Annotated in this window: 108 protein-coding genes (2 of these 108 running past the window's edge); 53 read left to right on the plus strand and 55 right to left on the minus strand. The window is 64.4% G+C overall.

Annotated elements, in window-relative coordinates:
• From tkt to GGD66_RS35515, 8 genes are all read left to right on the plus strand, one after another.
• Nucleotides 1-773 carry the 3' portion of a transketolase gene (gene tkt, locus GGD66_RS35480; protein ID WP_183261341.1) on the plus strand. It extends 1,213 nt beyond the left edge of the window, so 773 of the gene's 1,986 nt are visible here — the last part of the coding sequence; its start codon lies off the left edge, out of view; the stop codon is at nucleotides 771-773.
• Between the two features lie 148 nt (nucleotides 774-921).
• On the plus strand, nucleotides 922-1,929 hold the full coding sequence (gap, locus tag GGD66_RS35485) for a type I glyceraldehyde-3-phosphate dehydrogenase (RefSeq protein WP_092254501.1): 1,008 nt from the start codon (nucleotides 922-924) through the stop codon (nucleotides 1,927-1,929).
• A 141-nt stretch (nucleotides 1,930-2,070) separates the two neighbouring features.
• Nucleotides 2,071-3,267 (plus strand): phosphoglycerate kinase, encoded by a 1,197-nt coding sequence (locus GGD66_RS35490; protein WP_183261343.1) that lies wholly within the window; start codon nucleotides 2,071-2,073, stop codon nucleotides 3,265-3,267.
• 56 nt (nucleotides 3,268-3,323) lie between these two features.
• Complete coding sequence (fba, locus tag GGD66_RS35495) at nucleotides 3,324-4,391, plus strand: class II fructose-bisphosphate aldolase (RefSeq protein ID WP_018318707.1); 1,068 nt, start codon at nucleotides 3,324-3,326, stop codon at nucleotides 4,389-4,391.
• A 270-nt stretch (nucleotides 4,392-4,661) separates the two neighbouring features.
• On the plus strand, nucleotides 4,662-5,687 hold the full coding sequence (locus GGD66_RS35500) for a class I fructose-bisphosphate aldolase (RefSeq protein WP_183261345.1): 1,026 nt from the start codon (nucleotides 4,662-4,664) through the stop codon (nucleotides 5,685-5,687).
• Nucleotides 5,688-5,690: 3 nt separating this feature from the next.
• Nucleotides 5,691-6,380 carry a thiamine phosphate synthase gene (locus GGD66_RS35505; protein ID WP_183261347.1) on the plus strand — a complete coding sequence of 230 codons (690 nt, stop codon included), beginning with the start codon at nucleotides 5,691-5,693 and terminating at the stop codon, nucleotides 6,378-6,380.
• Between the two features lie 8 nt (nucleotides 6,381-6,388).
• A complete protein-coding gene (locus GGD66_RS35510) occupies nucleotides 6,389-7,465 on the plus strand; it encodes a tetratricopeptide repeat protein (protein WP_183261350.1) in 1,077 nt (358 codons plus the stop codon).
• Nucleotides 7,466-7,562: 97 nt separating this feature from the next.
• Complete coding sequence (locus tag GGD66_RS35515; RefSeq protein ID WP_183261354.1) at nucleotides 7,563-8,354, plus strand: inositol monophosphatase family protein; 792 nt, start codon at nucleotides 7,563-7,565, stop codon at nucleotides 8,352-8,354.
• 140 nt (nucleotides 8,355-8,494) lie between these two features.
• On the opposite strand, the gene GGD66_RS35520 is transcribed toward GGD66_RS35515, so the two are convergent.
• The 3 genes from GGD66_RS35520 to GGD66_RS35530 form a co-directional block, all read right to left on the minus strand.
• Complete coding sequence (locus GGD66_RS35520; RefSeq protein WP_183261356.1) at nucleotides 8,495-11,650, minus strand: multidrug efflux RND transporter permease subunit; 3,156 nt, start codon at nucleotides 11,648-11,650, stop codon at nucleotides 8,495-8,497.
• A 6-nt stretch (nucleotides 11,651-11,656) separates the two neighbouring features.
• The gene (locus tag GGD66_RS35525; RefSeq protein WP_018318713.1) at nucleotides 11,657-12,850 is read right to left on the minus strand and encodes an efflux RND transporter periplasmic adaptor subunit; all 1,194 of its coding nucleotides are present in this window, start codon (nucleotides 12,848-12,850) and stop codon (nucleotides 11,657-11,659) included.
• Between the two features lie 231 nt (nucleotides 12,851-13,081).
• Nucleotides 13,082-14,101 (minus strand): cyclopropane-fatty-acyl-phospholipid synthase family protein, encoded by a 1,020-nt coding sequence (locus GGD66_RS35530; protein ID WP_183261358.1) that lies wholly within the window; start codon nucleotides 14,099-14,101, stop codon nucleotides 13,082-13,084.
• A 168-nt stretch (nucleotides 14,102-14,269) separates the two neighbouring features.
• On the opposite strand from GGD66_RS35530, the gene GGD66_RS35535 reads away from it, so the two are divergent.
• The 4 genes from GGD66_RS35535 (at nucleotide 14,270) to GGD66_RS35550 (ending at nucleotide 17,220) form a co-directional block, all read left to right on the plus strand.
• A complete protein-coding gene (locus GGD66_RS35535) occupies nucleotides 14,270-15,295 on the plus strand; it encodes a flagellar motor protein MotA (protein ID WP_183261360.1) in 1,026 nt (341 codons plus the stop codon).
• Nucleotides 15,296-15,441: 146 nt separating this feature from the next.
• The gene (locus GGD66_RS35540) at nucleotides 15,442-16,470 is read left to right on the plus strand and encodes a peptidoglycan -binding protein (protein WP_026202059.1); all 1,029 of its coding nucleotides are present in this window, start codon (nucleotides 15,442-15,444) and stop codon (nucleotides 16,468-16,470) included.
• Entirely contained in the window at nucleotides 16,470-16,916 is a 447-nt protein-coding gene (locus GGD66_RS35545) for a GNAT family N-acetyltransferase (RefSeq protein ID WP_183261362.1), read from the plus strand. Before GGD66_RS35540 ends, GGD66_RS35545 begins: the two co-directional genes overlap by 1 nt.
• 88 nt (nucleotides 16,917-17,004) lie before the next feature.
• Entirely contained in the window at nucleotides 17,005-17,220 is a 216-nt protein-coding gene (locus tag GGD66_RS35550) for a hypothetical protein (protein ID WP_020508691.1), read from the plus strand.
• Nucleotides 17,221-17,313: 93 nt separating this feature from the next.
• Here the strand turns inward: GGD66_RS35550 and GGD66_RS35555 are convergent, their stop codons facing one another.
• Nucleotides 17,314-19,164 (minus strand): ABC transporter ATP-binding protein/permease, encoded by a 1,851-nt coding sequence (locus tag GGD66_RS35555; protein ID WP_183261364.1) that lies wholly within the window; start codon nucleotides 19,162-19,164, stop codon nucleotides 17,314-17,316.
• 196 nt (nucleotides 19,165-19,360) lie between these two features.
• Here GGD66_RS35555 and rpmE point away from each other — a divergent pair, with 196 nt between their 5' ends.
• Nucleotides 19,361-19,588, plus strand: a complete 228-nt coding sequence (gene rpmE / locus GGD66_RS35560) for a 50S ribosomal protein L31 (RefSeq protein WP_007599895.1) — start codon at nucleotides 19,361-19,363, stop codon at nucleotides 19,586-19,588.
• Nucleotides 19,589-19,796: 208 nt separating this feature from the next.
• Here rpmE and GGD66_RS35565 read toward each other — a convergent pair whose 3' ends face one another.
• Together GGD66_RS35565 and GGD66_RS35570 are read right to left on the minus strand one after the other, a co-directional pair.
• Entirely contained in the window at nucleotides 19,797-20,306 is a 510-nt protein-coding gene (locus tag GGD66_RS35565) for a DUF1465 family protein (RefSeq protein ID WP_183261366.1), read from the minus strand.
• 576 nt (nucleotides 20,307-20,882) lie between these two features.
• Entirely contained in the window at nucleotides 20,883-21,074 is a 192-nt protein-coding gene (locus GGD66_RS35570; protein WP_018318721.1) for a DUF1192 domain-containing protein, read from the minus strand.
• A 109-nt stretch (nucleotides 21,075-21,183) separates the two neighbouring features.
• Between GGD66_RS35570 and GGD66_RS35575 the strand changes: the two genes are divergently transcribed.
• From GGD66_RS35575 to GGD66_RS35585, 3 genes are all read left to right on the plus strand, one after another.
• Entirely contained in the window at nucleotides 21,184-22,182 is a 999-nt protein-coding gene (locus GGD66_RS35575) for an NAD(P)H-quinone oxidoreductase (RefSeq protein ID WP_183261368.1), read from the plus strand.
• Between the two features lie 139 nt (nucleotides 22,183-22,321).
• Nucleotides 22,322-25,198, plus strand: coding sequence for an EAL domain-containing protein (locus GGD66_RS35580; RefSeq protein ID WP_018318723.1), 2,877 nt, complete (start codon nucleotides 22,322-22,324; stop codon nucleotides 25,196-25,198).
• A gap of 196 nt (nucleotides 25,199-25,394) precedes the next feature.
• Complete coding sequence (locus GGD66_RS35585; protein ID WP_183261370.1) at nucleotides 25,395-26,360, plus strand: IS5 family transposase; 966 nt, start codon at nucleotides 25,395-25,397, stop codon at nucleotides 26,358-26,360.
• 307 nt (nucleotides 26,361-26,667) lie between these two features.
• Here the strand turns inward: GGD66_RS35585 and GGD66_RS35590 are convergent, their stop codons facing one another.
• A complete protein-coding gene (locus tag GGD66_RS35590) occupies nucleotides 26,668-26,931 on the minus strand; it encodes a hypothetical protein (RefSeq protein WP_026202061.1) in 264 nt (87 codons plus the stop codon).
• A gap of 156 nt (nucleotides 26,932-27,087) precedes the next feature.
• Here GGD66_RS35590 and GGD66_RS35595 point away from each other — a divergent pair, with 156 nt between their 5' ends.
• The gene (locus GGD66_RS35595) at nucleotides 27,088-28,584 is read left to right on the plus strand and encodes a diguanylate cyclase (protein ID WP_183261372.1); all 1,497 of its coding nucleotides are present in this window, start codon (nucleotides 27,088-27,090) and stop codon (nucleotides 28,582-28,584) included.
• A gap of 194 nt (nucleotides 28,585-28,778) precedes the next feature.
• On the opposite strand, the gene galU is transcribed toward GGD66_RS35595, so the two are convergent.
• The gene (gene galU / locus GGD66_RS35600; protein WP_018318726.1) at nucleotides 28,779-29,654 is read right to left on the minus strand and encodes a UTP--glucose-1-phosphate uridylyltransferase GalU; all 876 of its coding nucleotides are present in this window, start codon (nucleotides 29,652-29,654) and stop codon (nucleotides 28,779-28,781) included.
• A gap of 219 nt (nucleotides 29,655-29,873) precedes the next feature.
• Here galU and GGD66_RS35605 point away from each other — a divergent pair, with 219 nt between their 5' ends.
• Nucleotides 29,874-31,259, plus strand: a complete 1,386-nt coding sequence (locus GGD66_RS35605) for a lytic murein transglycosylase (protein ID WP_183231174.1) — start codon at nucleotides 29,874-29,876, stop codon at nucleotides 31,257-31,259.
• Nucleotides 31,260-31,430: 171 nt separating this feature from the next.
• Nucleotides 31,431-33,146, plus strand: coding sequence for an SGNH family hydrolase (locus GGD66_RS35610; RefSeq protein WP_183231175.1), 1,716 nt, complete (start codon nucleotides 31,431-31,433; stop codon nucleotides 33,144-33,146).
• Nucleotides 33,147-33,335: 189 nt separating this feature from the next.
• Here the strand turns inward: GGD66_RS35610 and GGD66_RS35615 are convergent, their stop codons facing one another.
• Both GGD66_RS35615 and GGD66_RS35620 read right to left on the minus strand, forming a co-directional pair.
• Nucleotides 33,336-33,707: a CsbD family protein gene (locus GGD66_RS35615; RefSeq protein WP_018318729.1), complete on the minus strand. Its 372-nt coding sequence runs from the start codon at nucleotides 33,705-33,707 to the stop codon at nucleotides 33,336-33,338.
• Between the two features lie 131 nt (nucleotides 33,708-33,838).
• Nucleotides 33,839-34,576 (minus strand): SDR family NAD(P)-dependent oxidoreductase, encoded by a 738-nt coding sequence (locus GGD66_RS35620; RefSeq protein WP_183231176.1) that lies wholly within the window; start codon nucleotides 34,574-34,576, stop codon nucleotides 33,839-33,841.
• Between the two features lie 97 nt (nucleotides 34,577-34,673).
• Here GGD66_RS35620 and GGD66_RS35625 point away from each other — a divergent pair, with 97 nt between their 5' ends.
• Both GGD66_RS35625 and GGD66_RS35630 read left to right on the plus strand, forming a co-directional pair.
• Nucleotides 34,674-35,453 carry an SDR family NAD(P)-dependent oxidoreductase gene (locus GGD66_RS35625; protein ID WP_183231177.1) on the plus strand — a complete coding sequence of 260 codons (780 nt, stop codon included), beginning with the start codon at nucleotides 34,674-34,676 and terminating at the stop codon, nucleotides 35,451-35,453.
• Nucleotides 35,454-35,550: 97 nt separating this feature from the next.
• A complete protein-coding gene (locus GGD66_RS35630; RefSeq protein ID WP_183231178.1) occupies nucleotides 35,551-36,438 on the plus strand; it encodes a TauD/TfdA family dioxygenase in 888 nt (295 codons plus the stop codon).
• A gap of 218 nt (nucleotides 36,439-36,656) precedes the next feature.
• Here GGD66_RS35630 and GGD66_RS35635 read toward each other — a convergent pair whose 3' ends face one another.
• Complete coding sequence (locus GGD66_RS35635) at nucleotides 36,657-37,301, minus strand: YqgE/AlgH family protein (protein WP_183261375.1); 645 nt, start codon at nucleotides 37,299-37,301, stop codon at nucleotides 36,657-36,659.
• A 142-nt stretch (nucleotides 37,302-37,443) separates the two neighbouring features.
• Here GGD66_RS35635 and GGD66_RS35640 point away from each other — a divergent pair, with 142 nt between their 5' ends.
• Complete coding sequence (locus GGD66_RS35640) at nucleotides 37,444-38,283, plus strand: protein-disulfide reductase DsbD domain-containing protein (RefSeq protein ID WP_183261377.1); 840 nt, start codon at nucleotides 37,444-37,446, stop codon at nucleotides 38,281-38,283.
• Between the two features lie 112 nt (nucleotides 38,284-38,395).
• On the opposite strand, the gene GGD66_RS35645 is transcribed toward GGD66_RS35640, so the two are convergent.
• Complete coding sequence (locus tag GGD66_RS35645) at nucleotides 38,396-39,766, minus strand: hypothetical protein (RefSeq protein ID WP_183261380.1); 1,371 nt, start codon at nucleotides 39,764-39,766, stop codon at nucleotides 38,396-38,398.
• Nucleotides 39,767-40,056: 290 nt separating this feature from the next.
• Here GGD66_RS35645 and GGD66_RS35650 point away from each other — a divergent pair, with 290 nt between their 5' ends.
• Both GGD66_RS35650 and GGD66_RS35655 read left to right on the plus strand, forming a co-directional pair.
• Nucleotides 40,057-41,424 carry a flippase gene (locus GGD66_RS35650; RefSeq protein WP_409362395.1) on the plus strand — a complete coding sequence of 456 codons (1,368 nt, stop codon included), beginning with the start codon at nucleotides 40,057-40,059 and terminating at the stop codon, nucleotides 41,422-41,424.
• A gap of 199 nt (nucleotides 41,425-41,623) precedes the next feature.
• Nucleotides 41,624-42,448, plus strand: coding sequence for a sulfite exporter TauE/SafE family protein (locus GGD66_RS35655; protein WP_183261382.1), 825 nt, complete (start codon nucleotides 41,624-41,626; stop codon nucleotides 42,446-42,448).
• 138 nt (nucleotides 42,449-42,586) lie between these two features.
• On the opposite strand, the gene GGD66_RS35660 is transcribed toward GGD66_RS35655, so the two are convergent.
• The 12 genes from GGD66_RS35660 to cysG all read right to left on the minus strand — a co-directional run bounded on the left by GGD66_RS35660 (nucleotide 42,587) and on the right by cysG (nucleotide 53,897).
• Nucleotides 42,587-43,375, minus strand: coding sequence for a 3-hydroxybutyrate dehydrogenase (locus GGD66_RS35660; RefSeq protein WP_018318737.1), 789 nt, complete (start codon nucleotides 43,373-43,375; stop codon nucleotides 42,587-42,589).
• A 2-nt stretch (nucleotides 43,376-43,377) separates the two neighbouring features.
• Complete coding sequence (locus GGD66_RS35665; protein ID WP_018318738.1) at nucleotides 43,378-44,553, minus strand: patatin-like phospholipase family protein; 1,176 nt, start codon at nucleotides 44,551-44,553, stop codon at nucleotides 43,378-43,380.
• Between the two features lie 78 nt (nucleotides 44,554-44,631).
• On the minus strand, nucleotides 44,632-45,135 hold the full coding sequence (locus GGD66_RS35670) for a CAP domain-containing protein (protein WP_183261385.1): 504 nt from the start codon (nucleotides 45,133-45,135) through the stop codon (nucleotides 44,632-44,634).
• 172 nt (nucleotides 45,136-45,307) lie between these two features.
• Complete coding sequence (locus tag GGD66_RS35675; protein WP_179738107.1) at nucleotides 45,308-46,342, minus strand: sulfate/molybdate ABC transporter ATP-binding protein; 1,035 nt, start codon at nucleotides 46,340-46,342, stop codon at nucleotides 45,308-45,310.
• Complete coding sequence (gene cysW, locus GGD66_RS35680; RefSeq protein ID WP_018318741.1) at nucleotides 46,332-47,255, minus strand: sulfate ABC transporter permease subunit CysW; 924 nt, start codon at nucleotides 47,253-47,255, stop codon at nucleotides 46,332-46,334. Before cysW ends, GGD66_RS35675 begins: the two co-directional genes overlap by 11 nt.
• Nucleotides 47,256-47,265: 10 nt before the next feature.
• The gene (gene cysT / locus GGD66_RS35685; RefSeq protein WP_038950061.1) at nucleotides 47,266-48,051 is read right to left on the minus strand and encodes a sulfate ABC transporter permease subunit CysT; all 786 of its coding nucleotides are present in this window, start codon (nucleotides 48,049-48,051) and stop codon (nucleotides 47,266-47,268) included.
• 88 nt (nucleotides 48,052-48,139) lie between these two features.
• Nucleotides 48,140-49,141: a sulfate ABC transporter substrate-binding protein gene (locus GGD66_RS35690; RefSeq protein ID WP_183261386.1), complete on the minus strand. Its 1,002-nt coding sequence runs from the start codon at nucleotides 49,139-49,141 to the stop codon at nucleotides 48,140-48,142.
• Between the two features lie 120 nt (nucleotides 49,142-49,261).
• Nucleotides 49,262-49,993 carry a phosphoadenylyl-sulfate reductase gene (locus GGD66_RS35695; protein ID WP_183261389.1) on the minus strand — a complete coding sequence of 244 codons (732 nt, stop codon included), beginning with the start codon at nucleotides 49,991-49,993 and terminating at the stop codon, nucleotides 49,262-49,264.
• Nucleotides 49,990-50,505, minus strand: coding sequence for a DUF934 domain-containing protein (locus GGD66_RS35700; protein ID WP_179738099.1), 516 nt, complete (start codon nucleotides 50,503-50,505; stop codon nucleotides 49,990-49,992). The genes GGD66_RS35695 and GGD66_RS35700 overlap by 4 nt, the downstream gene beginning before the upstream one ends.
• A complete protein-coding gene (locus GGD66_RS35705; protein WP_183261391.1) occupies nucleotides 50,492-52,147 on the minus strand; it encodes a nitrite/sulfite reductase in 1,656 nt (551 codons plus the stop codon). Before GGD66_RS35705 ends, GGD66_RS35700 begins: the two co-directional genes overlap by 14 nt.
• An 11-nt stretch (nucleotides 52,148-52,158) precedes the next feature.
• Nucleotides 52,159-52,476, minus strand: coding sequence for a DUF2849 domain-containing protein (locus GGD66_RS35710; protein WP_018318747.1), 318 nt, complete (start codon nucleotides 52,474-52,476; stop codon nucleotides 52,159-52,161).
• On the minus strand, nucleotides 52,473-53,897 hold the full coding sequence (cysG, locus tag GGD66_RS35715; RefSeq protein ID WP_183261393.1) for a siroheme synthase CysG: 1,425 nt from the start codon (nucleotides 53,895-53,897) through the stop codon (nucleotides 52,473-52,475). The genes GGD66_RS35710 and cysG overlap by 4 nt, the downstream gene beginning before the upstream one ends.
• Nucleotides 53,898-54,142: 245 nt before the next feature.
• On the opposite strand from cysG, the gene cysD reads away from it, so the two are divergent.
• The 4 genes from cysD to GGD66_RS35735 all read left to right on the plus strand — a co-directional run bounded on the left by cysD (nucleotide 54,143) and on the right by GGD66_RS35735 (nucleotide 59,666).
• Entirely contained in the window at nucleotides 54,143-54,937 is a 795-nt protein-coding gene (gene cysD, locus GGD66_RS35720) for a sulfate adenylyltransferase subunit CysD (protein ID WP_026202064.1), read from the plus strand.
• Between the two features lie 20 nt (nucleotides 54,938-54,957).
• Nucleotides 54,958-56,874, plus strand: a complete 1,917-nt coding sequence (gene cysC, locus GGD66_RS35725) for an adenylyl-sulfate kinase (RefSeq protein WP_183231183.1) — start codon at nucleotides 54,958-54,960, stop codon at nucleotides 56,872-56,874.
• Nucleotides 56,875-57,167: 293 nt separating this feature from the next.
• A complete protein-coding gene (locus GGD66_RS35730) occupies nucleotides 57,168-59,333 on the plus strand; it encodes a malate synthase G (protein ID WP_183231184.1) in 2,166 nt (721 codons plus the stop codon).
• Between the two features lie 132 nt (nucleotides 59,334-59,465).
• The gene (locus tag GGD66_RS35735) at nucleotides 59,466-59,666 is read left to right on the plus strand and encodes a CsbD family protein (protein ID WP_008546815.1); all 201 of its coding nucleotides are present in this window, start codon (nucleotides 59,466-59,468) and stop codon (nucleotides 59,664-59,666) included.
• 95 nt (nucleotides 59,667-59,761) lie between these two features.
• Here the strand turns inward: GGD66_RS35735 and GGD66_RS35740 are convergent, their stop codons facing one another.
• The gene (locus tag GGD66_RS35740; protein ID WP_007599832.1) at nucleotides 59,762-59,917 is read right to left on the minus strand and encodes a Thivi_2564 family membrane protein; all 156 of its coding nucleotides are present in this window, start codon (nucleotides 59,915-59,917) and stop codon (nucleotides 59,762-59,764) included.
• Between the two features lie 269 nt (nucleotides 59,918-60,186).
• On the opposite strand from GGD66_RS35740, the gene GGD66_RS35745 reads away from it, so the two are divergent.
• The gene (locus tag GGD66_RS35745) at nucleotides 60,187-62,280 is read left to right on the plus strand and encodes a methyl-accepting chemotaxis protein (protein ID WP_183261395.1); all 2,094 of its coding nucleotides are present in this window, start codon (nucleotides 60,187-60,189) and stop codon (nucleotides 62,278-62,280) included.
• Between the two features lie 167 nt (nucleotides 62,281-62,447).
• Here the strand turns inward: GGD66_RS35745 and GGD66_RS35750 are convergent, their stop codons facing one another.
• Together GGD66_RS35750 and GGD66_RS35755 are read right to left on the minus strand one after the other, a co-directional pair.
• Nucleotides 62,448-63,095: a DUF2865 domain-containing protein gene (locus GGD66_RS35750; protein ID WP_183238230.1), complete on the minus strand. Its 648-nt coding sequence runs from the start codon at nucleotides 63,093-63,095 to the stop codon at nucleotides 62,448-62,450.
• Between the two features lie 17 nt (nucleotides 63,096-63,112).
• Nucleotides 63,113-63,892 (minus strand): L,D-transpeptidase, encoded by a 780-nt coding sequence (locus GGD66_RS35755; protein WP_092254408.1) that lies wholly within the window; start codon nucleotides 63,890-63,892, stop codon nucleotides 63,113-63,115.
• Nucleotides 63,893-64,102: 210 nt separating this feature from the next.
• Here GGD66_RS35755 and GGD66_RS35760 point away from each other — a divergent pair, with 210 nt between their 5' ends.
• The 5 genes from GGD66_RS35760 to GGD66_RS35780 all read left to right on the plus strand — a co-directional run bounded on the left by GGD66_RS35760 (nucleotide 64,103) and on the right by GGD66_RS35780 (nucleotide 68,318).
• On the plus strand, nucleotides 64,103-65,215 hold the full coding sequence (locus GGD66_RS35760) for an AI-2E family transporter (RefSeq protein ID WP_183261397.1): 1,113 nt from the start codon (nucleotides 64,103-64,105) through the stop codon (nucleotides 65,213-65,215).
• Between the two features lie 78 nt (nucleotides 65,216-65,293).
• Nucleotides 65,294-65,665 carry a YqjD family protein gene (locus GGD66_RS35765; RefSeq protein ID WP_026202065.1) on the plus strand — a complete coding sequence of 124 codons (372 nt, stop codon included), beginning with the start codon at nucleotides 65,294-65,296 and terminating at the stop codon, nucleotides 65,663-65,665.
• Nucleotides 65,666-65,759: 94 nt separating this feature from the next.
• Nucleotides 65,760-66,215, plus strand: a complete 456-nt coding sequence (locus GGD66_RS35770) for a hypothetical protein (protein ID WP_092254403.1) — start codon at nucleotides 65,760-65,762, stop codon at nucleotides 66,213-66,215.
• Nucleotides 66,216-66,400: 185 nt separating this feature from the next.
• A complete protein-coding gene (locus tag GGD66_RS35775) occupies nucleotides 66,401-67,543 on the plus strand; it encodes an OpgC domain-containing protein (protein ID WP_183261400.1) in 1,143 nt (380 codons plus the stop codon).
• 166 nt (nucleotides 67,544-67,709) lie between these two features.
• Nucleotides 67,710-68,318 (plus strand): TetR/AcrR family transcriptional regulator, encoded by a 609-nt coding sequence (locus GGD66_RS35780; protein ID WP_179738167.1) that lies wholly within the window; start codon nucleotides 67,710-67,712, stop codon nucleotides 68,316-68,318.
• A 36-nt stretch (nucleotides 68,319-68,354) separates the two neighbouring features.
• Here GGD66_RS35780 and GGD66_RS35785 read toward each other — a convergent pair whose 3' ends face one another.
• From GGD66_RS35785 to urtA, 15 genes are all read right to left on the minus strand, one after another.
• Nucleotides 68,355-70,013: an HWE histidine kinase domain-containing protein gene (locus GGD66_RS35785; protein ID WP_179738084.1), complete on the minus strand. Its 1,659-nt coding sequence runs from the start codon at nucleotides 70,011-70,013 to the stop codon at nucleotides 68,355-68,357.
• Nucleotides 70,014-70,307: 294 nt separating this feature from the next.
• Nucleotides 70,308-70,931, minus strand: a complete 624-nt coding sequence (ureG, locus tag GGD66_RS35790; RefSeq protein WP_018318761.1) for an urease accessory protein UreG — start codon at nucleotides 70,929-70,931, stop codon at nucleotides 70,308-70,310.
• Between the two features lie 39 nt (nucleotides 70,932-70,970).
• Complete coding sequence (locus GGD66_RS35795; protein ID WP_183261457.1) at nucleotides 70,971-71,699, minus strand: urease accessory protein UreF; 729 nt, start codon at nucleotides 71,697-71,699, stop codon at nucleotides 70,971-70,973.
• On the minus strand, nucleotides 71,680-72,330 hold the full coding sequence (locus GGD66_RS35800) for an urease accessory protein UreE (RefSeq protein WP_018318763.1): 651 nt from the start codon (nucleotides 72,328-72,330) through the stop codon (nucleotides 71,680-71,682). Before GGD66_RS35800 ends, GGD66_RS35795 begins: the two co-directional genes overlap by 20 nt.
• 14 nt (nucleotides 72,331-72,344) lie before the next feature.
• On the minus strand, nucleotides 72,345-72,644 hold the full coding sequence (locus tag GGD66_RS35805) for a putative quinol monooxygenase (RefSeq protein ID WP_018318764.1): 300 nt from the start codon (nucleotides 72,642-72,644) through the stop codon (nucleotides 72,345-72,347).
• Between the two features lie 128 nt (nucleotides 72,645-72,772).
• A complete protein-coding gene (ureC, locus tag GGD66_RS35810; RefSeq protein ID WP_183261402.1) occupies nucleotides 72,773-74,488 on the minus strand; it encodes an urease subunit alpha in 1,716 nt (571 codons plus the stop codon).
• A 34-nt stretch (nucleotides 74,489-74,522) separates the two neighbouring features.
• Entirely contained in the window at nucleotides 74,523-75,062 is a 540-nt protein-coding gene (locus GGD66_RS35815) for an HD domain-containing protein (protein WP_183261404.1), read from the minus strand.
• Between the two features lie 57 nt (nucleotides 75,063-75,119).
• Nucleotides 75,120-75,425: an urease subunit beta gene (locus tag GGD66_RS35820; protein WP_026202067.1), complete on the minus strand. Its 306-nt coding sequence runs from the start codon at nucleotides 75,423-75,425 to the stop codon at nucleotides 75,120-75,122.
• A 111-nt stretch (nucleotides 75,426-75,536) separates the two neighbouring features.
• Entirely contained in the window at nucleotides 75,537-75,839 is a 303-nt protein-coding gene (locus GGD66_RS35825) for an urease subunit gamma (protein WP_007605424.1), read from the minus strand.
• Nucleotides 75,840-75,876: 37 nt separating this feature from the next.
• Nucleotides 75,877-76,707: an urease accessory protein UreD gene (locus GGD66_RS35830; protein WP_183231188.1), complete on the minus strand. Its 831-nt coding sequence runs from the start codon at nucleotides 76,705-76,707 to the stop codon at nucleotides 75,877-75,879.
• A gap of 32 nt (nucleotides 76,708-76,739) precedes the next feature.
• Nucleotides 76,740-77,435, minus strand: a complete 696-nt coding sequence (gene urtE / locus GGD66_RS35835) for an urea ABC transporter ATP-binding subunit UrtE (protein ID WP_018318770.1) — start codon at nucleotides 77,433-77,435, stop codon at nucleotides 76,740-76,742.
• 3 nt (nucleotides 77,436-77,438) lie between these two features.
• A complete protein-coding gene (gene urtD / locus GGD66_RS35840) occupies nucleotides 77,439-78,200 on the minus strand; it encodes an urea ABC transporter ATP-binding protein UrtD (protein WP_183261405.1) in 762 nt (253 codons plus the stop codon).
• Nucleotides 78,201-78,206: 6 nt separating this feature from the next.
• Complete coding sequence (gene urtC / locus GGD66_RS35845; RefSeq protein ID WP_018318772.1) at nucleotides 78,207-79,367, minus strand: urea ABC transporter permease subunit UrtC; 1,161 nt, start codon at nucleotides 79,365-79,367, stop codon at nucleotides 78,207-78,209.
• Complete coding sequence (gene urtB, locus GGD66_RS35850; protein ID WP_092254384.1) at nucleotides 79,364-80,971, minus strand: urea ABC transporter permease subunit UrtB; 1,608 nt, start codon at nucleotides 80,969-80,971, stop codon at nucleotides 79,364-79,366. Before urtB ends, urtC begins: the two co-directional genes overlap by 4 nt.
• Nucleotides 80,972-81,055: 84 nt before the next feature.
• Nucleotides 81,056-82,378: an urea ABC transporter substrate-binding protein gene (gene urtA, locus GGD66_RS35855; protein WP_026202068.1), complete on the minus strand. Its 1,323-nt coding sequence runs from the start codon at nucleotides 82,376-82,378 to the stop codon at nucleotides 81,056-81,058.
• Nucleotides 82,379-82,883: 505 nt separating this feature from the next.
• Here urtA and GGD66_RS35860 point away from each other — a divergent pair.
• From GGD66_RS35860 to GGD66_RS35870, 3 genes are all read left to right on the plus strand, one after another.
• Entirely contained in the window at nucleotides 82,884-84,458 is a 1,575-nt protein-coding gene (locus tag GGD66_RS35860) for a DEAD/DEAH box helicase (RefSeq protein ID WP_183261407.1), read from the plus strand.
• Nucleotides 84,459-84,481: 23 nt separating this feature from the next.
• On the plus strand, nucleotides 84,482-84,769 hold the full coding sequence (gene infA, locus GGD66_RS35865) for a translation initiation factor IF-1 (RefSeq protein ID WP_008131890.1): 288 nt from the start codon (nucleotides 84,482-84,484) through the stop codon (nucleotides 84,767-84,769).
• Between the two features lie 258 nt (nucleotides 84,770-85,027).
• Nucleotides 85,028-85,240 carry a cold-shock protein gene (locus tag GGD66_RS35870; RefSeq protein WP_018318776.1) on the plus strand — a complete coding sequence of 71 codons (213 nt, stop codon included), beginning with the start codon at nucleotides 85,028-85,030 and terminating at the stop codon, nucleotides 85,238-85,240.
• 100 nt (nucleotides 85,241-85,340) lie between these two features.
• Here the strand turns inward: GGD66_RS35870 and GGD66_RS35875 are convergent, their stop codons facing one another.
• From GGD66_RS35875 to GGD66_RS35890, 4 genes are all read right to left on the minus strand, one after another.
• Nucleotides 85,341-85,955, minus strand: coding sequence for a TadE/TadG family type IV pilus assembly protein (locus GGD66_RS35875; RefSeq protein ID WP_183261409.1), 615 nt, complete (start codon nucleotides 85,953-85,955; stop codon nucleotides 85,341-85,343).
• A 23-nt stretch (nucleotides 85,956-85,978) separates the two neighbouring features.
• Nucleotides 85,979-86,560 (minus strand): TadE/TadG family type IV pilus assembly protein, encoded by a 582-nt coding sequence (locus GGD66_RS35880; protein ID WP_183261411.1) that lies wholly within the window; start codon nucleotides 86,558-86,560, stop codon nucleotides 85,979-85,981.
• 228 nt (nucleotides 86,561-86,788) lie between these two features.
• Nucleotides 86,789-87,289 (minus strand): pilus assembly protein N-terminal domain-containing protein, encoded by a 501-nt coding sequence (locus tag GGD66_RS35885; protein ID WP_183261414.1) that lies wholly within the window; start codon nucleotides 87,287-87,289, stop codon nucleotides 86,789-86,791.
• Nucleotides 87,290-87,439: 150 nt separating this feature from the next.
• Nucleotides 87,440-88,267 carry a sterol desaturase family protein gene (locus tag GGD66_RS35890; RefSeq protein ID WP_018318780.1) on the minus strand — a complete coding sequence of 276 codons (828 nt, stop codon included), beginning with the start codon at nucleotides 88,265-88,267 and terminating at the stop codon, nucleotides 87,440-87,442.
• Between the two features lie 269 nt (nucleotides 88,268-88,536).
• Here GGD66_RS35890 and GGD66_RS35895 point away from each other — a divergent pair, with 269 nt between their 5' ends.
• From GGD66_RS35895 to GGD66_RS35940, 10 genes are all read left to right on the plus strand, one after another.
• Nucleotides 88,537-88,701: a Flp family type IVb pilin gene (locus tag GGD66_RS35895; protein WP_007599783.1), complete on the plus strand. Its 165-nt coding sequence runs from the start codon at nucleotides 88,537-88,539 to the stop codon at nucleotides 88,699-88,701.
• Nucleotides 88,702-88,777: 76 nt separating this feature from the next.
• Nucleotides 88,778-88,918 carry a hypothetical protein gene (locus GGD66_RS35900; RefSeq protein WP_183261459.1) on the plus strand — a complete coding sequence of 47 codons (141 nt, stop codon included), beginning with the start codon at nucleotides 88,778-88,780 and terminating at the stop codon, nucleotides 88,916-88,918.
• Between the two features lie 122 nt (nucleotides 88,919-89,040).
• Nucleotides 89,041-89,565 (plus strand): prepilin peptidase, encoded by a 525-nt coding sequence (locus GGD66_RS35905; protein ID WP_028142098.1) that lies wholly within the window; start codon nucleotides 89,041-89,043, stop codon nucleotides 89,563-89,565.
• 128 nt (nucleotides 89,566-89,693) lie between these two features.
• Nucleotides 89,694-90,491, plus strand: coding sequence for a Flp pilus assembly protein CpaB (cpaB, locus tag GGD66_RS35910; RefSeq protein ID WP_183261417.1), 798 nt, complete (start codon nucleotides 89,694-89,696; stop codon nucleotides 90,489-90,491).
• Between the two features lie 11 nt (nucleotides 90,492-90,502).
• A complete protein-coding gene (locus tag GGD66_RS35915; RefSeq protein ID WP_179738062.1) occupies nucleotides 90,503-91,978 on the plus strand; it encodes a type II and III secretion system protein family protein in 1,476 nt (491 codons plus the stop codon).
• A gap of 20 nt (nucleotides 91,979-91,998) precedes the next feature.
• Entirely contained in the window at nucleotides 91,999-92,733 is a 735-nt protein-coding gene (locus tag GGD66_RS35920) for a CpaD family pilus assembly protein (RefSeq protein ID WP_183261419.1), read from the plus strand.
• Entirely contained in the window at nucleotides 92,730-93,998 is a 1,269-nt protein-coding gene (locus GGD66_RS35925; RefSeq protein WP_018318787.1) for an AAA family ATPase, read from the plus strand. The genes GGD66_RS35920 and GGD66_RS35925 overlap by 4 nt, the downstream gene beginning before the upstream one ends.
• Nucleotides 93,999-94,019: 21 nt before the next feature.
• Complete coding sequence (locus GGD66_RS35930; RefSeq protein ID WP_183261421.1) at nucleotides 94,020-95,489, plus strand: CpaF family protein; 1,470 nt, start codon at nucleotides 94,020-94,022, stop codon at nucleotides 95,487-95,489.
• A 10-nt stretch (nucleotides 95,490-95,499) separates the two neighbouring features.
• Nucleotides 95,500-96,477, plus strand: a complete 978-nt coding sequence (locus GGD66_RS35935; RefSeq protein WP_018318789.1) for a type II secretion system F family protein — start codon at nucleotides 95,500-95,502, stop codon at nucleotides 96,475-96,477.
• A 9-nt stretch (nucleotides 96,478-96,486) separates the two neighbouring features.
• Nucleotides 96,487-97,461 carry a type II secretion system F family protein gene (locus GGD66_RS35940; protein ID WP_018318790.1) on the plus strand — a complete coding sequence of 325 codons (975 nt, stop codon included), beginning with the start codon at nucleotides 96,487-96,489 and terminating at the stop codon, nucleotides 97,459-97,461.
• A 75-nt stretch (nucleotides 97,462-97,536) separates the two neighbouring features.
• On the opposite strand, the gene GGD66_RS35945 is transcribed toward GGD66_RS35940, so the two are convergent.
• Nucleotides 97,537-98,352 (minus strand): tetratricopeptide repeat protein, encoded by an 816-nt coding sequence (locus GGD66_RS35945; protein WP_092254370.1) that lies wholly within the window; start codon nucleotides 98,350-98,352, stop codon nucleotides 97,537-97,539.
• Between the two features lie 237 nt (nucleotides 98,353-98,589).
• The gene (locus tag GGD66_RS35950; RefSeq protein WP_018318792.1) at nucleotides 98,590-98,793 is read right to left on the minus strand and encodes a hypothetical protein; all 204 of its coding nucleotides are present in this window, start codon (nucleotides 98,791-98,793) and stop codon (nucleotides 98,590-98,592) included.
• A 200-nt stretch (nucleotides 98,794-98,993) separates the two neighbouring features.
• On the opposite strand from GGD66_RS35950, the gene GGD66_RS35955 reads away from it, so the two are divergent.
• From GGD66_RS35955 to GGD66_RS35970, 4 genes are all read left to right on the plus strand, one after another.
• Nucleotides 98,994-100,367 (plus strand): M17 family metallopeptidase, encoded by a 1,374-nt coding sequence (locus tag GGD66_RS35955; RefSeq protein ID WP_092254368.1) that lies wholly within the window; start codon nucleotides 98,994-98,996, stop codon nucleotides 100,365-100,367.
• Nucleotides 100,360-101,202, plus strand: a complete 843-nt coding sequence (locus GGD66_RS35960; protein WP_092254366.1) for a C40 family peptidase — start codon at nucleotides 100,360-100,362, stop codon at nucleotides 101,200-101,202. Before GGD66_RS35955 ends, GGD66_RS35960 begins: the two co-directional genes overlap by 8 nt.
• A 199-nt stretch (nucleotides 101,203-101,401) precedes the next feature.
• Nucleotides 101,402-101,683: a hypothetical protein gene (locus GGD66_RS35965; RefSeq protein WP_092254365.1), complete on the plus strand. Its 282-nt coding sequence runs from the start codon at nucleotides 101,402-101,404 to the stop codon at nucleotides 101,681-101,683.
• A gap of 36 nt (nucleotides 101,684-101,719) precedes the next feature.
• Entirely contained in the window at nucleotides 101,720-101,947 is a 228-nt protein-coding gene (locus GGD66_RS35970; protein ID WP_092254363.1) for a hypothetical protein, read from the plus strand.
• Between the two features lie 67 nt (nucleotides 101,948-102,014).
• Here the strand turns inward: GGD66_RS35970 and GGD66_RS35975 are convergent, their stop codons facing one another.
• The 6 genes from GGD66_RS35975 to GGD66_RS36000 all read right to left on the minus strand — a co-directional run bounded on the left by GGD66_RS35975 (nucleotide 102,015) and on the right by GGD66_RS36000 (nucleotide 110,515).
• On the minus strand, nucleotides 102,015-103,652 hold the full coding sequence (locus GGD66_RS35975) for an ABC transporter ATP-binding protein (protein ID WP_183261423.1): 1,638 nt from the start codon (nucleotides 103,650-103,652) through the stop codon (nucleotides 102,015-102,017).
• Between the two features lie 4 nt (nucleotides 103,653-103,656).
• Nucleotides 103,657-104,835 (minus strand): ABC transporter permease, encoded by a 1,179-nt coding sequence (locus GGD66_RS35980; protein ID WP_183261425.1) that lies wholly within the window; start codon nucleotides 104,833-104,835, stop codon nucleotides 103,657-103,659.
• On the minus strand, nucleotides 104,835-105,944 hold the full coding sequence (locus tag GGD66_RS35985) for a microcin C ABC transporter permease YejB (protein ID WP_092254361.1): 1,110 nt from the start codon (nucleotides 105,942-105,944) through the stop codon (nucleotides 104,835-104,837). The genes GGD66_RS35980 and GGD66_RS35985 overlap by 1 nt, the downstream gene beginning before the upstream one ends.
• A 2-nt stretch (nucleotides 105,945-105,946) precedes the next feature.
• Nucleotides 105,947-107,833, minus strand: a complete 1,887-nt coding sequence (locus GGD66_RS35990) for an extracellular solute-binding protein (protein ID WP_092254359.1) — start codon at nucleotides 107,831-107,833, stop codon at nucleotides 105,947-105,949.
• A 14-nt stretch (nucleotides 107,834-107,847) separates the two neighbouring features.
• Entirely contained in the window at nucleotides 107,848-109,749 is a 1,902-nt protein-coding gene (locus GGD66_RS35995) for an extracellular solute-binding protein (protein WP_092254357.1), read from the minus strand.
• A 211-nt stretch (nucleotides 109,750-109,960) separates the two neighbouring features.
• Complete coding sequence (locus GGD66_RS36000; protein WP_092254355.1) at nucleotides 109,961-110,515, minus strand: cytochrome c family protein; 555 nt, start codon at nucleotides 110,513-110,515, stop codon at nucleotides 109,961-109,963.
• A 233-nt stretch (nucleotides 110,516-110,748) separates the two neighbouring features.
• On the opposite strand from GGD66_RS36000, the gene GGD66_RS36005 reads away from it, so the two are divergent.
• Together GGD66_RS36005 and GGD66_RS36010 are read left to right on the plus strand one after the other, a co-directional pair.
• Nucleotides 110,749-111,489, plus strand: a complete 741-nt coding sequence (locus GGD66_RS36005) for a 3-deoxy-manno-octulosonate cytidylyltransferase (protein ID WP_183261428.1) — start codon at nucleotides 110,749-110,751, stop codon at nucleotides 111,487-111,489.
• A 38-nt stretch (nucleotides 111,490-111,527) separates the two neighbouring features.
• On the plus strand, nucleotides 111,528-112,388 hold the full coding sequence (locus GGD66_RS36010) for a prephenate dehydratase (protein WP_183261430.1): 861 nt from the start codon (nucleotides 111,528-111,530) through the stop codon (nucleotides 112,386-112,388).
• Nucleotides 112,389-112,515: 127 nt separating this feature from the next.
• Here the strand turns inward: GGD66_RS36010 and GGD66_RS36015 are convergent, their stop codons facing one another.
• Nucleotides 112,516-112,736: the 3' end of an LLM class flavin-dependent oxidoreductase gene (locus GGD66_RS36015; RefSeq protein ID WP_183261432.1), read on the minus strand. 799 nt of this gene lie beyond the right edge of the window; only the last 221 of its 1,020 coding nucleotides appear in the window; its start codon lies beyond the right edge, outside the window; its stop codon occupies nucleotides 112,516-112,518.

Here is a 112,736-nt window from a genome sequence, read left to right on the forward strand (position 1 = left end):
ACGGGATTCGCGAGCACGGCATGGCGGCGGCGATGAACGGCATCTTCCTGCATGGCGGCTTCGCGCCGAACGGTGCGACCTTCCTGGTGTTCACCGACTACGCACGTCCTGCAATGCGCCTTGCCGCGCTGATGGGCTCCGGCGTCGTCTATGTGATGACGCACGATTCCATCGGCCTCGGCGAAGACGGCCCGACCCATCAGCCGGTCGAGCATCTCGCCGCGCTTCGCGCCATTCCGAACATGCGTGTGTTCCGCCCGTGCGACGCCATGGAGGTCGCCGAGTGCTGGGAGCTCGCGCTCAATCGCGTGGACGGACCGACAGTGCTGGCGCTGACGCGCCAGAATCTGCCGCAGCTCCGGACCACCGCGCCGAACGACAATCCCTGCGCACAGGGCGCCTATGAGCTGGTCGCCGCTCAGGGCGAAGCCAAGGTGACGCTGTTCGCCTCCGGCTCCGAGGTCGAGATCGCGGTCGCCGCCCAGAAGCAGCTCGCGGAACGCGGTATCGCGTCGCGCGTTGTCTCCGTTCCCTCGCTCGAGCTGTTGTTAGCGCAACCAGAGGCCAAGCGCGCCGCGATCATCGGCAATGCGCCGGTCAAGATTGCGATCGAGGCCGCCGTGCGCTGGGGCTGGGATGCCGTGATCGGCCAGGATGGCGAATTTATCGGCATGCATTCGTTCGGCGAAAGCGGCCCTGCAAAGGAGCTTTACAAGCATTTCGGCATTACCGCCGAGGCTGCAGTTAACGCTGTGCTGAAGCGCGTTAGCTGAGAGTTGAGCTTGCCGCAAAAAAGGACTACCTAGTCTTCCATATGATCAAGCACCGCCCGGCCGAACCGGGCGCCCGCCCCTAAAAAACCCTCGCAGGCGCGCAAAGCGCGTTGTGCGGGATGACAACGGTCATTGAAGGAGACGAAACATGGCAGTCCGCGTTGGAATTAACGGTTTTGGCCGCATCGGCCGCAACATCCTGCGGGCTATCGCCGAGTCCGGCCGCAAGGACATCGAGGTCGTCGGCATCAATGATCTCGGTCCGGTCGAGACCAACGCCCATCTGCTCCGCTTCGACAGCGTCCATGGCCGTTTCCCCGGCACCGTCACCGTCGACGGCGATACGATCAATCTCGGCAGCGGCAAGATCAAGGTGACCGCCGAGCGCGATCCCTCGAAGCTGCCGTGGAAGGATCTCGGCGTCGACATCGCGATGGAATGCACCGGCATCTTCACCTCGAAGGACAAGGCGTCCGCGCATCTGACCGCCGGCGCCAAGCGCGTGCTGGTCTCCGCGCCCGCCGACGGCGCCGACGCCACCATCGTCTACGGCGTCAACCATGAGACGCTGACCAAGGAGCACCTGGTCATCTCCAACGGCTCCTGCACCACCAATTGCCTGGCGCCGGTTGCCAAGGTGCTGAACGATCTCGTCGGCATCGAGACCGGCTTCATGACCACGATCCACGCCTATACCGGCGACCAGCCGACGCTCGATACGATGCATAAGGATCTCTATCGCGGCCGCGCGGCTGCGATGTCGATGATCCCGACCTCGACCGGTGCTGCGAAGGCGATCGGCCTCGTGCTGCCGGAGCTGAAGGGCAAGCTCGACGGCGTCGCGATCCGCGTGCCGACCCCGAACGTCTCGGTCGTCGACCTCAAGATCGTCGCCAAGCGCGCCACCGACGCCAAGGAGATCAACGCGGCGATGAAGCGCGCCAGCGAGCAGCAGCTCAAGGGCATCCTCGGCTACACCAATGCGCCGAACGTCTCGATCGACTTCAACCACGACCCGCATTCCTCGACCTTCCACGAGGACCAGACCAAGGTGCAGAACGGCACGCTGGTGCGCGTGATGTCCTGGTACGACAACGAGTGGGGCTTCTCGAACCGCATGGCCGACACCGCCGCTGCGATCGCGAAGGTGATCTAACTCCGCTCTCGTGTCCCGGACGCGATGCAGCGTGGAACGCTGCTTCGCAGATCCGGGACCCATGTCCCTCCAGCGTAGGTCCCGGTTCTGCAGCGCACCGCTCCGCGGCCAGCGCAGCGCCCGGGACAAGAGAGTGTCCCGATGTCCGCCAAATTCCGTACCCTCGACGACGTCGACGTGAAGGGCAAGCGCGTGCTGCTGCGCGTCGATCTCAACGTGCCCATGGACAATGGCCGCGTCAGCGACACGACCCGGATCGAGCGCGTCGCGCCGACCATCACCGAAATCTCGGACAAGGGCGGCAAGGTCATCCTGCTCGCGCATTTCGGCCGGCCGAAGGGGCGAGACGCCAAGGACTCGCTCAAGCCCGTCGCTGAAGCGCTGTCGAAGGTGGTGAAAAAGCCGGTCGCCTTCGCCGACGACTGCATCGGCGAGCCCGCGGCCAAGGCCGTCGCTGGCCTGAACGACGGCGACATCCTGTGTCTGGAAAATACCCGCTTCCACAAGGAAGAGGAAAAGAACGATCCGGCCTTCGTCGCGGAGCTGGCAAAGCTCGGCGACATCTGGGTCAATGACGCGTTCTCGGCGGCGCACCGCGCCCACGCCACGACCGAAGGCCTCGGCCACAAGCTGCCGGCCTATGCCGGCCGCACCATGCAGGCCGAGCTCGATGCGCTGGAGAAGGCACTGGGCTCGCCGACCAAGCCTGTCATCGCGATCATCGGCGGCGCAAAAGTCTCGACCAAGATCGACCTGCTCGAAAACCTCGTCAGCAAGGTCGATGCGCTCGTGATCGGCGGCGGCATGGCCAACACCTTCCTGCACGCCCAGGGCGTCGCGGTCGGCAAGTCGCTGGCCGAGAAGGATCTTAGCGCCACCGCGCTGCGCATCATGGAGAAGGCGGAAGCGGCCAACTGCGCCATCATCCTCCCCGTCGACGCCACCGTTGCCTATCATTTCGCTGCCAACGCGCCCTCGCACGCCTATGGGCTCGATGCGATCCCGGCCGACGGCATGATCCTCGACGTCGGCCCGCAATCGATCGCCCGCGTCCACGCCGCGATCGACGATGCGGCGACCTTGGTCTGGAACGGACCGCTCGGCGCCTTCGAGATGCAGCCGTTCGATCGCGGCACGGTCGCGGCCGCCAGGCACGCCGCCGAGCGCACCAAGGCCAAGAAGCTGATCTCGATCGCAGGCGGCGGCGACACCGTCGCGGCGCTCAACCAGGCCCATGTGGCCGGTGACTTCACCTATGTCTCGACCGCCGGTGGCGCGTTCCTCGAATGGATGGAAGGCAAGCCCCTGCCCGGCGTCGAGGTTTTGCGCGTCAAGTAAGCCAGATCGGCGAGTAATCAGCGGCCCCGCAAGGCCCCAACGGGAGAAAAAGACAGATGGCTCGGATCACGTTACGTCAATTGCTCGACCACGCGGCGGAGAACGATTACGGCGTACCGGCCTTCAACATCAACAATATGGAGCAGGCGCTGGCGATCATGGACGCGGCCAACCAGGTCGACGCGCCCGTCATCATCCAGGCCTCGCGCGGTGCGCGCTCCTACGCCAACGACGTCATGCTCAAGCACATGATGGACGCGGTGACCGAGATCTATCCGCACATCCCGGTCTGCGTGCATCTCGACCACGGCAACGAGCCGGCGACCTGCATGACCGCGATCCAGGCCGGCTTTACCTCGGTGATGATGGACGGCTCGCTCAAGGCCGACGGCAAGACCCCCGGCGACTGGGGCTACAATGTCGGCGTCACCAAGACCGTGACCGACATGGCCCATCTCGGCGGCATCTCGGTGGAAGGCGAGCTCGGCGTGCTCGGCTCGCTCGAAACCGGCATGGGCGACAAGGAAGACGGCCACGGCGCCGAAGGCAAGCTCAGCCACGACCAGCTCCTGACCAATCCGGACGAGGCCGTGAAGTTCGTCCAGGAGACCAGGGTCGACGCGCTCGCGATCGCGATGGGGACCTCGCACGGCGCCTACAAGTTCACCCGCAAGCCGGACGGCGACATTCTCGCCATGAACGTGATCGAGGAGATCCACCGCAAGCTGCCGAACACGCATCTGGTGATGCACGGCTCCTCCTCGGTGCCGCAGGACCTGCAGGAGATCATCAACGCCAATGGCGGCAAGATGAAGCCGACCTGGGGCGTGCCTGTGTCCGAAATCCAGCGCGGCATCAAGAACGGCGTGCGCAAGATCAACATCGACACCGACAACCGCATGGCCATGACCGGCCAGATCCGGAAAGTGCTCAAGGACAATCCGGAAGAGTTCGATCCGCGCAAATATTTGAAGCCGGCGATGGAGGCGATGACCAAGCTGTGCAAGCAGCGCCTCCAGGAGTTCAACACCGCAGGCCAGGCCTCCAAGATCAAGAAGGTCCTGACCACCGCCGAGATGGCCAAGCGATACGCCAAGGGCGAGCTGGACCCGAAGGTAGCGTAAGGGCCGCAAACGCTCTCTCGTCCCCCTCGCCCCGCTCTTGCGGGGAGAGGGCGGGGTGAGGGGCTGTTTCCGCATAATTGGTGACAAATGGACTCGCGGAGAGTCCCCCTCACCCGCCGCGCTGGTGCGCGTCGGCCTCTCCCCGCCAGCGGGGAGAGGCGAAGAACCCAGCCTCCCCCCTTTACCCTGCGACGAACGTTAACTCGGCAATTGCCCGAGAACGGTCTATTTTCACGGGCAAGGGCAGAATCGTTTTGGGAGGACCCCTCGATGAATCTGACTGAGCTCAACAGGATCGCGACCGCCATGGTCGTATCAGGCAAGGGTATCCTCGCCGCCGACGAATCCTCCGGCACCATCAAGAAGCGCTTTGACGCGATCGACGTGGACTCGACCGAAGACAACCGCCGCGACTATCGCGAGATGCTGTTCCGCTCCAGGGAGGCCATGAGCCAGTATATTTCCGGCGTGATCCTCTATGACGAGACGATCTGGCAGGATGCCAAGGACGGCACGCCGCTGATCAGGCTGATCGAGCAGAGTGGTGCCATTCCCGGCATCAAGGTCGACGAGGGGACGCAAGCCCTGCCGATGTGCCCGGGCGAACTGGTCACCGTCGGGCTCGACAAGCTCGCCGAACGGCTGAAGAAATACTATGAGCGCGGCGCGCGCTTCGCCAAATGGCGCGCTGTGATCGACATTGGCAGCGGCATCCCCTCGATGACCGCGATCAGCGTCAACGCCCATGCACTGGCGCGCTATGCCGCGCTGTGCCAGGCCGCGCAGATCGTGCCGATCGTCGAGCCCGAGGTGCTGATGGACGGCGATCACGACATCGACCGCTGCTATGAGGTGACGACCCGCGTGCTCAACAAGACGTTCCAGGAATTGCGCGTGCAGCGCGTCGCGCTCGAAGGCATGGTGCTGAAACCCAACATGGCAATATCGGGCAAGAAATGCGCAAAGCAGGCTTCCGTCGAGGAGGTCGCCGAGAAGACGATCCGGCTGCTCAGGGCTTGCGTGCCCGCGGCCGTGCCCGGCATCGCCTTCCTCTCCGGCGGCCAGTCCGACGAGGAGGCGACCGCGCATCTCAACGCCATGCACAAGCTCGGCCCGCTGCCCTGGGGCCTGACCTTCTCCTACGGCCGCGCCCTGCAGGCCGCGCCGCAGAAAGCCTGGTCCGGCAAGGCCGAGAACGTCGCGGCCGGCCAAACCGCCTTCAGCCATCGCGCGCGAATGAACGGCCTCGCCTCCAAGGGCGAATGGCAAAGTAGCCTGGAAAAGAAGGCAGCCTAGATCTTGTCGAACAAACCGCCTCCGCCGCGCCCGGCGCCGCGCCTCTATCTCGCGACGCCTGTCGTCGATGATCCCGCTTCGCTTGTGGCCGAGCTGCCGGGCCTGCTGGCCGCCGCCGACGTCGCGGCCGTGCTGCTACGGCTGAAGGAGACGGACCAGCGCACCATGATCTCGCGCATCAAGGCGCTCGCTCCGCCGGTGCAGAAAGCGGGCGCCGCGCTGCTCGTCGAGGGCCATGCCGAGCTGGTCGCGCGCGGCGGCGCCGATGGTGCGCACCTGCCCGGCATCGCCGCGCTGAAAGAGGCACTGCCATCGCTCAAGCCCGATCGCATCGCCGGTGTTGGCGGGCTGACGACGCGGCACCATTCCATGGATGCGGGCGAGATGGGCGCGGATTACGTGCTGTTCGGTGAGCCCGATGCGAAAGGCCAGCGCCCCCAGGCGCAAGCCATCGCGGAGCGGCTGGACTGGTGGGCGGAGCTATTCGAGCCACCCTGCGTCGGCTTTGCCATGTCGCTGCAGGAAGCCCACGATTTCGCTGCCAGCGGCGCCGATTTCGTGCTGGTCGGCGACTTCATCTGGGCCGATCCGCGCGGGCCCAAGGCTGCGCTGATCGAGGTCGATGCTGCGATCAAGAAGGCCCATGCGACGGCGCTTGCGGGCCAAGATCCTGCGAGCCAGGAGCACGGCTAGCGCCCGACATGAAGCTCCCCTGCATCACCTTGCTGGCTACGCTGCTGCTCACAGTGCCCGCGGCCGCGCAGCTCCAGATTACCCCGCCGGCGACAACGCCGAGCGCGGCGCCTGAGAAGCAAAAGTCCAAGCCGCACGCGCTCACCAAGAAGAAAGAGGCCGCGCCGGCGCCCAAGCCTTCCGCCTCACCCAAGCCGTCCCCTTCCCCCAAGCCGGCCGCCACCGTGATCCCGGCGCCGCCGACCGAAAATTCCAACGTCGATCTGGTGTTCGGCGCCTATCAGCGCGGCCAGTACAAGACCGCGTTCGACCTCGCCACCGCCCGCGCGCAAGCCGGCGATCCCAAGGCGATGACAATGCTCGGCGAGCTCTATTCCAATGCCATGGGCATGCGGCGCGACTACGCCAAGGCCGCCGAATGGTACAAGCGCGCGGCCGATGCCGGCGACCGCGAGGCGATGTTCGCGCTCTCCATGCTGCGCATTTCGGGCCGCGGCGGCCCGATCGACAAGAGCGAGGCGGTCAAGCTGATGGCGTCGGCCGCCAAGCTCGGCGAGCCCAGGGCGGCCTATAACCTCGCTCTGCTCTATCTCGACGGCCAGACCCTGCCGCAGGACGTGAAGCGCTCCGCCGAGCTGCTGCGCCAGGCCGCCGATGCAGGCCTGCCCGAGGCGCAATACGCGCTGGCGACCTTCTACAAGGAAGGCACCGGCGTGCCGAAGGACGCGGAACGCTCGGTGCGGCTGCTCCAGGCCGCCTCCCTCGCCGACAATGTCGACGCCGAGGTCGAATATGCCATCGCCATGTTCAACGGCACCGGCACGCCGAAGAACCAGCCGGCTGCCGTCGCCCTGCTCCGCAAGGCCTCTCGCCAGGGCAGCGCGATCGCGCAGAACCGGCTGGCGTGGGTGCTGATCAACGGCGTGGGCACGTCCGTAGACAAGGTCGAGGGCTTCAAATGGCACCTGGTGGCCAAAACCGCCGGCAAGGGCGACCCGGAGCTCGACAAGCAATTATCCGACCTGCCGGCCGAGGACCGGGCCAAGGCGGAGGCCGCCGCCAGAAAATGGCTCGGGACCAAATGACTTGACGCAATGACTTGACCTGAGGGCCCTTGCAGGGCACCCAGTCCCCCAAACAGGCGTGATTTCCCGCCATTTCCCCCGATCAAGACCAGAGCTCATGCTGTATTCCGCCACTATCAACGTCATGGTCAAAGCCGCGCGCCGCGCTGGCCGCAGCCTCAAGCGCGATCTCGGCGAGATCGAGCATCTCCAGGTCTCGCTGAAGGGGCCTGCCAATTTCGTCTCGCTCGCCGACAAGCGCGCCGAGGAGATCCTCTACCAGGACCTCGCCAAGGCGCGGCCCGGCTACGGCTTCATCGGCGAGGAGGGCGGCACGCGCGAGGGCTCCGACAAGAGCCACACCTGGATCGTCGACCCGCTCGACGGCACCACCAACTTCCTGCACGGCATCCCGCAATTCGCGATCTCGATCGGCCTCGTGCGCGAGGGCACGATCATTGCGGGCGTGATCTACAACCCCGCCAATGACGAGCTCTACATCGCCGAGCGCGGCAAGGGCGTCTTCCTCAACGACCAGCGCCTGCGCGTCGCCGGCCGCCGCCAGCTCAACGAATGCGTGGTGGCCTGCGGCCTGCCTCATATCGGCCGCGGCGACCACGAGGAATTCCGCCGCGAGATGACCGCGATCCAGGACCGCGTCGCAGGGCTCCGCCGCTTCGGCGCCGCCTCCCTCGACCTCGCCTTCGTCGCCGCCGGCCGCCTCGACGGCTATTGGGAACGCAATCTGCAATCCTGGGACATCGCCGCCGGCATGCTGATGGTGCGCGAAGCGGGCGGCACGGTGAGTGACATCAACACGCCCGGCGAAGCGCTGGTCACCGGGGACGTGGTGTGCGGGAATGAGTACGTGCACGGGGAATTGGTGAAGATCTTGCGGAAGCCGGCGTAAGACGCATCGTCATTCCGGGACGCGCCTCTTGGCGCGGACCCGGAATCCATTGATCCGCATCAATGGTGGCATGATGGATTCTCAGATGCGCAACTGCGCATCATAGTTCGCGCTTCGCGCCCGGAATGACGACGGTGGCGTTACGTCGACCGCACCGGCGCCGGTGGCCCGTACGCCTCGCCCTCTCTCGCTACCTTCTCCCTGTCCCCTGCCAGCACGCGCTGTACCGAGACGAAGAACACCGGCACCATCAACAGCGCCAGGATCACGACCGCGATCATGCCGCCCATCACGATGCTGCCGAGCGCCTGCTGGCTGGCGCCGCCGGCGCCGTGGGCGATCGCCATCGGCAGCACGCCGCAAATGAAGGCGAGGCCGGTCATCAGGATCGGGCGGAAGCGCAGGCGGCAGGCCTCGATGGTGGCTTCCACCAGCGGCTTGCCTTCTTTCCGCAGATCCTTCGCGAATTCGATGATCAGGATCGCGTCCTTTGCCGCAAGGCCGATGATGGTGATCAGGCCGACGGTGAAATAGACGTCGTTGGGCAGGCCGCGCAGCATGGCCGCGATCACCGCGCCGACGATGCCGAGCGGCACGGTGAGCAGCACCGCGAGCGGAATGGTCCAGCTCTCGTAGAGCGCCGCGAGGCACAGGAACACCACGAACACCGACAGACCGAGCAGGAACGGCGCCTGCGAGCCCGACAGCTTCTCCTGGAGCGACTGCCCGGTCCATTCGTAGCCGAAGCCGCGCGGCAGACGGCCGGCAAGACGCTCCATCTCGGCGATCGCGTCACCCGAGGTGAAGCCGGGCTTGGCCTCGCCGGAGATGCGCACCGCCGGATAATAGTTGAAGCCTGCGATCTGGGTCGGGCCTCGCGCCCATTCCACCGTGGCAAAGGACGAGAACGGCACCAGCTGACCGCGGCTGTTCTTGACGTTGTAGTTGAGGATGTCCTCGGTCCGCATGCGGTCGCGGGCGTCGGCCTGCACCACGACGCGCTGCATGCGGCCGCGGTTCGGGAAGTCGTTGATGTAGTTCGACCCGAGATTGGTCGAAATCGTGTTGTTGATGTCCTCGAAGGTGACGCCGAAGGCACCGGCCTTCTCGCGGTCGATCATGAGATTGACCACCCCGGCCTCGGGCAGGCCTTCGACATAGACCTTCTGAAGCACGGGACTGGCGTTGGCTTCCGCGATCAACTGATCGGCGGCGCGCATCAAGGCCGGATAGCCCTTCTGTCCGCGGTCCTGGAGGCGGAACGAGAAGCCCGACGAGTTGCCGAGATTGTCGATCGGAGGCGGCTGCAGCGCGGAGATTTTGGCGTCGCGGATCGACGCCCCCAGATCGCGGTTGATGTCGTTGACGATCGCCGCGGCCGAATCCTTCGGTCCACGCTCCGACCAGTCCTTCAGCGTGATGAAGGCCTGCGCGGTATTCATGCCCTGGCCGGAGAAGCTGAAGCCGGTGAGGAAGGTGACATCTTTCACGCCCGGCCGTTCAGCGAGATATTTCTCGACCTTCTCGATCACGGCCTCGGTGCGGGGATAAGAAGAATCCGACGGCGTTTGCACGTCGGTGGTGACGAAGCCCTGGTCGTCGATCGGCAGGAAGCCGCCCGGCAGGCTGACGAAGGCCCAGGACAGGCCGACGAGCAGCGCGACATAGACCAGCATCAGGCGGCCGGTCCGCTTCAGCGAGAAGCCGACGGTGCGGGAATAGCCTTCCTTGCCGCCTTCGAGCACGCGGTTGAACCAGCCGAACACGCCCCGCTTCGCATGACCGTGGCCGGCCGCAACCGGCTTGAGCAAGGTCGCGCACAGCGCCGGCGTCAGCGACAGCGCGAGGAATGCGGAGAAGCCGATCGCCGCGACCATGGTGACCGAGAACTGGCGGTAGATGATGCCGACCGATCCCGGGAAGAACGCCATCGGCACGAACACCGCCATCAGCACCAGCGTGATGCCGATGATGGCGCCCGATATCTGCGACATCGCCTTGCGCGTCGCCTCCTTCGGCGGCAGCCCCTCCTCGCTCATGATGCGCTCGACGTTCTCGACCACGACAATGGCGTCGTCGACGAGGATGCCGACCGCGAGCACCATGCCGAACATCGAGAGCATGTTGATGGAATAGCCGGCGAGCAGCAGCGTGGTGCAGGCGCCCAGAAGCGCCACCGGCACAACGATGGTCGGGATGATGGTGTAGCGGATGTTCTGCAGGAACAGGAACATCACCACGAACACCAGCACCACGGCTTCGACCAGCGTCGTCAGCACCTTCTTGATCGAAGCCTCGACCACCGGCGTGATGTTGTAGGGAATCTCGTAAGTGATGTTGGCCGGAAAGAAGCGCGACAGCTCCTTCATCTTCTCTTCGACCGCGCTCGCGGTCGCCAACGCATTGCCGGTCGGCGACATCAACACCGAGAGACCGGCGGTCGGCTTGCCATTCAGGCGCGTGTTGAACTGGTAGCTGAGGCCGCCGACCTCGATGCGCGCAACGTCGCGCAGGCGCACGGTCGAGCCGTCGGCATTGGCGCGCAGGATGATGGCGCCGAATTCATCCGGGGAAGACAGCTGGCCCTTGACCAGCACCAGCGAGGAGGTGCGCTGGCTCGAGGTCGACGGCTCGGCGCCGATGCTGCCCGAGGCAACCTGCGCGTTCTGCGCGGCAATGGCCTTGTTGACGTCGTCGGCGGTGAGCCCATAGCCGACGAGCTTGGCCGGATCGACCCAGACGCGAAGCGAGCGCTCGGTCGAATAGAGCGTGGCGCGGCCGACGCCGGGGATGCGGCGGACTTCACCGAGCACGTTGCGGATCATGAAGTCGCCGAGCCCGACCTCGTCGAGGCTGCCGTCGGTCGAATTCAGCGTGATGATCTGGAGCACCGCGCTCGAGGCTTCCTCGATCAGGATACCCTGCTGAATCACCGCGCGCGGCAGGCGCGCCTCGACCCGCTTGATGCGGTTCTGCACCTCGACCGAGGCCGCGCTGGTATCGGTGCCGGGCACGAAATTGGCGATGATCTCGACCTGGCCGAGCGAGTCGCTGGTCGATTCGAAATTGAGGATGCCGGAGGCGCCGTTGAGCTCCTCCTCGATCAGTCGCGTGACGCTGTTGTAGAGGTTTTCGGGCGAGGCGCCAGGATAGCTGGTCGAGATCGAGATCGAGGGCGGCGCGATGATCGGATATTGCGCGATCGGCAGCAGCGGCACGGCAATTGCGCCGATCAAGCAGATGAACAGCGCGACCACCCAGGCAAAGATTGGCCTGTCGATAAAGAAACTCGCCATGGCGCGTTACCGCGTGAGCTTCAGGGCGTGCCGGTTGTCCGCGGTCGCGTCCGCCTCCGACCAGGATTGCGGCTTGACCTTGTCGCCGGCGGCGAACTTCTGGAAGCCTTCAACCACGACCTTGTCGCCGGCCTTCAGGCCCTCGGTGACAAACCAGATTCCGTCCTGCACCGACCCCGTGCGCACCGGCTGCACCGCGATGTGGTTGTCGTCCTTGACGACAAACACTTCGCTGCCGCCGCCGCCATTGCGCTGGATCGCCTGCTGCGGCACCGCGATCGCGTCGCTATCGAGACCCTGGTCGATGCGGACGCGGACATACATGCCCGGCAGCAGTTCGCGCTTGGGATTGGGGAACTCGCCGCGCAACGTCACCTGCCCGGTGTGGGCGTCGACCTTGGCGTCGGAGAACAGCAGCTTGCCGTCGAGCGAATAAAGCGTGTTGTCGTCGAGCACGAGGCGCACCTTGGCGGCGTCGGACGCGATACGCTCGAGATCGCCGGTTTCGAAGGCGCGGCGGAGCTGGTTGAGCTCGGTCACCGACTGGGTGAAGTCGGCATAGATCGGATCGAGCTGCTGGATGGTGGCGAGATTGGTCTCGTTCTGCACGGCGAGCGCGCCTTCGCTGACGAGGGCCGCACCGACGACGCCGTCGATCGGCGCGCGCACGGTGGCATAATCGAGATTGAGCTTTGCCCGCGCGAGCTCGGCCTTGCGTCCCTCGACCTCGGCGTGGGCCTGACGCTCGGCCGCGATCGCCTTTTCGTTCTCGGCTTCCGGCGCGGCGCGGTCCTTGGTGAGCGCAGCGACGCGGCGTGCCTGCTGGTGCGCCTGCATCGCAGCAGCCTCGGCCTTGGCGAGCGCCGCCTCGTTGGCCAGCACCTCGACCTCGAACGGACGTGGATCGATGCGGTAGAGCGGATCGCCTGCCTTCACCTCGCTGCCCTGGCGGAACAGGCGCTCGACCACGATGCCGGAGACGCGCGGCCGCACGTCCGAGACACGCGTCGGCGCGATGCGTCCCGGCAATTCCCGGACCACTGCGCGCGGCTGCGGCTTAACAATGACGATGCTGACGTCCGGATAGGTGGGCGGGGCGGCAGACACGGCGGAGCTGGATTCGTCGCAAGCACCAAGCAGCGGCGCCAGGGCCGCGAGCAGTATTGCAACGCATGCCGATCGCGCGCGAAGTCCTGACATGAAATGGGGTGCCCCGATATTGTTGAAACTAATCATGCTCGCGCGAGGCCCGTTCTGGGCCCTTTACACGCGGCTGATATCGCCAAAATAGAATGCATCTGCTGCGATGCAACGCATGGCGCGGGCGGCTCATTGTCACACAGCTTACGTAATTGAAATAAGAAGGCTTTTGCCGTGTCACTTGATTGTGAGTCGGGGTTCCACCGGCGCGTGTGCGGCGGAACATCGCAATTACTCGGCGGCCTTCATCCGGTAGTGACTGACCCCCCATTCGGTTCCATCGGCATAGCCGAACAGGCCCGATGTTGCGAGCAAGAACCAGCGCCAGCGCCGCATCCACAGGCAGGTCTGTTCGCCATAGACGTGGCGCAGGGACGCCTCGATCGCATCCCGATGCGTGTCGAAATTGGCGAGCCAGTCATTCGTGGTGCGCTGATAATGCGTGCCGCTCCAGCACCATTCCTTCTCGACCGTGATGATGTCGTGGAATTGCCTGACGAGGTGATGGCTCGGCATCAGCCCGCCGGTGAAGACGTGCTGCGCGATCCAGTCCTCGCGATCGAGCCGGTCGAACAGCTGCGAGCCGGAGCGATGGGTGACGATCTGCATGAAGAAGCGCCCATCCGGCGCGAGCCATGACCGCAGCCGCGACATCAGCTTGCGCCAGTTCATCATCTGCTCGAACATCTCGACCGAGACGATGCGATCGAACTGGCCGTCGGGCGCGAACACGTTCATGTCCGCCGTGACAACCCGCAGGTTCAGCAAGCCGCGCCGCCGCGCCTCCTCCTCGACATGAGCGCGCTGCGCCTGCGAGGTCGACACCGCCGTCACCTTGGCGTGTGGAAACTGCCGTGCCATCCACAGCGACAGCGAGCCCCAGCCGCAGCCGAGCTCGAGGATGGTCTGGCCGTCGGCGAGGCCGGCATGCTCGACCGTCTGGCGCAGCGCCTCCTCCTCCGCCTCCTGCAAGGTGGTCGCATCGGTCTTGTAGAAGCAGCAGGAATATTTGCGGCTGGGGCCGAGCATTTCGGCGAAGAACGCCGCGGGCACCTCCTCACGCCCGGCCTCAGCGTTTTCGGCGATCGGCCGCAGCATCATCCGGCCGGCGAATGCGGCGTCGGCGGCCGCGTCATGCGCGGCGAGGCGGGTTGCGCTGCGGGAGCACAGGCGCTGGATCGCGGCGCGGATCACGACGTCCGGCAGCGGCACGCGTTCGGCAGTCCCGATGATCGCGGAAACGACACTCATGCGCCCCCCGAATGGCGAATCTCTGCAGATAGCTGCTTATCAAAGCCCCGCTTCCGGTCCGGGTTCCCCGAGCTGTCCCCGAAATCGGCGCATCCGGCGCTTTTTTTGGGCCGGCGCTGTGCCATAGTGCGCGCCGCAAGCAAGCTTTTGGAATGGATGATACCGGCCATGCCGTCAGGCGCCTCGCCCCGCTCCACCATGGATATCGAGTACACAAAGCTGTCCTCACCCAGCGTCTTCCTGGTGAGGATGCTGGTCTTCCTGGTGCTGTGCACGCTGGTCAGCGTGGTGCTCTACAAGCAGATCATCCAGGCCTTCTTCGCCAATCCCGGCCTCAATGCCCTGATCGGCGGCGTGCTGTTCATCGGCATCATCCTGGCCTTCCGCCAGGTCATCCGACTCTACCCTGAGGTCTCCTGGGTCAACAATTTCCGCATCGCCGATCCGGGCCTGGCGCCGGCCCGGCACCCGAAACTGCTGGCGCCGATGGCGGCGATCCTCGGCGGCGAGCGCTCCGGGCGAATGTCGATCACCCAGACCACCATGCGGCATTTGCTCGATTCGATCGCGACCCGCCTGGATGAAGCCCGCGACATCTCGCGCTACATGACCGGCCTCCTGGTGTTCCTCGGCCTGCTCGGCACCTTCTGGGGCCTGATCGAGACGGTCGGCTCGGTCGGCAAGGTGATCGACGGGCTCAAGGTCGGCGGCGATTCCGGCGCGCTGTTCGACACGCTGAAGGAGGGCCTCGCAGCCCCGCTGGGCGGCATGGGCATCTCGTTCTCCAGCTCGCTGTTCGGCCTCGCCGGATCGCTGATCCTCGGCTTCCTCGATTTGCAATCGAGCCAGGCGCAGAACCGTTTTTACACCGACCTGGAAGACTGGCTCGCCACCACGGTGCGCGAATATGGCAACGGCGAGGTCGCGGTCGCTTCCGGCGGCGGCGGCGGCGGGGTCGCCAGTGGCGAGCTCCAGGCCGCGGTCGAACGCTTACGCTCCGTGCTCGAGGAAGGCAGCGCCAGCCGCGGCACCACGGCGGCGATGGCGAGCCTTGCCGAAGCCATCCAGGCGCTGGTCTCGCACATGCGCACCGAGCAGCAGATGATCCGCGAATGGGCCGACGGCCAGGGCGAGCAGAACCGCGAGATCCGGCGTCTGCTGGAGCGCATCGCCCGCCAGCCGGAAAAGAGCTGAGACGATCTCGTGCCCCGGACGCGACGCAGCATGAAATGATGCGTCGCTGAGCCGGGGCCCAGCGTCAGGGACAATATGGTCCCGGCTCTGCGAAGCAGCGTTGCACGCTGCATCGCGTCCGGGACACGAAAGTGGAGACGGACAACATGGCTCTAGCGCGCGGCCGCCGCAGCGAAGGCGCCTTCAACTACTGGCCCGGCTTCGTCGACGCGCTGTCGACGCTGGTGCTGTCGATCGTGTTCCTGCTGTCGGTGTTCCTGGTGGTGCAATTCTTCCTGTCGCAGGAGGTCACCGGCAAGGACAAGGCGCTGGAGCTGCTCAACGCCAAGATCGCCCAGCTCAATGAGCTGTTGTCGCTGGAGAAGCTCGGCAAGCTCACGCTCGACGACCAGGTCTCGCAACTGAAGGCCGGTCTCGCCTCGGCCGAGACCGAGCGCGACCGCATCAAGGGCCTCTATGATGGCCTCGCTGCCGCCGGCAGCGACGCGCAAGGCAAGACCTCCGAGCTCGGCAAGGCGCTGGATTCGGAGAAGGCGGTCTCGGCGCGGGCGTTGGCCCAGATCGAGGTGCTGAACCAGCAGATCAGCGCGCTCCGGCGGCAATTGGCGGCGCTGGAAGAGGCGCTCGACGCGAGCGAGAAGCGCGACAAGGAATCGCAGAACCGCATCGCTGATCTCGGGTCCCGCCTCAACGTGGCGCTGGCGCAGCGCGTGCAGGAATTGTCGCGCTACCGCTCGGAATTCTTCGGCCGCCTGCGCGCCATCCTCGGCAACCGGCCCGACATCCGCATCGTCGGCGACCGCTTCGTGTTCCAGTCCGAGGTGTTCTTCGACACTGGCCAGGCGGTGCTTCTGCCCGAGGGCCGCGCCGAGCTCGACACCTTGGCGGCCGCGCTGATCGAGCTCGACAAGAAGATCCCGAGCGACATCCCCTGGGTGCTGCGCGTCGACGGCCACACCGATGTGCGTCCGGTCAACGGTCCGAACTTCAAGTCGAACTGGGATCTGTCCGCGGCACGTTCGATCTCGGTGGTGCAATATCTGGTCTCGCTCGGCGTACCCGCCCAGCGCCTCGTCGCGGCCGGCTTCGGCGAATTCCAGCCGCTCGATCCCGGCAACACGGAAGAGGCCTACAAGCGCAACCGCCGCATCGAGCTGAAGCTGACGGAGCGGTAGTGAGCGCGATCCACCTCCGCCCCTACGCGGCCTCCGACGAAGCCGCCGCGATCGACCTCTGGCATCGCACCTGGCAGCAGGCCTATCCGCAGATCGACTTCGCGGCACGGCTGGAATGGTGGCGCGAGCGCTGGCTGAGGGATCTGGTGCCGAACGCCTCGATCGTGGTCGCGGAAGCGGACGGCGCGCTGACCGGCTTCGTCACCATCGACGGCGACGGCTATCTCGACCAGCTCGTGGTCGACCCTGATCACTGGGGCTCGGACGCCGCCCGGCTGCTGGTCGACGAAGCGAAACGCCTGTCGCCATCAGGCATCACGCTGCTCGTCAACAAGGACAATTCCCGCGCCATCCGCTTCTACGAGCGCAACGGCTTTGCGCATGCCGGCGACGATGTGAACCCGACCTCGGGCCGGCCGGTGCTGAAGATGGCCTGGCGGGCGTAATTCTGGCGGGCGTGAGGCCTGTCACGCAGGGATCCTGCGAGGTCGGTTATTCGTTGTGTCAGCGATGACAAGCGAATGGAGGCGATCGATGCGGCTGCGCGATCTTGCCAAGGGTTCCTCGGTGTTTCTGGGCGTCATCGTCGCCGGATATTTATCGACGACCTATGTCGACCAGCGTTTTGCCGCGCCCAAGGTCTCCGAACGGACAGAGTCGGCCTCAGCCTCGGCCTGCGTCGGGGAGGACGGCAGCTGGAAGAACTGGCAGTGGCCAAACGTGCCTGCGCTGTCGCCGAAGTGCCGGTAAACCCGCCTGCCCAAGACAAAACGTCGAAAACAACCCCATGCACAGTAAACGGCGCAAGCAAAGTCAATAGCTTACGAACCGGCCCTGAGGGCCTCAAGCCCCCTCGAACTGCAACCTCGCCAGCCGCGCATAGAGCCCGTTCGCGGCCACGAGCTCGGCATGCGTGCCCTGCTCGACGATCTTGCCCTGGTCCATCACCAGGATGCGGTCGCAGGACAGCACGGTGGCGAGGCGATGCGCGATCACCAGCGTGGTGCGGTGGCGCATCAGCTCTTCCAGCGCTGTCTGCACCAGCGTTTCGCTTTCGGCATCGAGCGCGGAGGTGGCTTCATCGAGAAGCAGCAGCGGCGCATCGCGCAGGATGGCGCGGGCGATCGCGATGCGCTGGCGCTGGCCGCCGGACAGCGTCACACCGCGCTCGCCGAGCGGGGTGTCGAAACCTTCGGGCAGGCGGCGGATAAATTCGGCGGCATGCGCGAGCTCGGCGGCGCGCTCGACCTCGGCGTCGGTTGCATCGGGCCGGCCGAAGCGGATGTTCTCGCGGGCGCTGGCGGCGAACACGTTCGATTCCTGCGGCACCAGTGCGATGCGCGCGCGGAAATCGCGGGGATCTGCGGACTTGACCGGCACGCCGTCGAGCGAGATCACGCCGCTGCGTGGATCGTAGAAGCGCAGCAACAGGTGAAAGATCGTGCTCTTGCCGGCGCCGGACGGACCGACGATCGCGACCTTCTCGCCGGGGCGCACCGTGAATGACACGGCATCGAGCACATTGACGTCGCGCCGCACCGGATAGGCGAAGCTGACCCGGTCGAAGCCGACTTCGCCGCGTGCCGGCACCGGCAGCGCGCGGGGGGACGCGGGCGCCTTGATGTCGGGCTGCACATGCAGGATCTCGAACAGCCGTTCGGCCGCGCCGGATGCCGCCGAGACCTCGCCCCAGACCTCGCTGAGCTGGCCGAGGCCGGCTGCGGCGAACACCGCATAAAGCACGAACTGACCGAGCCGGCCCGGCGAAATCGCGCCGGTGAGCACGTCATGCGAGCCGATCCAGAGGATCGCGACCACGCTTGCGAACACGATGAAGATGATGATGGCGGTGAGCACGGCGCGCGCCTGGGTCGAGGTGCGCGCGGCCTCATAGGCCTGCTCGACCTCGCCGCCGAAGCGCTTCTCGGCGAATTGCTCGCTGGTGTAAGCCTGCACGGTGCGGATCGCGCCGACCAGCTCGCCCGCATAAGCCGACGCGTCGGCAAGGGTGTCCTGCGCATTGCGCGACAGACGCCGCACCCAGCGCCCGAAGGCGACCAGCGGCAGCACGATCAAGGGAATCGCCAGCAGCACGAAGCCCGACAGCTTCGGACTCGTGATCACCATCATCGCCGCGGCGCCCAGAAACATCATCAAATTGCGCAGCGCGATCGACACTGAGGCGCCGACGGCCGATTTGAGCTGGGTGGTGTCGGCGGTGAGCCGCGAGATCAATTCGCCGCTGCGAGCGGAATCGAAGAAGGCGGGAGACAGCGAGAGCAGATGGGCGAAGACGTCGCGCCTGAGATCGGCGACGATGCGCTCGCCGATCGTCATCACGAGGTAGTAGCGCGCGGCGCTGGCGAGCGCGAGCACGCCGACCACCGCGAGCATCACCGAGAAGTAGCTGTTGATCAGCTCGATGCCCTCAGGCGTCAGGCCGAAATCGATCATCCGGCGCACCGCGACCGGCACCAGCAGCGTGGTCAGCGCCGCGACCGTGAGTGCGACGAAGGCCAGCGCCGCCCGGCCGCGATAGCGGCTGACATAGGGCGCCAGCGCGAGCAGCGGCCGCAGCTTGGCGCGCCCCTTGGCCGGCTCTTCGATCAGCTCGGCCTCGATCGACGGGGTGTCCGCGGCATTCATTCCGGGCCGATCGACATACTGGTCATCAAGCCGTTCCACTGCGCTCATGAGATCCAACCCATTGCATTCGTTTGCTCCCAATAGGCCGGTGCAAGGGTAGTGGCAAATCCGGGAAGTCCCTTAGGGGCAAACCCGGTTCACCGCCCGGAGTGGCTTGTTTTAGCGGGTTTCGTGAGGTATAGAGCCGCCCAAATCCGTCATTCGATAGCCACCCAAGAAGGCGCCGGGGCGCCGAGGAATTGCCATGAAAGCCGAAATTCACCCGAACTATCATACGATTAAGGTCGTGATGACCGATGGAACCGAGTACCTGACCCGCTCGACCTGGGGCAAGGAAGGCGACACGCTGAACCTCGACATCGACCCGAAGTCGCACCCGGCCTGGACCGGCGGCAATGCCCAGCTGATGGATCGCGGCGGCCGCGTCTCGCGCTTCCAGAAGAAGTTTTCGGGCTTTCTCAAAAAGGATTGATCCGGCCCGCAATGGCTGGAGACGAAAAACGCCCCCGGTGAGCCGGGGGCGTTTTTGTTTTAGGAGGGGCCTGACCAAAGCCGAGATTTCGTAGGGTGGGCAAAGCGAAGCGTGCCCACCAAACCCCTGCTGTAGTCCCAAATGAGAGATGGTGGGCACGGCGCTGCGCGCCTTTGCCCACCCTACGGCACCTGTGAACTACAGCACCCTACCGCTCGAACGCCGCCTTCAGCGCGTTGAGGTGCGGCACCAGCGGATTGCCGATCGCGATGTGTTCGGCCGGCGGGGTGTGGATGGTGGTGTCGAGGCGGCGGACGCGGGTCTGCAGGCTCATCGAGCGATGGATCAGGTCCTGGAGCTGCGAGGGCAGCTTCTCGATGGTGTCGGCGGGGCCGGGGTCGGCAGCGCTGAGCTTGACCTTGGTCTTCTCCCGATTGGCCTGGCTCAACGTCATCTCGCCTTCCTTCACCGCGCGGTGCAGCAGCAGCCACGAGGCGAGCTGCATCAGGCGGGTGGTGAGACGCATGCTCTCGGTCGCGTAGGTGAGGCTGACGGCACGGTCGAGCGCCTTGGCCTCGGTGCGGCCGGCGCCGTCGAGATAGGCGGCGGTCTCTTCGACGAGGTCCATGCCCTCGCGGAACAGGACGCCGAACGCCGCAGAATTGGTGAACCGCTCGCTGAGTTGAACGAGAGCGCCGTCGGCCTGCAAACGTTCCATGGTTAACGCCTCTTACGCAACTGTTTGACTGCCCGGCTTTAGCGCCGGCTTATGATGAACAAATCATTGCGCGGGCGGGACGCGGAGTCCAGTGACAAGCACGGTTATGGTTTCCGCGGGTCATTCCTCGGAATGCAACTGGGCGGAGACTCTTGTTTTGACGCGTATTCTTGACGCGAAGCGGTAGCCACGCCGCTCGAGACGCCGTGCGCAAAAAAAGAGCCGCCGGAGACCGGCGGCTTTGAAAGTTGATAACAGGGAGGCGTCAAACAGAGTGGACAGGAGCCACTCGGTGTCCAAACGAGGACAGTTCCAGTCATAAACCCGAAAGCTTAATCGACCGTAAACGAGCGAATTTTTTGAGGGTTCGTTAGCCATGTCGGCCAGTGACCGAGCGGAGGTGGAACAAACTCTGCCCGCCGTTTTGACGTCCTGGGGGTATGGGTTCCGGGCTCGGCGCTGCGCGCCGTCCCGGAATGACGACGCGAAGGTGCGACTGCGCGAGACGTGGGTCCCGGCTCTGCGGAGCGTCACTGCGTGCCGCACCGCGTCCGGGACACGAGAGGCGTGAAAATCCTACGACTTGAAAAAGCTGTTCGCCGCATCGCGTGAGGCGCGCTTCTTCGTAGCGGCTTCTTCCAGCCTTGCGATCTCGGTCTTGAGCAGCGTGACGCGCTCGGTCAGTTCCTCGACCGACAAGAGCGAGAGGTCCTGCCCGATTTCATGGCTGATCTTCTTGCGCGGGCGGTCGTCGTCTTCCGTCGCCATCCTCGTTCCTCCAAAGTTCGCGCACCCAATGCTGAGGCGGTTGCCAGCTTGGATCACGCTGGCTAAGCAAGGGCCTCGTTCATCCCGCACCTTCACCCAAGGACACATCATGGACAAGCTGCCCGCGCAAATGACCGTGGTCGCCATCTCCAAGCCCGGCGGACCCGAAGTGCTGGTGCCGGAACAACGCAGCATTCCGCAGCCCGGTCCCGACGAGATCCTGGTCAAGGTGATGGCCGCCGGCGTCAACCGGCCCGACGTTGCGCAGCGCTCGGGAGCCTATCCGCCGCCGCCCGGCGCCAGCGACCTGCCCGGTCTCGAGATCGCGGGCGAAGTGGTTGCCGTCGGCAGCAATGCCAAGCGGCACAAGATCGGCGACAAGGTGATGTCGCTGGTCGCCGGCGGTGGCTATGCGCAGTACTGCATCGCCCAGGACGCCCAGGCGATGAGCGTGCCGCCGGCGCTGTCCATGAAGGAAGCCGGCTCGCTGCCGGAAACCCTGATGACGGTCTGGCACAACGTGTTCGAGCGCGGTGGCCTGAAGGAAGGCGAGACGCTGCTGATCCATGGCGGCTCCTCCGGCATCGGCACCATGGCGATCCAGCTGGCGAAGGCGTTCGGCGCGAAAGTGTTCGTCACCGTCGGATCACAGGACAAGATCGACGCCTGCCTCAAGTTAGGCGCCGACCGCGCCATCAACTACAAGACCGAGGACTTCGTCGCCGTCGTCAAGGAAGCGACCAACAAGGAAGGTGTCAACCTGATCCTCGACATGGTCGCCGGCGAATATGTCGACCGCAATTATGATGCCGCCGCGGTCGACGGCCGCATCGTGCAGATTGCGACGCTGAATGGCCCGAAGGTCAGCGTCAACATCGCCAAGGTGATGGTCAAGCGCCTTACCCACACCGGCTCGACCCTGCGCCCCCGTAGTAATGCGGACAAGGCGGCGATGGTGGCCGCAATCGAGCAGAAAGTGATGCCACTTTTGCGCGAAGGCCGCGTCAAACCGCTGATGGACAGCACTTTCCCCCTGGAAAAGGCAGCCGATGCGCACCGGCGCATGGAAACGAGCGCACATATTGGCAAAATTGTGTTGGAGGTCTAGGCCAACGGCCCACGGGAGACGCCGGAAACCCTTTGATTTTCCTCGCTTTCGTGGCATCTATCGCGACGCACCGAACCACTTCCGTTCGGTTTGAAATCGTCTTCACTGAAGAGTTTGCGTCGAACGCGGAGAACTGGCCTTGCGTCTGATCAGGTGCCTCGCGCCCATCGCGCTGGGCCTCATGATTCTTGTCGCCGCGTATCCCGCGCGCGCGCTCGACGCCGTCAGCGTCCGCAGTGACGCGCCCGCGATCGACCTCACCGGCGTGCTCGAGCATCAGCGCAGCGATGCGGACCGCATCCAGGTCTCCACCGCGCCCGGCACCGACGGCATCGTCCGCCGCATCGAAGTGCGCGCCCGCGAGGGCGGCCAGAACTGGGTGGTGTTCGCGCTCGCCAACAACACCGACGACCAGCTCGACCGCCTGATCGTCGCGCCGCATTACCGTATCGTTTCCTCGGGGCTCTTGTGGCCCGACCTCGGCCTGTCGCGCATTGCAACCATCACGCCCTCCACCGGCGACCGGCCGGAGCGACAGGAAAGCCCGACCGCCGACGTCTTCCGCGTCACGCTCGACCCCGGCGCCGTCATCACCTTCGTCGCGGAGCTGCGCACCGACAAGCTGCCGCAGCTCTATCTGTGGGAGCCGGAAGCCTACAAGGACAAGGTCAACTCGTTCACGCTGTACCAGGGCATCGTGATCGGCATCTCGGGCCTGCTGGCGCTGGTGCTGACCATTCTGTTCGTGGTGAAGGGCAGCATCATGTTCCCGGCCGCCGCGGCGCTGGCCTGGGCGGTGCTGGTCTATATCGGCGTCGATTTCGGCTTCTGGGGCAAGGTGCTCGACATGTCGAACAACGCCGAGCGCATCTGGCGCGCGGCGGGTGAAGCAATTTTGGCGGCGACGCTGCTGGTGTTCCTGTTCGCCTATCTCAATCTCAGCCGATGGCACGTGCGCTATTCGCACATCACGGTGGGCTGGCTCGCGTTCCTGGGCTCGCTGGTGGCGCTCGCGCTGTTCGACCCAGCGGTGGCCTCCGGCATCGCGCGCATTTCGCTGGTGCTGATCGCCTTCGCGGGCTTCGCGCTGATTGTCTATCTCTCCACCCACGGCTTCGACCGCGCGGTGCTTTTGATCCCGACCTGGTTCCTGCTGGTGGTCTGGGTGGTCGCGGCCGGCATGACGGTCGCGGGTTCCGTGACCAACGACATCGTCGGCCCGGCGCTACTCGGCGGCCTCGTGCTGATCGTGATGCTGATCGGCTTCACGGTGATGCAGCACGCCTTTGCCGGCGGCGGCGCCACCACCGGCGTCGTCTCCGACATCGAGCGGCGCGCCCTGGCGCTGGCCGGCTCCGGCGATCTGATCTGGGACTGGGACGTTTCCGCCGACAAGGTTTTTACGAGCCCCGAGACCGAAGCCCTGCTCGGCCTCAAGCGCGGCACGCTCGAAGGCCCGGCCGCCTCGTGGCTCGAAGTGCTGCATCCGCTCGACCAGGACCGTTTCCGCGCCGCGCTCGACAGCGTGCTCGACCAGCGCCGCGGCCGCCTGGTGCAGGATTTCCGCCTGCGCACCCCCGACGGCCATTTCATGTGGTTCGCGCTGAAGGCGCGCCCGGTGGTCGGCTCGGACGGCGAGGTCTCGCGCGTGGTCGGCACGCTCACCGACGTCACCGAGCTGCGCAACGCCGAGGAACGCCTCCTGCACGATTCCGTGCATGACAACCTCACCGGCCTGCCCAATCGAAAACTGTTCATGGACCGGCTGGGCGCGGTCGCGCATTTTGCCAAGACCATGCCGACGCTGCGCCCGACGCTGATGGTGATCGACCTCGACCGCTTCAAGCAGGTGAACGATTCCGTCGGTATCGCGGTCGGCGATTCCATCCTGTTGACGCTGGCCCGCCGCCTCACCCGCATCCTGAAGCCGCAGGACACGCTGGCCCGCTTGGCCGGCGACCAGTTCGGCCTGATCCTGCTCTCGGAGCAGGACCCCGCCCGCATCACCGCCTTCGCCGAGACCATCCGCAAGACCATCCGCGCGCCGATCGCCTTCAACGACCGCGAGATTTTTCTCACGGCGTCGATCGGTCTCGCGCTTTCTGATCCGCAGGTTCAGCTCACGGACGAGATCATCAAGGACGCCGAGCTTGCGATGTATCACTCCAAGCGCATCGGCGGCGACCGCATCGACGTCTACAAGCCCGCGATGCGCGCGCGGAAGACCGATCGCCTGACGCTTGAGAGCGAGCTGCGCCGCGCCATCGAGCGGCAGGAGCTCACGATCCTGTATCAGCCGATCGTGCGGCTGGAGGATCGTTCGGTCGCCGGCTTCGAAGCGCTGGTGCGCTGGGATCACCCGAAGCTCGGCCGCATGGCGCCCTCGGAATTCATCACCATCGCCGAAGAGACCGGCCTGATCGTCGACCTCGGCATGTTCGTGCTGGACCAGACCGCCAAGCAGCTCTCGATCTGGCAGCGCGCGATGCGCTCGCGCGAGCCGATCTTCGCCTCGGTCAACGTCTCTTCGCGGCAGTTGCTGCGCCACGATCTGATCCACGACATCCGCACCGTGCTGTCGCGCTCCTCGGTGGCGCGCGGCACGCTCAAGCTGGAATTGACGGAATCGCTGGTGATGGAGAATCCGGAGCACGCAGCGCAGATGCTGACGCGGATCCGCGAGCTCGGCACCGGGCTCTCGCTCGACGATTTCGGCACCGGTCATTCGTCACTGGCCTATCTCCAGCGCTTCCCGTTCGACACCATCAAGATCGACCAGTCCTTCGTGCGCACGACCAATCGCGGCACGCGGCCGGTGATCCTGAAGTCGATCATCGCGCTCGCGCACGACCTCGGCATGGACGTTGTGGCCGAAGGCGCCGAGACCGATTCCGACGCGGTCGAGCTCTACCAGATGGGCTGCGAATACGCGCAAGGCTTTGCCTTCGGCGAGCCGATGGACGCGGACGCCGCGATGCGGCTGCTGACCGAAGTGCGGCTCGAAGCGGCGAGCTAGGCTTCTCTTTTCCCTTCTCTCCTTGTGGGAGAAGGTGGCGCGAAGCGCCGGATGAGGGGTCTTTCTCCTCTCGAAACCTTGGAGAGAGACCCCTCACCCAAGCGAGCCTGTGTCTACTGGCGTCGCTGCCCTCTCCCACAAGGGGCCTGTTGCGTAATTCGCCAGTTGTGATTCCCTAGGGCAAAGCCTTGGGGGAATGACGATGGCGGTGAAGCGGACAGGACAGCCGAGCTTTGTGGAAGCGCTGATGCCGAAGGGCGCCGGCGTCAATGCGGCGCTGGATCGGTTGGCTGGCCTGGTCAAGTGGTACCGGTTCGAGAAGCTGATCGGCCATTTGCGGGATGAAGGGAGCCCCGGTCGTCCAGGCTATCCGGTGCTTGTGCTGTTTCGCGCGGTACTGCTGCAGTCGCTCTACGGTCTTTCGGAGCGCGAACTGGAGGAGGCGCTGGGCGACCGGTTGTCATTCAAGCGCTTCGTTGGTTTGAGCCTCGAGGATGCCGCGCCCGATCATACGGTCCTGAACCGCTTCCGGAACCAGCTCGTTGAACAAGGCCTGCTGGAGAAGCTGTTTGGCGAACTGGATCGCCAGCTTGAGAATGCCGGCGTCATCCTCAAGCGCGGCACGATGCTGGATGCAACCCTGATCCAGGCGGTGTCAGCTCCTCCGAGGGAGGATCGTCCCTCAAACGATCCCGACGCCCGCTTCACCAAGCGGCAGGGCAAGAGCGGCTCGACCTTCGGTTACAAGGCCCATGTGGGGGTCAACGAGGGGTCCGGCCTGATCCGCGCGGTGTTGACCACGCCCGCCAACATCAACGACACCACACCAGCCGATGCTTTGATCCGCGGCGACGAAGCCGCGGTGTGGGCCGATGCGGCCTACGACACCCATGCCAGACGAGCCCGGCTGAAGGCGGAAGGCAAAAAGCCCCGCATCGCCCGTCGTCCCAACAGGCATCACCCGGAACTGCCGCCAAGGCTCAAACGCTACAACCGCCTCATCGCGCGCCGGCGAGCCCAGGTCGAGACCACCTTCGCCACTCTCAAACGCCGCATGCGACTGACTTGCATCCGCTACGTTGGTCTGATGAAGGCAAGCGGGCAGGTCCTGCTCGCCTCGATCGCCTTCAACATGAGGCGGTGGGCCACGATCGCCGCCTGAGACGCCCGCCGAGGGCGAACACTACAGACTTGGCCGGCAATTGCCGTAACCACGGCCCTTCTCCTGCTGTCCTCAACCTCAAAAGCCGATAACGCAACAGGCCCACAAGGGGCGAGGGCACATCAATGTGCGTCTCGCTCGTCGCGAATGCGAAGTAAGTGTCGTAGGGTGGGCAAAGACGCACTTGCGCCGTGCCCACCATCCATCCAGCACTGCGACAGAAGTCGTGGGCACGCTTCGCTTTGCCCACCCTACGATACTGTTGGATATGGAGAGACCTTCACCCACCTGACTGGGTGCTCCGCCGCTACCGCCGCCCGTCCTTCTTCATCTTCGTGAACCGCACGCTCTGGCCGTCCGGCATCCGCACCGCCTTGAACCCGGCAGCAAGACAGGCTTCGCGTTGCGGCATCTGGATGTCGGGGCTGCGCAGGCTGTCCCACCATGAGGCACGATTGGCGGCGCGCGGCAGGGCCGCGCCGATGATCTCTTCGATCTGTTCGAAGCTCAGGACGAATTCGGCCTGCTTCTGCCGCAGCAGATAGTCGCGCAACGCGTCGTAGTCGTTCACATCCGTCCTCTTGTCTGAAACCGGGTCTGCTCGCAGGAGATCTGCCCAAAACCGTGAGCGGCGTAAACCGATTCTTAACTCACTACGCCAGCGCTGTTCCACCTTAAACACTACTCAAGATTTCGGGCGCATCCACTAAGGGATCGGGAGCAAACGATGCTGTCTGGATGGCGCGAAGTCATGGCCCGCCGGCCGTGGCGGATTTCGGCGAAGCTGCTGATCATCTCGTCCGTGGTGACGGTGATCGGCTTTTCCGCCATTTGCGTCAACGTCATGCTCGACATGCGCCGGGGCGAGGAGGCGCTCGCCCGCCAGACGCTGGAGAACCTCGCGACCACCATCCAGTCCGACGTCAGCCGCAACGTCGAGATCTACGACCTGTCGCTGAAGGCGGTCGCCAGCAACATGCTGCTGCCCGAGCTCGCGACCGTGTCGACGCCGATCCGTCACCTGATCCTGTTCGATCATGCGACGACGGCGAGGCATTTCGGCGCCATCCAAGTGTTCGACGCCGAGGGCAGGCTGGCCATCGACGCGTCCACCCTCGATCCCCTCCCCGAGAACCGGAGCGAGGAGGAGTATTTCAGGGTTCATCGCGACAATCCCGAGGCCGGGCTCTTCATCAGCCGCCCGATGCTATTCCGCGGCGCCTACGCGATCGTGCTGAGCCGTCGCATCAGCGATACCGATGGCGGGTTCCTCGGCGTCGTCGCCGGCTCGATCCGCTTCAGCTATTTCCACGAATTGTTCGAGCGCCTCAACCTCGATCCCGAAGACACCATCACCGTGCTCAGGCGCGACCGCACCATCATGATGCGTCGGCCGTTCGATCTCGACATCATCGGTACGAACCTGAACGACCGGCGGGCCTGGAAGCCCGACAATCTCCCGATCGGCGCCTCCTATTCGGGAAAGGGCCCGGTCGATCCGACGCCGCGGCTCTATGTCCGCAGCGCCGACAACGGGCCGCTGTTCGTGGTGGCAGGCAAGCCGCTGGCTGCGGTCTTCGCGCTCTGGCAGAAGGAGGCGTATCGCATCGGCGCCGTGGTGCTGGCGCTTGCGCTGTTCGTGCTGGGATCGACGCTGGTGCTCGCGCGCGAGATCGGCCGCCGCGCCGAGGCCGAGCGCAAGCTCGAGGAGATGGCGACGACGGACGCGCTCACCGGCCTGAAGAACCGCCGCAAGTTCGATACCGTCATCGATGTCGAATGGCGGCGCGCGATGCGGCAGAAGGCGCCGGTCGCTCTCTTGATGATCGATGCCGATCACTTCAAGGCCTACAACGACACGTTCGGCCATCAGGCGGGCGACCAGGTGCTGGTCGGCATCGCCATCTGCATTTCCGATTCGGTGAGCCGGGCCGGCGACTGCCCCGCGCGCTATGGCGGCGAGGAATTCGCGGTGCTGCTGCCGAATACTTCAGCCATCGACGCCTTCAAGGTCGCCGAGGCGATCCGCACCAAGGTACAGGGCTGGTCCGACGAGCAGGTGACCTTGACGGTGTCCTGCGGCGTCGCCAGCCTCGTTCCCACCGCCGGGATGGACTGGCCGGTCCTGGTCGCCGCCGCCGACAAGGCGCTGTATGCGGCGAAGGCGGGCGGACGCAATCAGTCGGTGGTTGCGAGCTTGCCGAAGCTGTCGCTGGTGGCGTGAGGGGTTCGCTCGTCGTCATTGCGAGCGAGGCAATCCACCACACCATTGGTGTCGTCCCTGCGAACGCAGGGACCCATAACCACAGGAAGTTGTTTGGCGAAGACTCGTCGTTCGGTACTGCTACCGAACACGACCGATAGATCACGCGGTATGGGTCCCCCCGTTCGCGGGGACGACGGCGGAGCTTGTGGCGACTACTGCCCCAGATACTTCTTCATCTCCGCGATCAGCCCGTCACGCAGCTCCGGGCGCTTCAGGCCGTAGGCGATGTTGGCGCGGAGGAAGCCGGGCTTGGAGCCGCAATCATGGCGCTCGCCCTCGAATTCGACGCCGTAGAATTTCTGCGATTTGGCGAGCCCGATCATGGCGTCGGTGAGCTGGATCTCGCCGCCGGCGCCGCGCTCCTGCGTCTCGAGGATCTTGAAGATCTCAGGTTGCAGGATGTAGCGACCGGTGATCGAGAGATTGGAGGGCGCGGTGCCCTTGGCCGGCTTCTCGACCATGCCGTCGACCTCGAACATCTTGCCGCTGCGCTTGCCGACGCCGCAGATGCCGTATTGATGGGTGAGATGGTCGGGCACCGCCTCGACCGCGACCAAGTTGGATTTCTCGCCGAGCGTGGACGCCGTCTCGATCATCTGCTTGAGGCAACCGGGCGAGTTGAGCACGAGCTCGTCGGGCAGCACGACGGCGAACGGCTCGTTGCCGACGATGTCGCGCGCGCACCAGACCGCGTGACCGAGGCCGAGCGGCGCCTGTTGGCGGGTGAAGCTGACGGCGCCGGCTTCGGGCTGGTTCTGCGCCAAAATCTCCTGCTCGGCCTTCTTGCCGCGCTGGCTGAGCGTCGCGTCGAGCTCGAACATCCGGTCGAAGTGATCCTCGATGACATTCTTGTTGCGGCCGGTGACGAAGATGAAGTGCTCGATGCCGGCCTCCCTCGCCTCGTCATAGACGTACTGGATCAGCGGCTTGTCGACGATGGTCAGCATTTCTTTCGGCATCGCCTTGGTGGCGGGCAGGACACGGGTGCCGAGGCCGGCGACGGGGAATACGGCTTTGCGAATTTTCATGTGATTGTTCGAATACCTGGGGGCACATGGGAACGAGGCTGGGAACGGAGCAATGGCATCTTGCTAGCCTGTTTGCAGCCGCCAACAAAGGCGGATGTGGGGCCTCATCCGCGCAGAGTTAAGAAAAAGGCCGTCACCAAAATTTCACCTTTGTTAAGCTATTGGCAACCGTAACCAGGCCTCCTGATGGCAGATTCTTGGAAGGCCGATGGGTGGGACATGACGCGATTGGTGGCTAGGCAGGCAAGACGGGCGGGATCCGTGACCGGCGCGGCGATGATCGCGGCCGTCCTGCTGCTGCCCGTCAGCGCGCACGCCCAGGCGCAGAACGGCCTGTCCAATCTGTTCGGCGGCATCTTCTCCGGCCCCAATGCTGCGCCCTCGCAAGCCCCGCCGGGACCCGGCGGCGCCTTGCCCTGGAGCGGCGAGGACGGGGCTTCCGGCCATCCGCTGATGACGGCCGCGGCGATCCGCGAGGCCGCCGGCAATTTCAGCAATTGCGTTGCGGCGATGTGGCCCGATGCCGCACGGCGCAACATCACCCAGGAAAACTTCCAGCGCTTCACGGCCGGGCTCTCACCCGATCTGCGCATCATGGACCTGATGGACTCGCAGCCGGAGTTCACAAAATCGATCTGGGACTATCTCGATATCCTGGTGAACGACAACCGCCTCGCCAAGGGCCGCGAGATCCTCGCCAAATACAAGGCGCAGTTCGACGCCACCGAAAAGGCCACTGGCGTCGACCGCTACATCGTCGCCTCGATCTGGGGCATCGAGTCCAATTACTCGACGCAGATGGGCGATCGCAGCGTGCTGCAATCGACCGCGACGCTCGCCTGCATCGGCCGGCGCCAGGCCTATTTCAAGGACGAGTTCCTCTCCGCGCTGGAGATCCTCAACCGCGGCGACCTCAGGCCGGAGCAGATGCGCGGCTCCTGGGCCGGCGCGTTCGGCCCGACCCAGTTCATGCCGACAGCGTTCAAGCGCTTTGCGGTCGATGGCGATGGCGACGGACGGCGCGACGTCGTCGACAATCCGACCGACCTGATTGCATCGACCGCCAACAACCTCAAGAAAGACGGCTGGCAGGCCGGCCAGACCTGGGGCTTTGAGGTCGTGGTGCCCAAGGGCTTCAACTACATGCTGGCCGACCGCGCCAAGGCGATGACGATCGCGCAATGGGAGAAGCTCGGGCTCAAGCGGGCGACGGGCCAGCCGTTCCCGCATCCGGCGGAGAAAGCCTATCTGCTGGCGCCGGCCGGCGCGCAGGGGCCCGGCTTCCTGATGCTGCAGAATTACCGGGTCATCATGAAGTACAACCCGGCCGAGGCCTATGCGCTGGCGATCGGTCATTTCGCCGACCGCCTGCGTGGGGGCCAACCCTTCGTGCAACCCTGGCCGCGGCAGGAACGCGAGCTGTCGCGCACCGAGCGGCTGGAGCTGCAGCAACTGCTGGCCCAGCGCGGCTTCTACAAGGGCACCCCGGACGGCCAGTTCGGCGGCCAGACCCGGGAAGCCCTGCGCAACTTCCAGGCCTCGATCGGAGTGCCCGCGGACGGTTTTGCCTCCTCCGACGCACTGGAACGGCTGCGCGGACGGTAAAATCGCGCCGAAAGTAACCCTGAACTGGGATTTTGGCAGGCAGCCTTGACGCAGGCGGCCGTTCCCCGGTGTATGAGCCCAAGAATCTGCAACGGAATTTGCCCGTTTGGCGCCCGATTCCGTTATTATATTGAGCTACCTCCGATCCCCATTGCGCTGGCCCGAGATCGCATGTCGAAGCCGAAGTCCCTGTTCAAGGCGCTGACCGAGACCGGCCCGTTGATCGCGCTGGGGACGGCGCTTGCGATTCTGGTCTCGGTCGCAGGGCCTGCCTCTGCGCAGTTCTTCAACTTCCCGGGCTTCGGCGGCCCGCCGCAGCGTTCGGCTCCGCCGCCACAACGGGGCGGCGGTGGAGGCGGCGGCTGGTTCGGCGGCGACTTCTTCGCGCCGTTCCAGCAGCAACAGCCGCAGGCGCCGCGCCAGGATTTTTCGCGCGCGCCGGCGCCAGCCAAGCGCGACACCATCCCTGAGAAGAACGTGCTCGTGATCGGCGACGCCATGGCCGACTGGCTCGCCTATGGCCTGGAAGACGCCTACACCGAGCAGCCCGACATGGGCGTGATCCGCAAGCACAAGACCACGTCCGGCCTGATCAAGTACCAGCCGCGCGGCGAGCCCGCGGATTGGACGACTGCTGCAAGGGGCATCCTCGAGACCGAGAAGCCCGACGTGATCGTCGTCATGCTGGGCCTCAACGACCGCAGCGCGATCCGCGAGCCCGTCGCCGACAAGACGGACAAGGCCGCCGCAGACAAGGACAAGAAGAACGACAAGGGCGCGCGCGCCAAACAGCCAGCGAAGCCGGGGGACGCCAAGCCAGGCAATGACACCGCCGCCAAGCCCGACGACAAGCCTGCCGATGCCGATCTGCCGCAGGACGACGCCGACAACGCCGACGCGCCGGCGGCGGCGCCCGAAAAGACGGCCCGCAATCCGAACGGCCTCTACGAATTCCGTGACGACCGCTGGGTCGAGCTCTACGGCAAGAAGATCGAGGAGCTCGCCAGCGTCCTCAAGGCCAAGGGCGTGCCGGTGCTGTGGGTCGGCCTTCCCGCCATCCGCGGGCAGAAGGGCACGGCGGACATGCTGTTCCTGGACTCGCTCTATCGCGAAGGCGCGGCCAAGGCCGGCATTACCTATGTCGACGTCTGGGACGGGTTTGTCGACGAGGCCGGCCGCTTCCTCCAGAAGGGTCCTGACTTCGAAGGCCAGATCCGTCAGCTCCGCAGCTCTGACGGCGTCTTCTTCACAAAGCCCGGCGCGCGCAAGCTCGCGCATTATGTCGAGCGCGAAATCACGCGTCTGCTGGCAGGACGCTCCGGCCCGATCGCGCTGCCGAGCGAGCCGGCGACGCCCGACACCAGCGCCGAGCCCGGCAAGCCCGCACCGCGGCCGCTGGCGGGGCCGATCGTGCCGCTGGTTGCAGCCTCGATCTCGACCGATCAGTTGCTGGGCGGCCCGGGCTCGCGTCCCGCCGCCGTCGATGCGCTGGCTGCGAAGACAATGGTGAAGGGCGAGCCGCTGGCGGCTCCGGCCGGCCGCGCCGACGATTATGCCTGGCCGCGCCGCGAAGTCGGCCGCGAGCAGGCCAAGGGCGATACGCCGATGGCCGCAACGACGCCCGACGGCGGCGTCGCCAATCCCACCGCGCCGGGAGCCGCCGCCGCGATCGCCCCGCCGAAACTTGCACCGAAGAAGCCGCCGGTCCCACCGCAGCAACCGGCACAGGCTACGCCCTCATTCCGCGATTTCTTCGGCTTCGGCTCTCCGCAGCCACCGCCGCCGCGTCAACTGGCGCCGGCGCCCGGGCCGCGCAATCCGAATCCCAATCCCGGGGTCCCGCGTCCGCCGGGTAACGTTGGCCGCTCGGCCGAGATGTTCCGGTAAGGTAAGGTCTCGTGTCCCGGATGCGACGCGGCGCCTCTTGGTGAGGAGGCGCAGAGCCGGGACCCAATTCGTGCGGCATTCACAAAAGATGGGCCCCGGCTTAGCGATGCAGCGTTTCCGGACGATGCTACGCATCGCCTAGGCTGCATCGCGTCCGGGGCACGAGTGATAGGCGTTCGGCGACTAGCCTTAATAGCGCCAGCGCGACGGCGGCGGACGGCGTGCGGGACGCGACATCAGAAGCGCGAGCGCGAAACCGATGCCGCCGGCGACGAGCAGCGCGCCGAGCGGATTGTCCTGCACCTTCTTCGACAATGCTTGCGTACCGTCGCGAAGAGTCTCGCCGCTGTTGTCGTAGGCGTCCTTGGCGTAGTCAGCCGCCGTCTCGCCGGCCTCGCGCACGGCATCCTTGGCCTGGCCGTAGAGATTCTGCACCGTGCCCGCGGCTTCCCGCGCCTTGCCCGACGCCTGCGTCTTCGCATCGCCTGCCATGTCTCCGATCGCGCCTTCCGCGCGTCCGGCATATTCCTTGGCCGATCCAACAATCCGATCCGTGTCCATGATGATCCTCCTCGGTGGTCAGCCGAAGTAACCGATCAGGCGCGGCCCAGTTCCAAGTGTTTGCGAAAGTGTAGCTCCTACGAAAGTGTGTAGCCCGGATCGAGCGCAGCGCAATCCGGGCTACGGGCCAGCTAAAGGATGAGCCCGCCATCGACGACCAGCGTCTGTCCGACGATATAGGACGACAGCGGCGAAGCCAGGAACAGAGCCGCGCCCGCCATGTCGGCCGGCGTGCCCAGCCGCCGCAGCGGAATGCGTGACAATGCACCTTCGAGCCGCTTGGGATTGTCGGTCGTCACCTTGGTCATCTTGGTGTCGACGAGTCCGGGCGCGATGCCGTTGACGCGGATGCCGTCCTCCGCCCAGGCTTCGCCCAGTGTCCGCGTCAATCCGACCGCACCGGTCTTCGAGGCGTTATAGGCGGGATTGCCCATAGTGGAATGATAGGCCGCGGTCGAGGACACCATGATCAGCGACCCCTTCGCATCCCGCAACATGGAATGAAATCGCGTCGCGCAGGCCATCAGGCTCATCAAATTGACCTCGACCACCTTGCGGAAACCGCTCATCTCGAACTCGCCGCGGCGATAGAGCACCGCGCCTTGCGCCAGCACGAGCACGTCGAGCCGATCGAAGGACGGCTTGAACGCTTCGATCGCAGTGGGGTTGCTGACGTCGAGCTGCGCGTAAGACAGGCCCGTGAGATCAGAACCTTCCTCGATCGAATAATCCTTTGGCTGCGCACGCGTGCCGCAGACCGCGACATGCGCGCCCCTCGTGCGAAACGCTTGCGCGATGCCGTTGCCGATACCGCTGGAACCGCCGACCACCAGCACCTGCCTGCCTGAGAAATCGAGCTCGTTCGCCATCGCGGCCTCCCCTTTTGTCTTGCTTGTTTGACCTGTCTGCGGATCGATGCCAGCCTTGTCAATCATAACAAGAACAAGCAGGGCGCGAGGAAACAGCATGTCCGAGTTCAAACGGCTCAGCCGGTCCGTGAAGGGCCTGACCGTTCTCGTCACCGGCGCGGCTAGCGGCATGGGACGCGCCACCGCGCAATTGTTCGCCGCGGAGGGCGCGAACGTTGCCGTCACCGACTATGAGGAGCAAGGCGCGCTCGCCGTCGCGGCGGAGATCGCGGCGAGCGGCGGCTCGGCAAAAGCCTGGAAGCTCGACGTTGCCGATGGCACCGAGATCAGGCGCGTGGTGAATGATGTCGCGGCACATTTCGGCGGGCTCGATATCGTCGTCAACAATGCCGGCATCTCCGTACGCGTCGCGATCGACGACGAGGCCTATGAGGACGCCTGGGCAAAGGGCATCGCCGTGATGCTGACGGCGCATCCGCGCATCATCCGCGCCGCACTGCCTTACCTGCGCAAATCGAAGAGCCCGCGCATCGTCAACATCGCCTCGACCGAGGCGCTCGGCGCCACCGCATTGCACAGCCCCTATTCGGCAGCGAAGGGCGGCGTGGCGAGCCTCACGCGCTCGCTCGCCGTCGAGCTCGGCCGCGAGGGCATCACCGTCAATTGCATCTGCCCGGGTCCGATCCGCACTGGGATCACCGACCGGATCTCGGAGGAGCACAAGACGATCTACGCCAGGCGTCGCACCGCGCTTGGCCGCTACGGCGACCCTGAAGAGGTCGCGCATATGACGCTGAGCCTGTGCCTGCCGGCGGCATCCTTCCTCACCGGCGCGGTGATCCCGGTCGACGGCGGGTTGATGGCACGGAATGCGTGAGAGCCATGCGCGCCGAGCGTTGACAACGGCGAGTGCGGGAGTAGCTTTTTCGCCGACAGAGCGGGACCAACCGCTCGCACATGCGGGAGAAAACGCCATGACGATCGCCATCCGGCAGCTTCAGAAGCACTTTGCCGGCGAGGTTTCCGGCCTCGATTTGCGAAAGCCCCTCACCGAGGTCGAGGCGCGCGAGGTCGAGGCCGCCATGGACAAATACGCCGTGCTGGTTTTCCACGACCAGGACATCACCGACGAGCAGCAGATGGCTTTTGCGCTGAACTTTGGTCAGCGTGAGGATGCGCGTGGCGGCAACATTACCAAGGCCAGCGAACACCGCCTCAACTCGGGCTTGAACGATGTTTCGAATCTCGGCAAGGACGGCAAGCCGCTGCCGAAGGACAGCCGCGCCAATCTGTTCAACCTCGGCAATTGCCTGTGGCACTCCGACAGCTCGTTCCGGCCTATCCCTGCAAAATTCTCGCTGTTGTCGGCGCGCGTGGTGAACCCCAAGGGCGGCAACACCGAATTCGCCGACATGCGCGCCGCCTATGATGCGCTCGACGACGACACCAAGGCGGAGATCGACGATCTCGTCTGCGAGCACTCGCTGATGTATTCGCGGGGATCGCTCGGCTTCACCGAATACACCGAGGATGAGAAGGAGATGTTCAAGCCGGTGCTGCAAAGGCTGGTGCGGACGCATCCCGTGCATCGCCGCAAGTCGCTGTATCTGTCATCCCATGCCGGCAAGATCGTCGGCATGAGCGTGCCGGAGGGACGCCTCCTGCTGCGCGATCTCAACGAGCACGCCACGCAGCCCGAATTCGTCTACGTCCACAAATGGAAGCTGCATGACCTCGTGATGTGGGACAACCGCCAGACCATGCACCGCGTCCGCCGCTACGACCAGTCGCAGCCTCGCGACATGCGCCGCGCGACGGTGGCGGGGACGGAGCCCACGATGCAGCAGCAGGCGGCGGAGTAGCGCGGCAATCTCCGCTGTCGTCCCGGACGAGCGAAGCGAAGATTCGGGACCCAGCCACAAAACGTGGTTTGGCGAAGACTCGGAGTGACCGGCCTGCCTTAAACATCACCCTGGGAGTATGGGTCCCGGATCTACGCGCGCTTGAGGCGCGCTTGTCCGGGACGACAGCGGAGGATGAGGCACCACCGCGGAGTATGTCGCGGTAGCGACTAAAGCACCTACGCGTGTCCCGCTTCGTTCGAGAGCATGCCGGGATCGATGCCGATCTTGCGCAAAGCGCGTCCATATTTGTCGTCGACGTCGTCACCGAAGATCAGATCCGCATCCGCATCGCAATGCAGCCAGCCGTTGCTCTGGATCTCGGTCTCGAGCTGGCCGGGTGCCCAGCCGGCATAGCCGAGCGCGAGAATGGCGTGCTTGGGGCCGGAACCGTTGGCGATCGCGCGCAGGATGTCGACGGTCGCGGTGAGGCAGACGCCGTCGTCGATCCGCAGCGTCGCGTTCTCGATGTAGAAGTCGCTGGAATGCAGCACGAAGCCTCGCCCGGTGTCGACCGGACCGCCGCGCAGCACCTTCATGCTTTCGGCATTCTCGGGCAGCTTGATGTGCTCGCCCTTCTTGATGATGCCGAGTTGCTCCAGGAGCTCGGGGAAGTCGATGCTGCCGGCCGGGTGGTTCACGATGATGCCCATCGCTCCCTCCGCCGAATGGGCGCAGAGATAGATCACCGAGCGTTCGAACCGGGAATCGCCCATCACGGGCATCGCGATCAAGAGCCGGCCGTCGAGATAACCGGCCGAATTAGGGAGCACGGGTCCCGCGCTGCGGGTGCTTTCGCCCGTCCTCTTGCCTGTGGGAGCCATCGGTTAAGCACTCCGGTTTCAATTCCTATCCTGATGTCGGGCCGGGCCGCTGTCAAATCAAGGCTTGCAGAGACGCAATTCCAGTGCATCCATCACAAGCAATTCAATGGTTTGCCTCAGGGCGACCCTGTAAAGACGTGCTATGCTCACAAGAGTTCCCCTGCGTGCGGCGATTGGCGTCGCGGCAACCCTTTTTGCGTCGTCGCTGGCCATCGTAGCCCGTGCCGATGACGCTTCGCCGTGGCAGCGCGACGGACATTCCGCGGTGCGGCTATTGGCGGGATCGCGCAGCGGCGCCGTCCTGCTCGGCGGTATCGCCATCCAGCTCCAGCAGGGGTGGAAGACCTATTGGCGCTCCCCCGGAGATTCCGGCGTCCCGCCGCGGTTCGACTTTTCCAAATCCGACAATGTCGAGGCGGTGACGGTGATGTGGCCTGCGCCGCTGAAATTCGACGACGGCGCCGGCGGCCATTCGATCGGCTATCACAACCAGATCGTGCTCCCCCTGCGCATCGTCGCCAAGGCGGCCGACAAGCCCGTGACCCTGCGCGCAGAGATCAATTACGCGGTGTGCGAAAAACTCTGCATTCCGGTCGAGGCCAGTGCCGAGCTCGGCTTCAACAGCGTGGCCTCGACCGAGGATGCCAATCTGCGTGCGGCACTCGATACCGTGCCCAAGCCCGCCAATATCGGCGATCCCAATCCCCTCACCATCCGCGACGTCAAGCGCGACGGACCCAAGAATGTGGTGGTCGACGTGGTGACGCCGGACCCGCGCAACGTCAATCTGTTCGTGGAAGGTCCGACGCCCGACTGGGCGCTGCCAATTCCAGCTCCGGTCAAAGACAGCCCGGCTGGCGTGAAGCGTTTTTCGTTCGAGCTCGACGGCTTGCCGCCGGGCGCCAAGCCCGATGGCGCAGCGCTGAAGTTCACGCTGGTCGGGCCCGAGAAGTCGTACGAGTTCAATACGAATTTGGAGTGAGGCCCGGTCAAGCGGAACGCCGATCCAAGTTCACACTAGGGACCTACGAGATTCGGAATCGCCAGTTGGAGCCTCAGCAAATTTGGCCACCGACGGAATTCTAGAGGCTTCGCTAGGGTCTGCCGATCCTCATCAGGAACTGACGCTGCCAAGGCTTGAGATCGGGATCGCTCAGATGCGCTTTTGCTCGTTCGCGGATCTCGGTCGAAACAGGCTGCCCTCCCGCCGGAAATTGCCCTTGCAGCAACATCTCCAGGTCCCAGCTTCTCTCTTCTACTGCCACGAAGGTGAGATCGAAGATGACATTGTCTGCGCCAACGAATATTCGGTCGCTTGATGGGATGTCATATGTCCAATGTAAAAGCCCGACCTTGACTCGAAACGGGTCGCGGCTTGCAAATAGGCCAAGCACGCGCTGTTTCAGAAGCTGCGGTGCCTGCTGCCTCGCGAGTCGAGCAATTCCCATCCATTGAAGGGCTGCCGCATCCTCGATTGTGCCAGCGCCGTATCGCTCTTTTCGGCCAAAGTAACTTTCGATTCCAGTCCAGGTCTCGTCGAACGGGAACGGGTCAGCCGGCTTCCAAAACTGCTCAGCGTCGCCCTTGATGGCTTTCGCCAAGAATATGTTCGTGTCCATCTTTGGACCCACATCGATGGCTTTGGGCCGCTTCTCGATCAAGATCAGAGGGTCGGATGCTTCGGGCAATAATCCACCCTTGATGTGACGCGCCAGCAGACGATCCTCGCCGCCAATTCGCTCAAAATACTCGTAAACGGTGCCGTTGAAGTCCTTTGGGAGGCCAGGGGGCAAATCGGGAGGTAGCCGAAACCGCGGATTTGGGCTTCTTTTGCGCAGCCACAGACCATCGTCGAAATGGTCGATCGGTTCGCGAACGGCACATTTTCCCGGATAACCAAGACGGAGAAAATCGAAAGCCAGCTCGACATTCTCCTTTGCAAGGCAGGCTGCTCCCGTGGCCTGCCGGTAAAGAGTCCAGCGGGGGTCGTTGCTGCGCTGCCAATAATCGCCTCTTAAGGCGATTGTGTAAGCCGAATTGGCAAGCACTCTCACGCAGCCCTCTTTGCAGAAGTCTTCGTCATCGATGGCAAGAAGGTTGTGATCAGTGCGAACGGGCTCGGCAGTCGTGACGGCCAGCGCCGCTATGGTCTCTTCCTTGTGCCGCAGCGCCAGCGACGAAAGCGGATAAACAACCGCGGCCAAAAGGACCGGACCAAACAAGAATCCCAACCGGCCCTTCGCCATCCCGTAGATCGGGCCGACCACGAATGGGACAAGAAGAAGTCCAGCGAATAGCGCTAGCAGCCCTGGAACAAACATCACCAGGAAGAGACCGCCCTGCCCCGTCGATCCGACGAAACCCCAAGCGAATACTGAGAGGACGAGCGTGACGACCGCGGAGGCCAGCGTATCGGCCAGAAGGACGAGATAGCGGTTCGAGGTTGGCGAAGACGGCCACGGCATTCCAGATTTCCGGCTCGACAGACGAAGGACAAGCCCAGCACTATTCCAATCAGGCCTTATAGGTCGCTCATGCACCGATTGCCTTAACATAACAGTGCAATTTTCGAGTGTTGAAAGCGAGAACGAAGCCAACATACTATAAACTGTCACAATGGGTCCCCGATCTTCGCTTCGCGCGTCCGGGACGACACCGAGTATGGAACGCCACCCAACCGAATCTTAACGAATGGTTGCTAAGCCCCATGGCTACCGCAGCAGGCCTGCGGCATGCGGAAGACCGGGGACTTTTCGTGGCCGTGATGGATGCACCACCCGCAACGACCGGACCGGCCGGGCTGATCGCGCGGCTGCGGGCCAGGCTGACGGGCGGCTCGAGCGAGGCATCGCTGACGCGGCGGCTGGCCGGCACCATCTTCATCATCCGCGTCATCAGCGCAGGCCTTGCCTATGTCTCACAGGTGCTGCTCGCACGCTGGATGGGAACGTCCGACTACGGCATCTACGTCTATGTCTGGACCTGGGTGCTGCTGCTCGGCAGCATGATGGATTTCGGCATCTCGGCCTCGGCGCAGAAGATCATTCCAGAGTATCGCGCCAGCGGCGAGCAGGCGTTGCTGCGCGGCTTTCTCTCCGGCAGCCGCTGGCTGACCTTTGCGGTGTCCACGCTGGTCTCGCTCGCCCTCGCCGGCGTCGTCAGGCTGCTGTCGCCCTGGATCGACCCGGCCGAGGAGCTGCCACTCTATATCGGCTGCATGACGCTGCCCGCCTTCGTCGTCGCCAACACCCAGGACGGCATCGCGCGCTCGCATGACTGGATGCAGCTCGGCCTGATGCCGCAATTCATCATCCGCCAGGGGCTGATCATCGGAATCACGGCTATCGCCTTCCTGCTCGGCTATCATCTCGGCGCCGTCGCCGCGATGGTTGCGAGCCTGGGTGCAGTGTGGATCGCGATGACCGGGCAGATGGTGGTGCTGAACCGCAAGCTCGCCGGCCATATCGCGCCCGGCCCCAAGACCTATGACATCGGCGGCTGGCTCGCCGTCTCGCTGCCGATCCTGCTGGTCGAAAGCTTCTACCTGCTCTTGTCCTATACCGACGTGCTGGTGCTGCAGCAATTTCGCCCCTCCGACGAGGTCGGCGTCTACTTCGCGGTGGTGAAGACGCTGGCGCTGGTCTCGTTCATCCACTACGCGATGTCGGCGACGACGGCGCACCGCTTCGCCGAATACAACGCAAGCGGCGACAAGGCACGCCTATCGGCCTATGTGACACATGCGATCAACTGGACGTTCTGGCCATCGCTGGCGGCGACCATCGTGCTGCTCGCGCTCGGCAAGCCGCTACTCTGGCTGTTCGGGCCGCAATTCGTGGTCGGCTACGACATCATGTTCGTCGCGGCGATCGGGCTCGTGGTGCGCTCTGCGATCGGACCGGTCGAGCGGCTGCTCAACATGCTCGGCCAGCAGAAGATCTGTGCGCTCGCTTATGCATCGGCCTTCGTGATGAACCTCATGCTCTGCGTCGCACTGGTGCCGCGCTACGGCGGCCACGGCGCCGCGGCCGCGACCTCGATCTCGCTTACCTTCGAGACGGTGCTGCTGTTCTGGATCGTGCGGCAGCGGCTGGGGCTGCACGTGCTGGCGTTTGGTAAATAGGTACTACAGAGCGCCGCCATTGCTCGCTCCCCTCGGGGAACGAGTGTTTCGCGGCGCGCCTGGGAACAACCGGAAATACCTCTCCATTTCAGACACGCAGTACAATTTTTCTTATTCTGCCCAAGCGGTTGCGCCCCAGGGAAAGTTTATTCTACGTCGTATTGCCCAACCGACGAGATCAACCTAAGATTCTCCAGACATGATCGATCCACTCTACGTCGCCTCCGGTTTCGGCGTCGGCCTGCTCGTCGGGATGACCGGCGTGGGCGGCGGTTCCTTGATGACGCCGCTGCTGATCCTGCTGTTCGGTGTTCATCCCTCCACCGCGGTCGGCACCGATCTGCTCTATGCCGCCGCCACCAAGGCCGGCGGCAGCGTGGTGCATGGCTGGTCGCGCAGCGTGCACTGGCCCGCGGTGCTGCGGCTCGCCTGCGGCAGCATTCCGGCGAGCGCAGTGACGCTGCTGGTGCTGTGGAAGCTCGACCTCAGAAGCGATTCCGAGCGCAGCCTGGTCAATCTGGTGCTGTGCTTCGCCCTACTGCTGACCGCGACCTCGCTGATCTTCCGCAAATCCATCATGGAGCGCTATCGCGGCCGGCTCGAGCAGGTCGACGAGCGCACCACCGCGATTGCCACCGTTGTCACCGGCATCGTGCTCGGCGTGCTGGTGTCGATTTCGTCGGTGGGCGCCGGTGCGGTCGGCGTGACCGTGCTGCTGCTGCTCTACCCTCGCCTGCCCATGGCAACCATCGTCGGCTCCGACATCGCCCATGCGGTGCCGCTGACGCTGGTCGCCGGCATCGGGCACTGGGCACTCGGCGACGTGGATTGGGCGCTGATGGGCGTGCTGCTGATGGGCTCGCTGCCAGGCATCATCGTCGGCAGTTACGGCGCGACCCGGGTGCCCGAGACGGTGCTGCGGCTGACGCTTGCCAGCGTGCTGTTCGTGGTCGCCGGCAAGATCATGTTTGCGGAATTGAACCTGTCGTCGGCGTTCGTGACGGCGCTGGCCTGGACGCATTGAGCGGGACGCGGCCGCCTGGTTCTCAGTCTCGTAGGGTGGGCAAAGGCGCAGTTGCGCCGTGCCCACCATTCAGAGGTGGTGGGCACGCTTTCGCTTTGCCCACCCTACGGCTCCTACGGCTCCTCGTTCCGAAGACCCCTACTCCGCCGTCCAGCCGCCGTCGATCGAGAGATTGGTGCCGGTGATCTGGGCGGCATCATCGCCGCACAGGAACAGCGCCAATGCCGCGACCTGCTCGGACGTCACGAACTCCTTGGTCGGCTGCGCATCGAGCAGTACGTCGTTGATGACCTGCTCGCGCGTGAGATTGCGTGCCTTCATCGTGTCGGGGATCTGCCGCTCCACCAGCGGGGTCCAGACGTAGCCAGGGCTGATGCAGTTGCAGGTGATCTTGTGGGTCGCAACCTCCAGCGCCACGGTCTTGGTGAGACCGGCGATGCCGTGCTTGGCCGAGACGTAGGCCGACTTGAAGGGCGAGGCGACCAGGGAATGCGCGGAGGCCGTGTTGATGATGCGGCCCCAGCCCTTCTTCTTCATGCCTGGCACCGCTGCGCGGATGGCATGAAATGCCGAGGACAGGTTGATGGCGATGATCTGGTCCCACTTCTCGAGCGGGAACTCCTCGATCGGCGAGACGAACTGGATGCCGGCATTGTTGACGAGGATGTCGACCGAACCAAAAGTCTTCTCGCCGAGCGCGATCATGCCGGCGATCTCGGCCGGCTTGGTCATGTCGGCGGGCGAATAGATTGCCTTCACCTTGAAGTCCTGTTCGATCTTGGCGCGCTCTTTCTCGATATCCTCCGGCGAGCCGAAGCCGTTGATGACGACATTGGCGCCGGCGGCGGCGAAGGCACGTGCGTAGGCGAGCCCGATGCCGCTGGTGGACCCGGTCACGACGGCATTCTTGCCTGACAGACTACCCATAATCATTCGCTCCTTTTTGGCGGGGGTGCGGTGACGTCCCCCGTGAGATCGTAGGTCACCATGGTCTCGCCGGACTGCGGCCGCTCGAGCCAGTCCTTGTGGCGCATCGACAGATGCACGTCGCGCACGCCGCCTTCCCAATGCTCGACCATGGCGACGTGCGAGAAGTCGTAATCCTTGGACGAGGATTCGTAGTTCTTGCTGCGGTAGATCAGATGCACCACCGTGACCGTGCTCTCGCGCGACACCTTCGCCAGGAATTCGACGGACGGGTCGTTCTTCAGATAATCCGGCAATTTTCCGATCAGGTCGCGCACCGCCCTGCGGGCGTTGTGGATCTGCTTGTTCTTGTCGGTGTTCATCCGCGTGCGGCTGGAATAGCGGATGTCCTTCTCGCGCTCGGCGGCCTCCAGCAGCGAGGTCGGCAGATCGCCGCGCGCGGAAAACAGGTCGACCTGGAAGATCAGCATGTCGCGATCGACCTCGGCATCGAGCACGTAGTCGAGCGGCGTGTTGGAGGCGATGCCGCCGTCCCAATAATGCTCGCCCTCGATCATCACGGAGGGAAAGCCGGGCGGCAGCGCACCGGAGGCCATGATGTGCTCGGGGCCGATGGTCTTGCCGAGCTTCCTGAACTGGTAATTGTCGAAATATTTGAAGTTGCCCGAGGTGACGCCGACCGCGCCGACCGACAGGCGCGTCTTCAAATCGTTGATGCGGTCGAAATCGACCAGACGCTCCAGCGTCTTCTTCAGCGGCGCGGTGTCGTAATAGCTCTCGGCCTGCGGGCTGCCGGGCGGCCAGAGCGGCGCCGGTGGAATCCGCGGCGTGAAGAAGCCGGGCACGCCGAAGGTCGCAATCAGCGCGGCACTGGTCGAATTGAACAGCTCGCGGCTGTGGTCGCTCTTGCCGATCGGTTTCCACGGCACCGGCGCGGAGACCATCTCCCAGAATTCCTTGAGGCGCTTGACGCGCGTCGGGCCCTCGTTGCCGGCGATGATGGCGGCGTTGACCGCACCGATCGAGATGCCGGCGACCCATTCCGGCTCGAAACCGTGGCCGCACAGCGCCTGATAGGCGCCGGCCTGATAGGAGCCAAGCGCGCCGCCGCCCTGAAGGACAAGGACGCGCTGCGCATTCGCGGGGATGCTGGCGGATTCCGGGCTACGATCTGTCATGCAGGAACAATAGCAAAAGGCGAGCCACCGTGGCGACCCTCTGCCGCGGCGTCAATGCATCCCGGGATCAAGTCTGGCTTATCGGGGCTCGGTCGAGGCCAGGATCATGGTCCAGAACACCTTGTATTTGGTGCCGGGAGCATAGCTTGCCGCGATGCCCAGTTTTGTGACACCGCCCTTGAGCATGTTGGCGCGGTGGGGTGGCGAGTCGCGCCAGCCGGAAAACGCTTCCGCCAGCGTATGATAGCCGGCCGAGACGTTCTCGACGGCAATGGTGGCGGGATAGCCGCCGGTGGCAAGGCGCTTGGCCAGCGGCGCGCGGACGTCGTGATCCATCTTGTTGGCGGCGGCCATGGCCTGGGACTGGGATTCGGCGAGCCGCATCAGATCGGGATCGATGACAACGGTGCCGAGGGCGTTGTTCTGGCGGTATTGCGAGATCATGATCGCGGCCGCCTGCGCATCGAGCTTGGAGCCCGGGACCGCCATGTCGGCGTACATCGACGGCTGCTGGACCGGTGCCTCGTTGCCGGCACAGCCGGCAAGCAGCAAAGTGATGAGAATTGCGGCCGCAGCGCGCATGTAGGAGCCCCCGAATGAGGGGCCGTTGTTGCATACCAACCGTGGCTGAAAGGTGAATTTTGATGAAAATCTGCTCGGTGTCATTCCGGGGCAGTGCGCGGCACTAAACTATGGTGCGCAACTGCGCACCTGAGGTCTGGTCCTTCGGACCATCCCGGAATGACGGGAATTTCTACCCCGCAAATATCCGGTAACGGCGCGGCTCGAGGCCGATGGTGTCCCCGGCGCGCAGTTCCTTGTCGCGGGGGGCGTCGATCTCGATGGTTTCGCCGCCTGACAATGCGACCTCGGCGCGCTGCACCGGACCGAAATTGCGGACGTGCTGAACCGCGCCCTCGAAGGCGCCGCTGCCGGGGGGCCCGACCAGCATGTCGTGTCGCCGCACGAACAGTTTTGACGCGCCAGGCGCAAGCCCGTCCGCCGCGAGCCGAAGCGGCCGGTCGCCGAGCCGGATCACCCCAGCTTCGACCTGGACCGGCAGCTCGATGGATTCACCGATGAAGCCGTGGACGAACGCGCTTGCCGGGCTTTCATAGACGTCATCGGGCGAACCGATCTGCTCGATCCTGCCCTTGTCCATGACGACGACGCGGTTGGCGACTTCGAGCGCTTCCTCCTGGTCGTGGGTGACGAAGATCGAGGTGACGTTGATCTCATGATGCAGCGAGCGCAACCATCGGCGCAGCTCTTTCCGCACCTTGGCGTCGAGCGCGCCGAAGGGCTCGTCGAGCAGCAGGATTCGCGGCTCGATCGCGAGCGCGCGGGCGAGCGCAATGCGCTGGCGCTGGCCGCCGGAAAGCTGGCTCGGATAACGATCGGCGAGCCAGTCGAGCTGCACGAGATCGAGCAGCTCTTTCACCCGGGCACGGATCGCGGCCTCGTCCTTGCGGACCGCACGCGGCTGCACGCGCAGGCCGAAGGCGACGTTCTCGAACACGGTCATGTGGCGGAACAGCGCGTAGTGCTGGAATACGAAACCGACATGCCGCTCGCGCGCGCCCTGCGCCAGCGCGTCCTCGCCATTGAAGGTGACCTCGCCGGAATCAGGCCAGTCGAGGCCTGCGATGATCCGGAGCAAGGTGGTCTTGCCGGAGCCTGATGGACCGAGCAGCGCCAGCAATTCTCCATTGTCGACCTTGAGGTCGACGCCGTCGAGGGCGGCAAAACTGCCGAACTTCTTGACGAGATTTTTGACTTCAATGGTCACTGGCGTCGTGTCCTTCGTCGAGGTGACGTTCGAGAACCGTCTTTGCGATCAGCGTGATCAGCGCCAGCATCGCCAGCAGCGAGGCAATCGCGAAGGCGGCGACGAACTGGTATTCGTTGTAGAGGATCTCGACCAGCAGCGGCATCGTGTTGGTCTCGCCGCGGATATGGCCGGAGACGACGGAGACCGCGCCGAACTCACCCATCGCGCGCGCATTGCAGAGCAGGACGCCGTAGAGCACGCCCCATTTGATGTTGGGCAACGTGACGCGGAAGAAGGTCTGCAAGCCGGAGGCGCCGAGCGAAACCGCAGCCTCCTCCTCCTGCGTGCCCTGCTCCTGCATCAGGGGGATCAGCGCGCGCGCGACGAACGGGAAGGTCACGAAGGTGGTGGCGAGCGCGATGCCGGGCACGGCGAACAGGATCTGGATGTCGTGGTCCCTAAGCCAGCTGCCGAAATAGCCCTGTGCGCCGAACAGCAGCACGAAGACAAGGCCGGAGATCACCGGGCTCACCGAGAACGGCAGGTCGATCAGCGTGACCAGGAAGGTCTTGCCCGGGAAATCGAATTTTGCAATCGCCCAGGCGGCGACGAGACCGAAGACAAGGTTGAGGCCGACCGAGATCGCCGCGACGATCAACGTCAGCTTGATCGCAGCCAGCGCCTCCGGCTCGGCGAGCGCGGAGAGATAGGCGAGGATTCCCTTCGAGAACGCCTGCGCGAACACGACCACCAGCGGCAGCACGACGAAGACGGAAAGAAAGATGATCGCCAACGCGATGATGGTGATGCGCACCGCGCGCGGCTCGGTGCGGAGATTGTCTTGCGCCGCCGCCGCATGTGCCCGGGCCCTCGCACGTGCCTTGGCGTCGGGAGCCGAGAGCGACACGGAGTCTGCGATCTGCATCGTCATCGCATCCTCCTCAGCGCGCCGGAATCCGGCTCCGCGCCCAGCGCTGGAGCCGGTTGACGGCGAAAATGATGACGAAGGAGACGACGAGCATGACCACCGCGATGGCGGTCGCGTCGGCGTAGCGGAACTCGGACAGCCGGATCACGATCAAGAGCGGCGCGATCTCGGAGACATTCGGCAGATTGCCGGCAATGAAGATCACCGAGCCGTATTCACCGACCGCGCGGGCAAAGGCGAGCGCGAGCCCGGTGAGCAGCGCCGGCGCAAGCGAGGGCAGGATCACGCGGATGATGGTCTGCCAGCGGCTGGCGCCCAGGCTTCCCGCGGCTTCCTCGATCTCGGGGTCGAGATCCTGCAGCACCGGCTGCACCGTGCGCACCACGAAGGGAATGCCGATGAAGATCATGGCGACGAAGATGCCGACCGGCGTGAAGGCCACCTTGATGCCGAGCGCCGCGAGCGGTGCCCCGAGCCAGCCCTTCTCGGCGAACAGCGCAGTCAGCGCGACGCCAGCGACCGCCGTCGGCAGCGCGAAGGGCACGTCGACGATGGCGTCGAACAGCCGCCGGCCGGGGAAGCGGTAGCGCACCAGCGCCCAGACGATGATGCTGCCCATGACGAGGTTGACGCAGGCCGCCGCGAACGCAAGGCCGAAGGAAACCCTGAGGGCATTCAGGGTGCGGCGGCTGGAGAGGATGTTCCAGAATTGCTCGGGGCTGAGCTCGAGCGATTTCAGGAACAGCCCAGCGAGCGGAATCAGGATGATAATCGACAGCCAGGAAAGCGTCAGTCCCATTGTGAGACCGAAGCCCGGCAATGTCCGGCGTCGTGCTGCGAGTGCGCTCACCAGGCCCCCTGCTAAAGCCCATTAAGACAGCGCCAGATCAGTTCTTATAGATCTGGTCAAAGATGCCGCCGTCGGCAAAATGTTCCTTCTGCGCCTTGGTCCAACCACCGAAAACGTCGTCGATCGTGAATAGTTCGACCTTTGCGAAGGCATTTTCGTATTTTTTGGCAATGTCGGCATCGCGCGGGCGGTAGAAGTTGCGCGCGGCGATCTCCTGCCCCTCCTTGGTGTACCAGTACTGGAGGTAGGCATCGGCGGCGTTGCGGGTGCCTTTTTTATCGGCAACCTTGTCGACGATCGCGACCGGCGGCTCGGCGAGGATGGATTGCGGCGGCGCCACGATCTCGAATTTCTCCCGGCCGAATTCCTTCAGGGCGAGAAACGCCTCGTTCTCCCAGGCCAGCAGCACGTCGCCGACGCCGCGCTCGACGAAGGTCACGGTGGCGCCGCGCGCGCCGGTATCGAGCACCGGCACCTGCTGGTAGAGCTTTCCGATGAAGTCCTTGGCCTTGTCGGCGGAGCCGTATTTCTTCTGCGCAAAGCCCCAGGCCGCCAGATAATTCCAGCGCGCGCCGCCCGACGTCTTCGGGTTCGGCGTGATCACGGCAACGCCCGGCTTGATCAGATCATCCCAGTCCTTGATCGCCTTGGGATTGCCCTTGCGCACCAGGAACACGATGGCGGAGGTGTAGGGTGACGCATTCTGCGGCAACCGCTTCTGCCAGTCCGTCGCCGTGAGGCCCTTGCCGGCGATCGCGTCGATGTCGTAGGCGAGCGCGAGCGTCACCACATCGGCCTGCAATCCGTCGATCACCGCGCGCGCCTGCGAACCGCTGCCGCCATGCGACTGCTTGACCTCGACGCTCTTGCCGGTTTCCTTCTGATAGGCGTTCGCGAACGCCTTGTTGAATTCGGCATAAAGCTCGCGCGTCGGATCATACGACACGTTGAGCAGATTGATGTCGGCAGCGAGAGCCGCGCTTGCCACAAAAACCGTCGCGAGAAGTCCTGCAGCGAGCGGAACGATACGGCGCATCATGTCCATCTCCATTCACTTCGACGACATCGGTGTCAGCGAAGGCAGGCGAAACTCGCGGCGAAACACGCTTAAGTCAACGAAACCGGATTTTCTTGTTCGCAGCGTGGCAGCGTGGCTGTGCTACGAAGTCTTCATCGTGTGGATGCCGCATTCTGTCTTGGCCCGGCCGCGCCAGCGACCGGCACGTTCATCCTCACCCTCGGCCGTTCTGCTCGTGCAAGGCATACACCCAACCGACAGGAAACCGGAGGCGGCGAGTGGATGACGCGGCAATTTGGCGCGGACGAAGATGGCCTCCAGTTCCTCGCGCGAGACGTTGGCGAAGGGGTTGAACTTCAACCGCACGCCATCGTCTTCAACCACCGGAATGTCGGCGCGCGCGTTGCCCTGGAAGCGCTTGCGACCGTTGAGCCAGGCCGAGAACGGCTTCAATGCCCGCGCCAGCGGCTCGACTTTACGAATGCGGCAGCAAGCATCGGGATCGGAGAACCAGAGATCGCGATCGGGATCGTCACGCGACAATGTTTCTTCGGCCGGCTTGATCGAGCGGACGTCCTTCAGGCCAAGCGTCGCGATCAACGTGTCGCGATAGGCCAGCGTCTCCTCGAACAGCCAGCCGGTATCGAGGAAGACCACGGGAATCGCGGGGTCGACATCCGCCATGACCTTCAGCAGCGTCGCCGATTCCGTGCCGAACGACGACACCAGCGTAAGCTTTTCGCGCCCGACCGTCTTCAGCGCCGCGGCGACGATCTCCGCGGGCGAGGCATCGCGCAGCGCGCGATCGAGTTCGTCCGCAGACGGCAGCGCAGAGGCGGACGTCGGCGAAACCTGAGGCGCGATCGCGTTCACGTGCCGACGCCCTCGGAATGGCGCAGCTGCATGCGCCGATGCAAGGCCGTGATGCGGCCGTCGCCGGTCGGCTGGTAGAACACCGAATAGCGCTTGGCGGTCTGCATGAAGGCTTCCGCGTCGGCCTGCTTCTTGACGTCGAAGGAATCGAAGCCGGCGCGCAGCATGAACACGAACTGGTCGCGCAGCACCTGGCCGGTGGCGCGCAATTCGCCGCGGTAATTGTAGCGCTCGCGCAGCAGGCGGGCCTGGCTGTAGGCGCGGCCGTCGCGGAAGGTCGGGAACACCAGCGCGACGACGGCGATCTTGCCGAGATAGGGGACCAGTTCGGCGATGTCGCGGTTGTTCGGCCAGATCACGCCGACCTTGCCGGCGCGTTTGAGCAGCGCGTCGGCCTCGCCGATGAAGCGCTCGGCCGGCACCAGGATGTCGCCGCCCTCGGGCAGCGGCGTGTCGACGGCCAGCTTGACGAAACTGTCGCCCGTGATCTTTCCGCCGTTAACGAGTGGCATAAACGCGCTCCTTGAAGGGTTCGACGCCGAGGCGTTTCACGGTGTCCATGAACAGCTCTTCGGGCCGCTCGCGCAGCGCCAGATAGGCTTCCACGATGTCCTCGACGACGTCGGCGACCTCGTCGAACTTGACGCCCGGTCCAATCAGGTTCCCGAGCGCAGCGTTTTCGTCGGCACGGCCGCCAATGGTGATCTGGTAGACCTCCTCGCCGTTCTTCTCGACGCCGAGAATGCCGATATGGCCGACATGGTGATGGCCGCAGGCGTTGATGCAGCCGGAGATGTTGATGTGGAGCCGGCCGATCAGGTTGGCGAGCTCGTGGTTGGCGAAGCGCCGCGTCAGCTCCTGCGCGATCGGGATCGAGCGCGCATTCGCCAGCGAGCAATAGTCGAGACCCGGGCAGGCGATGATGTCGGTGATCAGGTTGACGTTCGGCGTCGCGAGGCCAAGCTTGTCGAGCGCCTTCCACAGCGCCGGCAGGTCACGCTTGGCGACGTGCGGCAGCGCCAGGTTCTGCTCGTGGCCGACGCGGATTTCGCCGAAGGAATATCTGTCGGCGAGATCGGCCAGCGCATCCATCTGCTCCGCCGTGGCATCGCCCGGAGGCGCGCCGATCGGCTTCAGCGAAATCGTGACGATGGCATAGCCCTGGTTCTTGTGCGGAGAGACCGAGTTCTTGCGCCACGCTTCGAAGTCGGGATCGGCCGCCGCCTGCCGCAGCTCGTCCGGCATGTGCGGCAGCTTTTCGTAGGCCGGATAGGTGAAGCGCGAACGGATGTCCTCGATCACCTCGTCGTCGATCTGGAGCGAGGAGTTGCGGATGTGCTGCCACTCCTCCTCGACCTCGCGGGAGAACTTCTCGATGCCGAGCTCGTGGACCAGGATCTTGATGCGCGCCTTGTAGATGTTGTCGCGGCGGCCATACTGATTGTAGACGCGCAGGATCGCCTCGATATAGCTCAGGATATCGCGGCCGTGCACGAAATGCTTGATGGTCTTGGCGATGAACGGCGTGCGGCCAAGACCGCCGCCGACCAGCACCTCGAAGCCGGTCTCGCCCTTCTCGTTCTTGATCAGGCGGAGGCCGATGTCGTGGATCTTGATCGCGGCGCGGTCGTGGTCCGACGCGGTGATCGCGATCTTGAACTTGCGCGGCAGGAACGAGAATTCCGGATGCAGCGTGGTGTGCTGGCGGATCAGCTCCGACCAGATGCGGGGATCCTCGATCTCACCCGGCGCGACGCCGGCCCACTGGTCCGAGGTGACATTGCGCATGTTGTTGCCGGAGGTCTGCATGGCATGGATGCCGACCTTGGCGAGATCTTCCAGCGCGTCCGGCAGCTCTGCGAGCTTGATCCAGTTGAACTGGATGTTCTGCCGCGTGGTGAAATGGCCGTAGCCGCGGTCGTATTTGCGCGCGACATGGGCGAGCGCCCGCAGCTGGTTCGTCGCCAGCGTGCCATAGGGGATCGCGACCCGGAACATGTAGGCGTGCAGTTGCAGATAGACGCCGTTCTGCAGGCGCAGGATCTTGAACTCGTCCTCGGTGAGCTCGCCGGAGAGGCGCCGCTTCACCTGGTCGCGGAACTCCGAGACGCGCTCATTGACGAGCGTGCGGTCGATTTCGTCGTAAGCATACATAAGAAAGCGCCTTAAACCTGGGCCGACTGTCCGATGGTCACACCGGTGCGGCGGATCTGTTCGCGCAGATTGCCGGGTTCGATCTTGCCATCCGCGCCGACCTGCACCGGGGCGATATAGGGACCGATCGCGCCGACGTCATCGGCGACGGACTCCGCAAGCAACGCCTTGGCCTCGTCGGAGTTGCGCACGATCGCGGCTTCCGACAGGTCCGCAGACCAGCTCTTGGCGGCGGTGCGATAAACCACGATGCCGTCCCAGGTCCGGTTGGCGGTCACGATCGAGGGGCCGGCGATCTTGATCTTCTTCTGTTCAAGCGGCGAGGTCATTCGGCTGCATCCAATAGGTCAGAGATGATTTGCTTTGGGGTTTCGCGACGAAGGGAACCGGCATGCCGGACCACCTCGCCGATGATGAGAATGGCGGGACCGCCGCTGACCCGCCGCACCAGCTCGGGAAGGTCGCGCAGCGTGCCGATCGCGCCTTGCGCATCGGGACGGCTCACGCGCGCGAACACGCCGACCGGCGTCTCCGGCGAACGGCCGGCGGCGAACAGGCCGGCGCGCACTGCGGGCGCGGCGGTCATGCCCATATAGACCACGACGGTCATTTTGGTGTCGGTCAGCGTCGACCAGTCCACGACTTCCGCATCGCGCGCCTTGTGCGCGGTGAGGAAGGTGATGCGGGTCGCTTCATGACGATAAGTGAGCGGCACCTCGAAATCGGCGGCGCCGCCGAGCCCCGCGGTGATGCCCGGAATGATCGAATAGGCGACACCTGCCGCGCGCAGCGCTTCAACCTCTTCGCCGCCACGGCCGAACACAAAGGGATCGCCGCCCTTCAGCCGCACCACCCGCTGGCCGGCTTGCGCGGCCTCGATCATGCGCTTGTTGATGGCGTCCTGGCCGATGCCGGACTTGCCGACGCGGCGGCCGACCGGAACGCGCGTGGTGTCGCGGCGGATGCGGTCGAGAATTTCGCCCGAGACCAGCTCGTCATGGAAGACGATGTCCGCGTCCTGCAATGCGCGCAGCGCCTTGATGGTGAGAAGATCGGGATCGCCGGGACCGGCGCCGACCAGCGCGACCGAGCCTTCCGGCTTGTCGGCGCGCGCGAATTCGGAGGGATCGGCAATTGCCTTGAGCGCGGCATCCGCCTCGCTCCTACGGCCGCCGAGCACGGCGGCGCCGATCGGGCCGTCGATGACGCGCTCCCAGAACCGGCGGCGCAGCGAAAACTCGGTGATGCGCTCGTTGATGGACTTGCGAAAGCCGCCGATGAACTCGGCGAGCTCGCCGATGCGCGCCGGCAGCAGCGCCTCGATCTTCTCCCGCACGCGCCGTGCCACGACGGGCGAAGTGCCGCCGGTACCGACCGCGACCACGACATCGCCGCGATCGACGATCGCCGGAAAGATGAAGCTGGAATGTTCGAGATCGTCCATGACGTTGACGGGCAGGCCGAGCGCCTTGGCGCGAACCGACATCGCCACGCCGACATCACCCGCGCCTGCGCAGACGACGGCGATGACTCCCGCGAGATCGGCAGTGAGCGGATCGCCCGACGCGATCTCGATACGCGCCGCATCCCCGGAGTTCAGGCCCAGCTCATGATTGCCGTCGATCGCATGCACGCGGATGCGCGCACCGGCGGCAGAGAGCACGCGCAGCTTGGCACGCAAAAGCTCACCCGCGCCGATGAGGATCACCGGACCGGCCTTGAGATCGAGAAACACCGGCAAGAACCGCATGCGATACTCGCTTCCCCCACATCCGGGGTTGACTGGAATTATTTTCTATATATGTGTCGTTTCGAGCGCGCAAAGAGAAAATTTTTTCTTCTCTTCCGCACCGCAACTATAGAATTTTCGCCTCCAAACGCAAAGTGGCAGAGATGCATCTTCTCAAGGACGATTCCGCAGCGAGCGGACTGAGCAGCGCGGCCCCGGCCGAGCGCGCACGCACGCAAGAATTTTCTGCTGACCTTGCACCCAGCATGGACCATCTCGACCAGCTCGAGGCGCAGAGCATCTACATCTTCCGAGAGGCGTTCGCCCGGCTGAAGAAGATCGCGCTGCTGTGGTCGCTCGGGAAGGACTCCAACGTCATGATCTGGCTGGCGCGGAAGGCGTTCTTCGGCCGCGTGCCCTTCCCGGCGCTGCATGTCGACACCGGCAAGAAGTTTCCGGAGATGTACCGATTTCGAGATCACTACGGCAAAGAGTGGGATCTCGATCTGCGCGTCGAGCCCTGCCCGCCCATCGATGCCGTCGATCCGACGCTGCCGCCGGCCGCCCGCTCCGCTGCGCGCAAGACCGAAGGCCTCAAGATGGCGCTTGGCAAATTCGGCTTTGACGGCCTGATCGCCGGCATCCGGCGCGACGAGGAGGCAACGCGCGCCAAGGAGCGTGTGTTCTCGCCGCGCGGGCTCGAAGGCAATTGGGACGTGCGCGACCAGCCGCCGGAGTTCTGGGACCATTTCAACGCATCGCCGCCGCAAGGCGCGCATTTGCGCATCCATCCGATCCTGCATTGGACCGAGGCCGATATCTGGGCCTACACCAAGCGCGAGAACATCCCGATCATCCCGCTGTATCTCGCCAAGGACGGCAAGCGCTATCGCTCGCTGGGGGATCAGGACATCACCAATCCGGTCGCATCGACCGCGTCCAACATCGACGAGATCCTGATCGAGCTCGAGCAGACCAAGGTGCCGGAGCGCGCCGGCCGCGCACTCGACCACGAGACCGAGGACGCCTTCGAGCGCCTGCGCGTCGCCGGCTATCTCTGATCTCAGGACGCGAGCGCGATATGAACATGATCGTCACTCCCACTTCGCCGGCCACCCCGAACGGCACCACCCGTCCGCAGGTCCGCATCGTCATTGTCGGCCACGTCGACCACGGCAAATCGACGCTGGTCGGCCGCCTCTTGCACGAGACCGGCAGCCTGCCCGACGGCAAGCTCGAAATGCTCAAAGCCGTTAGCGCGCGGCGCGGCATGCCGTTCGAATGGTCGTTCCTGCTCGATGCGCTGCAGACCGAGCGCGACCAGGGTATCACCATCGACACCACGCAGATCCGCTTCCGCACCAATTCGCGCGACATCGTTCTGATCGACGCGCCCGGCCACGCCGAATTCCTGCGCAACATGATCACCGGCGCCTCCCAGGCGGACGGCGCGGTGCTGATCATCGACGCGCTCGAAGGCGTGCGCGACCAGACACGGCGGCACGGCTATCTCCTGCATCTGCTCGGCGTGAAGCAGGTCGCGATCGTCGTCAACAAGATGGACCGCGTCGACTTCTCCGCAGAGCGTTTCAAGGAGATCAGCGACGAGATCTCCGCACATCTGAACGGCCTCGGCGTGAAGCCCACGGCCGTGATCCCGATCTCGGCACGCGACGGCGACGGTGTTGCGATGCGCACCGACCGTATCTCCTGGTACAAGGGACCGACGGTTGTCGAGGCGCTCGACGCCCTCGAACCGGCGCGGCCGCTGGAAGCGCTGGCGCTGCGGCTGCCGGTGCAGGCGATCTACAAGTTCGACGACCGCCGCATCGTGGCGGGCCGCATCGAGTCCGGCAGCCTCATTGCCGGCGACGAAATCGTGATCATGCCGGCCGGCAAGATCGCGAAGATCAAGACGGTCGAGAGCTGGCCGGCGACGCCGGTTGCGGGACGGCAGGGCGCGGGCCGCTCGGTCGGCATCACGCTCGACCGCGAATTGTTCATCGAGCGCGGCGACATCGTCGCGCATGCCGGCAGCGCCCCGCGCGAGACGCGTCGGCTGCGTGCGCGCATCTTCTGGCTGCACGACAAGCCGCTCGCCAAGGGCGACCAGCTGCTGGTTCGCTGCGGGCCGAAGGAAAGCCGCGCCACCGTCGTGGCGATCGAGAAGGCGGTCGATCCCGGCGAGCTCTCGAGCAGCGAGAACAAGGCGATCGGACGCAACCATGTCGGCGAGATCGACATCTCGCTGTCGAATCCGATCGCCACCGATCCCTACACCGAGAATCCGCGCACCGGCCGTCTCGTGATCGAGGTCTCCGGGCGCATCGCCGGTGGCGGTCTGGTGCTGTCGGTCGATGCCGGCCAGCGCGCCGTGCCCGTCGACATCGTGCCGGTGGAATCCGCACTTCGTCCCGACGAGCGCTCCGCGCGCTATCAGCACAACGGCGCCGTGGTCTGGCTCACCGGCTTGCCGGCGTCGGGCAAGTCGACGCTCGCCAAGGCGCTGGAGCGGCGGCTGTTCACCAATGGCGGCTCGCCGATCCTGCTCGACGGCGACACGTTGCGCGCCGGGCTCAACAGCGATCTCGGCTTCTCCACTGCTGATCGCAGCGAGAACATCCGCCGCCTTGCCGAAGTCGCAACGCATCTCGCACGTAACGGCCATATCGCCATCGTCGCCGCGGTCTCGCCCGCGCGCGAGGACCGCGCCGCGGCGCGCCGCATCGCCGACACCGCGTTCCGCGAGATCCATGTCGCGACGCCGGCAGAGGTCTGCGAGGATCGCGATCCCAAGGGACACTACAAGAAGGCCCGCGCTGGCGCGCTGGCGTCGTTCACCGGCATCGGTAACGACTACGAAGCACCGCAGGCAGCCGAGCTCGTGATCGACACCTCGACGCGGACCGTCGCCGAGGCGGCTGACGAGATCGAGCAGATGCTGAAGAACACCGGCGTGCTGTTCGACGAGGCCGTGGACCTCGCCGCCAATATCTAGGGCCGCCCTATTCCCCGCTGTCGTCGCCCGGCTTGACCGGGCGACCCAGTATTCCAGAGACAGCGATGGATGCGGAGAAGCCGCGGCGTACTGGATTCCCCGCTTTCGCGGGGAATGACAGTGGTGAGCGCCTCCCCACCTCCTCTTGACATTTTGACAAACCCTCGGGGGTCTTCTCACCGCCCTGGTTTTGGGGCTAATAGGGCCCCGAAAGCCGCTCCCTCGCGGGCGCATTTTGCTGCTGTCGGGTCAAAAGCAGCCAAAAGCAGCCATTTCCAACAAGAAAGCCCATCATGAAACGCGTCGACGCCCACGGATTGAAGATCGCTCCCGTCCTGTTTGATTTCATCGCCAAGGAAGCGGCCCCGAAAACGGGGATCGCGCCGGATGCGTTCTGGGCCGGGCTTGCCGCCATCATCAGGGATCTGGGGCCGAAGAACCGTGCGCTGCTGGCGGTGCGTGACACGTTGCAGGCCAAGATCGACGACTGGCACCGCGCCAGCAAGGGCAAGGCGTTCGACCTCAACGCCTATACCGCCTTCCTGAAGGAGATCGGCTACCTCGTTCCGGAGCCGGCGACGCAGAAGGTCGAGACCGCCAATGTCGACGAGGAAATCGGCAAGATCTGCGGCCCGCAGCTCGTCGTGCCCCTCACCAATGCGCGCTATGCACTCAACGCGGCGAACGCACGCTGGGGCTCGCTTTATGACGCCTTCTACGGCACCGACGCGATCCCACACGATGCTGCCGAGAGCGGCAAGGGTTACAACAAAGCGCGCGGCGACAAGGTGATCGCCAAGGCCAAGGCGTTCCTCGACGCCGCCGTGCCGCTCGCAACCGGCAGCCATACCGACGTCACCGCCTATAGCGTCGTCGCGGGCCAGCTCGCGGTGAAGCTGAAGAGCGGCAACGCCACCGCACTGAAGAACGCGGCGCAGTTCGCGGGCTTCCAGGGCGATGCGGCCGCGCCGAGCGCGGTACTGCTCGCCAACAACGGCCTGCATGTCGAGGTGAAGATCGACCGCAGCAGCGCGATCGGCAAGGACGATCCGGCCGGCGTCGCCGACATGATCATGGAATCCGCGGTCTCCACCATCCTCGACATGGAGGACTCGGTCGCAGCCGTCGATGCCGAAGACAAGGTGCTGGTCTACCGCAACACGCTCGGCCTGATGAACGGCACGCTGTCGGCCGATTTCGAGAAGGGCGGCAAGACGTTGACGCGTTCGCTCAACGCCGACCGCAGCTACAAGACGCCTGACGGCAAGGGCGAGGTGAAGCTGCACGGCCGCAGCCTGCTGCTGATGCGCAATTGCGGTCACCACATGTTCACCGACGCGGTGCTGGACGAGAAGGGCGAGGAGATTCCGGAAGGCCTTCTGGACGCCGCCGTCTCCGGCCTGCTCGCCATCCACGACCTCAAGGGCAATTCGAAGGTCAAGAACAGCCGCACCGGATCTGCCTATATCGTCAAGCCGAAGATGCACGGCCCGGACGAGGTGTCGCTGACCTGCGAGATCTTCGATCGCGTCGAGAAGATGCTGTCGCTGCCCGAGAACACGCTCAAGGTCGGCATCATGGACGAGGAGCGCCGCACCACCATCAATCTCAAGGCCTGCATCCAGCGCGCCTCCAAGCGCATCATGTTCATCAACACCGGCTTCCTCGACCGCACCGGCGACGAGATCCACACCTCGATGGAAGCGGGCCCGATGATCCGCAAGAACGAGATGAAGGCGCAGGCCTGGATCAAGGCCTATGAGGACTGGAACGTCGACATGGGCCTGACCTGTGGCCTGCCCGGCCATGCCCAGATCGGCAAGGGCATGTGGGCCGCCCCCGACAAGATGGCGGACATGCTGGCGCAGAAGCTTGGCCATCCGCAGGCCGGCGCCACCACCGCCTGGGTGCCCTCGCCGACTGCGGCGACGCTGCACGCGCTGCACTACCACCAGGTCAACGTGATCGCTCGCCAGGAAGAGCTCACCAAAGGCGGACCGCGCGCAAAGCTTTCGGACATCCTCACCATTCCGGTGTCGAAGTCGAACTGGGCGCCCGATGACGTCAAGCAGGAGATCGACAACAACTGCCAGGGCATCCTCGGCTACGTCGTGCGCTGGATCGACCAGGGCGTCGGCTGCTCCAAGGTGCCCGACATCCACGATGTCGGCCTGATGGAAGACCGCGCCACCTTGCGCATCTCCAGCCAGCATCTCGCCAACTGGCTGCACCAGGGCGTGATCACCGAGGCGCAGGTGATGGAATCGCTCAAGCGCATGGCGGTCGTCGTCGACAAGCAGAACGCCGGCGATGCCATCTACAAGCCGATGGCGCCCGCCTTCGACGGCGTCGCCTTCAAGGCCGCCTGCGACCTCATCTTCAAGGGCCGCGAGCAGCCGAACGGCTACACCGAATACATTCTTACCGCGCGCCGCCGCGAGGCCAAGGCGAACGGCTGAGCGAAAGTCACAGAAACGTCAAAAGCCCCGGCCCTTGCCGGGGCTTTTTTGTTGGGCGAAACGTCGCGGCGCAGCGCGGAACAGGCTGCGCGGCGCTCGCGTTGTCGTGCCATCAACCATTGGGAGATGGTCATGGACTGGAATCGAATCGAAGGAAACTGGAAGCAGTTCAAGGGATCGGCCAAGGAGAAGTGGGGCAAGCTCACCGACGACGACCTCCAATTGATCGAGGGACGCCGCGAGCAGCTCGAAGGCCGGCTTCAGGAACGTTACGGCAAGGCCAAGGACCAGGTTCGTCAGGATGTCGACGACTGGCTCAAGTCGCTGCACTAAAGCGGCACGAACGAAGCCCCGGCGAAAGCCGGGGCTTTTTTGTCTAGGAGCGGCAGCCCGGATGTCGCTTCGCTCATCCGGGCTATGATCCCTTGCTAGAACACCGCGAGATATTTCAGCAGCGAGACGATGCCGATGATGATGACGACCACGCGCGCGATCTGCTTGGCGCGGCCGTCCATCGGCAGCATGTTGATGAGATAAAGGACGAGAATAACGACGAGAAAAGTGACGAGCACGCCCACCAGCATCGCGAGACCCCCTTCAGGCAAATTGCGACCACCATCCTAACGCCTGTCTCCCGCACCGGTTCCATCGCGGCAACCCACTGCAACTTCTGGTAAATACGTACTTCTACGATCGGACGGCCTGCCTAAAATTTTACCCTTTTGCATTCAGATCGGAGGGCCGTTTGCGCTCTGAGCCGCAAACGGCATGCGATTGCCGATCTGCCGCGCCCCCGTTTGTCGATGTTGCCGGGCGTCTTTTTGAGTTTTGCAATGGGAATTGGGGGACTTCGATGCTGAATCGTCTGACCGTATCCGCGCTGCTGAAGGCGGTGATCGCGATCACGTCGGCCTGCGTGGTGCTCGCGCTCTCGCTCACTGCCTATGAATCCTGGGATCGCCTCAAGACCGCCAACCGCATCTCGAAGACCGCCGACGCATCCGCCGATCTGTTCAAGGCGATGCACAGCCTGCGCACCGACCGCTCGACCACGACACGGCTCCTCAGCTCGGCCGAACCGATGGATGCCGAGATCGAAAAATATCTGCGCGCGATCCGGGACACCGAGATGCCCGCAATGGCACGCGCGCTGGAGCTGCTGCCGGTCATGGACTTCCCGCAATCGGCCACGCTGGTGCCGGAGCTCGCGCGCCTCCACAAGCTGCTGACCGAAGAGCAGAAACAGTTCTGGGCGGATATGGCCAAGCCCAGGGATCAGCGTCGTGCCGGTCTGCCGAAGGAATATATGGAGACGACGGGCGGCCTGCTCGAAACGCTCGACAAGCTGTCGAACGTCCTGGCCGCCACCGTCAATCACCAGGACCCCGTGATCGACCAATTGCTGTCGATCAAGCAGAACGCCTGGCTGCTCCGCAACACCGCGGGCGAAGCTTCGCTGGTCGTCTCGACCGGTCTTGCCGCCGGCAAGATCACACCGGAAGCCCGCAACAGCTACACCCAGCATGTCGGCGGCACGTCGGCGACGTGGAAGGCGCTGGAATTGTCAGCCTCGGGCATGCAGTTGCCGCCCGCGCTCGTCTCCGCCATGGCCGCGGCCAAGACTGCCTATTTCGAGCCGCAATACCTGACCCTGCGGGATCGCCTCGCTGACACGCTGGTCAAGGGCGAGAAGGCCGAGATGACCGCCAACCAATGGAGCCCGCTCACGGTCGGCCGCCTTTCCAGCGCTGTCACCGTGGCGGAAGCCGCCCTCGACGCCGCCAAGGTCCATACGCTGGAGCAGCGCGGCGCTGCGCAGCGCGCGCTGATCGTGCAGCTCGGATTGCTGGCGCTCGCCATCGGCCTTGCCGTCGGCGCTGTCATGCTCGTGAGCCGCCGCGTGATCCATCCCCTGAACACCATCCGCGACGCCATGTTGAAGGTCGCCGGCGGCGACCTTGCCGTCGACAGCGGCTATCTCGATCGCCAGGACGAGATCGGCGCACTGGCTGGCGCGCTGGAGACCTTCAAGCAGCAGGCCACCGACAAGCTCAAGATCGAAGAGCAGGAACGCGAGCGCAATACGGGCGCCGCCGCGCGCCAGCGCGCCGTCGAGGCCTATGTCGGCGAGTTCGAGGGCGCGGTGCGCAAGACGCTGGGCGAATTGAGCGAAGCCTCCGGCGAAATGCGCAAGACCTCGGGCGACCTCTCTGCCGTGTCGCGCCAGACCAACGACCGCGTGCAGGTCGCCGGCAAGGCCTCCAACGACGCCTCCATGAGCGTCGACAGCGTCGCCGCCGCCGCCGAGGAGCTCTCGGCCTCAATCAACGACATCAGCCAGCAGGCCGCCCATGCCGCAGGCATCGCCGGCCGCGCCGTCACGCAGGCGCGCGAGACCGACAGCACCGTTCAGGGGCTGGCGCAATCGGCGGGGCGCATCGGCGAGGTGGTCGGCCTCATCAACACCATCGCGGCGCAGACCAATTTGCTCGCGCTCAACGCCACCATCGAAGCAGCGCGCGCCGGCGAAGCCGGCCGCGGATTTGCCGTGGTCGCCTCCGAAGTGAAGTCGCTGGCAAGCCAGACCGCGAAGGCGACCGAGGAGATCTCCGAGCAGATCGCCGACATCCAGAAAGTCGCGGGCGACGCCATCAACGCGATCCAGACCATCGGCGGCATCATCGGCGAAGTGAACGAAGTGGCGACCGCCATTGCCGCCGCCGTGCAGGAGCAGGGTGCGGCGACGCAGGAGATCACGCGCAGCACGCAATTCGCGGCGCAGGGCACCAAGAACGTCTCGGACAACATCACCGGCGTCAAAGCCGATGCGGACGCTGCCGCCGCAGCCGCCGACAATGTGAAGCAGGCCTCCGAGATGCTGGAGAGCCAGAGCCGCCAGCTCGGCCATCAAGTCAGCGACTTCCTCGGCAAGATCCGCGCGGCGTAACATTGGTTAGATAGAAGCTGCCCCTAAACCTCCGGTGTCATCCCCGCGAACGCGGGGATCCATAACCACAGGGAGTAGTTTGGCGAAGACTCGTGGTTGCCTTCGCTTGTCCGGGATGACAGCGGAGATTGAGGCGGGAACGCTAGGCCCTACGTGAAGCCGCCGCCCTACTCCTTCGCCACCACCGGCACCTGGCGGAATTTGGCGCGCACCGATTCCGGCAGCGGCGAAAAATTCATCGCGACGCCGCGGCGGTCGTTGGCATTGCGGCTGGCGACCACCAGGCCATCGGCGCCGGCGACGATATCGCCCTTGCGCAGGGTAGGATCGTCCTCGACCTTGACCTGCGCAAGCCCGACCGGATCCTTGCCGTTGCAGGTGCAGCCCGCGACAATCTCATTGCGATAGCGGTACGCATTGGGCAATTCGGAATAAGATTTTCCCTTGTCGGTCGTGGCGTCGTCGATGTTGCCGCCATAGACGAGCGAGGTCTCCGACGCCGGGCAGAAGCTCTTGCAGGATTGCGCCTTGCTCTCGGCATCATTGCCCTGCGCCGGGAAGTAGCGGCCGTCGCAGCCGCGCACGCAATAGGCCGTGCCGCCGCCATAGGCGGCGCGTTGCCGGGGGACATCGTAGCGCGGCATGTCATCGTTCGGGAACGGCGTCCGGATCTGTGGAGGCCGCCCTCCGAACGCACCGAACAGCGCCGAGAAGAAATCCTCCGCGTGCGCCGACGGTGCGAATGCCAGACCGGCGGAGACGACGACCATGATCGCCGTACCGCCAGCCACTTTGCCAATCAGGCGTCTGCTCATTTGGCTCACTCTTACTCCTAGTTCACGGCCGACGTCGCGATGTTCAGCGCCTGCCGGCCCGACGGCATCGCCGTCACGGCTGGACGCTTACGCGCGGGGTCGCTGCCTTTGGCCATCAGCGGCGCGTTCTTCGGCAGCACCACGACCTTGGCGCCGACATTGACGCGGCTGAACAGGTCGGTGACGTCCTCGTTGGTCATGCGGATGCAGCCGGAGGAGACGAACTTGCCGATCGTAGAGGGATCGTTGGTGCCGTGGATGCGGTATTCGCTGGAGCCGAGATACATCGCCCGCGCCCCGAGCGGGTTGCCGGGACCGCCGGCGACGAAGCGCGGCAGATAGGGCTGGCGCGCAATCATCTCGGCCGGCGGATGCCAGTCCGGCCATTCCGCCTTGCGGCTGACACTCTGCACGCCGGACCAGGTGAAGCCTTCGCGGCCGACGCCGACGCCGTAACGGATCGCACGACCATTGCCGAGCACGTAGTAGAGATAGGTGTTGTTGGTATCGATGACGATGGTGCCGGCCGGCTCGCTGCGGTCGAAGCCGACGATCTGCTTGCGCAGACGATCGGGCAGCTGGGCATCCTCGTCCGCCGCCTGCGGCTGCGGCGCTTCATTCACGTAGCCCTGCGCATAACCCTGGTCCTGCGGATATGCCTGCGGCTGCATCGGAGCATAGCCGAATGTCTGCGCGCTCGCGCCAGCGAAAGGCACCGTCAGCAGAGCGGTTGCGAAGGCGAAGGCGGTGACGGCGCGCGGCGAGAAGCTGCGACGGACTGCAGAGAACTTTGTCATGTGCTGCCCCGTTGGATGCGTGCATCAGGGTGATGCGCTTGCGAACAAACGCCGCGGGAGCGATACAGGTTCCGGCCCTTCGCGCGGCATCCTTGTCACAGTCAAGCGAGCGCGCGTTCACGAAGCCGCGATGGAACCGAGGCACTGCTCGCGCATTATCAGCTCGCCAAATGGGCGCGCGGATCGAGGCTTCCGTGCGGGAGAGAGATTGTGCGCGTCCTTCCCAGTGAACGTCTGATTCCCGGCAACAGCGAAGGCAGCCCGCTTCCCGACAGCCATATCGAGCTGCCGCCGGTCATCCGCCGCACCGAGTTCGTAGCCTTCGCGCTTGCCGGCTTGTTACTGATTGCGGTCGTTACCGTGCTCTACGTTGGAAGAGCTTTCTTCCTGCCGGTCGTGATGGCCTTCGTCACCGGCACCATGCTGTCGCCGGCAGCGGGCTTTCTGGAGCGGTACAAGGTGCCGCGCAGCGTAGGTGCCGTTCTGATCGTAGTTGCGGGGACCGCCGTGGTGGCCTTCGTGGTGGCGCTGATCGCCTCCCCCGCGATGGAATGGAGCACGCGCCTGCCGGAGCTCGGCGCGCAATTGAAGGACAAGCTGCACGTGTTCGACCGACCGCTCGCACTGTGGCGCGAGCTGCAGGCTATGGTCGGCGGCTCGGAAGGATTGCCGAACTTCCAGATGCCGAAATTCGATTGGGTGCAGCCGACCCTGGAATTCCTGTCACCGACCTTTACCGAATTCCTGCTGTTCTTCGTCACCCTGATCCTGTTCATCGCAAGCTGGCGCGACCTGCGCCGGGCGCTGATCATGACCTTCAGCGACCGCGACGCCAGGCTGCGCACGCTTCGGATCCTCAACGAGATCGAGGTCCATCTCGGCAACTACCTCTTGACCGTCACCCTCATCAATATTGGGGTCGGCGTCGCCACCGGCCTCGTCTGCGCGCTCACCGGCATGCCCAATCCGGCCGGGCTCGGCGCGCTTGCGGCAACCCTCAACTTCATCCCGATCATCGGGCCGATCGCGATGTTCGCCGTTCTGATCGTGGTGGGGCTGGTCGCCTTCCCGACCATCAGCGGCGGCCTGATGGCGGCGCTCGCCTTCGGCGGTCTCACCTTCCTGGAGGGGCACTTCGTCACGCCCATGATCATTGGGCGGCGGTTGGCGCTGAATGCGCTCGCCGTGCTGCTGGCGCTCGCGTTCTGGACCTGGCTGTGGGGGCCGATGGGCGCCTTCCTGTCGTCGCCGCTCCTGATCGTCGCGCTGATCCTGAAGGAGCATCTGTTGCCGGCGGATGCGCCGCAGCTTCCGCAGGACTGACCGGTTTCCGCGAACGGAACTTCCCCGACGACGAAACGTTTTCCGGCTATCTCAGCCGTCAACAGTTTGGAGCTCCCGATGTCCACGACCGATGCCGAAGCCGGGATGAAAGACTGGACCGACAAAGCCACCAGAGAACGCCTCGAGAAGGATGTAGCAGCCGTGAAAAGCGATATCGCCGCCCTCACCGACCAGATCACCGACGCGCTCAACACATTTGCCAATTCCACCAGCAAGCAGGCCCGCCGCGGCTATCGTCAGGCGCGCGAGAACATGGATACCGCGCTCGACGACGTGTCGGAGCGCGGCAGTGCAATGATGGGCGCGGCCCAGGAAGCCTACGGCTCGATCGAGGAGACGCTCGAAGACGCGATCACACAGCGGCCGCTTGCGACCGTCGGACTCGCGCTCGGCATCGGCTTTCTGATCGGCGCCGCCTGGCGCCGGTAAGATTTGCGGGACGCGTGTTGAGGCGTCGGCACCGGCGCATTGCCGGTGTCGGCCCGTGACGGTTTGGCTTGCGGGGAACTGAGGAGCGAGGGCCATGTTTCAGCGCATCATCGATGGGATCAGTGCATCCACCGGCACGACGGTGCGGCTGACCTCGCTTGCCGCAGCCGCGGCCTTCGCGCTGTTCGTGACGACGTGCTTCCTTTGCGCCGCCGCCTTCATCTCGGTGCTGGAGAAATATGGCCCGGTGCAGGCCTGTCTGGCCGGCGCCGGCATCTTCTTCCTGCTGACGCTGGCAGCGGCAGGTTCTTATTGGGCCTACAAGCGCGAGGTTCAGAAGCGCGCCCAGATCGCGGCCGAGCGCGCCGCGAAGTCGGCGGCGCAGAGCATGCTGGCGGACCCCATGCTGCTCGCCACCGGGCTGCAGATTGTTCGCGCCATCGGGGTGAAGCGACTGTTGCCGATCCTGGCGATCGGCGGCGTCGCCCTAGGCATCATGGCGAGTCGCGCCGGCGTTCCCGACGAGGCGTCGGCCGAGCCCGCCGAATAGCGGTAAGAACAGGTTAGAAAATTTCGTTGTAAGTCCTCCGAGCGCATCAATCAGAACGTCCATAAGACACCGCGCAATTTCGCGCCATAACGGCGGATGCCCCCAGCCATCACGCAAACGCTACTCGGATGGGCAGGCAGTTGCCGTTAAAAGTATCACCCTGATTCCCAAAGCTATTTTAATCAATGAAACCGTCCGTTAAGGCGAACCTCGCCGCATTCCATCACGACGCCAGGCTGTATCTGACGCTCGGTATCGCCAACTGGTCGGTTTTCGTCGACCATATCCCGAACAACGTCGTCAACCTGCTGACGCTGCGCAATTTCGGCTTCAGCGGCGCCGCTGACCTGTTCGTGTTCGTCGTGGGCTATGGCGTCGCCATCATCCACGGCCGGATGGAGCTTGAACGGGGTTACCTCGTGGCGGCGACGCGCATCTTCCGCCGCGTCTGGCGACTCTACGCCGCCTATGTCGTGCTGTTCGTGATCTATATCGACACCATCGCCTACGTCGCCTCGCAATCGATGGCGCCGGAGATCATCCACGAATACAACATCTCGGGCATCCTCGAGCACCCGCTGAGGATCCTGGTCCGCGGCCTCGTGCTCCAGGAGGAGCCGCTGAACCTCGACCTCCTGCAGCTGATGATCCCGCTGATGGCCTTCTTTCCGTTCGCGCTGTGGGGCCTGTTGCGGTGGCCGAACCTGACCCTGGCGGCATCGGTCGCGCTCTACCTTGCCGCACGCTGGTTCGACTGGAATTTCCGGGTCTATCCGGACCAGGAATGGACCTTCAATCCGCTCTGCTGGCAGATGCTGATGGTGCTCGGGGGCTGGTTCGCCGTGACAGGCGCGCCCGGACGCGCGCTACGCGACATGCCCTGGCTGCGGATTCTCGCCGGCACCTATCTCGTATTCGCGATGGCCATCACCTTGCTGCGCCATTCGCCGGCAATGTCGGCTTACCTGCCGGACATCCTCCTCGACAGCATCGCACCGACCGACAAGGAAAACCTTGCGCCCTATCGCGTGCTTCACTTCCTCGCACTCGCCTTTCTGGCGACCCATCTCATTCCGGCCGATCATCCCGGCCTGCAATTGAAGCCGCTGCAGGCGGTCATCAGATGCGGCGAGGAATGGCTCGCCGTGTTCTGCGTCGGGGTATTCCTTTCGTTTGCCGGCCATCTCATCCTGATCACCAGCGCCAATCTGGTGGTGATGCAGATCGTGGTGAGCCTCGCCGGCTTCGCCGCGATGACCGCGGTGGCCTACTACGTCGCCTGGTCGAAGTGGCAGGATCTGCCGAAGGTCGTGCGGCAGCAGACCTAATGCGCGATGCGATGAGGAGGAATCGTCATCGCGCTTTAGGTTCCACGCGAGCCAGGATCCACTTCGCTCGAAAACGCTCTGGCCAGAGAATCGTGCGATTCTGCTAGGCCGAAAGCAGCGGCTGCGCTATGCGGAGAAGCTCTGCGTGAGGAGACCGGGCGTGGCGATGGTGAAAAGCGGGGGTGGGGAGACCGAGAGCACGCCCCGGCGCGGCCGGCCGCGGTCGATCGAGACCAGCAACGCGATTCTCGAAAGCGCCTATGCGCTGATGGCTTCGACCGGCCTTGCCGCTACCACCATCGACGCGGTCGCCCGCCACTCCAGCGTCTCCAAGATGACGATCTACAAATGGTGGCCGTCCCGCGAGGCGCTCCTGATCGACGCCTTTCTTCAACATGCCGCGCAGATGCTGCCGCTGCCCCCGGAGGGCTCCGGCAACCCCGCGGCACGCGCCCGCCGCCATGCCGCAGCCTACGCCGAGGCGCTCCAGGGCGAGTTCGGCAAGGTCCAGCTCGCGGTGATCTCCGAATGCATTTCCAAAACCGGCTCGGCCGAGCTGTTCTATGCCCGCTATCTGCAATTCCGTCGTGACGCGCTGGTCGAGATGATCGCGGCAGGCCAGAACGACGGCAGCATCCTGGCCGAAGGGCAGGCTGAGGATCTTTACGACGCGATCTATGGCAGCCTGTTCTATCGCTACGTCTTCGGCATCGCGCCCATCACGCCGGCCTACGCCCGCAATCTGGTCGACCTGGTGTTGCGGCCTAAGGGTTAAGCCCCAAGGTTAGGCCGAGGCTTAAGCCGGCGGCTTCTATCGCGCGGGCCTCACCGGCGCGGAGATCTTGTCCGTGCGGTCGCGCTCGGTCATGTCGATCACCGTCTCCATCGGCGCGGTCAGCTCGTAGACATAGGAGGCATCGGTAAAATAGCGCTTGGCGGTGCCACCGAGCGCCTCGGGGGCAACACGGTCGAGCAGGATCAGGCCAAAATCGGAATCGGGGCGGCGGGTCGCCTCGCTGGTGTTGAGCTCCTCCCAGCGGAAATGGAAGACCTCATCGGCCCCCTCGCCCGTCACCGTCCAGCTGGCGGTGATGTGCGGATGTTTTCCAACCAGCGACAGGCCCTCGTCGGAATGTGAGGCGAGTTCGAAGAACAGCAGCGAGAGGCTCTGCGCCGCGCGCGCGCTGACCGCGATATCAGGCCCCGTGACGGCGATGCGGTCGGCATGGGGGATGGCGCGCGCCTCGAACAGGCCCTTCAGCTTGACGCCCTGCCACTGGCTCTCGCTGAGCAGCGACACCACGTTGGACATGGCATGGATGCGCCCGATCAGAAGCTCGCGGGCGACGTCGATGTCCGAGCCGTGACGCAAGGTGCGCGTCACGATCGACTGGATCACTGCAAGGATATTCTTGACCCGGTGGTTGAGCTCGTCGATCACCGCGGTCAGCCGGCGCTCGAAGCCGATTCTGACCTGGATTTCCCGGCTGAGCCGCAGATTATTGTAGGCAACATAGCCGAACAGGCCGCACACCATCGCAGTGATCGCAAAGCCGATCGCCGCCACGATGATCGCGGTCTGCTCGGCGCGACGCGCCGAGTTGGTCTTGGCGTAATAACCCAGCTGCCAGTCACGGCCGCCGAAGCTCACCGTGCGCGTCGCCGATGGCGTCGGCCCGTCCGTCGTCGTCATGCGCGTGGAGACGATGCCCTGGTCGTTGGCAACGAGCTCGCCACCTTCCTTCCGCGGGTCCCTGAGCGCGACCGAAAACAACGACATATCGTCATTGGTCAGCATCAGCGAGGCGAGTTCGTAGGAAAACGTGACGAACCCGGCTGGCTCGGTCGCACCCTCGGGAATGACGGGAGCTGCCACAATGATCCCGACCGGCCCGTTGCCGCGCAACAGCGGAATTGGGTCCGAAGCCACCGACCGCTTCTCGAGCCGGGCCCGTGTCAACATGGCGCTGCGAACCTGATCCTGGTCGTAACTACGGCCAGGCAGAGCCTTGGTCTCGTCGCTGCGCGGCTCGAGATCCAACAGCACATCGATCGGCTGGGTGATCTCGGCCGGATTGATCGGCTTGTCGTCAAAGGTGCGGATCTTCGGATTCGGGAAGCCGGCGCCTCCAATGGCGGCCTGCGCCGCCGTAAGCTCGTTCGGCTTCAGCCGGGCGATCCAGCCGGCCACCACGAAATCGGTCTTGAAGGCGTAGATGGCCGAGCGCAGCGGCTCCAGCATGTTCGGCTTGATCACGGATGGTGTGCGGAACAGGCCCGAGGCGACGCGTGCGAGCAGCTCGCGCTCGGTAAGCCGGTCCTGGACCAGACTGGCATGAACGTCGATCGCGCGCGCAAGCGCGATCCGGTCCAGCGCCAGCTCCTGGTCGTGGACGCGATAAGCCGCAAGCCCGGAGAGCAAGGCTCCGAGCAGAGCGATGAAACCGATGATGAAACCCAGCCGGACCACGCGACTACTCAGGCGAAAGCAGGAGGTCGGCAATAAACAAGGAGCATATGAACGCCGCTCGAACGGCCACGTGCCGAAACAGGGTGAACCCCGGTGGCAGAGATAATGAAGGAGGAGGCATCGGTACGCAACTTGGGTCGCCTGGAAAGCTTAATCCGCCCGGCCGATGGTCTGGCCGGGATGAATTGACCGGGCACCGGAGGTAATTAATCGCCGTGTCCGAAATTTGTTCCGTGGCTGCGGCCCGGCCCCAAGGTTAACGGCGAAAAAAGCATGCGCCAAGTCGTCGCGCTGTCAGCCCGTCCGTTTCAGGCCGCCTTTGGCCTCGATGAAGCCGACAATGCGGTCAAGGCCCTCGCTCTTCTTCAGATTGGTCATGACGAAGGGACGCTCGCCGCGCATGCGCCTGGCGTCGGTGTCCATCTTCTCCAGGGAGGCGCCGACATGGGGGGCGAGGTCGATCTTGTTGATGACCAGCAGGTCGGACCGGGTGATGCCGGGGCCGCCCTTGGACGGGATCTTGTCGCCGGCAGCCACGTCGATGACGTAGATGGTCAGGTCGGCCAGCTCCGGGGAAAAAGTGGCAGCGAGATTGTCGCCGCCGGACTCGATCAGCACGAGATCGAGCCCCGGAAATTTGGCGCGCATGTCCGCCACCGCGGCGAGATTCATCGAGGCATCCTCGCGGATCGCGGTGTGCGGGCAGCCGCCGGTCTCGACGCCGGCAATGCGGTCCGGCGTCAGCGAGCCCGAACGCACCAGGAACTCGGCATCCCATTTGGTGTAGATGTCGTTGGTGATCGCGGCGATGTCATAGCGCTCGCGCATGGTCTTGCAGAGCAGGTCCATCAGCGCGGTCTTGCCCGATCCGACCGGACCGCCGACGCCGACACGCAAGGGGCCGTGAGATTTAGACATGTGATTCGCTCGCTCTCGATGGTGAGGGCTGCGCCGCTCTCACGAGCGGAACAGCCGTGTATATTGTGTCTCGTGCCGCAGGCTGGCGAGGTCGGCGCGGAAGGTCGCGCTGCCGAGATCGTCCAATGTCGCACTCAGCGCACGATTCGCAGTCGAGGCCACCGCGGCTTCCAGCCTCACCAGCACGCGCTGGCTGTCGGTCTGGCCGAGCGGAATGAGGCGGCTGGCCGCGGAAATCCAGTTCGAGACGACAGCATGCAGGAAGGCGTGCAGCGTCGGCGCCAGCGGCACGCCGTGCATGGCGGCAACCACACCGACCGCGACCGGATAAACCGGTGGCGCGCGGCATGCCGCAACCATGGCATCCAGCCCATCGGCATCCCACGCGGCGCGGGCAATGTCGATGAAGGCGCGGCCCTGCGAGCTCGTCTCCAATTGCCGCTCGCGCGACGGCGCCATGGCCGCGGCGAGCTCGGCGATATCGCGCAAGGTCGCATCTTCGCCCTTCTCAGCAGCACGATAGCCATGCACCAGAAACGTCGCGTCGCAAAAGCCGGAGCCGTCGCCGAGCATTGCGTCGAGCCAGTCGGCCAGCGTGGCCGTATCGACGATGTCGCCCGCCTCGACCGCCCATTCGATGCCGCTGGAATAGGAGAAGCCGCCGACCGGGAACGCCGGCGACAGCCAGGTCATCAGCCGGTACAGCGCCGCCGCCTCGCCCTCGGCGAGGCCGCCGGCGCTGACCCGCTCATTTGTGGTCATGAGCATGCTTGTGGCCGTGGTGATGGTCGGGATGGTCGCAATGCTCGTCGTGGTGATGGTGATGATCGTGCCCATGATCATGCGCGGCATGATCATGGTGTTGGTGGTCATGAGCGTGATGATCATGGCCGTGGTGATCGTGACCATGGTCATGATGATGCCCGTGATCATGATGCGCATGATCGTCATGGCCATGCGCGTGGCCGGCATCCGCGTAGGCGCCGCCTTCGGGATCAAACGGCGCCTCGATCTCGATCACGCGCGCGCCGAGGCCCTTCACCATCGCCTCGATGACGTGATCGCGACGAATGCGCAGGGCCTTGGCCATGATCTGCGTCGGCAGATGACGGTTGCCGAGGTGCCAGCCGACGCGGATGAGGTGATGCGGATCGCGGCCGCGGATTTCCAGCAGCGGCTCGGGCGCCGCGACCACTTCGACGAGCCGGCCGTCCTCCAGCACCAGCGCATCGCCGCCACGCAGTGCGACCGCCTGTTCCAGGTCGAGCAGGAATTCGAGCCCCCGCGTTCCCGTCATCGCCATGCGGCGGCGGTGACGGTCGTCGAAATCGAGCACCACCGTATCCGCCGGCGCTTCCGTGAAGCGGTGCTGTCCCCTGACCTGCGTCGCCCGGATCATGCGCTTTTACCCCGTTACCTTGTCTCGACCTTCTCGGGCGTGATCACCTCGATCTTCGGCGGTGCCGTGAAGCACTTGACCGCCACCCGGCCGAACGTCTTCATGTGCTCCATGCCACGATGCGGCACCAGCGCTTCGGCGTTCTCCCACTGCTCGACGAACACCATCTTGGCAGGATCGGTGACGCTTTCATGCAGATCATAGGCGATATTGCCGGGCTCCTTCCGCGTCTCCTTGATGCAGGCGGTGGCGGCTGCAATGAATTCGGCGCGCGTCTCGGGCTTGATGGTCAAGGTGGCAACGACATAGATCACGAGAAATCCTCCCCGGCTTTTCTTCTGGGTTACGATACCGGGCGGGACATTAGACCAGGCGGGATCGAACGCAAAACCGTAAAAGCCGCCCCCGGGCGCTTGCCGGGGACATGCGTCGAGGCGCTATTTCAGTACATGAAATATCGCTGCGCCATCGGCAGCACCTCGGCGGGTGCGCAAGTGAGCAATTCGCCGTCGGCGCGGACCTCATAGGTCTCCGGATCGACCTCGATATTGGGCGTGGCGTCGTTGTGGATCATGCTCTTCTTCGAGATCTTGCCGCGGGTATTCTGGACCGCATAGAGCTTCTTCTCGATGCCGAGCTTTCGCGCGAGACCGCCGGTGATCGCGGCCTTCGAGGTGAACACCACGGACGATGCCGTGCGCGCCTTGCCGAAGGCGCCGAACATCGGCTGGTAATGCACCGGCTGCGGCGTCGGGATCGAGGCGTTGGGATCGCCCATCGGAGCTGCGACGATGGTGCCGCCCTTGACGATGCAATCCGGCTTGACGCCGAAGAAGGCCGGCGACCACAGCACGAGATCGGCAAGCTTGCCCTTCTCGACCGAGCCGATCAGCTTCGACACGCCGTGCGCTATCGCGGGATTGATGGTGTATTTGGCGATGTAGCGCTTGACGCGGAAATTGTCGTTGTCCTTGCCCTTGTCCTGCGGCAGTGACCCGCGCTGCTTCTTCATCTTGTCCGCGGTCTGCCAGGTCCGGATGATGACCTCGCCGAGCCGGCCCATCGCCTGCGAGTCCGACGACATCATCGAGAGCGCGCCGAGATCGTGCAAAATGTCTTCCGCAGCGATGGTCTCCTTGCGGATACGACTCTCGGCGAATGCCAGATCCTCCGCGATCGAGGGATCGAGGTGGTGGCACACCATCAGCATGTCCAGATGCTCGTCGATGGTGTTGCGCGTGAAGGGCCGGGTCGGGTTGGTCGAGGACGGCAGCACGTTCTTGAGCCCTGCGACCTTGATGATATCTGGGGCGTGACCACCGCCGGCGCCCTCGGTGTGGAAGGCATGGATGGTGCGGCCCTTGAAGGCCTTGATCGTATCCTCGACGAAGCCGGATTCGTTCAGCGTGTCGGTGTGGATCATCACCTGGATGTCGTGAGCATCGGCGACCGAGAGGCAGTTGTCGATCGCGGCCGGCGTCGTGCCCCAGTCCTCGTGCAGCTTCAGCGCGCAGGCGCCGGCCTTGATCATCTCGACCAGGGCGGCGGGCCGCGAGGCGTTGCCCTTGCCGGAGATGCCGAGATTGACCGGGAAGGCATCGAACGACTGGATCATCCGCCCCATGTGCCACGGTCCCGGCGTACAGGTGGTCGCGAAGGTGCCATGCGACGGGCCGGTGCCACCGCCCAGCATCGAGGTGACGCCAGACATCAGCGCGTGCTCGATCTGCTGCGGGCAGATGAAATGGATGTGGCTGTCGAAGCCGCCGGCGGTGAGGATCTTGCCCTCACCCGCGATCACGTCGGTGCCGGGACCGATGATGATGGTGACGCCCGGCTGGATGTCGGGATTGCCGGCCTTGCCGATCGCCGAAATCATGCCGTCCTTGATCGCGACGTCGGCCTTGACGATGCCCCAGTGGTCGACGATCAGCGCATTGGTGATGACGGTGTCGGCCGCACCCTGCTTGTTGGTGACCTGCGACTGCCCCATGCCGTCGCGGATCACCTTGCCGCCGCCGAACTTCACCTCCTCGCCATAAATGGTGAAATCCTTCTCGACCTCGATGATGAGATCGGTGTCGGCCAGCCGCACCTTGTCGCCGGTGGTCGGGCCGAACATGTCGGCATAGACGGAACGTTTCATCTTGACGGACATCACAAGCCCCGTTTGCGTTTGATTGTTTGGTGACTCACAGCAAGGCCTTCGCTGCTTTCACGGCATCATCGAATTTCGTATCGAGCCACGCATTGCCGCCGCGGCAGCCGGCCACCACCTGCTCGGCCCAATCGCTGTAGTCGGCGAGGTCGTCACGCTCTTCGGTGGTCGGATCCGTGTGAATGCGCGCGCCGATGTTGCTGATCTTGTCGGCGATCTTGATCAGCTTGGCGCCCGGCGATTTGTGGGACGCGTCCTCGATCTGCTTCTGCCGCCGCTCAGCCTTCGGCCGGCTCATGTCGTCTGTGCACTCGACGACCAGGGATGCGACACGCTCGGAGAATGTCTGCGCGAGCTCCTCGCGCGTGGTGTCGGTGTCCTCGATCGAATCATGCAGCCAGCCGGCCGCGACCAGCTCGGCATCGGCGCCGTCAGTCGCGGTCGCGAGCAGGTTCGCGACCTCGGCGAGATGATTGATGTAGGGCTCATTGTCGCGTCCCTTGCGCACCATGCCGTTATGGCGGCGCGCGGCGAGCTCGGCGGCTTCAGAGATGAGGCGGATGGGTGAGAGCATGGGAAATACCTCCGTTTCCGCCTCAACCGTGCCGCGCCGCGCTCGTTCCTGCTGAGCTCACAGCTTCCCCATCACATCACCACGAAACCCGTAGATCGTCTTCTTCCCCGCCATGGCGACGAGCTGCACGTCGCGGGTCTGGCCGGGTTCGAAGCGGACGGCAGTGCCGGCGGCGATGTCGAGGCGCATGCCGCGGGCCTTCTTGCGGTCGAATTTCAGCGCGGGGTTGGTCTCGAAGAAATGGTAGTGCGAGCCGACCTGGATCGGACGGTCGCCGGTGTTGGCGACCGTCAGCGTCACGGTCTTGCGGCCGGCATTGAGCTCGATCTCGCCGTCCTGGATGAAGAGTTCGCCGGGGATCATTCTATCCTCCTCGTCGTTCCGGGGCTCGCGCAGCGAGAAGGCCGGGATCTCGATCAACAATCTCTGGATTCCGGGTTCGCCCTGCGGGCGCCCCGGAATGACGAATTCGAATTACCTGATCGGCTCGTGCACGGTGACGAGCTTGGTGCCGTCCGGAAACGTCGCCTCGACCTGGATGTCGTGGATCATCTCGGGAATGCCCGGCATCACCTGGTCGCGGGTGAGTACCTGCGCGCCGGATTGCATCAGCTCGGCGACGGTGCGGCCGTCGCGTGCGCCTTCGAGGATGAAATCGGAGATGATGGCGATCGCCTCGGGATGGTTGAGCTTGACGCCGCGATCCAGCCGACGGCGGGCCACGATCGCCGCCATCGAGATCAGAAGCTTGTCCTTTTCGCGGGGAGACAGGTTCATGAAGAATCTCTTCCGTTCAACACGTCAATTCAGCCGGTCAGTTCAGCCAGAGTCGCGGCAGGGCCGTTCCAGTGCGCGCCAGCACGGCCATCATGTCGGCCCGCAACCGCGCCGCATCTTGGGCACAGAACCGGGCCATTGCAAAGCCATTCCACGCCGAGATTCCGACCTCGCCGGAGAATGAGTCCGAGGCCTCGCGAATGCGCTCGACCAGAGCCTCGTCACCGGGCACGATCAGCGCCGTGCCGATCGCGGCACCGCCTTTGGCGACGGCTGATCGCCCAAGTTTTGCGCCGATATTGCCGTCGAGCCTGATGGTCTCGGCAAACACCAGCCTGCCGCCACGCCGCAGCCGCCAGCGGTCGACGAACTCGCCCCGCTCCATCCGCTCGCCCATGGCGGTGCGGCCGAACACGACGATCTCGCAGAGCAGCAGCGAGGCGGCCTCATCAAGCTCGATGTCGAAGCGGCGGTGGACCCGGGCGCGATTGAACAGGATGGTCTCCTGGGGCAGCCAGGACAGATGCGCATCCGCGTCGGCCTTCAAGGAAATATTGAGCCGCGCCGCCGCTCCGGGCGCGCGATAGACCTTTTCGGCGGCCGCGGTCGTCAGCGTCAGGCGCGAGCCCTGGCCCGCCGCGATGTCGATCTCAAAACTGTCCCCGCCGGCGACGCCGCCGGCAGTGTTGACGAACACGCCGGAGAGCCCCTCGCCTTCAGGTGAGGGAAAGCGCACGCGCAGCGAGCCGGATTCATGCAAGACGCCGCGCCGCGTCACGCCGTCACGCGCATGGACGTCGAAGCGCACCGCGCCGCGGGCACGGTTTGCCTCGAAAACTCCTGACGTGACCGAAACGTCGCTGCGCATCAGCCTCCCCCAGCCGGTCGCGGCAGAACGGCTTACAGCGCCATCTGGCGGCTGATCTCGCTCGCGTCCAAATTGGCGCGATCGCAGGTGAATTTCACCGCGCCGCGGTCCATCACGGCAAAACTGTCGCCGAGTTCGCAGGCAAAGTCGAGGTATTGTTCGACCAGCACGATGGCGATGTTGCCGAGGTTGCGCAAATAGGAGATGGCGCGTCCGATGTCCTTGATGATCGAGGGCTGGATACCCTCGGTCGGCTCGTCGAGCAGCAGCAATTTCGGTCGCATCACCAGCGCGCGACCGATCGCGAGCTGTTGCTGCTGGCCCCCAGAGAGATCGCCGCCGCGCCGGCCGAGCATGGATTGCAGCACGGGGAAGAGCGAGAACACGTCGTCGGGAATGTGCTTGTCCTCGCGCTTGAGCGGACCGAAGCCGGTCTTGAGGTTTTCCTCGACCGTCAGCAGCGGGAAGATCTCGCGGCCTTGTGGCACGAAGCCGATGCCCTTGCGCGCACGCTCATAGGGCTTGAGGCCGGTGATGTCGCTGCCGTCGAGCACGATCGCGCCCGAGGAGATCGGATATTGCCCGACCATGGCACGCAAGAGCGAGGTCTTGCCGACACCGTTGCGCCCGAGCACGCAGGTCACCTTGCCCGGCTCGGCCGAGATCGAGACGCCGCGCAACGCCTGCGCCGCGCCGTAGAACAGATTGATATCCTTGACTTCAAGCATCGCTCAGCGTCCCAGATAAACTTCAATCACCCGCTCGTTGGATGAAACCTGGTCGATGGTTCCTTCGGCGAGCACCGTGCCTTCGTGCAGACAGGTGACCTTGACGCCGAGCTCGCGCACGAAGGTCATGTCGTGCTCGACCACCATCACGGTGTGGGTTTTGTTGATCTCTTTCAGCAGCTCGGCTGTCAGATGCGTCTCGACATCGGTCATCCCTGCGACGGGCTCGTCGACGAGGAGCAGTTTTGGATCCTGCGCCAGCAGCATGCCGATCTCCAGCCACTGCTTCTGGCCGTGGCTGAGGCTGCCGGCAAGGCGGTTACGGGCCTCGGTGAGACGGATCGTCTCCAGCACCTTGTCGATGCGCTCGGACTCGACCTGGCTGCCGCGCCAGAACAGCGTGCCCTTGACGCTATGGTCGACATTGAGCGCGAGCAGGAGGTTGTCCTGCACGGTCTGGCTCTCGAACACGGTCGGTTTCTGGAATTTGCGACCGATGCCGAGCTCGGCGATGCGGGTCTCGTCGAGCCGCGTCAAATCGGTGACGCCGTCGAACAGAACTGTGCCCTCGTCAGGCTTGGTCTTGCCGGTGATGATGTCCATCATCGTGGTCTTGCCGGCACCGTTCGGGCCAATGATGGCGCGCATCTCGCCGGGCTCGAGCGTCAGCGACAGATTGTTGATGGCGTGGAAGCCGTCGAACGAGACGTGCACGCCGTCGAGATAGAGCATTGCGGAGGTTGCGCGGTTGTCCATGACGTTCATTTGCGCCTACTCCGCCATCTTGGGTTCGGTGACGCCGTCTTCGGCCGCAGCGCTCGCGGCGTTGCGCTTATCTTTCGACGAGTCCCACCAGGCGTTGAAGGTGCCGACGATGCCCTTGGGCAGCAGCAGCGTCACCAGGATGAACAGCGCGCCCAGCATGAACAGCCAGTACGGCGCCAGCATGCCCGAGGTGAAAAACGTCTTGGCGTAGTTGACGACGACGGCGCCAAGCGCGGCACCGACCAGCGTGCCGCGGCCGCCGACCGCGACCCAGATCACCGCCTCGATCGAATTGCCGGGCGCGAATTCGCTTGGGTTGATGATGCCGACCTGCGGCACGTAGAGCGCGCCGGCGACCCCCGCCATGCAGGCCGAGACCGTGAACACGAACAGCTTGTAGGATTCGACGCGGTAGCCGAGGAAGCGCGTGCGCGATTCCGCATCACGCACCGCGATCAACACCTTGCCGAGCTTGGAGGAGACGATGGCGCGGCAGATCAGGAAGCCTGCGATCAGCGCCAGACAGCTCAGCGCGAACAACGCCGCGCGGGTGCCTTCCGCCTGGACGTTGAAGCCCAGGATGTCCTTGAAGTCGGTCAAGCCGTTATTGCCGCCGAAGCCGAAGTCGTTGCGGAAGAAGGCGAGCAGCAGCGCATAGGTCATCGCCTGCGTGATGATCGACAGATACACGCCGGTGACGCGGGAGCGAAAGGCAAGCCAGCCGAAGCAGAAGGCGAGCAGGCCGGGCACGACCAGCACCATCAGCGCTGCGAACCAGAACATGTCGAAGCCGTACCAGTACCAGGGCAGCTTCTGCCAGTTCAGGAACACCATGAAGTCGGGCAGGATCGGATTGCCGTAGACGCCGCGGGCGCCGATCTGCCGCATCAGGTACATCCCCATCGCGTAGCCGCCAAGCGCAAAGAACGCGCCGTGGCCGAGCGAGAGGATGCCGCAATAGCCCCAGATCAGATCGATCGCGAGCGCCAGGATCGCGTAGCAGACATATTTGCCCCAGAGCGCGACGAGATAGGTCGGCACCTGCAGGAACGAGCCCGCGGGCAGCAGCAGGTTGGAGAGCGGGATCAGGATGCCGCAAGCTGCGACGACGGCAAGGAAGATCGTCGCGCCGCGGTCCAGCGATCGCGTCAGCATGTGAGGGGTCATGCTTCCACCGCACGGCCCTTGAGCGCGAACAGTCCGCGCGGGCGCTTTTGAATGAACAGGATGATGAGAACCAGGATGGCGATCTTGCCGAGCACGGCGCCGGCGACCGGCTCCAGGAACTTGTTGGCGATGCCGAGCGTGAAGGCGCCGACCAGCGTGCCCCAGAGATTGCCGACGCCGCCGAACACCACGACCATGAAGCTGTCGATGATGTAGCTCTGGCCGAGATTGGGGCTTACATTGTCGATCTGCGACAGCGCCACGCCGGCGATGCCGGCAATGCCGGAGCCGAGCCCGAAGGTCAGCGCGTCGACGCGCGAGGTGGCGATGCCCATCGAGGCCGCCATGCGGCGGTTCTGCGTCACCGCGCGCATCTCGAGGCCGAGCGCGGTGTAGCGCAGCATCGCGAGCAGGATCGCGAACACGGCCAGCGTGAACACGAGGATCCAGAGCCGGTTATAGGTGATGGTGATCTGGCCGAGCTCGAAAGCGCCGCTCATCCAGGAGGGATTGCCGACCTCGCGGTTGGTCGGACCGAACATGGTGCGCACCGCCTGCTGCAGCACCAGCGACAGACCCCAGGTCGCGAGCAGCGTCTCCAGAGGACGCCCGTAGAGGAAACGGATGATGCTGCGCTCGATCAGCACGCCGATCGCGCCGGCGACGACAAAGGCCAGCGGCACCGCGATCAGCAGCGAATAATCGAACAGGCCGGGATAGCGGGTGCGGATCACCTCCTGCACCACGAAGGTGGTGTAGGCCCCGATCATTACCATCTCGCCATGCGCCATGTTGATCACGCCCATCACGCCAAAGGTGATGGCGAGCCCGATCGCGGCGAGCAGCAGCACCGAGCCGAGCGAGAGGCCGTACCAGGCATTCTGCACCATGGACCAGATCGCGAGCGAATTCTGGATCGAGCCGATCGCGCTCGTAGCGGCCTTGGTCACCGACGCCGGCTGGTCGCCCATGCCTGTGAGCAGGGCCAGCGCCTCCTGATCGCCGCGCCCCTTGAGGGTGGCCACCGCCTCCAGCTTCTCGACCTCGCTGGCGTCCGACTTGAACAGCAGGATGGCCGCGCGGGCGTCGCCGAGCGCAGCCTTGACGGACCTGTTGGTTTCCTTGGCGAGCGCGGCATCGACCGGCTCGAGCGCGGTCTCCTCATGCGACTTGAAGACGGATTGCGCGGCCTGCAGCCGTGTTCCGACGTCCGGCGACTGGAGCGTCAGGCTGCCGAGAGCTGCGTCGACGCTGCGGCGCAGGCGGTTGTTGAGGCGGACTGCGCTCGCGCTGTCGGGAACGCTCGCCACCGCCTGGCCGGTCGCGGCGTCGATCGACTTACCATCGGTACCGGTGACGTAAACCTTCTTGCTGTCAGGGTCGGCCATCAGGCGGCCATCCTGAAGCGCACTGATGATGGGGAAAGCCAGCGGATTGCCGCTGCTTGCGACCACGCCGATCGCCTCGTCGGTATCGGAATAATCATCGTTGGCGAATTTGGCGACCGCATCCTCGAACGGACCGGCGAGGGCCGGCAGTGCGAACGCGATCAGGAACAACGAGAGCGCAAGCGAGCAGAGGCGCGCGGACAAATGGGCTGGCACTGTGAATGACCCCGGCAGAAATGAGTGGAGAAGGCGGCGGGATCGCCGCCTTCTCCGGGCGTGCTATGGCGTGTCAGATCCGGGTCAGGAGCCCGAACCGAGGCACTTGTTGGTCTTGGTGTTGAAGTTGCCGCACTTCTTGCCGACCCAGTCGCCGACCAGGTCCTTGGAGCCGTCGAGTTCCTTCGACCAGGCATCGCCCGCGACGAGACCCGGGGTCTTCCAGACCACGTCGAACTGGCCGTTGCCCTTGATCTCGCCGATGAACACCGGCTTGGTGATGTGGTGGTTCGGCAGCATCTTCGACACGCCGCCGGTCAGGTTCTTGGCTTCGATGCCCGGGAGAGCGTCGATCACCTTGTCCGGATCGGTCGACTTCACCTTCTCGACCGCCTTGACCCACATGTCGAAGCCGATCACATGCGCTTCCATCGGATCGTTGGTCACGCGCTTCGGATTCTTGGTGTAGGCCTGCCACGCCTTGATGAACTTCTCGTTCTCCGGCGACTTGATCGACTGGAAGTAGTTCCAGGCCGCGAGATGGCCGACCAGCGGCTTGGTGTCGATGCCGGCGAGCTCTTCTTCGCCCACCGAGAACGCGACGACCGGGATGTCCTTCGCCTTGATGCCCTGGTTGCCGAGCTCCTTGTAGAAGGGAACGTTGGCGTCACCATTGATCGTCGAGACCACGGCGGTCTTCTTGCCGGCCGAGCCGAACTTCTTGATGTCGGCCACGATCGTCTGCCAGTCGGAGTGACCGAACGGCGTGTAGTTGATCATGATGTCTTCCTGGGCGACACCCTTCGACTTCAGATAGGCTTCCAGGATCTTGTTGGTGGTACGCGGATAAACGTAGTCGGTGCCCGCGAGCACCCAGCGCTTCACCTTCTCGTCCTTCATCAGGTAGTCGACGGCGGGGATTGCCTGCTGGTTCGGCGCCGCACCCGTGTAGAACACGTTGCGCTCGCTCTCCTCACCCTCGTACTGCACGGGGTAGAACAGGATGTTGTTCAGCTCCTTGAAGACGGGCAGCACCGACTTGCGCGACACCGAGGTCCAGCAGCCGAACACGACCGAGACCTTGTCCTTGGTGATCAGCTCGCGCGCCTTTTCGGCGAACAGCGGCCAGTTCGACGCGGGGTCGACGACGACGGCCTCGAGCTTCTTGCCGAGAACGCCGCCCTTCTTGTTCTGCTCGTCGATCAGGAAAAGGATGGTGTCCTTCAGCGTGGTTTCGCTGATGGCCATGGTGCCGGAAAGGGAGTGCAGCACGCCGACCTTGATGGTGTCATCCGCGGCCTTGGCGCCAGTCAATGAAGCCAGACCGAGCACCAGTCCGGCGGTCGCGGCGAGCACACCGCGGCGGCTAAATGACGCCGCTATATCGTGAGTGGATTTGCTAAACATGAGTGTCTCATCTCCCTGACGCAGACGTGAAAAACGCTGCGAAACGGCCCCACGGCCGCCTGCGATTAACGGATTCGCAAGAACCATGCCATGGACTGAGCACCCACCAACCAGTTGGTTTTGCTGACAAAATTTGCCGAAATCAAAGTGTCCCGACCTCGAACCAGCCCAAAACTTGAGCAGTCCAAATGTATGCCAAAGCGGCAGGCTGGTTATTTTCTGAGCAAAATACCCTTTCTGGCTAAATTTCCGGCATAACTATTTCTGCACCGCAACCGGCCTTTTTGGACGAGCTGCCTTGAAAGCGCCCCCTCGATGTTCCATATGAGCGGCCGAGACCTCTTGCGAATCAAGCGGTCGTCGCGAGCCGCGTGTTCTTAAGCCCTTACGGGCCTCTGGCTTGCCCCATATCTCCCAAGCCATCCGACACCCCAAACACGCAGGTGTCTTCTCGACACCCTTTTGCGTGCGCCGCGCTGAATGCGCCGGGCGTTGCGCTTTTGACATGGAAAGAACCCCTCTTTTGACTTCGTTTCAGGACTTCGGCCTCGCCGAACCCATCGCGCGCGCTCTTCAAGAAGAGAACTACGTCACCCCCACCCCCATCCAGGCCCAGACCATCCCCACGGCGCTGACCGGCCGCGACGTCGTCGGTATCGCCCAGACCGGTACCGGTAAGACCGCGTCCTTCGCGCTGCCGATCCTGCACCGCCTGCTCGAGCACCGTATCAAGCCGCAGCCCAAGACGACCCGCGTCCTGGTGTTGTCGCCGACCCGCGAGCTGTCCGGCCAGATCCTCGACAGCTTCAACGCCTATGGCCGCCACATCCGCCTGTCCTCGACGCTCGCCATCGGCGGCGTTCCGATGGGCCGCCAGGTCCGCTCGCTGATGCAGGGCGTCGAAGTGCTGGTCGCCACCCCCGGCCGCCTGCTCGACCTCGTGCAGAGCAACGGGCTGAAGCTCTCGAGCGTCGAATTCCTCGTGCTCGATGAAGCCGACCGCATGCTCGACATGGGCTTCATCAACGACATCCGCAAAATCGTCGCCAAGCTGCCGATCAAGCGGCAGACGCTGTTCTTCTCGGCCACCATGCCCAAGGACATTGCCGAGCTGGCGAACGCGATGCTGCGGGACCCCGCCCGCGTCGCGGTGACCCCGGTCTCCTCGACCGCCGAGCGCATCAATCAACGCATCGTCCAGGTCGATTTCTCCGCCAAGCCCGCCTTCCTGACCAAGCTTCTGAAGGACGAGCCGGTCAACCGCGCCCTGGTCTTCACCCGCACCAAGCACGGCGCGGACAAGGTGGTGAAGTCGCTCGAGAAGGCCGGCATCCCCGCCAGCGCCATCCACGGCAACAAGTCGCAGAACCATCGCGAACGGACGCTGGCCCAGTTCCGCTCGGGCGAGATCCGCACCCTGGTCGCCACCGACATCGCCGCCCGCGGCATCGACGTCGACGGCATCAGCCATGTCATCAATTTCGACCTGCCCAACGTGCCTGAAACCTACGTCCACCGCATCGGCCGCACCGCGCGTGCCGGCGCCGACGGCACCGCGATATCGTTGGTCGCAGGCGGCGAGGAACTCAGCTATCTCCGCGACATCGAACGGCTGATCAAGGTGGCACTGCCGCGCGAAGATCTCCGCACCGACGCCGGCCGCCGCGATGCGGGTCCTCCCGCGCCGCAGCAACGACAGGGCCGCGGAGGCCGCCCAGGCCAGCGTCCGCAAGGCGCAAGGCATGGCGATGGACGCCATGGTGACGGGCGTCGTAGCGACGAACGACATACCGACGGACGCCACCATAGCGCCGGCAAGCACGGCGAGGGACGCCCCGGTGAAGGCCGACATGGCGGCGAAGCGCGACATGCTGACGGGCGGCCCGGCAATGGCCCGAAGGCCTCAAAGGGGTCTCGTCGTCCACGCTCTGGCGGGAAGACGCATTCTTCTGCAGGCAGTCGTCCAGAACAGCGTTCCGCGCATAGCGCCGGGGCACCTGATGGGATACAAGGCGTTGCCTTTTTGCGCCGTGAGAGTCGGCCGAACGGCCAACCGAACCGCAAACCCTATTCGCACTAGCCGTCCACGACCTGGAGAAATTCATGGCTAAGGAAGAGCTGATCCAGTTCGAAGGACTGGTCACCGAAATCCTCCCCGACGCACGCTACCGCGTGCAGCTCGACGCCGGACACGAGATCGTCGCCTATACCGCCGGCAAGATGAAGAAGAACCGCATCAAGACGCTGGCAGGCGACCGCGTGACGGTGGAGATGTCGCCCTATGACCTCGAGAAGGGCCGGCTGATTTTCCGCCACAAGGACGAGCGTCCCAGCGGCGTGGGCGGACCGCCTCGCCCGGGCCAGCGCGGCGGCCAGTTCCGCCGTCGCTAGGCGCCTGAGCGCGGAAGTAAGATTCTGACTTTATGTGGATCCGCCGCGGCCATCGCGGCGGATCAAAAAATCGTGCATGTCCGGATTGTTTTGAGACCCCAATTCCGATAAAATGAATTTATCGATTTTCGGCCGGACGACATTAGCATCCACCGGTACAGCCGGTTCAGACACGCTGACGACCCTTCCAAAAATTCGATCTAACCGGCCTGCGCAAGCGGGCTCTCACATTGTGTTATCTGAGAAGGGACTACCCCCGTGAGCATGGGAACCGTGAAGTGGTTTAACGCGACCAAAGGCTTCGGCTTCATTCAGCCCGACGACGGCGGCCAGGACGTGTTCGTCCACATCAGCGCTGTGGAGCGCGCGGGCCTCGGCACGCTGCGCGAAGGTCAGAAGATCTCCTACGAGATCGTGGCCGACCGTCGTTCCGGCAAGTCGGCAGCGGACAACCTCCGCTCCGAAGGCTGAGCGTCCGGGCGTTGGGCCGATCGGCTCGCGCAAGCCAAAGAAAGCAAGAAGGCCGTGCGCAACGCACGGCCTTTTTCATTTTAGCGCCTGCTCGCGGATATCAGCACGTCGACGGCACGCCGTTGTAGGGAACGCAGGTGACCTGGCGCGGCCGCGTGTAGGACAGATCGCTCAAGGGTAGGCTCGACTTCAACACGTAGCCTACGGACGGCGTGTAAGTGTAGCTCGCCTCGCTGAGGATGAGGTAGGTCGACGGAATCAACAGCGTCGAGGGAATCATGGTGGTGACCTTGTCGCCGGCCTTGCGAGCCGAGGTCGCCAGCGTCGCTTGCGTCGCGCCGCTCGCAATGGTGCCGGCCTTGCTCCACTGGACCGTAGCAATGCTGTTGGCATCGATATAGATCTGGGAGACCGTGCCCTTCACCAGACTGGCGTCGTAGGGCATGATGACCGAGATGCTCGCCGTGAACGTATCCTTCATGTCGGCATCGGCGAGCGTCGTCGACTGCGACGTCAAATCGGACAGCGCCCGCGCGATCAATGTAACCTTGCGATCGATCGCCACGGCCGACGAGAATTCGACGGTGCCGAAGAACATCACCAGCATCAGCGGGACGATGACCGCGAATTCGGTCGCCGCGAGCGCGCGCTTGTCGGCGACGAAGTCGCGCACGGAACTACGTGCATTCCGCCAGATATTCGCAATCGCCTGCATCGGTCCGCTCGGATCCATCTGTCTCAGAAGGGTTCGTTCTTGAAGGCCGTGGTCGCCACCATCAGCCGTTTGTTGCTGCACCCGATATTGTAACCGAGGCCGGTGACGATGAGCGGCCATTGATAGAACAGCCGCACCACGACCACCTGGCCGGAGGTCCCGGCACTGTACTGCATGCCGGTCGGGGTGAAATTGCAGGAATCGCCGTAGTTCGTCAGGCTTAGCGACCCGAAGGAGCTGGTGCTCACGACGTCGACGTAGAGCTTGCTGCAATCAAACAGCGCCGGGATCTGCGTGCACACATAGGCCTTGAACGTCGTCTGGTCGCACGCCATGACCACGCCGGGCGTGGTCTGACAGGCCGCCACCGACCCGCCCTGCGCTTGCGCCTGGCCGGTCAGAATCGCGCGCGCGGAATTTTGCGTGATGGTCTCGAGCACCTGGCTCGCGAGGAACATGAGCGCCGTTTCGATGATGGCGAACAGCAGCGCGAAGAACATCGGTGCGACCAGGGCGAACTCGACGGCCGCGGAACCGCGGCGGTTGCCGCAAAACCGGCCCAGCGCTTTCCGGAGTGTGAATCTCGAAGGTGCAGGCGATGGCATCGCGTCAAATTCCCCAGCAACGGGCGATCAACTGTCCCGTTCAATAGCGGAAACTGATTGTTTAAGTGTTTCAGGCGATCCGCAGCCCGCGGACCGCGCCATTAAGAACGCGTTAACCAGCCGCGATCCCAAGCTCGCGGAAAGCACGGCGCGCGCCGAGACCTCTGCTTCGCATCTGCAAAGCGGTCTGGCGGGCTCCTGCCCGGGCAAACCCGCCGATCGGTCCTGCTAGTTGGACTTGGGCGGACCGCCGCCACCACCACCGCTGGCGCTGGCGCTCAGCGAGCCGGCCTGGCTCATCGTGTTGTTGAAATAGGTGTCGCTGTCGCCGAGCGTCACGCGACGCTGGCAAAGCGGCACGCAGCTGTAGGACTCGCGCTCGATTCCGCGATAGACGGTGACGAGCCGGTCGCTCGGACCTTCGACCTGGATCTGGCGATCGACCAGAATCTCGCCGGCCCGGTCGAGTGCGATGAAATTGGTGGCACCATAGCCCTTGCCGGTCACGACGATCATGCCGCCGGGCTGGAGCGTGACGTCGGCGATCAGGGGATTGCCGACCACGATGGTCGCCACCTTGCCGGGCAGCCGCACCAGCTTGGCCTGGTCGACATTGACGGCGATGGTGTCGGCGGTGGGCTCGGCAAGGCCGGGGGCCGGCGATGCCAGCACCGCAGCCGCAACCAGAAGACAGACGCGCGCCCGACGGCGCAGCAATTCCTTACGCATACTCTTACCCCCGGGACGTCACAAACCAGCGGAAGCGACTCGATACAACGAAGCCAGTGCCCGACCCGGCTAACCTGCCCTTAATTCGTGAACGTTCCGCAAACTCGCCGACTATTGTTTGAACAGACTGGCGTTTTACCGCCTTGGAGGCTAGCGGCGGAACGGATAGGCGAACTGGCCCGCGATCTCCTTCGGCATCGTCGCTTCGTCCTTGCCGTAATCCTGCGGCAGTTCACCCTCGGGCATACGGAAGGTGCCGAACAGAACATCCCAGATCGGGAACGTGCCGGCAAAATTGGTGTCGCCGCCCTCCTCGAGCGAGGTGTGGTGCCAGCGGTGGAACACCGGCGTCGCCAGCAAATATTTGAACGGCCCGAAGCTCCAATTCAGGTTGGCGTGCACGAAGGCCGAATGGAAGGTCGTGAACGGGGAGAGCCAAACCATCGCGTTCGGGGAAATGCCGGCCATCAGCAGCACGACGTCGACGCCGATCGAACCGAGCACGAGATTGACGGGATGGAAGCGGGCCGCCGAAATCCAGCTGATCTCCTCCGAGGAGTGATGGATGGCGTGGTACTTCCAGAACCCGCCGCCGTGGAACAGCCGGTGCAGCCAATACAGCATGAAGTCGGACAGGACCAGGAACAACCCGGCTTGGACCCAGAGCGGCATTAACGACAGCGGGCCGTGGCCATTGTCATAGAAGGCGATGAGCTCATCGGCGTCGTGGATGTTGAAGACGAGGCTCGCGCCGACGATCAGAAGTCCGATCCGCATGGTGCGGGCGAACACCGGAACGAAGAACCAGTAGCAGATGTCGGTGACGATCTCGCGCTTGCGCCACCACGGCGCGCCGGCATTGCAGGCCCAGAAATGTTCGAGCACGGTGAAGACCGCCGCGAGCGCGAAGGTGATGGGGATCACCTTGACGATGGTCTCGCCAAGCATCAGGGCGACTTGCATGGGCAGGCTCGACATCGTCGCCTCTCTTGCGAATTCCAGGTCTGTTACGCCTACGCCGCTAAATTTAAGGGAGCGTGAAGCCGGCGCCGCGCCGACGGTACATCCGGAACCGGAACGAATTACAGGCGCCGCCTTAAGACGAAATTCACTCTGGGCCAAAGCATCGCGCCGCAGGCGGGTTTGCCCGATCGAATTAACTCTACCGAAAGAGCTCGGCTCTCATGGTCATCGGGTCAATGACGGCGCCGAACGAGGCGATCCCCACCCCAGATGGAGTTATGTTCATGAAGAACTTGATTGCACGTTTCGCGAAGGATGAATCCGGCGCCACCGCCATCGAATACGGTCTGATCGCCGCCGGCATCGCGCTGGCCATCATCACCGTCGTCAACAACCTCGGCACCACGTTGAACGCCAAGTTCACTTCGATCAGCAGCTCGCTGAAGTAAGCAACCGACGAATCTCGGCAAAAGCCCCGGATCTCCGGGGCCTTTGTTTTTCCGAAGACGGCGAGTTCCAGTGGCGTTGCGTAAGTACAGAACCGATGCCGCGATCGCGGCGGATGAGACAGCGGCGGCACAGGCCGGCTCGCCGGTCTATTGGGTCTGCCTTGCGCTGCTGCTTGCCACGGCCGCGCTCGCCGCGCGCATTGCCAGCCTCTGGTGACGACGCTTTCCGCGACTTCAGCCTCGCGCGCCCTTGCTGCCGTTGTCGGTTTGTTTAGCACTGCCGGCTAGCATCGCCCGACGCCAGTTCCCGCGGCAAACCCAGGCCTCAAGACGCAGCCCATGATCCTCGACCTTGCGCGCCTTTTGCTCTTCCCGGCCCTGATGGCGTTCGCTGCCGCGAGCGATCTCTTCACGATGACGATCTCGAACCGCGTGTCGCTGGCGCTGGTCGCCGGCTTCTTCGCGCTTGCCCTCGCCGGTGGCATGGCACCTTACGAGATGCTCAGTCATGTCGGCGCCGGCGCGCTTCTTTTGGTCATCGCCTTCACCTGCTTTGCGATGGGCTGGGTCGGCGGCGGCGACGCCAAGGTCGCAGCCTCCGTCGCGCTCTGGTTCGGCTTCGCACAGCTGATGAACTTCCTGCTCTACGCCTCGCTGTTCGGCGGGGCGCTGACGCTGCTCCTGCTCCAGTTCCGGCAATGGCCGCTGCCCTACGGACTGGCGGGTCAGGCCTGGCTCGCCCGGCTGCATGCCAAGGAGAGCGGCATCCCCTATGGCATCGCGCTCGCACTGAGTGCGCTGATGGTCTATCCGGAGACCGAATGGGTGAAGGCGATTGATCTCGCTCACCTCGCGCTGCGCTGAACGCACCGGGTAAACCCGGCGTTAAGGCGATTTAGATACGCCTCATTAACCATGCTTTGACGAATAGCTGGTCAACTGCCGATTACGGCGGCGGCAGCGTCGCGGCGTTTTGTTGGAAAGTGAAGCGTATGAATAGGGCACGCATTGTCGTCCTGGCGGTCGCCATCTGCGCCGGCGGTGTCGCCGCGTACCTGGCGAGCGGCTCGGACAATTCTGCGCCGCCTCCGGCCCCGGTCGCGCAGCTTCCGACCGTCGACGTCCTCGTGGCCAAGAACGACATCGGCCTCGGCCAGACCGTGAAGCCGGAAGATGTGCAATGGCAGACCTGGCCGGCCGCGACCGCCAGCGCCACCTTCATTCGCCGCAACGAGCGTCCCGAGGGCGTGACCCAGGTGACCGGTTCGATCGCGCGCGCCCCCTTCATTCAGGGTGAGCCAATCCGCGACCAGAAGCTGGTCAAGGCCGAGGGCTCCGGATTCATGGCGGCCATCCTGCCCAGCGGCATGCGGGCCATCTCGACCGAAATCTCGCCGGAGACCGGCGCAGGCGGCTTCATCCTGCCCAATGACCGCGTCGATGTCCTGCTGACACGCCGCCTCAAGAACCCGGACCAGACCGCCGGGGGCCAGGACGTCGTCACGTCCGAGATCATCCTGGTCAACGTGCGCGTCCTCGCCATCGACCAGGCTCCGAAGGAAAAGGACGGCCAGAACACCGTGGTCGGCAAGACCGTGACCCTGGAACTCACTTCCGCACAGACCCAGGCGCTTTCCTCGGCCCGTCAGGCCGGAACGCTCTCGCTGGCGCTGCGCAGCATTGCCGACGTCAAGATGAGCGAGATCACGCTCGACGAATCCGCCCAGAAGCGCGACGGCGTCTCGATCATTCGCTACGGCATCCCGAGCTCGACGGCGAAAGCACGATGAGGACAGGCGACATGAAATGCAGGGCAGATTCAGCGACGATGCGAACCGCCATGGTCCGCGCCCTGTCGTTTTCGGCCGCCTTCGCGCTGGCATTCAACCCGGTGCTGACCCCCGTGGTCGCCGCCGACTATCGCCCCGGCGCGGCGGTCGCCGCCGACGGTCAGATGAACGCCCGCTTCCTTTCGCTCGGCATCGGCAAGTCCGTGGTGATCGACCTTCCGCGCGACATCAAGGACGTGCTGGTCGCTGACCCCAAGATCGCCAATGCGGTGGTCCGCTCGGCGCAGCGCGCCTACATCATCGGCGCCGCGCTCGGCCAGACCAACATCGTGTTCTTCGATTCTGCAGGCCAGCAGATCGCGGCCTATGACATCGCGGTCAAGCGCGACCTCAACGGTGTGCGGGCGGCGCTGAAGCAGGTCCTGCCGAATTCAGACATCCAGATCGACGGACTCGGCGACGGCATCGTCCTGACCGGCACGGCGGCGAACCCGATGGAAGCGCAGCAGGCCAATGACCTCGCCGCGCGCCTGGCCGGCGGCGCCGACAAGGTCGTGAACTCGATCGTGGTCCGCGGCCGTGACCAGGTCATGCTCAAGGTGACGGTGGCCGAAGTCCAGCGCAACATCGTCAAGCAGCTCGGCATCGACCTGACCGCGAACCTCAACTACGGCACGTCGGTGGTGAGCTTCTCCAACTCGAATCCGTTCACCGCTCTCGGCCACAACCTCGTGGACGGCAACAATCTGACCACGAAGTTCGGCGCGGCGCCGTCGGTGCAGGCCACCCTGCGCGCGATGGAAACCGCTGGCGTGATCCGGACGCTGGCCGAACCGAACCTGACCGCGATCTCCGGTGAATCGGCAACGTTCATCGCTGGCGGCGAATTCCCCGTGCCGGCGGGCTATGCGTGCGATCCCACCACGCATGTCTGTACCACCCAGATCAGCTTCAAGAAGTTCGGCATCTCGCTCAACTTCACCCCCGTGGTGCTGAGCGAAGGCAAGATCAGCCTGCGGGTGATGACCGAGGTCTCGGAGCTGTCGAACGAGAATGCGATCACGCTGTCGCAGGCCGTGACCTCGACCTCGGTGAACTCGGTGACGGTGCCCTCGATCAGGACCCGCCGTGCCGAGACCTCGCTGGAAATTCCCTCCGGCGGCGCGATGGCGATGGCCGGCCTGATCCAGCAGCAGACCAAGCAGGCCATCAGCGGATTGCCGGGACTGATGCAGCTCCCGGTCCTCGGCACGCTGTTCCGCAGCCGCGACTTCGTCAACAACGCGACCGAGCTGGTCGTGATCGTGACGCCTTATGTCGTTCGCGCGGTGGCGCCAAAGGACCTGTCGCGGCCGGATGACGGCTTCGCCCCGCCTGCGGATCCACAGGCCCAGCTGCTCGGCAACATCAACCGCCTTTACGGCGTGCCCGGCCGGACCGAACCGGCCAAGAACTACCGCGGCACCTACGGCTTCATCACCGACTGAGGCGGAACGGGGACTTCACGATGATCACAAGACCACCCCAGCTTCGCAAACGCGCCATCCGTCTCGGTGGCGCGCTCGTTGGCATGGCGCTCGCGCTCGGCGGGTGCCAGCATGACGAAGCCGTCACGGCCTCCATTCCCGACGACTACAAGCAGCGCCATCCGATCGCGATCGAAGAGCAAAATCGTTCGATCGTCGTCTTCGTCGGCCATGCCCGCGGCGGATTGACCGCCGCCCAGCGCGCGGACGTGATGGGTGTCGCATCGGCATGGTTGCACGAAGGCACGGGCGCCATCCATATCGACGTGCCGTCCGGTACGCCCAATGCGCGTCCGGTCGCGGACACGATGCGTGAAATCCAGGCGATGCTGGCGGGAGCAGGCGTTCCGCCGCGCGGCGTCAACGTTCGCCCCTACCAGCCGGAAGACAGGCGCTTCCTGCCGCCGATCCGGCTCACTTATTCCAAGATCGCCGCGGTCGCGGGTCCCTGCGGCCTGTGGCCGGAGGACGTCGGCCCTTCGATCAAGAACAAGAGATGGTTCGAGAACAAGGACTATTACAATTACGGCTGCGCCTATCAGCGCAACCTCGCAGCGATGGTCGACAATCCGTCGGACCTCGAGCAGCCGCGGCCTGAAACTCCGTCCTACACGGCGCGGCGCATCACCGCTCTCGAGAAATATCGCAAGGGTCTCACGACGGCGACCACCTATCCCGAGGCCGACAAGGCCAAGCTCAGCGACACCGGCAAATGATCAGCTACGCTCGCCAGACACACGAAGAGCAGCCGGATGCAGCTCCTCCGCCGGTCGAGGAGCATATTGCGCCCGCGCCGCGCGTCTCGGTCCAGGCTTTCTGCGAGACCGTGGAAACCGCCGCCGCGGTCCAGTCGGCCGGCGAAGACCGCCGCCTCGGCAAGGCCCATCTGAAGATCCAGATGGGCGGCATGGCCGCTGCAACCGAGGCCTACCGCTCGGCCCCGACGCCGAACGTCATCGTGCTCGAAAGCGACGGACGCAACGACCTGCTGGGCGGGCTCGACCAGCTCGCCACCGTCTGCGACGCCGGCACCCGCGTGGTCGTGATCGGCCGGATCAACGACGTCACACTCTACCGTGAGCTGGTGCGCCGCGGTGTCAGCGACTACGTGCTCGCGCCGGTCGGCGCGATCGACGTCGTGCGCTCGATCTGCAACCTGTTCTCCGCCCCGGAAGCCAAGGCGGTCGGCCGCATCATCGCCGTGGTCGGCGCCAAGGGCGGCGTCGGGGCTTCCACCATCTCCCATAATGTCGCCTGGGCGATCGCGCGCGACCTCGCCATGGACGCCGTCGTCGCCGATCTCGACCTCGCCTTCGGCACCGCCGGGCTGGACTACAACCAGGACCCGCCGCAGGGCATTGCCGACGCCGTGTTCTCGCCCGATCGCGTCGACACCGCCTTCATCGACCGCCTGCTGTCGAAATGCACCGACCATCTCAGCCTGCTGGCGGCGCCGGCGACGCTCGACCGGGTCTATGATTTCGGCACCGACGCCTTCGACGCCGTGTTCGATACCCTGCGCTCCACCATGCCCTGCATCGTGCTCGACATTCCGCACCAATGGTCGGGCTGGACCAAGCGCGCGCTGATCGGGGCGGACGACATCCTGATCGTGGCCGCGCCCGACCTCGCCAATTTGCGCAATACCAAGAACCTGTTCGATCTGTTGAAGGCCGCGCGCCCCAACGACCGGCCTCCGCTCTACTGCCTGAACCAGGTCGGCGTGCCGAAGCGCCCCGAAATCGCCGCCGCGGAGTTCGCCAAGGCGATCGAGAGCCAGCCGATCGTCTCGATCCCGTTCGAGCCGCAGATCTTCGGCTCGGCCGCCAACAACGGCCAGATGATCGCGGAGATCTCCGCCAACCACAAGTCGATCGAGATGTTTCTTCAGATCGCCCAGCGCCTGACCGGCCGCAGCGAAACCAAGAAACAAAAGTCGTCCCTGCTTTCACCCCTGATTGACAAGTTGCGGGGAAAATAAGCCGCCGCATGGAGTTGTTAAGTGTTCGGTAAGCGTAGCGGAACAGACACCGACCTTCGGGCGCCCAAGCCCGGCGCCGTGTCGCCCGAGCCTGCCCAGGCTCCGGCGCCGACGGTGTCGCGCGCCCCGCCTCCGCCGGTCGTCGCCTCGCCGCCGCTTGCGCCTGCCAAGGCGCCGCCGCCTCCGGCCATGGAGAGCCGGCGGTCGGACAATTATTACGAGGTCAAGGCGACCATCTTCGGCGCGCTGATCGAGGCGATCGACCTCGCTCAGCTCGCCAAGCTCGATTCGGAGTCCGCGCGCGAGGAAATCCGCGACATCGTCAACGAGATCATCGCGATCAAGAACATCGTGATGTCGATCGCCGAGCAGGAGGAACTGCTCGACGACATCTGCAACGACGTTCTCGGATACGGTCCGCTCGAGCCGCTGCTGTCGCGCGACGACATCGCCGACATCATGGTCAACGGCGCCAACACCGTCTACATCGAAGTCGCCGGCAAGATCCAGCGCACGGGAATTCGCTTCCGCGACAACCAGCAGCTCCTCAACATCTGCCAGCGCATCGTCAGCCAGGTCGGCCGGCGCGTCGACGAATCCTCGCCGATTTGCGACGCGCGCCTCGCCGACGGCTCCCGCGTCAACGCCATCGTGCCGCCGTTGTCGATCGACGGCCCCACGCTCACCATCCGCAAATTCAAGAAGGACAAGCTGACGCTCGATCAGCTGGTCAAGTTCGGCGCCATCTCGCCGGAAGGCGCTGAAATCCTCCAGATCATCGGTCGCGTCCGCTGCAACGTGCTGATCTCCGGCGGCACCGGCTCCGGCAAGACCACGCTGCTCAACTGCCTGACCAACTATATCGAGCATGACGAGCGCATCATCACCTGCGAGGACGCCGCCGAGCTCCAGCTCCAGCAGCCTCACGTGGTGCGGCTGGAAACCCGACCGCCCAACATCGAGGGCGAGGGCCAGATCACCATGCGCGAGCTGGTGCGTAACTGCCTGCGTATGCGCCCCGAACGCATCATCGTCGGCGAGGTTCGCGGACCCGAGGCATTCGACCTGCTCCAGGCCATGAACACCGGCCATGACGGATCGATGGGCACGCTGCACGCCAACAACCCGCGCGAAGCCCTGTCGCGCTGCGAATCCATGATCACGATGGGAGGCTTCTCGCTTCCCTCACGCACCATCCGCGAGATGATCTGCGCCTCCATCGACGTGATCGTCCAGGCTGCGCGCCTGCGCGACGGCTCGCGCCGCATCACCCACATCACCGAGGTGATGGGCATGGAAGGCGACACCATCATCACCCAGGACATCTTCCTCTACGACATGGTCGGCGAGGACGCCAACGGCAAGATCATCGGCCGGCACCGCTCGACCGGCATCGGCCGTCCGAAATTCTGGGAACGCGCCCGCTATTACGGCGACGAGAAGCGCCTTGCCGCTGCGCTGGACGCGGCGGAAGTCGCGCCGAAGACGTGAGCCGTTCAGCATGAACATGCAGGTCCTCGCCCTCGCATTCCTTGCCACCGCGGCGGTCGGCGGCATCGCCTGGGTCTTCCTCTATCCGCTGCTGTCCGGGGAACGAAAGGCCGAAAGCCGCCGCGCTTCGATCTCGCGCGCCGAGGCGCCCACGGCCCGCCAGGCCGAGAAGACCCAGCGCTCGCGCCGCGAGCAGGTCGAGACCACGCTGAAGGATCTCGAGGCGCGACGCCTGCAGGAGAAGAGCGCTCCGCTCCCCGTCCGCCTGTCGCAGGCGGGGCTCGATTGGACGCCGCAGAAATTCTGGATCGTCTCCGCCGTCGTGGCGGGCGCGTTCTTCGCAGCCGCTCTGTTTGCCGGCGGCGGCCTGATCGGTGCTGCCGGCCTCGCCTTTGCCGGCGGGTTCGGCCTGCCGCGCTGGGCGCTGGGCTTCCTGAAAAAGCGGCGCGAGGCCAAGTTCCTGGCAGCACTGCCCGACGCGGTCGACGTCATCGTCCGCGGCATCAAGGCGGGCCTGCCCTTGTTCGAATCGATCAAGGTCGTCGCGGCCGACGCGCCCGAGCCGCTGCGCAGCGAGTTTCTGGCGATCATCGAGACCCAGGCGATCGGCATGCCGCTCGGCGAGGCCTGCTCGCGGCTCTATGACCGCATGCCGTTGCCGGAGGCCAACTTCTTCGGCATCGTCATCTCGATCCAGCAGAAATCCGGCGGCAACCTCTCCGAAGCGCTCGGCAACCTTTCCAAGGTGCTGCGCGACCGCAAGAAGATGAGGGAAAAGATCCAGGCGATGTCGATGGAAGCCAAGGCCTCGGCCGGCATCATCGGCTCGCTGCCGCCGATCGTGATGTTCCTCGTCTATCTCACGACGCCACATTACATCTCGGTGCTGTGGACCCATCCCACCGGCCAGCTCATGCTGGTCGGCTGCGTCGTCTGGATGGCGGTCGGCATCATGGTGATGAAGAAAATGATCAATTTCGATTTCTGACGGTGCAGTATGGTCCAGTTTCTCGTCGCGAAACTACATGACGTCCACTTCATGACCATGATGCTGGCGGCCATTGCCGCCAGCGCCACCGTCTATACGCTGGTGATGCCGCTGTTCGCCGGCGAAGGCCTCTCCAAACGCATGAAGGCGGTGGCGAGCGAGCGCGAGCGCATCCGGCAGCGGGAGCGTGAGCGCCTTCACAAGAATGAAAAGGTCACGCTGCGCCAGACGCCGAAGCAGCTCGTCTCCAAGGTCGTCGAGGACTTCAACCTCACCAAATGGCTCGCGCAGGAAGCCGCCCGCGACAAGCTGATCATGGCGGGTTACCGCGGTCAGGCGCCCTACATCACATTCCTGTTTGCCCGCATGGTCACGCCGATGGTGCTCTTTATCGGCTCGGTCATCTACGTTTTCCTGATCGCGCATCTTCAGCAGGGCATGCCGATCAAGATCGGCATCTGCATCGGCGCCGCCTATCTGGGCCTCCAGGCGCCGATGCTGTTCCTCAGGAATGCGATCTCCAAGCGCCAGCTCTCGATCAAGCGCGCCTTTCCCGATGCGCTCGACCTGCTTCTGATCTGCATCGAATCCGGCATGTCGGTCGAGATGGCGTTCCGGAAAGTCGCCACCGAGATCGTGGGACAGTCGATCGCACTGTCGGAGGAGTTCACGCTGACCACGGCCGAATTATCCTATCTGCAGGATCGCAAGGTCGCTTACGAGAATTTGGCGCGACGCACCGGACTCGAGGGCGTCAAGTCGGTGTGTCTCGCGCTTCAGCAGGCGGAGCGTTACGGCACCCCGCTCGGACATTCCTTGCGCGTCATGGCGCAGGAAAATCGCGACATGCGCATGAACGAGGCCGAAAAGAAGGCTGCCGCCCTGCCGCCGAAGCTGACCGTGCCGATGATCCTGTTCTTCCTGCCCGTGCTGTTCGTCGTCATTCTCGGACCGACCGGCATCAAGATCTCCGAGATGCAATGACGCAAGACGCGGGTCGCGCACGCGGCTCGCGGTCCGCTTTCAGCATGAGACGATAGAAGAGACGATCAGCTCGGATCAATCGGGCTGGCTGAGCGAGGCGACCGGCGTCCGCTTCGGTGCGCCACGGGGAGCGTCGCTGCGGCTGAGCATCTCCTTGAGATAGGCGACGTTGGCCGCGGCCTGATCCGGTGGCAGATCCGCCTTCACGATGGTCTCGGCTTCGGCGAAGCGACCCTGCAGACCGACGACAAGACCGAGATTCTGCCGCACCCGGATGCTCGCACGCGGCGAGGCGTAGGCCTGCCGTAGCACCTCTTCGGCCTTCGGAAGGTCTCTCGACAACATGTAGGACAGGCCGAGATTAGAGAGCACACCGGGATCACCCGGTGCGATCTTGAGCGCGCTCGCGTAGTAGGAGCGCGCTTCCTCGTGACGACCCATCTGGTCCAGCGCGGTGCCCTGCACCGAAAGCAGGCGCCAATCCGGATTGTCAGGCGAATGCGCTTTCGACAGCACGTCGTAGGCCTGCTGGAAATTACCGTTGTCGGCGAGGGCGCGGCCGTATTGGGCGAGCAGCGCCTTGTTGCCGGGATTGGCGATGGTCGCCTGCTCGAGCACGGCGGCGGCCTGGGCGCGCTGACCGTTGGCGCGCAATGCCTGACCGTAGGCGAGCGCGGCATCGGCATCCTTGGGATTGGCGCGGTAGCGCTCGCCATAGACCTCGACGGCGCGCGCCGGATCGGTGGGAGCCGCCTCTGCCCGTGGCCCGCCGATCGAGCCCGTCACGTCGGAGAGCTTCGACATGCCCGTGCAGCCGCCGAGACCCATGGCCACCGCCGCGACCAGCGAGGTGGACGCAAGAAGCCGAGGAAGACTGAACCGTAGACGCATGACGCTTTGACTCTCGAGCCGATTGATCGAGCCGAACGCGCCAGCAATAGACTGTTAACCCTAACGGCCGGTTAACACCGCTCCCGGGCCGTGCTCTCGTCGATATTCCCGCTCGCAAGCGTCGTCAGGCTTGCGCGTTGGGAATCCAGCAGCAGCAGGTCGAAGGCCGCTCGCGCGAACGCCAGCTCTCAACACGAGATACGAGATACGTGCGACGACGGTTTTCGTCTCGCCCGATCAATATTCGATGGCAAGCCGTTTGCGGATTTCGTCGACGCGCCTGTCGAGCGCATCGAACCGTGCGTGGACCGAGCGGTCGTGGAGATAGAAGACGTAGCCGCCGGCGAGGAACGCGAAGATCCAATGGTGGTGCTCGACATAGCCGAAAATCGCCTCGATGGCCTCGCCAATGAACGTGACCACGCTCCACACAAATTCCATTGCATTTCCTCCCGGCGCGCCTTGTCGTCGGTCGCCTGATCTCCAACTCTGGCGACCGTTGCCGGAACCTAGCATGGCCCCTTCGCCGCGAGTAGCGGCTCGCTGAACGGCGACAGCAAAGCCGATTGCAGCGGCGGCGAAACTCTGCGAAGTCTCATCCGTTCGCATAACCCGTTCGATCTGACGATCCGGACCCGCCAATGCCCTCTGTCTTCGAGACGTCTTCCGCCGCCATCCCGATCACCTTCGTCACCAAATCGAGCTGGGATCAGGTCGCCGAGGCGTTGCCGCCGCCGCAACGCGCGTTCGCTGCGGCATGCGCCTTTGCCGCCAAGCCGGGCGCCTATCTGGCACTGCCTGCGCCCGATGGCGCAATCGCGCAGGTGCTGTTCGGCCTCGAGGACGAGGGGGCAAGATCGCGCGACCTGTTCCGGCCCGGCGCCCTGCCCGGCCTGCTGCCGCCGGGTATCTATCGCTTTGCCAATGCACCCCACGATGCACGGCTGGCGGCGCTCGCTTTTGCGATGGGGCGCTACCGGTTCGCGCGCTACCGCAAGGCTGACAGGCCCGACGTCCGGCTGGTGCCGCCTGATGGCGTCGATGCGGCCGAAATCGAGCGGATCGCTGACGCGGCGATGCTCGCGCGCGACCTCATCAACACGCCGTCCAACGACATGGGGCCGGCGGAGCTGGCCGCCGCCGCGCAAGACCTCGCCGCGGAGTTCGGCGCAAGCTTCGCCTGCACCGTCGGCGACGATCTGGAGAAGAACTTCCCGCTGATCCACGCCGTCGGCATGGCCTCCAGCCGCGCGCCGCGGCTGATCGACATCGGCTGGGGCGATCCAGATCATCCCAAGGTGACGCTTGTCGGCAAGGGCGTCTGCTTCGACACCGGCGGGCTCGACCTGAAGCCGTCGAGCGGCATGCTGATCATGAAGAAGGACATGGGCGGCGCCGCCAACGTGCTGGCGCTGGCGCGCATGGTGATGGATGCGAAGCTGAAGGTGCGGCTGCGCGTGCTGATTCCAGCGGTGGAGAACGCGGTCGCCGGCAACGCCTTCCGCCCGCTCGACATCTTCACCTCGCGCAAGGGCATCACGGTGGAGATCGGCAATACCGACGCCGAAGGCCGGCTGGTGCTCGCCGACGCGCTGGCATTGGCCGATGAGGAAAAGCCCGATCTGCTGATCGATCTGGGCACGCTGACCGGCGCCGCGCGTGTCGCGCTGGGACCGGATTTACCGCCCTTTTACACCAATGATGAGAGCCTTGCCGCCGATGTCGCGCGCTGTGCGGTGCAGGAGAACGATCCGTTGTGGCGCATGCCGCTGTGGCCGGCTTACGATGCGTGGCTGGACTCCAAGACGGCCACCATCACCAACGCACCATCCGGCGGCTTTGCCGGCTCGATCACCTGCGCGCTGTTCCTGCAACGCTTCGTCGAGCACGCGAAGAGCTGGCTGCATGTCGACATCTACGGCTGGACACCGTCGGCAAAGCCGGCCCGTCCCGAAGGCGGCGAGTGCCAGGCCGCGCGCGCGATCTATACTTTGCTGAGCGAGCGCTATGCATGATCCGCGACTAACACCGGCGCGGGGCGACCTCGCCGCGAAATACCTCGAAGGCAAGGTCGAGGCGGATCGCTTCGTCGCCGGCGAAGAATTCGAGGTGGTTGATCCGGTCGCGCCGGTACGCGAGCAGCCGTCTTCGGGCGCGATGCTGATGACGGAGGCATTGCGCGGTGAACGCGTCACGGTCTACGACCGCAACAGCGAGGGCTGGGCGTGGGGCCAGCTCAATGGCGACGGCTATGTCGGCTGGCTGCCGGATGCAGCGCTCATGAAACCCTCGGCGACGCCGACCCATGTGGTCAGCGCGCTGCGGACGTTCGCCTTCCCCGGCCCCTCGATCAAGCTGCCGCCGGCCGACACGCTCGTGATGGGATCCAGGCTGGCTGTGGCGCGCGAGGACGGCAGCTTCGCCGTCACGCGCGAGGGCAGTTACCTGCCGAAGGCGCATCTCGCCCCGCTCGATCATCGCGAGCCGGACTTCGTTGCGGTCGCCGACCGCTTCGTCGGCACGCCCTATCTCTGGGGCGGCAAGAGCAGTTTCGGCATCGATTGCTCCGGCCTCGTCCAGGTCTCGCTGACATCGGCGGGAATCGGCTGCCCACGCGACAGCGACATGCAACTGGCCGGTCTCGGCCGCGCACTGGAGCCGCATGAGCGAAGCAGCTTGCTACGCGGCGATCTGATCTTCTGGAAGGGCCACGTTGCCATCGTGCGCGATGGCAGCACCATGGTTCACGCCAACGCGTATCACATGGCGACGGTGATCGAACCGATCCAGCCGGCAATTGCGCGGATCAGGCAGGCCGGCAGCGAGGTCGTTGCGATCAAGCGGCTCTAGGGCCGTGGATCGAGAGGATCGTACTCGATCTTTTTTCTCGGCATCCGAACAGGTTTCGGACGCGGTTGCGGACGGAACGGGCGCATTAGCACTGGCAGAATGGTTTACCTTGCGGCGCAGCTACGGAACAACGTTACATCTGAGGTGATTTGCGGAACGAAACGCGGCGTCAGTCTTTCTTTGGCTTTGGGAGGTGCCCATGAGTTCTCAGGCCAGAGAAGGCGCGTGTGCGTTCGCTTGGCGAAACTACTTGCTGCTCCATAGCGGCATCAGCGAGAACGACGACAGGCGTTCCGCCCTCTACAGCTACATCTCCAATCTTCGCGACACCTGCGAGGACGATTTCGATCTCTTGCAGATAGCCGCGGTCGCCTACTTGAAAAAGCTGGATGAACTGCATGACGACCAATGCGCGCGCCGCGCGGCAGATCAACTTCTGGCCGAACGCTTGGAAGCAAGCAGTTCACAACAGGACAGATAGCTTAGGTCATGACACCAGAGCGAAGGAGCGAGCAGCATGGCAGACGACACCAATGCAAACCGTTTCGTGCGCGACCCTCAACGGCGCATCGCCGCAGCGACAGCAATTGGCATGAATGCCTTGAAGCCGATGATGCACTTCCAGGTCTCAATGCTGAGGATGTGGGCCGATAGTATCGAGAGGCTCGAGGCCAATTACGACAAGAACCTGGAAGACACTGCGACCAGGGTCGAGGAAGCGTCAGACAAGGAACGCGCCGCGTAACATCAAGGCGGGCCTGTTCCGGTGAAACGCTCAGGGCGCCGCGATGTCGCTCGCCTGGGATGACGGGCTACGTCGCCACCGACCCGTTGCCCGCTGTCTCGAGCCGGAACGCCGCCGCGAACAGCGCGCGTGTGTAATCGGTCTTCGGATTCTTGAATAGCTCGGCGGCCTGTCCCTCTTCGACGACCTTGCCGCCGCGCATCACGATCAGGTGGCTCGCAAGCGAGGCGACGACGCGTAGATCGTGCGAGATGAACATGTAGGTGAGTTCGCGCTTGCGCTGGAGTTCGCGCAACAGATCGACCATCTGCGCCTGGAACAGCATGTCGAGCGCGCTGGTCGGCTCGTCGAGCACGACGAAGTCCGGCTCCAGCACCACGGCCCGCGCGATGCTGATGCGCTGGCGCTGGCCGCCGGAGAATTCGTGGGGATAGCGGTAGCGGGTATCGGGCTTCAGCCCGACGTCTTCCAGCGCCTTGACGACGCGCGCCTCGCGTTCCTCGCGCGACAGCCCCGGCTGATGCACGGAGAGACCTTCGGCGATGATGTCGGCGACCGACATGCGCGGGCTGAGCGACCCGAACGGGTCCTGGAACACGATCTGCATGTCGCGCCGGAACGGCCGCATCTCCTTGAAGCGCAGGCCCTGGATGTCCTTGCCCAGGAACACGATGCGTCCGTTCGAGGAGATCAGCCGCAGCAATGCCAGCCCCAGCGTGGTCTTGCCCGAGCCTGACTCGCCGACCACACCGAGCGTCTCGCCCTTGCGCACGGCGATGCTGACGCCGTCGACCGCCTTGATGTGGCCGACGGTCTTGCGCATCAGGCCGCGCTTGATCGGAAACCAGACCTTCAACTCGTTGGCGGACATCACCACCGGGGCACCCGGCTGCGGCGGCGCCGGATCGGGCTTCGGTTCCGCCGCGAGCAGGTCGCGCGTATAGGGATGTTTCGGGCTCTTGAAGACCTGCTCGACCGGCCCCTGCTCGACGATCTCGCCGCTCTTCATGACACAGACGGTGTCGGCGATGCGGCGCACGATGCCGAGATCGTGGGTGATGAAGAGCAGGCTCATGCCGAGCCGCGAGCGGATCTCGGCGAGCAGCGCCAGGATCTGCGCCTGCACGGTGACGTCGAGCGCCGTGGTCGGCTCGTCCGCGATCAACAGATCGGGCTCATTGGCGAGCGCCATCGCGATCATCACACGCTGGCGCTGACCGCCGGAGAGCTGATGCGGATAGCTCTTCAGTCGCGTCTCCGGCTCGGGAATGCCGACCTGCGTCAGCAATTCCAGCGTCCGCCGGCGCGCCTCCGCATTGCTGGTCGGATTGTGCAGCTGGATGATCTCGCCGATCTGCGCCTCGATCGTGTGCAGCGGATTGAGCGAGGTCATCGGCTCCTGGAAAATGATGGAGATGTCGCTGCCGCGAATCTCCCGCATCTCCTGCTCGGATCGGTCGATCAGCTCCTGCCCCTTGAAGCGGATGCTGCCCGAGGGGTGCGAGGCGTTCGGATAGGGCAACAGCTTGAGAATCGAGAGCGCGCTGACGGATTTGCCGGAGCCGGATTCGCCGACCAAAGCCAGGCATTCGCCGCGCTTGATCTGGAACGAGACCTTGTCGACCGCGAGCGTGGTGGAGCCGCCCTGGTGGAAGGCCACCGAGAGGTCGCGCACGCTGAGCAGGGGCTGGTTGATGGCATCCATGGCCTTACCTGAACGTCTTGCGCGGATCGAAGGCGTCGCGCACCGCTTCGCCGATGAAGATCAGGAGCGACAGCATGCTCGCGACCGAGAAGAAGCCGGAGAAGCCGAGCCAGGGGGCCTGCACATTGGCCTTGGCCTGCGACAGCAATTCGCCGAGCGAAGGCGATCCCGGCGGCAGGCCGAAGCCAAGGAAGTCCAGCGCCGTCAGCGTCATCACCGAGCTCGACACGATGAAGGGCAGAAACGTCATGGTCGCGACCATCGCGTTCGGCAGCAGATGGCGGAACATGATGACGGGATTGGAGACGCCGAGCGCCCGCGCCGCCTGGATGTATTCGAAGTTCCGCCCGCGCAGGAACTCGGCCCGCACCAGACCGACCAGCGAGACCCAGGAGAACAGCAGGAGGATGCCAAGCAGCACGAAGAAGCCGGGCACGAGAACCGAGGACAGGATCAGGAGAAGATAGAGCGAGGGGATCGCCGTCCAGATCTCGATGAAGCGCTGGAAGATCAAGTCGACCCGACCGCCGAAATAGCCCTGCACCGCGCCCGCCGCGATGCCGATGACGGACGAGACGATCGTGAGGCAAAGGCCGAACAGCACCGAGATGCGGAAGCCGTAGATCAGCCGCGCAACCACGTCGCGGCCCTGATCGTCCGTGCCGAGCCAGTTATATTCGAGATCGCGGCAGCTCTTTAGCCCCTTCTTCTCCACCACCGGCTGGCACTGCTTCTCGGTCAGCATCCAGGTCGGCGGCGACGGCGCCGGCGTCGGCAGGTCGAGATTGTGCGTGTCGTAGGAATAGCGGATCAGCGGCCAGACGATGGTGCCGTTCTTGTCCTTGATCAGCTTCTGCAAATAGGGGTCGCGATAGTCGGCCGCGGTTTCGAAGTCACCGCCGAAGGTGGTTTCCGAATAGGTCACGAAAGCGGGCCAATAGAGCCGACCGTCGAATTTGATCAGGAAAGGCCGATCGTTGGCGATCAGCTCCGCGAACAGCGAGACCACGAACAGGGCGATGAAGATCCAGAACGACCAGTAGCCGCGGCGATTGGCCTTGAAGTTCTGCCACCGCCGCCTGTTGAGCGGTGAAGGCGCGAAGGGCTTGCGCGTGATCGGAACGACCTCGCCCAGCGGGGACTGGGTCGTGGTCTCGATCGGCGTCGGCGCGGTAACCGTCATTAGACCTCCCGCGCCTCGAAATCGATCCGTGGGTCGATCCACATATAGGTGAGGTCGGAGATCAAATTGATCACGAGGCCGACCAGCGAAAAGATGTAGAGCGTGCCGAACACCACGGGATAGTCGCGATTGAGCACGCTCTCGAAGCTGAGCAGCCCCAGCCCGTCGAGCGAGAAGATGGTCTCGATCAGAAGCGAGCCCGAAAAGAACGCGTGGATGAAGGTCCCGGGGAAGCCCGCGATCACGATCAGCATCGCATTGCGGAAGACGTGGCCGTAAAGCACCCGGCCCTCGCCGCAGCCCTTGGCGCGCGCAGTCATGACGTATTGCTTGCGGATTTCGTCCAGGAACGAATTCTTCGTCAGGAACGTCATGGTGGTGAAGGCACCTAACCCCATGGCGATCAACGGCAGCGTCAGATGCCAGAAATAATCGATAATCTTCCAGTACCAGGGAAACTGCGACCAGCCGTCGGAGGTCAGTCCGCGCAGCGGAAACCAGTTGAAGAAGGAACCGCCGGCAAACAGGATGATGAGGAGGATTGCGAACAGAAAGCCGGGAATGGCATAGCCCAGCACGAGAACGGTCGATGTCCAGGTGTCGAAGCGCGTGCCGTCCTTCACCGCCTTGCGGATGCCGAGTGGAATCGAGATCAGATAGGTGATCAGCGTCAGCCACAGGCCGAGTGAGATCGAAACCGGCAGCTTCTCCTTAATGAGTTGCAGAACGCTGACGTCGCGGAAATAGCTCTTGCCGAAATCGAATCGGGCGAAATTCCAGACCATCAGGGCGAAGCGTTCCGGTGCCGGCTTGTCGAAGCCGAACTGCACCTCGAGCTTCTTGATGAAGTCAGGATCAAGGCCCTGCGCGCCGCGATATTTCGAGTTGATGGCGTCGCCACCGGCCCCGACTTGCCCGGGCGCGCGCTGCGCAAAGTCGCTGCCGCCCGAAATCCGCGAAGTGCCGCCGGTGTCGGCCCCGGAGAGCTGCGCGATCACGCGCTCGACCGGGCCGCCCGGCGCGAACTGCACGACAACGAAGGACACGAAGAGGATTCCGAGCAGCGTCGGAATCATCAGGAGGATGCGGCGGGCGATATAGGCACTCATGGCTACTTCGCCTGCTCGAGCTTGGCCGCCTTGGCGGGTTCATGCCACCAGATGTCGGGCGCGCCGACGCCATTGGCATAACGCGGCAGCTTTTGCGGGTGACCGAACTGATCCCAATAAGCCAGCCGGTGCGTCTTGTTGTACCATTGCGGCACCCAATAGCGGCCAGTGCGGAACAGGCGGTCGAAGGCGCGGCAGGCGATGGTTAATTCCTCGCGGCTGTCGGCCGCCATGATCTTTTCGATCATGGCGTCGATGGCCGGACTGGCGACGCCCGCGAGATTGTACGAGCCCTTGGTGTTCGCGACCTGCGAGGAGAAGAACGCGCGCATGGCATCGCCCGGCGTCGCCGACATGCTGAAACGCTGGATCGTCATGTCAAAGTCGAAATCCTCCACGCGCGAGCGATATTGCACGGCATCGACGAGGCGGAGACTCGCCTCGATGCCGAGCGTCCCCAAGTTCTTGATATACGGCGCGTGATGCGGCTGGAGCGAGGGCTCCTCCGCCAGGAATTCAATCTTGAACACCTCTCCGCTCGGCAGCATTCGCTTGCCGTCCTTGATCGGAAAGCCGGCTTCGTTGAGCAGCTGCTGCGACTTGCGCAAGAGAGCTCGATCCTGCCCCGATCCGTCGGAAACCGGCGGCGCGAAGGACGCAGCGAACACCTCGTCGGGAACCTGCCCGCGGAATGGCTCGAGCAGCTTCAGCTCTTCCGGCGACGGAGGGCCATTGCTAGCCATGAGATCGGAGTTCTGGAACGGTGACACCGTACGGGCATAGGCGCCGTACATGATGGTCTTGTTGGTCCATTCGAAGTCGAAAGCGTCGATCAGGGCCTCACGTACGCGGGGATCTCTGAATTTCTCGCGCCGGGTGTTGATGAACCAGCCCTGCGCGCCGGACGGCGTGTCGTCGGGCACGACCTCGAGCTTGACGCGGCCATCCTTCACGGCCGCGAAGTCGTATCGCGTCGCCCAGATGCGTGAGGTGAACTCTTCCCGGTAGAGATAGTTCTTGCCGGTAAACCCTTCGAAAGCGACGTCGCGGTCGCGATAGAACTCATAGCGCACGACATCGAAATTATAGGTACCGCGGCAGGGCGGCAGATCGGCAGCCCACCAGTCCTTCACCCGCTCATACTCGATATAGCGATTGACCTCGAACTTGCCGACCTTGTACGGACCGGAGCCCAGCGGGGTCTCCAGCGACGATTCATCGAACGGGCGAGACGCGTAGTAGGCCTTCGAGAAGATCGGCAGGCTGGCGGCATAGAGCGGTACGTCGCGCGCCCGGCCCTTGGCAAAGGTGACGACGAGCGTTGCATCGTCGACCGCCTCTGCGCTGACCATGTCGCGCAGCTGCACGAGGATCAGGGGATGTCCCTTGGTCTTCAGCGTCATCAGCGAAAACGCCGCATCATGCGCGGTGAGCTTCGTGCCGTCGTGGAATTTCGCCTCCGGCCGCATCGTGAAGCGGTAGACCAGCTTGTCCGGCGATATCTGCACGGATTTGGCGGCAAGCCCGTACATCGCATCAGGCTCGTCGCTTGCGCGCACCATCAGTGGCGCAAACGTCATGTCCATGCCCTGAGCGCCGTCGCCCTTCAGGATGAAGGCGTTGAGCGAGTTGAAGGTCTGGTAGGATTGGTTGTAGGCGCGCACCGACGGAATGAGTGAGAACGTCCCGCCTTTCGGCGCATCGACGTTGACGTAGTCGAAATGGTGGAAGTCGGCGGGATATTTGAGATCGCCGAACGCCGAGATACCGTGAGCCTCGATCCCCGCTTCCGATGCATGCGCTCCGCGCCACGGCTGCGCGCCCAGCGACATCCCGAGGGTGCCGCCGACACCGAGGGCCAGCACGTGGCGGCGTGACATCTGCGTCATGCGGGGAATGTCCTTCACGACTTCTTTGCGATCCGCGCCGCCTTCTCTGCGTCGTACCACCAGATGAACGGGAAGCCGGATTGGCCGTATTTCGGCATTTCCGTCGGCCGGCCGAAGCGATCCCAGCGTGCCGTCCGCACCTTGTTATAAGTCCATTGCGGCACGACGTAGTGATTCCACAGCAGCACGCGGTCGAGTGCCTTGGTGGCCGCGACGAGATCGTCCCGATCGGTAGCGTAGATGACCCGCTCGATCAGCTTGTCGATTGCGGGATTCTTGATGCCCGCAATGTTGCGCGAGCCGGCGATGTCAGCCGTCTTGGTCGACCAGAACTCGCGCTGCTCGTTGCCTGGCGACTGCGACTCGCCCCACGAGTTTGTGACGATGTCGAAATCCCACTCGCGCGTCCTGTTCTCGTACTGGGTCGGGTCGACCGTCCGCACGTTGACGGCAATGCCGAGCCGCTCCAGGGACGGCTTGTAGAACAGCGTGATCCGCTCGAAGCTCGGATCCGAGTTCAGCAGTTCGAGCGTGAACTGCGCGCCGGTCTTGACGTCGGTCAGCTTGCGGTCGCGCACCTCGTAGCCGGCCTCCTTGAACAGGCGCAGCGCCTCGCGCAGATTGTCGCGCACGGCTTCCGGACTGCCGCCGACCGGATTGGTGTAGGCCGTGGTGAAGACTTCGGGCGGCACCTGGGTGCGGACGGTCTCGAGGATCTCGAGCTCCTTGCCCTGCGGCAAGCCGGTTGCCATGAGCTCGTCGATGCCATCGAAATAGCTGCTGATGCGCTTGTACTGGCCGTAGAAGATCTGCTTGTTCATCTCCTCGAAGTCGAACGCGTAGTTAAGTGCACGCCGCACGCGGGGATCGCTGAACTTGCCGCGGCGCAGGTTCGGCACGAAAGCCTGCATGACACCTGAGCTGCGATTGGCGAATTCCTCGAGGATCACGCGCTTCTCACTCACGGCCGGGAAGTCGTAGGCGGTCGCCCAGTTCTTCGCACTGTTCTCGGTACGCCAGTCGACCTGGTCGGCCTTGAAGGCCTCGATCGCGACGGTGGCATCGCGGAAATATTCGTAGCGAAGCTCGTCGAAATTGTTGCGGCCAACATTGGCCGGCAAATCGCGGCCCCAATAATCCTTGACGCGCTCCATAGCGATCGACCGTCCGGCGACGAAATCCTTGATCTTGTAGGGACCGGAGCCGAGCGGCACCTCGAGCGTGGTGGCGGACACGTCCCGCTTGCGCCCCTGCGCGTCAGTCCCCTCCCACCAATGCTTCGGCAGGACGATGAGCTGCCCGACGATCTGCGGCAGCTCGCGATTTCCCGGCGCGTCGAACACGAACTTCACCTCGCGCTCGCTGACCTTCTCGGCCTTCACCACATGGCTGTAATAGGCCGAGTACATCGGATGGTGCTTCTTGAAGGACTCGAGCGAGAAGATCACGTCATCGGCGGTGACCGGCTTGCCGTCGTGCCATTTGGCCTGGGGCCGCAAGCGGTAGGTGACGAAGGAGAAATCGTCGGGGTGGCTGACGGCTTCGGCCAGCGCACCGTACTCGGTCGAGACCTCGTCGAGCGACTGCGTGAGGAGCGATTCATAGATGAAAGCGACGGCACCGGCGACCTGGCCCTTCACACCCGATACCACGATGTTGAGGTTGTCAAAGGTGCCGACGGCGATCTGGCGCGCGACGCCGCCCTTGGGCGCTTCCGGATTGACGTAGTCGAAGCGCTTGAAGTCGGCGGGGTACTTGACCTTTCCGAACAGCGACAAGGCATGGCGCCAGGGAAGCTCATTCGCCGATTGCGCCTCGGCACTGCCGACGACGGAAAGGCCCGCTACGGAACCGAGGGCGGGGAGCGCTGCGGCCGCAGTGCCGGTGAGCAGGAGATCACGTCGGGTGATGGCCAAATCAACATTCCTGTCTTGAAGGAGGCTACTCCTTTAAGTTCCCAATATAGGCGAGGTTTCGACCGAATATGTTGCTTTTTCCTCATCTTGGAAGGCCGGACGGCCCGTCGGATGCGGCCAAACGCCCCGATAAACTCACCGCGAGGCCCGGATAAGGAAACGGCCAGGCTTTTCAGCCTGGCCGCATGTTCCAAGATCGGGTTCTTGAGGCTTACTTCGACGCGGTCGGCAGCGGCTGAGGATGCTCTGACAGCGAATTCAGATAGGCAATGACATCGGCGCGCTCGGAATCCTTGGCAATACCGGCGAAGCCCATCGCAGTGCCCGGGATGAAGCCCTTCGGATTGGCAATGAACTTGTTGAGGTCGTCGAATGTCCAGGTCCCGCCCTTGCCCTTCATGGCAGCGGAGAAATTGAAGCCGCCGCGGCCCTCACCCCTCTTCTCGCCGACGACGCCATAGAGGTTCGGACCGACGCGATTCGGGCCACCCTTCTCGAAAGTGTGGCAGGCACCGCACTTCTTGGCGGCCGCCGCGCCCTTTTCGACGGAGGCGGTCTGGAGCAACTTTTCGATCGGCTCGGAGGCCGCGGCGGCAGCGCCGCCTTCCTTGCCGTGGCCGGCGTCTTCCTTCACGGCGATCTCGAAGCCCGGCTTTTCCGGCATCTTGGGCGAGAAAAGAGCCTGGGCGGTAAAGCTGGTCACCAAGAGAAAGAGACAGGTACCAAGCACGGCACCCATGATTTTATTGAGTTCGAAAGAGTCCATTTCCGGCCAGGCCCCACACCGCAAGAAGGATCGAGCGGCCGGGCGGCCGCCAGGACGAGCCTCGGGAGAATCAAACGTTCCTTATCGTTTCCCCGAGTTTTGCCATTGAGATATCGGTTTGCCCGGGGTCTGGCAACCCGTATAAGCGACCCGGCTTTCGGCCGTCCCCGCTCCATTTCTCGGCGCGGAAAACGCCCCGTTTTCAGGCTCTTGACCTCAGATCTCTAGACCCAATGATCGATCCTCGCATCCTGGTGCTGATCCCGGCCCGCATGGCCGCCACCCGCCTGCCCGGCAAGCCACTCGCCGACATCGCGGGATTGCCGATGATCGTGCACGTGCTGCGCCGCGCCGAGGCCGCAGGTATAGGCCGGGTCGCGGTCGCGACCGATACGCCCGAGATCGCTGCGGTCGTGGCGGCCCATGGCGGCGAGGCCGTGATGACCAGCCCGACACACCCCTCCGGCTCCGACCGCATCCACGAGGCCATGCAGAAGCTCGATCCGGACGGCAAGGCGGAGATCGTGGTCAATCTGCAGGGGGATTTCCCGACGATCACGATCGGCAACATCCGCGAGGTGCTGCCGCCCCTGCAAGACCCGGCCGTGGACATCGCGACGCTGGCCTCTCAGATCCACACCGAGGAGGAGGATCTCGCTCCGAGCGTCGTGAAGGCGATCGGAACCTCGCTCGGCGGCAGGCGCATGCGTGCACTTTATTTCACTCGCGCGACCGCGCCGACCGGCGACGGACCGCGTTACCACCATATCGGCCTCTACGCCTATCGCCGCGCGGCGCTGGAGCGTTACGTTTCGCTGCCACCCTCGCCGCTGGAATTGCAGGAGAAGCTCGAACAACTCCGGGCGCTCGAGGCGGGAATGCGCATCGACTTCACCATCGTCGACACCGTACCCCGCGGGGTCGACACGCCCGCGGACCTGGAAACCGCCCGCGGCATCCTTTCCAAATCCTGAGCCGCTGTTACAAGGCCGACCCAGGAGCATTTTAAGACATGAGCAAGATGAAGATCGCATTCCAGGGCGAGCCCGGGGCCAATTCCCACATCGCCATCGTCGAGGCCTATCCCGACGCCGAGCCGATGCCCTGCGCCACCTTCGAGGACGCGCTGTCGGCGATCTCCTCCGGCGAGGCCAATCTCGGCATGATCCCGATCGAGAATTCGGTCGCCGGCCGCGTCGCCGACATCCATCATCTCTTGCCGGCCTCCGGCCTCTTCATCGTCGGTGAATGGTTTTTGCCCGTCCGGCATCAGTTGATGGCGGTGAAGGGCACCAAGCTCGACGACATCAAGAGCGTCGAGAGCCATGTGCATGCGCTTGGCCAGTGCCGGCGCATCATCCGCAAGCTCGGCATCAAGCCCATCGTGCATGCCGACACCGCCGGCAGTGCTCGCGACATCTCCGAGCGCAAGGACAAGACGGTGGCCGCGATCGCCTCCCGTCTCGCCGCCAAGATCTACGGCCTCGACATCCTCGCCGAGGACATCGAGGACGAGGCGCACAACACCACGCGTTTCGTGGTGCTGGCGCGCGAGCCGAAATGGGCCGCGCAAGGCTCCGGCCCGCTGGTCACGACTTTTGTGTTCCGGGTGCGCAATTTGCCGGCCGCGCTCTACAAGGCGCTCGGCGGCTTTGCCACCAACGGCGTCAACATGACCAAGCTCGAGAGCTATATGGTCGACGGCAATTTCTTCGCCACGCAGTTCTACGCCGACGTCGACGGCCACCCTGAAGACAAGGGCCTCGCCTTCGCGATCGAGGAGCTGAAATTCTTCTCGCGCGAATTCCGCATCGTTGGTGTGTATCCCGGCCACCCCTTCCGCGCCACGTTCAACGAGGCGCAGCAGGATTGATCTCGTGTCCCGGACGCGCAAAGCGCGGGCCAGGACCCAGGAGCCACGCGACCCGGGGCTGCGATGGGCCCCGGCTCTGCAGCGCATCGCTGAAGAGCGTTGCGCTGCGTCCGGGGCACGGCAGCTCCTATACGGCCGCCGGCTTCACCAACCCGAACGCCTCCGCGAGCAGCGAATACGACTTCTTCCGCGCCTCGTGATTGTACACCGCCGTGATCACCATCAGCTCATCCGGCTTGCTCGCGTCGATCAGTGGCTGCAGTTTCTTCTGCACCGTCGCGGGGCTGCCGACGAACAGGCGGGAGCGATTGCGCAGGATCGAGGTGCGCTCGGAGTCGGAGTAAGGAT

Origin of the sequence: Bradyrhizobium sp. CIR48 (assembly GCF_014198315.1) — a bacterium.
Taxonomy (GTDB): domain Bacteria; phylum Pseudomonadota; class Alphaproteobacteria; order Rhizobiales; family Xanthobacteraceae; genus Bradyrhizobium.

What these genes read in the sequence shown, in the direction of transcription:
- gap (WP_092254501.1), top strand. Translation starts at nt 922, where the DNA reads ATGGCAGTCCGCGTTGGAATTAACGGTTTTGGCCGCATCGGCCGCAAC.
- GGD66_RS35490 (WP_183261343.1), top strand. Translation starts at nt 2,071, where the DNA reads ATGTCCGCCAAATTCCGTACCCTCGACGACGTCGACGTGAAGGGCAAG.
- fba (WP_018318707.1), top strand. Translation starts at nt 3,324, where the DNA reads ATGGCTCGGATCACGTTACGTCAATTGCTCGACCACGCGGCGGAGAAC.
- GGD66_RS35500 (WP_183261345.1), top strand. Translation starts at nt 4,662, where the DNA reads ATGAATCTGACTGAGCTCAACAGGATCGCGACCGCCATGGTCGTATCA.
- GGD66_RS35510 (WP_183261350.1), top strand. Translation starts at nt 6,389, where the DNA reads ATGAAGCTCCCCTGCATCACCTTGCTGGCTACGCTGCTGCTCACAGTG.
- GGD66_RS35515 (WP_183261354.1), top strand. Translation starts at nt 7,563, where the DNA reads ATGCTGTATTCCGCCACTATCAACGTCATGGTCAAAGCCGCGCGCCGC.
- GGD66_RS35520 (WP_183261356.1), bottom strand. Translation starts at nt 11,650, where the DNA reads ATGGCGAGTTTCTTTATCGACAGGCCAATCTTTGCCTGGGTGGTCGCG.
- GGD66_RS35525 (WP_018318713.1), bottom strand. Translation starts at nt 12,850, where the DNA reads ATGTCAGGACTTCGCGCGCGATCGGCATGCGTTGCAATACTGCTCGCG.
- GGD66_RS35530 (WP_183261358.1), bottom strand. Translation starts at nt 14,101, where the DNA reads ATGAGTGTCGTTTCCGCGATCATCGGGACTGCCGAACGCGTGCCGCTG.
- GGD66_RS35535 (WP_183261360.1), top strand. Translation starts at nt 14,270, where the DNA reads ATGCCGTCAGGCGCCTCGCCCCGCTCCACCATGGATATCGAGTACACA.
- GGD66_RS35540 (WP_026202059.1), top strand. Translation starts at nt 15,442, where the DNA reads ATGGCTCTAGCGCGCGGCCGCCGCAGCGAAGGCGCCTTCAACTACTGG.
- GGD66_RS35550 (WP_020508691.1), top strand. Translation starts at nt 17,005, where the DNA reads ATGCGGCTGCGCGATCTTGCCAAGGGTTCCTCGGTGTTTCTGGGCGTC.
- GGD66_RS35555 (WP_183261364.1), bottom strand. Translation starts at nt 19,164, where the DNA reads ATGAGCGCAGTGGAACGGCTTGATGACCAGTATGTCGATCGGCCCGGA.
- rpmE (WP_007599895.1), top strand. Translation starts at nt 19,361, where the DNA reads ATGAAAGCCGAAATTCACCCGAACTATCATACGATTAAGGTCGTGATG.
- GGD66_RS35565 (WP_183261366.1), bottom strand. Translation starts at nt 20,306, where the DNA reads ATGGAACGTTTGCAGGCCGACGGCGCTCTCGTTCAACTCAGCGAGCGG.
- GGD66_RS35570 (WP_018318721.1), bottom strand. Translation starts at nt 21,074, where the DNA reads ATGGCGACGGAAGACGACGACCGCCCGCGCAAGAAGATCAGCCATGAA.
- GGD66_RS35575 (WP_183261368.1), top strand. Translation starts at nt 21,184, where the DNA reads ATGGACAAGCTGCCCGCGCAAATGACCGTGGTCGCCATCTCCAAGCCC.
- GGD66_RS35585 (WP_183261370.1), top strand. Translation starts at nt 25,395, where the DNA reads ATGACGATGGCGGTGAAGCGGACAGGACAGCCGAGCTTTGTGGAAGCG.
- GGD66_RS35595 (WP_183261372.1), top strand. Translation starts at nt 27,088, where the DNA reads ATGCTGTCTGGATGGCGCGAAGTCATGGCCCGCCGGCCGTGGCGGATT.
- galU (WP_018318726.1), bottom strand. Translation starts at nt 29,654, where the DNA reads ATGAAAATTCGCAAAGCCGTATTCCCCGTCGCCGGCCTCGGCACCCGT.
- GGD66_RS35605 (WP_183231174.1), top strand. Translation starts at nt 29,874, where the DNA reads ATGACGCGATTGGTGGCTAGGCAGGCAAGACGGGCGGGATCCGTGACC.
- GGD66_RS35610 (WP_183231175.1), top strand. Translation starts at nt 31,431, where the DNA reads ATGTCGAAGCCGAAGTCCCTGTTCAAGGCGCTGACCGAGACCGGCCCG.
- GGD66_RS35615 (WP_018318729.1), bottom strand. Translation starts at nt 33,707, where the DNA reads ATGGACACGGATCGGATTGTTGGATCGGCCAAGGAATATGCCGGACGC.
- GGD66_RS35620 (WP_183231176.1), bottom strand. Translation starts at nt 34,576, where the DNA reads ATGGCGAACGAGCTCGATTTCTCAGGCAGGCAGGTGCTGGTGGTCGGC.
- GGD66_RS35625 (WP_183231177.1), top strand. Translation starts at nt 34,674, where the DNA reads ATGTCCGAGTTCAAACGGCTCAGCCGGTCCGTGAAGGGCCTGACCGTT.
- GGD66_RS35630 (WP_183231178.1), top strand. Translation starts at nt 35,551, where the DNA reads ATGACGATCGCCATCCGGCAGCTTCAGAAGCACTTTGCCGGCGAGGTT.
- GGD66_RS35635 (WP_183261375.1), bottom strand. Translation starts at nt 37,301, where the DNA reads ATGGCTCCCACAGGCAAGAGGACGGGCGAAAGCACCCGCAGCGCGGGA.
- GGD66_RS35640 (WP_183261377.1), top strand. Translation starts at nt 37,444, where the DNA reads ATGCTCACAAGAGTTCCCCTGCGTGCGGCGATTGGCGTCGCGGCAACC.
- GGD66_RS35645 (WP_183261380.1), bottom strand. Translation starts at nt 39,766, where the DNA reads ATGCCGTGGCCGTCTTCGCCAACCTCGAACCGCTATCTCGTCCTTCTG.
- GGD66_RS35655 (WP_183261382.1), top strand. Translation starts at nt 41,624, where the DNA reads ATGATCGATCCACTCTACGTCGCCTCCGGTTTCGGCGTCGGCCTGCTC.
- GGD66_RS35660 (WP_018318737.1), bottom strand. Translation starts at nt 43,375, where the DNA reads ATGGGTAGTCTGTCAGGCAAGAATGCCGTCGTGACCGGGTCCACCAGC.
- GGD66_RS35665 (WP_018318738.1), bottom strand. Translation starts at nt 44,553, where the DNA reads ATGACAGATCGTAGCCCGGAATCCGCCAGCATCCCCGCGAATGCGCAG.
- GGD66_RS35670 (WP_183261385.1), bottom strand. Translation starts at nt 45,135, where the DNA reads ATGCGCGCTGCGGCCGCAATTCTCATCACTTTGCTGCTTGCCGGCTGT.
- cysW (WP_018318741.1), bottom strand. Translation starts at nt 47,255, where the DNA reads ATGACGATGCAGATCGCAGACTCCGTGTCGCTCTCGGCTCCCGACGCC.
- cysT (WP_038950061.1), bottom strand. Translation starts at nt 48,051, where the DNA reads ATGGGACTGACGCTTTCCTGGCTGTCGATTATCATCCTGATTCCGCTC.
- GGD66_RS35690 (WP_183261386.1), bottom strand. Translation starts at nt 49,141, where the DNA reads ATGATGCGCCGTATCGTTCCGCTCGCTGCAGGACTTCTCGCGACGGTT.
- GGD66_RS35700 (WP_179738099.1), bottom strand. Translation starts at nt 50,505, where the DNA reads ATGCCACTCGTTAACGGCGGAAAGATCACGGGCGACAGTTTCGTCAAG.
- GGD66_RS35705 (WP_183261391.1), bottom strand. Translation starts at nt 52,147, where the DNA reads ATGTATGCTTACGACGAAATCGACCGCACGCTCGTCAATGAGCGCGTC.
- GGD66_RS35710 (WP_018318747.1), bottom strand. Translation starts at nt 52,476, where the DNA reads ATGACCTCGCCGCTTGAACAGAAGAAGATCAAGATCGCCGGCCCCTCG.
- cysG (WP_183261393.1), bottom strand. Translation starts at nt 53,897, where the DNA reads ATGCGGTTCTTGCCGGTGTTTCTCGATCTCAAGGCCGGTCCGGTGATC.
- cysD (WP_026202064.1), top strand. Translation starts at nt 54,143, where the DNA reads ATGGACCATCTCGACCAGCTCGAGGCGCAGAGCATCTACATCTTCCGA.
- cysC (WP_183231183.1), top strand. Translation starts at nt 54,958, where the DNA reads ATGAACATGATCGTCACTCCCACTTCGCCGGCCACCCCGAACGGCACC.
- GGD66_RS35730 (WP_183231184.1), top strand. Translation starts at nt 57,168, where the DNA reads ATGAAACGCGTCGACGCCCACGGATTGAAGATCGCTCCCGTCCTGTTT.
- GGD66_RS35735 (WP_008546815.1), top strand. Translation starts at nt 59,466, where the DNA reads ATGGACTGGAATCGAATCGAAGGAAACTGGAAGCAGTTCAAGGGATCG.
- GGD66_RS35740 (WP_007599832.1), bottom strand. Translation starts at nt 59,917, where the DNA reads ATGCTGGTGGGCGTGCTCGTCACTTTTCTCGTCGTTATTCTCGTCCTT.
- GGD66_RS35745 (WP_183261395.1), top strand. Translation starts at nt 60,187, where the DNA reads ATGCTGAATCGTCTGACCGTATCCGCGCTGCTGAAGGCGGTGATCGCG.
- GGD66_RS35750 (WP_183238230.1), bottom strand. Translation starts at nt 63,095, where the DNA reads ATGAGCAGACGCCTGATTGGCAAAGTGGCTGGCGGTACGGCGATCATG.
- GGD66_RS35755 (WP_092254408.1), bottom strand. Translation starts at nt 63,892, where the DNA reads ATGACAAAGTTCTCTGCAGTCCGTCGCAGCTTCTCGCCGCGCGCCGTC.
- GGD66_RS35765 (WP_026202065.1), top strand. Translation starts at nt 65,294, where the DNA reads ATGTCCACGACCGATGCCGAAGCCGGGATGAAAGACTGGACCGACAAA.
- GGD66_RS35770 (WP_092254403.1), top strand. Translation starts at nt 65,760, where the DNA reads ATGTTTCAGCGCATCATCGATGGGATCAGTGCATCCACCGGCACGACG.
- GGD66_RS35775 (WP_183261400.1), top strand. Translation starts at nt 66,401, where the DNA reads ATGAAACCGTCCGTTAAGGCGAACCTCGCCGCATTCCATCACGACGCC.
- GGD66_RS35780 (WP_179738167.1), top strand. Translation starts at nt 67,710, where the DNA reads ATGGTGAAAAGCGGGGGTGGGGAGACCGAGAGCACGCCCCGGCGCGGC.
- ureG (WP_018318761.1), bottom strand. Translation starts at nt 70,931, where the DNA reads ATGTCTAAATCTCACGGCCCCTTGCGTGTCGGCGTCGGCGGTCCGGTC.
- GGD66_RS35795 (WP_183261457.1), bottom strand. Translation starts at nt 71,699, where the DNA reads ATGCTCATGACCACAAATGAGCGGGTCAGCGCCGGCGGCCTCGCCGAG.
- GGD66_RS35800 (WP_018318763.1), bottom strand. Translation starts at nt 72,330, where the DNA reads ATGATCCGGGCGACGCAGGTCAGGGGACAGCACCGCTTCACGGAAGCG.
- ureC (WP_183261402.1), bottom strand. Translation starts at nt 74,488, where the DNA reads ATGTCCGTCAAGATGAAACGTTCCGTCTATGCCGACATGTTCGGCCCG.
- GGD66_RS35815 (WP_183261404.1), bottom strand. Translation starts at nt 75,062, where the DNA reads ATGCTCTCACCCATCCGCCTCATCTCTGAAGCCGCCGAGCTCGCCGCG.
- GGD66_RS35820 (WP_026202067.1), bottom strand. Translation starts at nt 75,425, where the DNA reads ATGATCCCCGGCGAACTCTTCATCCAGGACGGCGAGATCGAGCTCAAT.
- GGD66_RS35825 (WP_007605424.1), bottom strand. Translation starts at nt 75,839, where the DNA reads ATGAACCTGTCTCCCCGCGAAAAGGACAAGCTTCTGATCTCGATGGCG.
- GGD66_RS35830 (WP_183231188.1), bottom strand. Translation starts at nt 76,707, where the DNA reads ATGCGCAGCGACGTTTCGGTCACGTCAGGAGTTTTCGAGGCAAACCGT.
- urtE (WP_018318770.1), bottom strand. Translation starts at nt 77,435, where the DNA reads ATGCTTGAAGTCAAGGATATCAATCTGTTCTACGGCGCGGCGCAGGCG.
- urtD (WP_183261405.1), bottom strand. Translation starts at nt 78,200, where the DNA reads ATGAACGTCATGGACAACCGCGCAACCTCCGCAATGCTCTATCTCGAC.
- urtC (WP_018318772.1), bottom strand. Translation starts at nt 79,367, where the DNA reads ATGACCCCTCACATGCTGACGCGATCGCTGGACCGCGGCGCGACGATC.
- urtA (WP_026202068.1), bottom strand. Translation starts at nt 82,378, where the DNA reads ATGTTTAGCAAATCCACTCACGATATAGCGGCGTCATTTAGCCGCCGC.
- GGD66_RS35860 (WP_183261407.1), top strand. Translation starts at nt 82,884, where the DNA reads ATGGAAAGAACCCCTCTTTTGACTTCGTTTCAGGACTTCGGCCTCGCC.
- infA (WP_008131890.1), top strand. Translation starts at nt 84,482, where the DNA reads ATGGCTAAGGAAGAGCTGATCCAGTTCGAAGGACTGGTCACCGAAATC.
- GGD66_RS35875 (WP_183261409.1), bottom strand. Translation starts at nt 85,955, where the DNA reads ATGCAGGCGATTGCGAATATCTGGCGGAATGCACGTAGTTCCGTGCGC.
- GGD66_RS35880 (WP_183261411.1), bottom strand. Translation starts at nt 86,560, where the DNA reads ATGCCATCGCCTGCACCTTCGAGATTCACACTCCGGAAAGCGCTGGGC.
- GGD66_RS35885 (WP_183261414.1), bottom strand. Translation starts at nt 87,289, where the DNA reads ATGCGTAAGGAATTGCTGCGCCGTCGGGCGCGCGTCTGTCTTCTGGTT.
- GGD66_RS35890 (WP_018318780.1), bottom strand. Translation starts at nt 88,267, where the DNA reads ATGTCGAGCCTGCCCATGCAAGTCGCCCTGATGCTTGGCGAGACCATC.
- GGD66_RS35895 (WP_007599783.1), top strand. Translation starts at nt 88,537, where the DNA reads ATGAAGAACTTGATTGCACGTTTCGCGAAGGATGAATCCGGCGCCACC.
- GGD66_RS35905 (WP_028142098.1), top strand. Translation starts at nt 89,041, where the DNA reads ATGATCCTCGACCTTGCGCGCCTTTTGCTCTTCCCGGCCCTGATGGCG.
- cpaB (WP_183261417.1), top strand. Translation starts at nt 89,694, where the DNA reads ATGAATAGGGCACGCATTGTCGTCCTGGCGGTCGCCATCTGCGCCGGC.
- GGD66_RS35915 (WP_179738062.1), top strand. Translation starts at nt 90,503, where the DNA reads ATGAAATGCAGGGCAGATTCAGCGACGATGCGAACCGCCATGGTCCGC.
- GGD66_RS35920 (WP_183261419.1), top strand. Translation starts at nt 91,999, where the DNA reads ATGATCACAAGACCACCCCAGCTTCGCAAACGCGCCATCCGTCTCGGT.
- GGD66_RS35925 (WP_018318787.1), top strand. Translation starts at nt 92,730, where the DNA reads ATGATCAGCTACGCTCGCCAGACACACGAAGAGCAGCCGGATGCAGCT.
- GGD66_RS35935 (WP_018318789.1), top strand. Translation starts at nt 95,500, where the DNA reads ATGAACATGCAGGTCCTCGCCCTCGCATTCCTTGCCACCGCGGCGGTC.
- GGD66_RS35940 (WP_018318790.1), top strand. Translation starts at nt 96,487, where the DNA reads ATGGTCCAGTTTCTCGTCGCGAAACTACATGACGTCCACTTCATGACC.
- GGD66_RS35945 (WP_092254370.1), bottom strand. Translation starts at nt 98,352, where the DNA reads ATGCGTCTACGGTTCAGTCTTCCTCGGCTTCTTGCGTCCACCTCGCTG.
- GGD66_RS35950 (WP_018318792.1), bottom strand. Translation starts at nt 98,793, where the DNA reads ATGGAATTTGTGTGGAGCGTGGTCACGTTCATTGGCGAGGCCATCGAG.
- GGD66_RS35955 (WP_092254368.1), top strand. Translation starts at nt 98,994, where the DNA reads ATGCCCTCTGTCTTCGAGACGTCTTCCGCCGCCATCCCGATCACCTTC.
- GGD66_RS35960 (WP_092254366.1), top strand. Translation starts at nt 100,360, where the DNA reads ATGCATGATCCGCGACTAACACCGGCGCGGGGCGACCTCGCCGCGAAA.
- GGD66_RS35965 (WP_092254365.1), top strand. Translation starts at nt 101,402, where the DNA reads ATGAGTTCTCAGGCCAGAGAAGGCGCGTGTGCGTTCGCTTGGCGAAAC.
- GGD66_RS35970 (WP_092254363.1), top strand. Translation starts at nt 101,720, where the DNA reads ATGGCAGACGACACCAATGCAAACCGTTTCGTGCGCGACCCTCAACGG.
- GGD66_RS35975 (WP_183261423.1), bottom strand. Translation starts at nt 103,652, where the DNA reads ATGGATGCCATCAACCAGCCCCTGCTCAGCGTGCGCGACCTCTCGGTG.
- GGD66_RS35980 (WP_183261425.1), bottom strand. Translation starts at nt 104,835, where the DNA reads ATGACGGTTACCGCGCCGACGCCGATCGAGACCACGACCCAGTCCCCG.
- GGD66_RS35985 (WP_092254361.1), bottom strand. Translation starts at nt 105,944, where the DNA reads ATGAGTGCCTATATCGCCCGCCGCATCCTCCTGATGATTCCGACGCTG.
- GGD66_RS35990 (WP_092254359.1), bottom strand. Translation starts at nt 107,833, where the DNA reads ATGACGCAGATGTCACGCCGCCACGTGCTGGCCCTCGGTGTCGGCGGC.
- GGD66_RS36000 (WP_092254355.1), bottom strand. Translation starts at nt 110,515, where the DNA reads ATGGACTCTTTCGAACTCAATAAAATCATGGGTGCCGTGCTTGGTACC.
- GGD66_RS36005 (WP_183261428.1), top strand. Translation starts at nt 110,749, where the DNA reads ATGATCGATCCTCGCATCCTGGTGCTGATCCCGGCCCGCATGGCCGCC.
- GGD66_RS36010 (WP_183261430.1), top strand. Translation starts at nt 111,528, where the DNA reads ATGAGCAAGATGAAGATCGCATTCCAGGGCGAGCCCGGGGCCAATTCC.